Source organism: Rhizobium mesoamericanum STM3625 (assembly GCF_000312665.1).
GTDB lineage: Bacteria > Pseudomonadota > Alphaproteobacteria > Rhizobiales > Rhizobiaceae > Rhizobium > Rhizobium mesoamericanum.
In genome coordinates this window covers 3,881,741-3,988,846 of the sequence record NZ_HF536772.1, presented here as the reverse complement: position 1 = coordinate 3,988,846, position 107,106 = coordinate 3,881,741, and the positions used below count along the sequence as shown (strand labels likewise).

The 107,106-nt window shown below is 58.7% G+C and carries 127 protein-coding genes, 1 tRNA gene, 1 other RNA gene and 3 pseudogenes (1 of these 132 running past the window's edge); 53 read left to right on the top strand and 79 right to left on the bottom strand.

Features of this window, described 5'->3' with window-relative positions; all coding sequences use genetic code 11:
- Positions 1 to 196 precede the first annotated feature (196 nt).
- Genes BN77_RS19510 through BN77_RS19500 form a run of 3 tightly spaced genes read right to left on the bottom strand, consistent with a single transcriptional unit; the run spans position 197 to position 1,453 of the window.
- Positions 197 to 559, bottom strand: coding sequence for a hypothetical protein (locus BN77_RS19510; RefSeq protein WP_007535074.1), 363 nt, complete (start codon positions 557 to 559; stop codon positions 197 to 199).
- Positions 559 to 804: a hypothetical protein gene (locus tag BN77_RS19505; protein ID WP_007535072.1), complete on the bottom strand. Its 246-nt coding sequence runs from the start codon at positions 802 to 804 to the stop codon at positions 559 to 561. Before BN77_RS19505 ends, BN77_RS19510 begins: the two co-directional genes overlap by 1 nt.
- Positions 797 to 1,453, bottom strand: a complete 657-nt coding sequence (locus BN77_RS19500) for a hypothetical protein (protein WP_007535071.1) — start codon at positions 1,451 to 1,453, stop codon at positions 797 to 799. The genes BN77_RS19505 and BN77_RS19500 overlap by 8 nt, the downstream gene beginning before the upstream one ends.
- Between BN77_RS19500 and BN77_RS19495 the strand changes: the two genes are divergently transcribed.
- The gene (locus BN77_RS19495; RefSeq protein WP_040677431.1) at positions 1,439 to 1,753 is read left to right on the top strand and encodes a hypothetical protein; all 315 of its coding nucleotides are present in this window, start codon (positions 1,439 to 1,441) and stop codon (positions 1,751 to 1,753) included. The two genes, BN77_RS19500 and BN77_RS19495, sit on opposite strands and share 15 nt — an antisense overlap.
- A gap of 3 nt (positions 1,754 to 1,756) precedes the next feature.
- Here BN77_RS19495 and BN77_RS19490 read toward each other — a convergent pair whose 3' ends face one another.
- The 4 genes from BN77_RS19490 to BN77_RS31445 are packed head-to-tail and all read right to left on the bottom strand — an operon-like array spanning position 1,757 to position 6,592.
- Complete coding sequence (locus BN77_RS19490) at positions 1,757 to 2,866, bottom strand: acyltransferase family protein (RefSeq protein ID WP_007535069.1); 1,110 nt, start codon at positions 2,864 to 2,866, stop codon at positions 1,757 to 1,759.
- A 57-nt stretch (positions 2,867 to 2,923) separates the two neighbouring features.
- Entirely contained in the window at positions 2,924 to 4,126 is a 1,203-nt protein-coding gene (locus tag BN77_RS19485; RefSeq protein ID WP_007535067.1) for a hypothetical protein, read from the bottom strand.
- Positions 4,119 to 5,318 (bottom strand): autotransporter outer membrane beta-barrel domain-containing protein, encoded by a 1,200-nt coding sequence (locus BN77_RS19480; protein WP_007535065.1) that lies wholly within the window; start codon positions 5,316 to 5,318, stop codon positions 4,119 to 4,121. The genes BN77_RS19485 and BN77_RS19480 overlap by 8 nt, the downstream gene beginning before the upstream one ends.
- Positions 5,318 to 6,592, bottom strand: a complete 1,275-nt coding sequence (locus BN77_RS31445; protein WP_007535063.1) for a glycoside hydrolase family 24 protein — start codon at positions 6,590 to 6,592, stop codon at positions 5,318 to 5,320. Before BN77_RS31445 ends, BN77_RS19480 begins: the two co-directional genes overlap by 1 nt.
- Positions 6,593 to 6,666: 74 nt before the next feature.
- Between BN77_RS31445 and BN77_RS33605 the strand changes: the two genes are divergently transcribed.
- Entirely contained in the window at positions 6,667 to 6,840 is a 174-nt protein-coding gene (locus BN77_RS33605) for a hypothetical protein (protein ID WP_157224471.1), read from the top strand.
- Here the strand turns inward: BN77_RS33605 and BN77_RS31440 are convergent, their stop codons facing one another.
- The 9 genes from BN77_RS31440 to BN77_RS19425 all read right to left on the bottom strand — a co-directional run bounded on the left by BN77_RS31440 (position 6,841) and on the right by BN77_RS19425 (position 15,433).
- The gene (locus BN77_RS31440) at positions 6,841 to 9,117 is read right to left on the bottom strand and encodes a hypothetical protein (RefSeq protein ID WP_007535061.1); all 2,277 of its coding nucleotides are present in this window, start codon (positions 9,115 to 9,117) and stop codon (positions 6,841 to 6,843) included.
- Positions 9,118 to 9,236: 119 nt separating this feature from the next.
- The gene (locus BN77_RS19460) at positions 9,237 to 10,256 is read right to left on the bottom strand and encodes a hypothetical protein (protein ID WP_007535059.1); all 1,020 of its coding nucleotides are present in this window, start codon (positions 10,254 to 10,256) and stop codon (positions 9,237 to 9,239) included.
- On the bottom strand, positions 10,257 to 11,099 hold the full coding sequence (locus BN77_RS19455) for a hypothetical protein (RefSeq protein ID WP_007535057.1): 843 nt from the start codon (positions 11,097 to 11,099) through the stop codon (positions 10,257 to 10,259).
- The gene (locus BN77_RS19450; protein WP_007535056.1) at positions 11,096 to 11,500 is read right to left on the bottom strand and encodes a hypothetical protein; all 405 of its coding nucleotides are present in this window, start codon (positions 11,498 to 11,500) and stop codon (positions 11,096 to 11,098) included. Before BN77_RS19450 ends, BN77_RS19455 begins: the two co-directional genes overlap by 4 nt.
- Entirely contained in the window at positions 11,497 to 11,847 is a 351-nt protein-coding gene (locus BN77_RS19445; protein ID WP_007535055.1) for a hypothetical protein, read from the bottom strand. The genes BN77_RS19450 and BN77_RS19445 overlap by 4 nt, the downstream gene beginning before the upstream one ends.
- Positions 11,848 to 13,305 carry a hypothetical protein gene (locus BN77_RS19440; RefSeq protein ID WP_007535054.1) on the bottom strand — a complete coding sequence of 486 codons (1,458 nt, stop codon included), beginning with the start codon at positions 13,303 to 13,305 and terminating at the stop codon, positions 11,848 to 11,850.
- On the bottom strand, positions 13,302 to 13,946 hold the full coding sequence (locus BN77_RS19435; protein WP_007535053.1) for a phage adaptor protein: 645 nt from the start codon (positions 13,944 to 13,946) through the stop codon (positions 13,302 to 13,304). The genes BN77_RS19440 and BN77_RS19435 overlap by 4 nt, the downstream gene beginning before the upstream one ends.
- 20 nt (positions 13,947 to 13,966) lie before the next feature.
- Positions 13,967 to 14,209, bottom strand: coding sequence for a hypothetical protein (locus BN77_RS19430; protein ID WP_007535052.1), 243 nt, complete (start codon positions 14,207 to 14,209; stop codon positions 13,967 to 13,969).
- Between the two features lie 33 nt (positions 14,210 to 14,242).
- Positions 14,243 to 15,433, bottom strand: coding sequence for a P22 phage major capsid protein family protein (locus tag BN77_RS19425; RefSeq protein WP_007535051.1), 1,191 nt, complete (start codon positions 15,431 to 15,433; stop codon positions 14,243 to 14,245).
- 83 nt (positions 15,434 to 15,516) lie between these two features.
- Between BN77_RS19425 and BN77_RS19420 the strand changes: the two genes are divergently transcribed.
- Positions 15,517 to 16,155 (top strand): HNH endonuclease, encoded by a 639-nt coding sequence (locus BN77_RS19420; protein WP_007535050.1) that lies wholly within the window; start codon positions 15,517 to 15,519, stop codon positions 16,153 to 16,155.
- A gap of 9 nt (positions 16,156 to 16,164) precedes the next feature.
- Here BN77_RS19420 and BN77_RS19415 read toward each other — a convergent pair whose 3' ends face one another.
- The 21 genes from BN77_RS19415 to BN77_RS19315 all read right to left on the bottom strand — a co-directional run bounded on the left by BN77_RS19415 (position 16,165) and on the right by BN77_RS19315 (position 28,112).
- Positions 16,165 to 17,064 carry a hypothetical protein gene (locus BN77_RS19415; protein ID WP_007535049.1) on the bottom strand — a complete coding sequence of 300 codons (900 nt, stop codon included), beginning with the start codon at positions 17,062 to 17,064 and terminating at the stop codon, positions 16,165 to 16,167.
- A 46-nt stretch (positions 17,065 to 17,110) separates the two neighbouring features.
- Positions 17,111 to 19,111 carry a portal protein gene (locus BN77_RS19410; RefSeq protein WP_007535047.1) on the bottom strand — a complete coding sequence of 667 codons (2,001 nt, stop codon included), beginning with the start codon at positions 19,109 to 19,111 and terminating at the stop codon, positions 17,111 to 17,113.
- Positions 19,111 to 20,292 (bottom strand): phage terminase large subunit, encoded by a 1,182-nt coding sequence (locus tag BN77_RS19405; protein ID WP_425280224.1) that lies wholly within the window; start codon positions 20,290 to 20,292, stop codon positions 19,111 to 19,113. The genes BN77_RS19410 and BN77_RS19405 overlap by 1 nt, the downstream gene beginning before the upstream one ends.
- An 88-nt stretch (positions 20,293 to 20,380) precedes the next feature.
- Positions 20,381 to 20,680, bottom strand: a complete 300-nt coding sequence (locus BN77_RS19400; protein ID WP_007535043.1) for a hypothetical protein — start codon at positions 20,678 to 20,680, stop codon at positions 20,381 to 20,383.
- Between the two features lie 590 nt (positions 20,681 to 21,270).
- Positions 21,271 to 21,471, bottom strand: a complete 201-nt coding sequence (locus BN77_RS19390) for a hypothetical protein (protein ID WP_007535039.1) — start codon at positions 21,469 to 21,471, stop codon at positions 21,271 to 21,273.
- 224 nt (positions 21,472 to 21,695) lie between these two features.
- Positions 21,696 to 22,328 carry a hypothetical protein gene (locus tag BN77_RS19385; protein WP_007535037.1) on the bottom strand — a complete coding sequence of 211 codons (633 nt, stop codon included), beginning with the start codon at positions 22,326 to 22,328 and terminating at the stop codon, positions 21,696 to 21,698.
- Positions 22,329 to 22,343: 15 nt separating this feature from the next.
- Entirely contained in the window at positions 22,344 to 22,703 is a 360-nt protein-coding gene (locus tag BN77_RS19380) for a hypothetical protein (RefSeq protein WP_007535035.1), read from the bottom strand.
- Positions 22,700 to 23,470, bottom strand: coding sequence for a GcrA family cell cycle regulator (locus BN77_RS31435; protein ID WP_007535032.1), 771 nt, complete (start codon positions 23,468 to 23,470; stop codon positions 22,700 to 22,702). Before BN77_RS31435 ends, BN77_RS19380 begins: the two co-directional genes overlap by 4 nt.
- A 13-nt stretch (positions 23,471 to 23,483) precedes the next feature.
- Complete coding sequence (locus tag BN77_RS19370; protein WP_007535029.1) at positions 23,484 to 23,840, bottom strand: hypothetical protein; 357 nt, start codon at positions 23,838 to 23,840, stop codon at positions 23,484 to 23,486.
- Positions 23,837 to 24,403 (bottom strand): MT-A70 family methyltransferase, encoded by a 567-nt coding sequence (locus BN77_RS19365; RefSeq protein ID WP_007535027.1) that lies wholly within the window; start codon positions 24,401 to 24,403, stop codon positions 23,837 to 23,839. The genes BN77_RS19370 and BN77_RS19365 overlap by 4 nt, the downstream gene beginning before the upstream one ends.
- Positions 24,400 to 24,756 carry a RusA family crossover junction endodeoxyribonuclease gene (locus BN77_RS19360; RefSeq protein ID WP_007535025.1) on the bottom strand — a complete coding sequence of 119 codons (357 nt, stop codon included), beginning with the start codon at positions 24,754 to 24,756 and terminating at the stop codon, positions 24,400 to 24,402. The genes BN77_RS19365 and BN77_RS19360 overlap by 4 nt, the downstream gene beginning before the upstream one ends.
- The gene (locus BN77_RS19355) at positions 24,753 to 24,962 is read right to left on the bottom strand and encodes a hypothetical protein (protein WP_040677427.1); all 210 of its coding nucleotides are present in this window, start codon (positions 24,960 to 24,962) and stop codon (positions 24,753 to 24,755) included. Before BN77_RS19355 ends, BN77_RS19360 begins: the two co-directional genes overlap by 4 nt.
- On the bottom strand, positions 24,959 to 25,375 hold the full coding sequence (locus BN77_RS33265; RefSeq protein WP_007535023.1) for a helix-turn-helix domain-containing protein: 417 nt from the start codon (positions 25,373 to 25,375) through the stop codon (positions 24,959 to 24,961). The genes BN77_RS19355 and BN77_RS33265 overlap by 4 nt, the downstream gene beginning before the upstream one ends.
- Before the next feature lie 90 nt (positions 25,376 to 25,465).
- Positions 25,466 to 25,744, bottom strand: a complete 279-nt coding sequence (locus BN77_RS19345; protein WP_007535021.1) for a hypothetical protein — start codon at positions 25,742 to 25,744, stop codon at positions 25,466 to 25,468.
- A 78-nt stretch (positions 25,745 to 25,822) separates the two neighbouring features.
- Positions 25,823 to 26,128 carry a hypothetical protein gene (locus tag BN77_RS19340; protein ID WP_007535018.1) on the bottom strand — a complete coding sequence of 102 codons (306 nt, stop codon included), beginning with the start codon at positions 26,126 to 26,128 and terminating at the stop codon, positions 25,823 to 25,825.
- A gap of 390 nt (positions 26,129 to 26,518) precedes the next feature.
- Positions 26,519 to 26,719 (bottom strand): hypothetical protein, encoded by a 201-nt coding sequence (locus tag BN77_RS19330; RefSeq protein ID WP_040677419.1) that lies wholly within the window; start codon positions 26,717 to 26,719, stop codon positions 26,519 to 26,521.
- Positions 26,716 to 26,886, bottom strand: a complete 171-nt coding sequence (locus tag BN77_RS33600; protein ID WP_157224470.1) for a hypothetical protein — start codon at positions 26,884 to 26,886, stop codon at positions 26,716 to 26,718. Before BN77_RS33600 ends, BN77_RS19330 begins: the two co-directional genes overlap by 4 nt.
- Positions 26,883 to 27,221 carry a hypothetical protein gene (locus BN77_RS19325; RefSeq protein WP_040677416.1) on the bottom strand — a complete coding sequence of 113 codons (339 nt, stop codon included), beginning with the start codon at positions 27,219 to 27,221 and terminating at the stop codon, positions 26,883 to 26,885. The genes BN77_RS33600 and BN77_RS19325 overlap by 4 nt, the downstream gene beginning before the upstream one ends.
- Positions 27,218 to 27,346 carry a hypothetical protein gene (locus BN77_RS35560; RefSeq protein ID WP_280109945.1) on the bottom strand — a complete coding sequence of 43 codons (129 nt, stop codon included), beginning with the start codon at positions 27,344 to 27,346 and terminating at the stop codon, positions 27,218 to 27,220. Before BN77_RS35560 ends, BN77_RS19325 begins: the two co-directional genes overlap by 4 nt.
- Positions 27,343 to 27,897: a GIY-YIG nuclease family protein gene (locus BN77_RS19320; protein ID WP_007535011.1), complete on the bottom strand. Its 555-nt coding sequence runs from the start codon at positions 27,895 to 27,897 to the stop codon at positions 27,343 to 27,345. Before BN77_RS19320 ends, BN77_RS35560 begins: the two co-directional genes overlap by 4 nt.
- Positions 27,894 to 28,112, bottom strand: coding sequence for a hypothetical protein (locus BN77_RS19315; protein ID WP_007535008.1), 219 nt, complete (start codon positions 28,110 to 28,112; stop codon positions 27,894 to 27,896). The genes BN77_RS19320 and BN77_RS19315 overlap by 4 nt, the downstream gene beginning before the upstream one ends.
- An 88-nt stretch (positions 28,113 to 28,200) precedes the next feature.
- On the opposite strand from BN77_RS19315, the gene BN77_RS19310 reads away from it, so the two are divergent.
- From BN77_RS19310 to BN77_RS19225, 17 genes are all read left to right on the top strand, one after another.
- Entirely contained in the window at positions 28,201 to 28,506 is a 306-nt protein-coding gene (locus BN77_RS19310; RefSeq protein ID WP_007535006.1) for a helix-turn-helix domain-containing protein, read from the top strand.
- 279 nt (positions 28,507 to 28,785) lie between these two features.
- Positions 28,786 to 29,040, top strand: coding sequence for an Arc family DNA-binding protein (locus BN77_RS35885; protein ID WP_007535004.1), 255 nt, complete (start codon positions 28,786 to 28,788; stop codon positions 29,038 to 29,040).
- 715 nt (positions 29,041 to 29,755) lie between these two features.
- On the top strand, positions 29,756 to 30,064 hold the full coding sequence (locus BN77_RS19300) for a hypothetical protein (protein ID WP_007535001.1): 309 nt from the start codon (positions 29,756 to 29,758) through the stop codon (positions 30,062 to 30,064).
- On the top strand, positions 30,064 to 30,336 hold the full coding sequence (locus BN77_RS19295; RefSeq protein ID WP_007534998.1) for a hypothetical protein: 273 nt from the start codon (positions 30,064 to 30,066) through the stop codon (positions 30,334 to 30,336). The genes BN77_RS19300 and BN77_RS19295 overlap by 1 nt, the downstream gene beginning before the upstream one ends.
- A 5-nt stretch (positions 30,337 to 30,341) precedes the next feature.
- Positions 30,342 to 30,647, top strand: a complete 306-nt coding sequence (locus BN77_RS19290; protein ID WP_007534996.1) for a hypothetical protein — start codon at positions 30,342 to 30,344, stop codon at positions 30,645 to 30,647.
- A 10-nt stretch (positions 30,648 to 30,657) separates the two neighbouring features.
- Entirely contained in the window at positions 30,658 to 30,822 is a 165-nt protein-coding gene (locus BN77_RS33595) for a hypothetical protein (protein WP_007534994.1), read from the top strand.
- Entirely contained in the window at positions 30,822 to 31,046 is a 225-nt protein-coding gene (locus BN77_RS19285) for a hypothetical protein (RefSeq protein ID WP_040677415.1), read from the top strand. The genes BN77_RS33595 and BN77_RS19285 overlap by 1 nt, the downstream gene beginning before the upstream one ends.
- On the top strand, positions 31,034 to 31,555 hold the full coding sequence (locus tag BN77_RS19280; protein ID WP_007534988.1) for a siphovirus Gp157 family protein: 522 nt from the start codon (positions 31,034 to 31,036) through the stop codon (positions 31,553 to 31,555). Before BN77_RS19285 ends, BN77_RS19280 begins: the two co-directional genes overlap by 13 nt.
- A gap of 1 nt (position 31,556) precedes the next feature.
- Complete coding sequence (gene bet, locus BN77_RS19275) at positions 31,557 to 32,510, top strand: phage recombination protein Bet (RefSeq protein WP_007534986.1); 954 nt, start codon at positions 31,557 to 31,559, stop codon at positions 32,508 to 32,510.
- A gap of 1 nt (position 32,511) precedes the next feature.
- A complete protein-coding gene (locus tag BN77_RS19270; RefSeq protein WP_007534984.1) occupies positions 32,512 to 32,907 on the top strand; it encodes a recombination protein NinB in 396 nt (131 codons plus the stop codon).
- Positions 32,904 to 33,200, top strand: a complete 297-nt coding sequence (locus BN77_RS19265; protein WP_007534981.1) for a hypothetical protein — start codon at positions 32,904 to 32,906, stop codon at positions 33,198 to 33,200. Before BN77_RS19270 ends, BN77_RS19265 begins: the two co-directional genes overlap by 4 nt.
- The gene (locus BN77_RS19260; RefSeq protein WP_007534979.1) at positions 33,197 to 33,397 is read left to right on the top strand and encodes a hypothetical protein; all 201 of its coding nucleotides are present in this window, start codon (positions 33,197 to 33,199) and stop codon (positions 33,395 to 33,397) included. Before BN77_RS19265 ends, BN77_RS19260 begins: the two co-directional genes overlap by 4 nt.
- Positions 33,398 to 33,810: 413 nt before the next feature.
- Positions 33,811 to 34,179 (top strand): hypothetical protein, encoded by a 369-nt coding sequence (locus tag BN77_RS19250; protein WP_007534977.1) that lies wholly within the window; start codon positions 33,811 to 33,813, stop codon positions 34,177 to 34,179.
- Positions 34,172 to 35,149 (top strand): hypothetical protein, encoded by a 978-nt coding sequence (locus BN77_RS19245; protein WP_007534975.1) that lies wholly within the window; start codon positions 34,172 to 34,174, stop codon positions 35,147 to 35,149. Before BN77_RS19250 ends, BN77_RS19245 begins: the two co-directional genes overlap by 8 nt.
- Before the next feature lie 280 nt (positions 35,150 to 35,429).
- Entirely contained in the window at positions 35,430 to 35,672 is a 243-nt protein-coding gene (locus tag BN77_RS33590; RefSeq protein ID WP_157224469.1) for a hypothetical protein, read from the top strand.
- Positions 35,659 to 36,039 carry an HNH endonuclease gene (locus BN77_RS19235; RefSeq protein WP_040677950.1) on the top strand — a complete coding sequence of 127 codons (381 nt, stop codon included), beginning with the start codon at positions 35,659 to 35,661 and terminating at the stop codon, positions 36,037 to 36,039. The genes BN77_RS33590 and BN77_RS19235 overlap by 14 nt, the downstream gene beginning before the upstream one ends.
- A 362-nt stretch (positions 36,040 to 36,401) precedes the next feature.
- Positions 36,402 to 37,439, top strand: a complete 1,038-nt coding sequence (locus tag BN77_RS19225) for a tyrosine-type recombinase/integrase (RefSeq protein ID WP_007534969.1) — start codon at positions 36,402 to 36,404, stop codon at positions 37,437 to 37,439.
- Between the two features lie 63 nt (positions 37,440 to 37,502).
- Here the strand turns inward: BN77_RS19225 and BN77_RS19220 are convergent.
- From BN77_RS19220 to BN77_RS19200, 5 genes and pseudogenes are all read right to left on the bottom strand, one after another.
- Positions 37,503 to 37,578, bottom strand: a tRNA-Lys gene (locus BN77_RS19220).
- A gap of 124 nt (positions 37,579 to 37,702) precedes the next feature.
- On the bottom strand, positions 37,703 to 38,614 hold the full coding sequence (locus BN77_RS19215) for a PhzF family phenazine biosynthesis protein (RefSeq protein WP_007534967.1): 912 nt from the start codon (positions 38,612 to 38,614) through the stop codon (positions 37,703 to 37,705).
- Positions 38,615 to 38,679: 65 nt separating this feature from the next.
- Positions 38,680 to 39,426: an NUDIX hydrolase gene (locus BN77_RS19210; RefSeq protein ID WP_007534965.1), complete on the bottom strand. Its 747-nt coding sequence runs from the start codon at positions 39,424 to 39,426 to the stop codon at positions 38,680 to 38,682.
- Positions 39,423 to 40,532, bottom strand: coding sequence for an endonuclease/exonuclease/phosphatase family protein (locus BN77_RS19205; protein WP_007534963.1), 1,110 nt, complete (start codon positions 40,530 to 40,532; stop codon positions 39,423 to 39,425). Before BN77_RS19205 ends, BN77_RS19210 begins: the two co-directional genes overlap by 4 nt.
- A gap of 68 nt (positions 40,533 to 40,600) precedes the next feature.
- Positions 40,601 to 41,258 (bottom strand): annotated as a pseudogene (locus BN77_RS19200) (ATP-binding cassette domain-containing protein); the annotation flags it as partial.
- A 210-nt stretch (positions 41,259 to 41,468) separates the two neighbouring features.
- Here BN77_RS19200 and BN77_RS19195 point away from each other — a divergent pair.
- Positions 41,469 to 42,527, top strand: coding sequence for an aldo/keto reductase (locus BN77_RS19195; protein WP_007534957.1), 1,059 nt, complete (start codon positions 41,469 to 41,471; stop codon positions 42,525 to 42,527).
- 25 nt (positions 42,528 to 42,552) lie between these two features.
- Here the strand turns inward: BN77_RS19195 and BN77_RS19190 are convergent, their stop codons facing one another.
- Positions 42,553 to 43,773 carry an aminotransferase-like domain-containing protein gene (locus BN77_RS19190; protein ID WP_007534954.1) on the bottom strand — a complete coding sequence of 407 codons (1,221 nt, stop codon included), beginning with the start codon at positions 43,771 to 43,773 and terminating at the stop codon, positions 42,553 to 42,555.
- Between the two features lie 222 nt (positions 43,774 to 43,995).
- On the opposite strand from BN77_RS19190, the gene BN77_RS19185 reads away from it, so the two are divergent.
- Positions 43,996 to 45,096, top strand: coding sequence for a branched-chain amino acid aminotransferase (locus BN77_RS19185; RefSeq protein WP_007534952.1), 1,101 nt, complete (start codon positions 43,996 to 43,998; stop codon positions 45,094 to 45,096).
- A gap of 227 nt (positions 45,097 to 45,323) precedes the next feature.
- Here BN77_RS19185 and BN77_RS19180 read toward each other — a convergent pair whose 3' ends face one another.
- Positions 45,324 to 45,785 carry a YidB family protein gene (locus BN77_RS19180; protein WP_007534950.1) on the bottom strand — a complete coding sequence of 154 codons (462 nt, stop codon included), beginning with the start codon at positions 45,783 to 45,785 and terminating at the stop codon, positions 45,324 to 45,326.
- 151 nt (positions 45,786 to 45,936) lie between these two features.
- On the opposite strand from BN77_RS19180, the gene BN77_RS19175 reads away from it, so the two are divergent.
- Together BN77_RS19175 and BN77_RS19170 are read left to right on the top strand one after the other, a co-directional pair.
- Positions 45,937 to 46,194: a GlsB/YeaQ/YmgE family stress response membrane protein gene (locus tag BN77_RS19175; protein WP_007534948.1), complete on the top strand. Its 258-nt coding sequence runs from the start codon at positions 45,937 to 45,939 to the stop codon at positions 46,192 to 46,194.
- A 91-nt stretch (positions 46,195 to 46,285) separates the two neighbouring features.
- Positions 46,286 to 46,873, top strand: coding sequence for a class I SAM-dependent methyltransferase (locus BN77_RS19170; protein WP_007534945.1), 588 nt, complete (start codon positions 46,286 to 46,288; stop codon positions 46,871 to 46,873).
- A gap of 48 nt (positions 46,874 to 46,921) precedes the next feature.
- On the opposite strand, the gene ilvC is transcribed toward BN77_RS19170, so the two are convergent.
- The 3 genes from ilvC to BN77_RS19155 all read right to left on the bottom strand — a co-directional run bounded on the left by ilvC (position 46,922) and on the right by BN77_RS19155 (position 49,707).
- The gene (ilvC, locus tag BN77_RS19165) at positions 46,922 to 47,941 is read right to left on the bottom strand and encodes a ketol-acid reductoisomerase (protein ID WP_007534943.1); all 1,020 of its coding nucleotides are present in this window, start codon (positions 47,939 to 47,941) and stop codon (positions 46,922 to 46,924) included.
- A gap of 47 nt (positions 47,942 to 47,988) precedes the next feature.
- Complete coding sequence (locus BN77_RS19160; protein WP_007534941.1) at positions 47,989 to 48,639, bottom strand: TetR/AcrR family transcriptional regulator; 651 nt, start codon at positions 48,637 to 48,639, stop codon at positions 47,989 to 47,991.
- A gap of 162 nt (positions 48,640 to 48,801) precedes the next feature.
- Positions 48,802 to 49,707, bottom strand: coding sequence for an AraC family transcriptional regulator (locus tag BN77_RS19155; protein WP_007534939.1), 906 nt, complete (start codon positions 49,705 to 49,707; stop codon positions 48,802 to 48,804).
- A 187-nt stretch (positions 49,708 to 49,894) separates the two neighbouring features.
- Here BN77_RS19155 and BN77_RS19150 point away from each other — a divergent pair, with 187 nt between their 5' ends.
- On the top strand, positions 49,895 to 50,941 hold the full coding sequence (locus BN77_RS19150; protein ID WP_007534937.1) for an NAD(P)-dependent alcohol dehydrogenase: 1,047 nt from the start codon (positions 49,895 to 49,897) through the stop codon (positions 50,939 to 50,941).
- Positions 50,942 to 50,976: 35 nt separating this feature from the next.
- Here the strand turns inward: BN77_RS19150 and BN77_RS19145 are convergent, their stop codons facing one another.
- Entirely contained in the window at positions 50,977 to 52,248 is a 1,272-nt protein-coding gene (locus BN77_RS19145; protein ID WP_007534936.1) for an NAD(P)/FAD-dependent oxidoreductase, read from the bottom strand.
- A 129-nt stretch (positions 52,249 to 52,377) separates the two neighbouring features.
- On the bottom strand, positions 52,378 to 52,842 hold the full coding sequence (locus BN77_RS19140; protein ID WP_007534935.1) for an Lrp/AsnC family transcriptional regulator: 465 nt from the start codon (positions 52,840 to 52,842) through the stop codon (positions 52,378 to 52,380).
- A gap of 161 nt (positions 52,843 to 53,003) precedes the next feature.
- Here BN77_RS19140 and BN77_RS19135 point away from each other — a divergent pair, with 161 nt between their 5' ends.
- From BN77_RS19135 to BN77_RS19120, 4 genes are all read left to right on the top strand, one after another.
- Positions 53,004 to 53,723 (top strand): aspartate/glutamate racemase family protein, encoded by a 720-nt coding sequence (locus BN77_RS19135; protein ID WP_007534934.1) that lies wholly within the window; start codon positions 53,004 to 53,006, stop codon positions 53,721 to 53,723.
- A gap of 65 nt (positions 53,724 to 53,788) precedes the next feature.
- On the top strand, positions 53,789 to 54,706 hold the full coding sequence (locus BN77_RS19130; RefSeq protein ID WP_007534933.1) for a bifunctional helix-turn-helix transcriptional regulator/GNAT family N-acetyltransferase: 918 nt from the start codon (positions 53,789 to 53,791) through the stop codon (positions 54,704 to 54,706).
- Positions 54,707 to 54,766: 60 nt separating this feature from the next.
- Positions 54,767 to 55,375 (top strand): TetR/AcrR family transcriptional regulator, encoded by a 609-nt coding sequence (locus BN77_RS19125; RefSeq protein ID WP_007534932.1) that lies wholly within the window; start codon positions 54,767 to 54,769, stop codon positions 55,373 to 55,375.
- Between the two features lie 28 nt (positions 55,376 to 55,403).
- Positions 55,404 to 56,633 carry an MFS transporter gene (locus tag BN77_RS19120; protein ID WP_007534931.1) on the top strand — a complete coding sequence of 410 codons (1,230 nt, stop codon included), beginning with the start codon at positions 55,404 to 55,406 and terminating at the stop codon, positions 56,631 to 56,633.
- Here the strand turns inward: BN77_RS19120 and BN77_RS19115 are convergent.
- Positions 56,619 to 57,032: a winged helix-turn-helix transcriptional regulator gene (locus tag BN77_RS19115; protein WP_007534930.1), complete on the bottom strand. Its 414-nt coding sequence runs from the start codon at positions 57,030 to 57,032 to the stop codon at positions 56,619 to 56,621. The two genes, BN77_RS19120 and BN77_RS19115, sit on opposite strands and share 15 nt — an antisense overlap.
- Before the next feature lie 116 nt (positions 57,033 to 57,148).
- Here BN77_RS19115 and BN77_RS19110 point away from each other — a divergent pair, with 116 nt between their 5' ends.
- On the top strand, positions 57,149 to 58,036 hold the full coding sequence (locus BN77_RS19110) for an SDR family oxidoreductase (RefSeq protein WP_007534929.1): 888 nt from the start codon (positions 57,149 to 57,151) through the stop codon (positions 58,034 to 58,036).
- 59 nt (positions 58,037 to 58,095) lie between these two features.
- On the opposite strand, the gene BN77_RS19105 is transcribed toward BN77_RS19110, so the two are convergent.
- Positions 58,096 to 58,848: a pyridoxine 5'-phosphate synthase gene (locus BN77_RS19105; protein ID WP_007534927.1), complete on the bottom strand. Its 753-nt coding sequence runs from the start codon at positions 58,846 to 58,848 to the stop codon at positions 58,096 to 58,098.
- 423 nt (positions 58,849 to 59,271) lie between these two features.
- Between BN77_RS19105 and BN77_RS19100 the strand changes: the two genes are divergently transcribed.
- Positions 59,272 to 59,955 carry a MerR family transcriptional regulator gene (locus tag BN77_RS19100; RefSeq protein WP_007534926.1) on the top strand — a complete coding sequence of 228 codons (684 nt, stop codon included), beginning with the start codon at positions 59,272 to 59,274 and terminating at the stop codon, positions 59,953 to 59,955.
- A 15-nt stretch (positions 59,956 to 59,970) separates the two neighbouring features.
- Here the strand turns inward: BN77_RS19100 and BN77_RS19095 are convergent, their stop codons facing one another.
- From BN77_RS19095 to nthA, 4 genes and pseudogenes are all read right to left on the bottom strand, one after another.
- Positions 59,971 to 61,098, bottom strand: a complete 1,128-nt coding sequence (locus BN77_RS19095) for an ATP-dependent DNA helicase (RefSeq protein WP_007534923.1) — start codon at positions 61,096 to 61,098, stop codon at positions 59,971 to 59,973.
- Positions 61,099 to 61,304: 206 nt separating this feature from the next.
- Positions 61,305 to 61,676 carry a nitrile hydratase accessory protein gene (locus BN77_RS19090; RefSeq protein WP_040677411.1) on the bottom strand — a complete coding sequence of 124 codons (372 nt, stop codon included), beginning with the start codon at positions 61,674 to 61,676 and terminating at the stop codon, positions 61,305 to 61,307.
- On the bottom strand, positions 61,663 to 62,322 hold the full coding sequence (nthB, locus tag BN77_RS19085; RefSeq protein ID WP_007534919.1) for a nitrile hydratase subunit beta: 660 nt from the start codon (positions 62,320 to 62,322) through the stop codon (positions 61,663 to 61,665). Before nthB ends, BN77_RS19090 begins: the two co-directional genes overlap by 14 nt.
- A pseudogene (nthA, locus tag BN77_RS19080) lies at positions 62,319 to 62,956 on the bottom strand (nitrile hydratase subunit alpha). Before nthA ends, nthB begins: the two are co-directional and overlap by 4 nt.
- Positions 62,957 to 63,023: 67 nt before the next feature.
- On the opposite strand from nthA, the gene BN77_RS19075 reads away from it, so the two are divergent.
- Together BN77_RS19075 and BN77_RS19070 are read left to right on the top strand one after the other, a co-directional pair.
- Positions 63,024 to 64,304, top strand: coding sequence for an SDR family oxidoreductase (locus BN77_RS19075; RefSeq protein ID WP_007534912.1), 1,281 nt, complete (start codon positions 63,024 to 63,026; stop codon positions 64,302 to 64,304).
- Positions 64,304 to 64,780 (top strand): DUF2269 family protein, encoded by a 477-nt coding sequence (locus BN77_RS19070; protein ID WP_040677409.1) that lies wholly within the window; start codon positions 64,304 to 64,306, stop codon positions 64,778 to 64,780. The genes BN77_RS19075 and BN77_RS19070 overlap by 1 nt, the downstream gene beginning before the upstream one ends.
- A gap of 306 nt (positions 64,781 to 65,086) precedes the next feature.
- On the opposite strand, the gene BN77_RS19065 is transcribed toward BN77_RS19070, so the two are convergent.
- Positions 65,087 to 65,680, bottom strand: coding sequence for a LysE family translocator (locus tag BN77_RS19065; RefSeq protein WP_007534908.1), 594 nt, complete (start codon positions 65,678 to 65,680; stop codon positions 65,087 to 65,089).
- Positions 65,681 to 65,841: 161 nt separating this feature from the next.
- Between BN77_RS19065 and BN77_RS19060 the strand changes: the two genes are divergently transcribed.
- A complete protein-coding gene (locus BN77_RS19060; RefSeq protein WP_007534906.1) occupies positions 65,842 to 66,690 on the top strand; it encodes an aldo/keto reductase in 849 nt (282 codons plus the stop codon).
- Positions 66,691 to 66,723: 33 nt separating this feature from the next.
- Here the strand turns inward: BN77_RS19060 and ilvN are convergent, their stop codons facing one another.
- The gene (ilvN, locus tag BN77_RS19055) at positions 66,724 to 67,296 is read right to left on the bottom strand and encodes an acetolactate synthase small subunit (RefSeq protein WP_007534904.1); all 573 of its coding nucleotides are present in this window, start codon (positions 67,294 to 67,296) and stop codon (positions 66,724 to 66,726) included.
- A 26-nt stretch (positions 67,297 to 67,322) separates the two neighbouring features.
- Complete coding sequence (locus BN77_RS19050) at positions 67,323 to 69,116, bottom strand: acetolactate synthase 3 large subunit (protein ID WP_007534902.1); 1,794 nt, start codon at positions 69,114 to 69,116, stop codon at positions 67,323 to 67,325.
- Positions 69,117 to 69,459: 343 nt separating this feature from the next.
- Between BN77_RS19050 and BN77_RS19045 the strand changes: the two genes are divergently transcribed.
- Entirely contained in the window at positions 69,460 to 71,553 is a 2,094-nt protein-coding gene (locus BN77_RS19045) for an ATP-binding protein (RefSeq protein WP_007534900.1), read from the top strand.
- Between the two features lie 14 nt (positions 71,554 to 71,567).
- On the opposite strand, the gene miaA is transcribed toward BN77_RS19045, so the two are convergent.
- Complete coding sequence (miaA, locus tag BN77_RS19040) at positions 71,568 to 72,461, bottom strand: tRNA (adenosine(37)-N6)-dimethylallyltransferase MiaA (protein WP_040677402.1); 894 nt, start codon at positions 72,459 to 72,461, stop codon at positions 71,568 to 71,570.
- Here miaA and serB point away from each other — a divergent pair.
- Together serB and BN77_RS19030 are read left to right on the top strand one after the other, a co-directional pair.
- Positions 72,460 to 73,350, top strand: coding sequence for a phosphoserine phosphatase SerB (serB, locus tag BN77_RS19035; RefSeq protein ID WP_040677399.1), 891 nt, complete (start codon positions 72,460 to 72,462; stop codon positions 73,348 to 73,350). The two genes, miaA and serB, sit on opposite strands and share 2 nt — an antisense overlap.
- Positions 73,347 to 73,913, top strand: a complete 567-nt coding sequence (locus BN77_RS19030; RefSeq protein WP_007534894.1) for a GNAT family N-acetyltransferase — start codon at positions 73,347 to 73,349, stop codon at positions 73,911 to 73,913. The genes serB and BN77_RS19030 overlap by 4 nt, the downstream gene beginning before the upstream one ends.
- 117 nt (positions 73,914 to 74,030) lie before the next feature.
- Here BN77_RS19030 and BN77_RS19025 read toward each other — a convergent pair whose 3' ends face one another.
- The 4 genes and pseudogenes from BN77_RS19025 to BN77_RS34870 form a co-directional block, all read right to left on the bottom strand.
- A complete protein-coding gene (locus BN77_RS19025; protein ID WP_007534892.1) occupies positions 74,031 to 75,626 on the bottom strand; it encodes a DegQ family serine endoprotease in 1,596 nt (531 codons plus the stop codon).
- 177 nt (positions 75,627 to 75,803) lie between these two features.
- Positions 75,804 to 76,733: a protease modulator HflC gene (gene hflC, locus BN77_RS19020; protein WP_007534890.1), complete on the bottom strand. Its 930-nt coding sequence runs from the start codon at positions 76,731 to 76,733 to the stop codon at positions 75,804 to 75,806.
- 3 nt (positions 76,734 to 76,736) lie between these two features.
- Positions 76,737 to 77,822, bottom strand: a complete 1,086-nt coding sequence (hflK, locus tag BN77_RS19015) for an FtsH protease activity modulator HflK (protein WP_007534888.1) — start codon at positions 77,820 to 77,822, stop codon at positions 76,737 to 76,739.
- Positions 77,823 to 77,975: 153 nt separating this feature from the next.
- Positions 77,976 to 78,174 (bottom strand): annotated as a pseudogene (locus BN77_RS34870) (dihydrofolate reductase); the annotation flags it as partial.
- Positions 78,175 to 78,193: 19 nt separating this feature from the next.
- Here BN77_RS34870 and BN77_RS33585 point away from each other — a divergent pair.
- Positions 78,194 to 78,331 carry a hypothetical protein gene (locus tag BN77_RS33585; RefSeq protein WP_157224468.1) on the top strand — a complete coding sequence of 46 codons (138 nt, stop codon included), beginning with the start codon at positions 78,194 to 78,196 and terminating at the stop codon, positions 78,329 to 78,331.
- Between the two features lie 139 nt (positions 78,332 to 78,470).
- On the opposite strand, the gene BN77_RS19010 is transcribed toward BN77_RS33585, so the two are convergent.
- Genes BN77_RS19010 through speB form a run of 4 tightly spaced genes read right to left on the bottom strand, consistent with a single transcriptional unit; the run spans position 78,471 to position 81,725 of the window.
- Entirely contained in the window at positions 78,471 to 79,121 is a 651-nt protein-coding gene (locus BN77_RS19010) for an amino acid ABC transporter permease (RefSeq protein WP_007534886.1), read from the bottom strand.
- Positions 79,118 to 79,786 carry an amino acid ABC transporter permease gene (locus BN77_RS19005; protein ID WP_007534884.1) on the bottom strand — a complete coding sequence of 223 codons (669 nt, stop codon included), beginning with the start codon at positions 79,784 to 79,786 and terminating at the stop codon, positions 79,118 to 79,120. Before BN77_RS19005 ends, BN77_RS19010 begins: the two co-directional genes overlap by 4 nt.
- Positions 79,787 to 79,821: 35 nt before the next feature.
- Positions 79,822 to 80,613 (bottom strand): transporter substrate-binding domain-containing protein, encoded by a 792-nt coding sequence (locus tag BN77_RS19000; protein WP_007534882.1) that lies wholly within the window; start codon positions 80,611 to 80,613, stop codon positions 79,822 to 79,824.
- A gap of 50 nt (positions 80,614 to 80,663) precedes the next feature.
- Positions 80,664 to 81,725, bottom strand: a complete 1,062-nt coding sequence (gene speB / locus BN77_RS18995; protein WP_040677948.1) for an agmatinase — start codon at positions 81,723 to 81,725, stop codon at positions 80,664 to 80,666.
- A 298-nt stretch (positions 81,726 to 82,023) separates the two neighbouring features.
- On the opposite strand from speB, the gene BN77_RS18990 reads away from it, so the two are divergent.
- Both BN77_RS18990 and BN77_RS18985 read left to right on the top strand, forming a co-directional pair.
- Entirely contained in the window at positions 82,024 to 82,884 is an 861-nt protein-coding gene (locus BN77_RS18990) for a LysR substrate-binding domain-containing protein (protein ID WP_007534877.1), read from the top strand.
- Positions 82,885 to 82,990: 106 nt separating this feature from the next.
- The gene (locus tag BN77_RS18985) at positions 82,991 to 83,359 is read left to right on the top strand and encodes a Rid family hydrolase (RefSeq protein WP_007534875.1); all 369 of its coding nucleotides are present in this window, start codon (positions 82,991 to 82,993) and stop codon (positions 83,357 to 83,359) included.
- Between the two features lie 306 nt (positions 83,360 to 83,665).
- Here the strand turns inward: BN77_RS18985 and BN77_RS18980 are convergent, their stop codons facing one another.
- Together BN77_RS18980 and BN77_RS18975 are read right to left on the bottom strand one after the other, a co-directional pair.
- The gene (locus BN77_RS18980) at positions 83,666 to 84,181 is read right to left on the bottom strand and encodes a dihydrofolate reductase (protein WP_007534873.1); all 516 of its coding nucleotides are present in this window, start codon (positions 84,179 to 84,181) and stop codon (positions 83,666 to 83,668) included.
- Positions 84,182 to 84,193: 12 nt separating this feature from the next.
- On the bottom strand, positions 84,194 to 84,988 hold the full coding sequence (locus tag BN77_RS18975) for a thymidylate synthase (RefSeq protein WP_007534871.1): 795 nt from the start codon (positions 84,986 to 84,988) through the stop codon (positions 84,194 to 84,196).
- 259 nt (positions 84,989 to 85,247) lie between these two features.
- Here BN77_RS18975 and cmoA point away from each other — a divergent pair, with 259 nt between their 5' ends.
- From cmoA to BN77_RS18950, 6 genes are all read left to right on the top strand, one after another.
- Positions 85,248 to 85,988 (top strand): carboxy-S-adenosyl-L-methionine synthase CmoA, encoded by a 741-nt coding sequence (cmoA, locus tag BN77_RS18970; protein WP_244426195.1) that lies wholly within the window; start codon positions 85,248 to 85,250, stop codon positions 85,986 to 85,988.
- Positions 85,989 to 86,114: 126 nt separating this feature from the next.
- Positions 86,115 to 86,267, top strand: a complete 153-nt coding sequence (locus BN77_RS33580) for a hypothetical protein (RefSeq protein ID WP_157224467.1) — start codon at positions 86,115 to 86,117, stop codon at positions 86,265 to 86,267.
- Between the two features lie 178 nt (positions 86,268 to 86,445).
- Positions 86,446 to 86,815, top strand: a transfer-messenger RNA (tmRNA) gene (gene ssrA / locus BN77_RS32265).
- Between the two features lie 126 nt (positions 86,816 to 86,941).
- Complete coding sequence (locus BN77_RS18960) at positions 86,942 to 87,451, top strand: SspB family protein (RefSeq protein ID WP_007534863.1); 510 nt, start codon at positions 86,942 to 86,944, stop codon at positions 87,449 to 87,451.
- A gap of 52 nt (positions 87,452 to 87,503) precedes the next feature.
- Positions 87,504 to 87,698, top strand: coding sequence for a DUF4169 family protein (locus tag BN77_RS18955; RefSeq protein ID WP_007534861.1), 195 nt, complete (start codon positions 87,504 to 87,506; stop codon positions 87,696 to 87,698).
- A gap of 97 nt (positions 87,699 to 87,795) precedes the next feature.
- Positions 87,796 to 88,014, top strand: a complete 219-nt coding sequence (locus BN77_RS18950; protein ID WP_007534859.1) for a ribbon-helix-helix domain-containing protein — start codon at positions 87,796 to 87,798, stop codon at positions 88,012 to 88,014.
- A gap of 47 nt (positions 88,015 to 88,061) precedes the next feature.
- Here the strand turns inward: BN77_RS18950 and BN77_RS18945 are convergent, their stop codons facing one another.
- The 3 genes from BN77_RS18945 to BN77_RS18935 all read right to left on the bottom strand — a co-directional run bounded on the left by BN77_RS18945 (position 88,062) and on the right by BN77_RS18935 (position 94,543).
- Positions 88,062 to 91,805, bottom strand: coding sequence for an AsmA family protein (locus tag BN77_RS18945; protein WP_007534858.1), 3,744 nt, complete (start codon positions 91,803 to 91,805; stop codon positions 88,062 to 88,064).
- 182 nt (positions 91,806 to 91,987) lie between these two features.
- On the bottom strand, positions 91,988 to 93,400 hold the full coding sequence (locus BN77_RS18940; protein WP_007534856.1) for an FAD-binding oxidoreductase: 1,413 nt from the start codon (positions 93,398 to 93,400) through the stop codon (positions 91,988 to 91,990).
- Between the two features lie 108 nt (positions 93,401 to 93,508).
- Complete coding sequence (locus tag BN77_RS18935) at positions 93,509 to 94,543, bottom strand: aldo/keto reductase (RefSeq protein ID WP_007534854.1); 1,035 nt, start codon at positions 94,541 to 94,543, stop codon at positions 93,509 to 93,511.
- 96 nt (positions 94,544 to 94,639) lie between these two features.
- Here BN77_RS18935 and BN77_RS18930 point away from each other — a divergent pair, with 96 nt between their 5' ends.
- A complete protein-coding gene (locus BN77_RS18930; protein WP_040677396.1) occupies positions 94,640 to 95,542 on the top strand; it encodes a LysR family transcriptional regulator in 903 nt (300 codons plus the stop codon).
- 159 nt (positions 95,543 to 95,701) lie between these two features.
- Positions 95,702 to 96,796, top strand: a complete 1,095-nt coding sequence (locus tag BN77_RS18925; RefSeq protein ID WP_208856445.1) for an AbrB family transcriptional regulator — start codon at positions 95,702 to 95,704, stop codon at positions 96,794 to 96,796.
- Here the strand turns inward: BN77_RS18925 and BN77_RS18920 are convergent.
- Entirely contained in the window at positions 96,756 to 97,643 is an 888-nt protein-coding gene (locus BN77_RS18920; protein WP_007534849.1) for an AraC family transcriptional regulator, read from the bottom strand. The genes BN77_RS18925 and BN77_RS18920 overlap by 41 nt on opposite strands.
- 33 nt (positions 97,644 to 97,676) lie before the next feature.
- Here BN77_RS18920 and BN77_RS18915 point away from each other — a divergent pair, with 33 nt between their 5' ends.
- Positions 97,677 to 98,084 (top strand): DUF2000 family protein, encoded by a 408-nt coding sequence (locus BN77_RS18915; RefSeq protein WP_007534847.1) that lies wholly within the window; start codon positions 97,677 to 97,679, stop codon positions 98,082 to 98,084.
- Between the two features lie 50 nt (positions 98,085 to 98,134).
- Here the strand turns inward: BN77_RS18915 and BN77_RS18910 are convergent, their stop codons facing one another.
- Together BN77_RS18910 and BN77_RS18905 are read right to left on the bottom strand one after the other, a co-directional pair.
- The gene (locus tag BN77_RS18910; RefSeq protein WP_007534845.1) at positions 98,135 to 98,800 is read right to left on the bottom strand and encodes a YiaD family glycine zipper/OmpA-like lipoprotein; all 666 of its coding nucleotides are present in this window, start codon (positions 98,798 to 98,800) and stop codon (positions 98,135 to 98,137) included.
- Between the two features lie 192 nt (positions 98,801 to 98,992).
- Entirely contained in the window at positions 98,993 to 99,988 is a 996-nt protein-coding gene (locus tag BN77_RS18905) for a flagellin N-terminal helical domain-containing protein (protein ID WP_007534843.1), read from the bottom strand.
- Between the two features lie 433 nt (positions 99,989 to 100,421).
- Between BN77_RS18905 and BN77_RS18895 the strand changes: the two genes are divergently transcribed.
- Positions 100,422 to 102,902, top strand: coding sequence for an ATP-dependent helicase (locus BN77_RS18895; protein WP_007534840.1), 2,481 nt, complete (start codon positions 100,422 to 100,424; stop codon positions 102,900 to 102,902).
- Positions 102,903 to 103,224: 322 nt separating this feature from the next.
- On the opposite strand, the gene BN77_RS18890 is transcribed toward BN77_RS18895, so the two are convergent.
- The 3 genes from BN77_RS18890 to BN77_RS18880 all read right to left on the bottom strand — a co-directional run bounded on the left by BN77_RS18890 (position 103,225) and on the right by BN77_RS18880 (position 104,773).
- Positions 103,225 to 103,572, bottom strand: coding sequence for a hypothetical protein (locus BN77_RS18890; RefSeq protein ID WP_040677943.1), 348 nt, complete (start codon positions 103,570 to 103,572; stop codon positions 103,225 to 103,227).
- Positions 103,573 to 103,604: 32 nt separating this feature from the next.
- Entirely contained in the window at positions 103,605 to 104,006 is a 402-nt protein-coding gene (locus BN77_RS18885; RefSeq protein ID WP_007534835.1) for a DUF488 domain-containing protein, read from the bottom strand.
- A 74-nt stretch (positions 104,007 to 104,080) separates the two neighbouring features.
- The gene (locus tag BN77_RS18880; RefSeq protein WP_007534833.1) at positions 104,081 to 104,773 is read right to left on the bottom strand and encodes a methyltransferase family protein; all 693 of its coding nucleotides are present in this window, start codon (positions 104,771 to 104,773) and stop codon (positions 104,081 to 104,083) included.
- Between the two features lie 541 nt (positions 104,774 to 105,314).
- On the opposite strand from BN77_RS18880, the gene pncA reads away from it, so the two are divergent.
- On the top strand, positions 105,315 to 105,941 hold the full coding sequence (pncA, locus tag BN77_RS18875; RefSeq protein ID WP_007534831.1) for a bifunctional nicotinamidase/pyrazinamidase: 627 nt from the start codon (positions 105,315 to 105,317) through the stop codon (positions 105,939 to 105,941).
- On the opposite strand, the gene BN77_RS18870 is transcribed toward pncA, so the two are convergent.
- Positions 105,942 to 106,190 carry a DUF2164 domain-containing protein gene (locus tag BN77_RS18870; protein WP_007534829.1) on the bottom strand — a complete coding sequence of 83 codons (249 nt, stop codon included), beginning with the start codon at positions 106,188 to 106,190 and terminating at the stop codon, positions 105,942 to 105,944.
- A 131-nt stretch (positions 106,191 to 106,321) separates the two neighbouring features.
- Between BN77_RS18870 and BN77_RS18865 the strand changes: the two genes are divergently transcribed.
- Both BN77_RS18865 and BN77_RS18860 read left to right on the top strand, forming a co-directional pair.
- Positions 106,322 to 107,038, top strand: coding sequence for an AzlC family ABC transporter permease (locus tag BN77_RS18865; protein WP_007534827.1), 717 nt, complete (start codon positions 106,322 to 106,324; stop codon positions 107,036 to 107,038).
- A gap of 2 nt (positions 107,039 to 107,040) precedes the next feature.
- On the top strand, positions 107,041 to 107,106 hold the 5' portion of the coding sequence (locus BN77_RS18860; RefSeq protein WP_007534825.1) for an AzlD domain-containing protein. Its footprint extends 243 nt past the window's final position; only the first 66 of its 309 coding nucleotides appear in the window; the start codon lies at positions 107,041 to 107,043; its stop codon lies beyond the right edge, outside the window.

The window sequence follows — 107,106 nt, the reverse complement described above, 5'->3', positions numbered from 1 at the left end:
ATAGAACGCCGCACAACGCCCCGTGCGTGCGTTCTGTCGATCCAAGGCGCTTCGTTCCCTGACGAGTACTGAACGCAATTCTGAACCAACGTCGACCGAAGCATGAGCTTCTAGCTCGCGGCAATCATCAGGCCAGGCAGGAAGATTAATTCCGGCGGCGATCTTTCCTTGGACTGTGGCTGATTTCTTAAGCCGGTCAGTGGTGCAGGATGAAATCCCGATCGGCAGCATCAGCAAGGCAAGCACGGTTCTTTTCGGATAGCTGAAGCTCATAGGCTTTGATCTCGCTCTCAAGGGTGTCTTTCGCCGCTTGCTGTGAAGCCTCGGCAGCAGCCAGCCGTTTGCGGTGCTCGTCCAGCGCTTGGGAGGCCGCATCGCGTTGACGTTCAATCTCGGCAGCCTTTGCTTCTGCCGCTGTCTTTTCGGACAACAGGACGTAGCCGGAAAGGATCGCCGTATCGTGGGAGGCAAGCCACAGACGGAACCCGAGGAAGGCAGCCAGGACGATCAAGACCACACCCGCAAGCTTACCCAAAGGGCCGAGGAGGAAGGAGGGCATCAACCAGCATCCTCTTCTTTCTTGGCGGTCGCGGGACCGGCGATGGTTGTTTGCTTGCTGATCCAGTCAAGGCCGAACGCACCGGCGAAAATAAGCCCGATGGGATAGATGAAGCTCTCTAGGATCTGCACCTTGATCGGCTCGCTGCTGACTATGATCACATAAGTCGACATGCCGAGGAGCCACAGCATGAGGATCGAGGAAGCCTCGCGCTTGAGGGTGCTGCGCTTGATGTAGTTAAGCATGGAGCGCCGCCTCGAATTTCTTCGCATAACCTGCGATTTCCTCCGCACGATCCAGACCATTGATTATGCGGCGTGCGTTCACGTAGTCCGTGCCGGCATCGTTCAGATAGTCGGAGAGTTTCTTGGAGGTGAACAACCCGTCCCGCATCCCGCGCACCATGATAGTGGCTGCCGTCGGAAGAGTTGCGGCGCGATCGGGGTCACTAACTACACCGAACTTGGCGTAATTGGCACGGCCGGTTATCTGGCAAAGCCCACGGCCTCGGAACGTCCATCCGTCAGTGCTGGCGGTGTTCCCTAGGTGGGTGCGGCCCCAGTCCCCACCATAGATGCGGTTGGCGATCTCCGGCTGATTGGCGGCATGCTGGGATGTACGTCCGTACCGATCGGCGTCTGTTGACGAGATGCGACCCCCGAACTTGGCCTTCAGCGCGTTCGCCGAATAGTTCAGGTTTTCGACGATGGGCACGAACGAGCCGCCGGTTTCAATCATTGGGGTCGCGAGCACATAGGCAACGTGACGCTGATCAGCCACCTGCAATTCGGAACAGGCATCAAGCAACGCCTCCATTCCCTCCACCTGATATTGCTTCAGCGAGCCGTCAAAGATCGTCTCGCGCACAGCATCAAAGAAATGCTTGCGGTCCATGGAACGCTCCAGATTGTAGGATTACTTTTCTTCGTCTATGGTCGCGCCATGTCGAACGAAGCCATCAGTCTATTTCTCGCCTGTGCTTTCGCGCTGATCGGAGCCTTTGTGCTCTACATCAACATCATGCGCGACACCTCGGAGTGGCACCGTGTCACGCGTTACCGCAAGGTGAGGCTTGAGAATGGCCGGTGGTCAGCCGATTCAGAGCTTTGGGGCCGACAGGTCCGAGGTGAGTGGCAGTATCGCGAGATGACAGACGCCGAGCACAATCAGGCCGTCATCGACGACGCTATCTAAGATTTACTCGGCTGCCGCAAAAGCCATCGGCCGGCGTGGCTTCGTTAATTGCCTGCCCAGATTGACACCGCCCTGCTCAAACCACCGCTCAAACAGGATGCTGACCGGGATCGATAATAGCGTGGTAGCCAGACCAACCAGAAGGCCAATCTCCAGCGGCATATCCCTATAAATCGGAGGGTTATGCAAGAACGACAGGATGACCAGCATCACAATGACGTTGATCAGATAAAGGCTGTAGCTGATCTTGCCTAGCAACTGGACGGTAGGGTGACCGAGGAAGGACCGAACCGAGCTATCTGACGACGAATAATAAAGCGCGGCCACCAACCATGTTCCCGCGATTATCTGCGTCACCACGGCGGTATGATCCAGTAGCGGCGAGAACAGCCGGCAGAAGACGAAAGCAACGGTCAACACCACAATGCCAATGCCACTTGTTCCTTTTGTGAGGTTCTTGGCAAGCGGAGACGCGACCAGCATTCCGAACGCAAAGGCAACGAGCCAATCACCCAGGTACGGGAAGTTCAGCACCATGTTCGGGTAATCCATCGCAATGACTGAGTAGACAACCCACGCCAGCACGCCACAAGTTCCGAACACCGCCCGCGTGGCAAACATCGCGAGCATGAACGGGATAACCAGCAATTCGACCTGGATCGTATGCGTGGGCCCGATCATGACGTTTTTCACCAGAATGGCGTTCTGAAGAAACGCGTCGATCGTCACCACTTGGAACTTTGCCCCTACGCTTTGGTAGATGAGCGATACGGCCCACAACAGGAGCAAGGAAGCGATCAGGCACGGATATAGACGGCACACCCGCCTGATGGTGAATTTAACGATGATCGAAAAGGCGTTCCCATTAGTCTTGTCTAGCGATAGCGTCAGAACGAACCCGCTCAAGATGAAGAAGAGGAGGACCGCGCTATGGCCGTTAACGACCGTCAGCGCCACCTTAGTTACGGCATCCCGAATCGTTGACAGAGACTGGATTGGTTGCAACAGGGCAGCCGGTGAACTGCCGATCGGGGCCAGAACGGCGTGGTAAAATACCACCGCAACCGCTGCCAGGCCGCGCAAGCCATCTAGCTCGACGTTTCTATTCTGCATGTGGTGTGATGCCCTCTAACAGAGGACACCTATAGCGGCAAATAAGTTGATATGCAACTAAACCGTTACCGCTCCGGTTAGTTTCCCCGTCCTTGTGCCTCCGTTCGGCATTATATCTCTGATGGTGGATGCCGATCCGATCTGAACGGCTGAGTTCAGGCCGTTGGACAGGGAATCCATGTCTGCGAGCAGGTTGCGGTTTGATGTCCCATCTTCCACATAGCCGTTCTTGGTGTTGCTGTTGGAACATCCGCCACGGATCTTGCAGAACAGGCTGTTCTTTACGACGATGCCATGGCCCGTGTTGAATAGAGATTCTGGCGCCGAGATATCGCCATGAGAGCAACCAATAAGTGAAATGCCGCTGACATCTGCGGGAGCATTTGGTTGCTGCGCTTCCGTTCCGACCATGCCAGAGGCTTTTACCTCCGAGAAGGCGAAATTGAAGACGCCATTCAGTTCGATGCCGGGGCCATAGTTCTGGTAGGATTCCAGCTTCTCGCCCTTCACGTTACCAAAATTCTCGATCTTGATGCCTGGGCCTCTCGTATTATCCACCAGCAGGCGATGGATGTAGCCACTCATCTTGCCACTGCCGTTGATGCCCTTCAGGTAGAACCCAATCGATGCAGGCTGATATGTCGATGTCGGCTGAGTGGGGCCAAGCACGTCAACACGGCAAATATCGATGCCGATCACGTCTTCCAGCCGCACCCCTTCCCAAGGCGTCTGCCAGGTATTGTAGGTGTGGTCTACGCGAAAATCTTCCCACTTGAGGAACCCGCGCGTTCTCCGCAGGTAGACCTGTCGCCCCTTGGTGAAGTAGGCCGTGCTATCCGTCACGGACATGTCAACGACCCAATTCGACGCGCTGGGCTCGTCCCCGATCGCTTCAACGCAGTATTTGAACGCGAGATCATGTAGGCGGGGATTGAACACAACCGCATTAGCCGTTGCCGCCCTGATCGCCGTCGCGCCGCCGAGGGAGCCGTCGAATGTGATCTCGGAGACCTTCGCCTTGCGATCGACGGAGAAGCATTTGAGACTTATGCCGCAAGATGCCCCTGCCTTGATCTTCCATGTCGGCTTGCCGTGGCCCACGATCTTCTGGCCGGCAAAGAGGTCGATATCCCCGGCAACGAAGCCGGTTGGCGTATAAGGGATATCTGCCCGACCGTCCGAGGCAATAGCGGCAAGGATCGCGGCAGAGTCGTCCGTGACGCCGTCTAGAAGGGCGCCGTAGCTGGTAACGTCAGACATTCTGCCCCCTGTCGTCTATCCAGCCGAGAACGGTCATGGTGTTCGTGGTAATGGAGCCGCTGGTAATCACGCGGGCGAAGTAGATATTCCCTGACGTGTCCGTGAAGAAGCCGCCTGGAATGGTCACACGCTCGGCATTCACTTCTGTCGTGCCGAAGTTGCTTACGAGCTGGTGAATAGTGGTGTTTGCCGATCCAACCGCTGCGTCCCCGATCAGGTTGCTTGCAGAGGCGGCAGCCGGGATCTGCATGAAGGAGTTCAAGATAGGCTGAACCACAATGCCGACCGGAACCGCAAGGCTCACGAGGGTGGACGCAACAGCGCTGGTTGAGTTCAGCGAAACGGCGGGGGCGCGTTTGAACACGTTCCCAACCTGCTTGAAGGCAACAATCGCCGCACTCTCTCGAATGATCGCCCCAATTCTGCGCTTTCGGTCATAATTGGTTGGCATCGTCGGAGAGGTGGAGGACGCGGAGAATAGAACGTCAACAACGCCAGTGTCAGATCTCTGGATGAGCCAGACGAAATATGAGGTATTGGCAGGCGATCCGGTATCCAAGCCACCTTGGTTTGTCCCGACCGCCCAAGCAGCATCGAGGCGCTTGGTGATGCCAGCCGCTAGCGTCATTAGGTAATATGGAGACGTATCGGAAGCAGCACTGCCGGCCGCAATGTCGATATCGTTTGTGGCGTCTGAGACGTTGTTGGAGAGAGTCAGGCCGAAAAGCTTGCCTTGTATAGCAATGCCAGACGTAACCGCGCCGACGACCTGCGCGAAGAAGGCTGTTCCGTTGCAGACCACAATTGCAGTCTGCCCATCTTTCACGAGAAGCGTAGTAGCGCCGTTGATCGTCTCCGAGGAGTTCGGGTCAATGGTGACATCACCACCCTGCGCAATGACCGTGATATGCCAGTTCGTGGCCAGGGTAGCGGCAGCCGTGAGGGACAGAGTTGCATTCGCGGTAAAGCGGAGGACGGCGTTATTGTCATTCGCTACCGCCGTGTAGTTGCCGCTCTTCGCTGCGTACACGGCCTTTCCATCAACACCAGAGCGCAACTGCGCCATGAGCGTGCGGAAAGCGTCATCGAAATTCGAAACGGCATTCGTTCCCTGAATGCCAATATTGTTGATCTCTGTGTTTGCGCTCGCCGTGGTGTCCCAGTCGAGGAACTGCGTCTTAGGGGAAACCATCAGTATAGACCCTTTCCGCCCGATGAGAGCGCTCTGGAGAATTGAGAACTGGAATTGGCGACCGAGCGCCCGTAGTCCGTCAGGCTGCCGTCGCCGCGTGATTGGCTCTTAGGCTTGTCAGGGAACTCGCTGCCGAGAATTCCACCGGGGCGCGTGACGACGTTGCCGAGAAGACCGCCGCCGATGGCGCCGACAGGTCCGAGTGTGAGGCCACCCAAGACAGCGCCTAGGATGCTCCCAGCCGCCTCTCTGGCCTTGTTGCCGAACTGCGACGGGGCCTTGTTGAACGGCTGCTGGTCGAGATACGCGCGCTGTGCTGCTACCGCCCGCTGCTCTTGAGGTGACAGCAGGCCACCGGTTAGCCCCGATTGAGCGTCGAAGGCTGGAGGAGCCTGAACGGCTGCTGTCTTGATCGAGGCGGGTTCTGCGTAGGCGCTTGTTACCGTGGGATCCACGTAATCGGGCTGTTGCATCGCCGCATAGGCCGGATTGTCGAGCGACGGGAGAATGCCGGCGTCTAGCTGCTGATCGAGAAGGCCGCGACGGAGGGCGTTCTTTCCTGTTGCTCCGGGTGCGGCTGCAAATCGTGATGCATCAAATGGTGTGGTCGCGAACCGGTCATACATCAGGTCCGGAACGGTTTGCATGGTGGGCTGTCTTTGGACGCGCATGTCTACATCCTTCAGGGGAGAGCGTTGGACCGATGACACAGGCGCGCTGTAGTCGGCGCTTAGGATGCCTTCTAGGTCAGGAGGGCGTGACGTTGGCGTGGGGGCGTTGTCGGGAATGTCAGCCAGCGGCGTGTAGTTGTTCCACGCGCTGTTGATGAAGGCGCGGGTGCGGGTCGGCTGGTTGTACGGTGACCCCGGCAGAGATGCCCACGTTCCATTGGCGTCGTTCACGAAGCCATTGACGTCACCAGCAAGCACGTTATCCAGCGCGCCGGACTGATCGAGGAGACCGATCGCGGCGATATCCTGGCTTTCTGGTCCGAAGTCCCGAAGCCCGAGATTTCCGCTTAGGTTCCCCCATGTCCGGTCGAGGAACTGATAAGCCCCGGCCGCGCTCGTCTTCTTCCGGTTCCCGGAAAGGTCCGAGAATGCCGACATTGTTCCTGGATGCTGGCTGAGATCACCGATCTGTCGCCCGCCAAACCCCACGGAATAAGGGTCCGTATAGCGCGCCGTACCCTCTGCAGCCCTGATGGACGCTAGCGCACGCTGCACATTAGGGTTTGAGCGGAGCGAGGAATAGTATTCACGGCGAGATGCCATGTGGACCTCACTTGGATGTTTGGAAGATTTCGGCTAATTTGTGCGTGGGCGGCGAACCCAACCGAGGATTCTAAGTGAAACAACCGCACCCGCTTCTTGCAGCAGCAGGACTCATTGGTGGAACTCTGGCCGTTGGCTTTCAACGCCAATCGCCGGGAACACATTTTGACTGGCGCGACTACGCCATGTTCGTGGTCTTCGGCCTGCTCCTCTATTGGCTCTTGAAGCCTTCGAAGAGCAGCGAATAACTACTGCTGCGCCTGGACGACCGCGCCGCTTCCGACGATTGCCGCAGTTCTGCCCAGCAACGCCCTTACAGCCTGAGACTTCTCTGCCGCACTGATGCGAGCCTGCTCGATGCGCTGAAGCTCGGAGGTGATCTGCGCCCGCACTTCTGGCGAGGTCGTCATCAGGCGCTTGGAGATGTTGTCGGCAACCTGTGGCGTGAGACCGCCGAGCATCCGCAGGCGTGAGCCGACGAATTGCAGAGCAGCCGGAATAACGCCCTGCGTGACAGCCGTTTTCGCCGTGTTGAAGCCCTCGGACGCGCCGCCAGTCTCAAACATGTCTGCCATCTGGCGTGCCGTGGTCGAGTTGCCACGTACCGCGTCATAGGTCGATCGCTTCTTGGCTTCGGCAAAGATCGCCTGCCGGAAGGTCTTGAACTGCGCATCGTTGTCGAAGAGCGCGCGCAGGTTCTTGACCTGCTGGCGGTTGCTGAAGAACTTCAGGATGGCATTGTTCGTAAAGCCTGCCTGATCGATCGAGTTGCGAATCCACTCGGCAGCCCCGGCGCGGGCGGCTTCCTTCTCAGGGGCGCCCATGGCTGCCAGACTGCGGCGAACCGATTCCGGCGACTGAGACATGGCAGTGCGGCCAAACTCAAGGGCCTTGTCGAGTGACTGTTGACCGCCCCACGCCTTGCGCGCCGCCGCATAGGTCGGGTTTTGGGCATCGAGCTCGGAAAGCATACGGTTCTTCAGGTTATTGATGATCCGGCCATCATTCGTGACCTTCTTCGTGATGCTGTCGGTCTCCGCGTCAACCATGTCGTCAAGGGCCGTCTTGATATACTGCCAAGCCCTCTGATCTGGAACGCGCTTGAATGTCGCCGTGCCATCGTCGGCAATGTTGACGAACATCTGCTTGAACGGCACTTGCTCATTGGCTGCAAGCTCTTCAGCCTTTGCCAGCGCTCTACGGCCGGCAGGCGTATTGATGATGCCCTCAAGCTCCTTGGTGAAGTGGATAGGTGTCTTCTCGGCTTCTCGATAGAGCGGGCCGGCAATCTTCTTTGCCGTCTCCGCGATCTCGTCCTTTGCAGCCAGATAGCCGTCAGGATCGGCCAGCGTCTGACCTACAACGCGCTTCAGGCGATCACCCTGCCCCATCTGGCGCAAGGCAAGCTGAGAGGCAACACGAGACCGAGCAGGTCCGGGAATGTTGGTTGTGGTTCGTAGGAGGTCACGCGTGGATGAGCCCCCGACATCAGCCAGGGAGAGACCGTCACGCGCCGCGCGGGCCGCTGCCTGATCGACCGACATGCCGCCATTGTTGAGCCGTTCAGCGATCTTGCCGGCGGCATAGCCAGAGGGATTTGCGCGAGCGCGCACTGCGTCAGCAACGGGCTTCAGAACAGCGCCACCGACCGTCTTGCCAATGCCGAGCGCCGCAGGAACAGCAGCACCGAAGGCAGCACCGGCTGCGGCGCCCTGACCAATATCAGTGTCATGGCCTGCAGCCTGCGCCGCGCCTACGGCAGCGCCTTGCGCACCGCCCTTGACGACGCCCCCGGCAAACCGGCCGAGTTTCGGAAGAACACCAGCGGATGCGTTGGCAACCTGACCGGCAGGGAGAAGGCGCGGGAGCATGAGAGCCGCCGTCACATCTGCCCCATAGGCAGCGCTACCGGCTCGATCGCGGGCGTTCTGCGTGCCCTGTCGATTGGCTGCAAGCTCCTCGGCATAGGTCTTGTCAGTGAAGGGCGCACGAAGAGCCGCTGCAGCCTTGTCGCCAAAGCCGAAGGTCAGGTCATCCCCGATGATATTGCCGATATCCTGCGCCGCGATGAGTGGCTTCTGCCACGTTGGGCGCTGGTCGTAGAGCGCCTTTGCCGGGTTCTGCGTCATGGCAGACAGTTCGGAGCGCAAAGACTTCTGGCTGTCATCATCGGCTGACGGTTGCTCTACCTGCGCAGCGTCCTGCTTGGGTGCGCCAAGGTGCGAGGCGATCTCGTCAACGGTCTTTTCCTGATCCTCTGGCGATAGTTGCAGGAAAGAGTCGTCAACCGTCACCTTTCGGCCGTTGATATTGAGTGTTACCCCCTGCTTCGGCGCGGAATACATTTGATCCTGCTGATTATGAAGGGTCTGAGCGTAAATCGTCGCGTCCTCTGGGTTATCAAATATCCCAAGGTGCTGCCCCGTCCGATGGTACAGATCGATGGCTTGATTTTCGTCGAGAAGCTTCCCGTCAGGAGAAACCGTGGGGACAAGTATCTCTTTGCCGTCCTCGTTGAACGACATTGAACGCACCGTGCTGATAGACCCGTCTGGGTTTTTGACTACAGGCCGCTTGGCAAGGTCAATATTCCCCGGAGAGAGTAGGCCTCTAGCGTTGCTGGTCGCCATGTTCAGTGTCGGCATTATTCGACGCTCCAAGTGGTGCCTGTGGAGGTTTTGCGTGGGCCGGGGCCGGAACCACTCATGCCACCCTGCGGCTTGTAGAAATCACCGCCGCGAAGCTGGTCAGCCCTCTGTTGGTTGAGCATCAGGCGGTTGTTTGCCAGTTCCTTGGCCCGCTGCAGGATCTTCTTGCGGATTTCCGGTGGCTTGCTGGACGACGCCTGCAGTTCAAGCAGGATGGCCCGTTCGCCTTCAGTCGGGTTGCCGCCGAAGATGGTTTTCAACTGGCTTAGAGCGCCCTGCTGCACCAGATTATCGTATTCGGTCGTTGCTGCCGAGCTTTCCGGTGAAGAAAGCGCGTCAGGAACTGCCCAATCCGGCAGATTGTTGCCGGCCGTGGCTCGTGCGCCAGTGAACCAGCCCGAATTGGCCTTGTCATTGATGGCAAGCGCCTGATCGAGAAGACCGATAGCCGATTTGTTGGTAGAGATAGCGTCATCCGCCTCAAGAATTGCCTTCTTGTCGGTCGTCGTGAGCGGCTGCGCGTCTTCGCGGGGCATCTTGCCGGTGAGGACGAACGCTTGATAGCGGGGATCGCCAGGAGCTAGGCCGAGGCTTGCGGCGGCGTTTGCGCGGTTGGAGTAGTCATCCATCCCACCGGCCTTTGCAGCTTTGCCGATAGGGCTGAAAGTGCCCGTCTGAGAATCGAAGTTGCCATATGTTCCATCAGGGAGCGTCTCAAACGAGAGAGGACGCGGCTTCTGCGCCTCAAGCTTTTGCTGATAGAACAGCTTGTAGGCATCGCCACCGGACAGAGCGCCGCTTTCAACGGCTGCCGCAAGATCCGGATTGTTCTGGCGAAGGAACTCTAGCGTTTTGTTACGCTGACGAGCTTGACCGACGCCTTGCGCAAGACCAGCGGCTTGCTCATTCGGCGTACGTCCGCTGAGAAGGCCAACACCTGCGTTTAGGAGCGTGTCAGAATTGTTGGTGAGCCATGACGGAATCACCTGACTGCCAAGAGTAGGGAAAATCGCCATTTAGAAGCTCCCCAGAAGGCCAGCGCCCGTAAGGCCGTAGCCAAGGGCGGTAAGGAACGGATTCTGTCCAGGCTGACTCTGCGTAGTCGTTCCGCCGAGTTGGCCAGCGCCCGATGCGATCGCATTCAAGCGAGATATTTGCTCCCATGGTTTTGTCTGGGATTCATTGAAGATTCGGAGCTTGTCGTTCAGTTCCTTGGTGTTGTAGTCGTCCACGAACTGGCCCCACTGCGCGAGGTTTTGGATTGGCGCTTGCATGCCGGTATAGGCAGACCCAAGCTGACCGAAACCAGTGCTTCCCATGTTGAAGGCGTTAGCGTTCGCCGCGTCCTTGCGGCTGTTGAAGTTGTTCAGGTCGTTATAGAGCAGGTTGTTCGTGTTCTTGCTGACGGCATCGGCAATCGCCGCGTTACCTGCACCGGACCCGTATCGACCGCCTGCAGAGTTCGCCAAGCTGACGTTGGTGTTTGCATCGGCGTTCGTCTGGTCGATGATCTTCTGAAGCTCAGGAGAGACGGACCATGTGGAATTCGCCAAATCCTGCGTGTTCTTCAGGGCGCCCAACTGAGCGGAATTGAAGCCGCCATTGTTGATGATGCCCTGGTACTGCCCGGAGAGGCCCTTGCCGTTGACGTTGGACGAACCGAGGCTGCCGGATGCTTCCGCCGCCATGACGCTGCCCTGAGAGGCCGGGGCGAACGTGTTTCCGGTGTAGATCTGGGTACCGATACCCCTGTTGACCAGATCCTGTGCGCCGCCCAATGCCTGACCGAGGGCCGGCTGTGCGCCAGACCAAGGCTGATTGTTTGTCGTCGTCGTCGTTTGCTTGCTGGAGCCGGTCATAGGCTAACCTCGTATGTCACGCGGAGTTTCTTCGCGTCGGGGAAGAGCGCCGCCCACCCTTCCCGTCCTTCGGCCACAAAGCTCGTTGCGCCGCCGTCCTTCGCCATCTGCTCGATGAAGCCCCGCGCTAGCGGCAGCCATTCGTTCACGCCATCGCCCACGATGCCGAGGCAGCGCATGACGGTTTTCGCGGTCCATTTCTGGAACTGCATGATCAGGATCGCCTTTGGCCCTGCCTCGTCGAACACGACCACGCAGAACGCCTGCCCAGATCGGCACATCTGCCACATCTCACCGGACGAGATGTCGCCCCCGGTGCGTTCACAGGCCTGTTGCAGGCGCGCGGAGAAGAGAGGCCAGACCTGATCGACCTCGACGGCATTCGCTATGCCTATCTTCATCGAGCGCCAAACGGGAGGTTCAGGAGGTTGATGGCCGTCACGAAGATGCCGGTATTCCCGATGGCCTTGATCTTGTCGCCTTCAGCCAACCGGATCGGGATATCGGAGACGATGAGCGTGCTGTTTGCCGGAACGCTGTTTTCCCATATGAGATAGTCCGTGGAATTGGCGTTCCTGAACCAGTAGAGCTTGCAGACGATCGCGCCAGCCGTGTCATTCGCGATCGAAACCGCCGCCACCGTCAGGGAGTCGTCAGGAGCCGTGACAATGTCGTTCTTCGACGTGCCAGAGATGACCACCGAGACAGGTGTTGCGACGTTGCCGATATATGTTCCTTGAACGCTCATTTATTGTTCACCGCTCCCGACGCCATGGGCATTCACAGCGCTGGCGATGCTCCAGACCGTGCCCTCTGCAATGACAAGCCGGAACCGATGCAGGCGACCGTCAGACCGGAAAGGAACCAACCCTGCCCTGTTTGCCGAATTGGCCGTTGACCATGTGACGCTATCGCCGTGGTAGGCCATAACCCCGTCTGCCAGCGTAAAGCCGGATATCGGGGCGTCCGTGATTACTCGAGCGCTGCTGACGAAGGTACGCGTGTCCTGGCTGATCTCGATCTCTGCCGTGTCGATCGTCGCCTCAAGGTCTGGTCCCGAGAAATAGGCCAGCTTGTTGTCAGTCGTGAACGTCGCGAAGGTCGGGCGACCACCGGAGAACACGCGGCTGTCGAAGGCTTCCGAAACCGAGGCAATGTCGGGATATAGCAAATCGAGGCCATCCCACGTAATGCCGGGAGTAGCCAGCGCCATCATCTCGCCAACTGCAATGTCAGTCGTGCACCAGCGGTCAAGCTGCCAATCGTAGCCGATCCGGTAGAAATTGCCGTTCAGTGCGCGATACTTCCACCAGACGATTTTCTCAAATGGGTCAGCCGAGCCCTGCACGTCGCCCAAATACGTCTGGTCGATCTGCTCAAGGAACCAGCGGTCCACTCGTTCCGCCCCGATCGGTTGGCGATCGACGCCGCCAAAGAAGCCGTCTTCCGAGAGATAGAAGAACCGGCCGGGGCCAATGGAGACGATCGACCGAGGCGCAAGCGTTCCCTGCTTCGGGTTGAGCACCGTGCGCGTGAAGGTGAAGCCCGATGCCGGTGCAAACGGGAAGAACTGCATGGCCGCGCGCTGGACAACGGTAAAGCCGCCCTGCTCAGCGAAGCCGCCCATAACCTCGTCGCCTTCCGGCAGCTCCTGAAAGTCTGCCCCGCGCTCCTTGATCGTCCAGAACGTGATGTCGTTGACGCCACACCAGCGAACCGTCTTCTGCCCGTTCGTGCCTTCGAGATAGCCAAGCACGAGGAAATCACCGGCCACCCAGCTATATTTCGCCTTTGGAGGGCTGCCGCCGAGATCCGAGAAATTTCCTGCCGCCTCGATGTCGTAGACCTGAATCGCATCAGAGATGTTGTGTGCCACCAGCTTGTCGCCAAAGCGGGTGAAGGTCCAAGCATCCTGCAGCGGCACGTTATAGGGTGCGCTCGGGCCTGAGATGTCCGTCCATGTGTAGTCCGTCGTGTTGAGCTTGTAGAGGCGCGTTGCCGTCCCTGCTATCACGACATAGTTGCCGGCAGCCGTGCGAACGTAGACGCCGCCCCGGCATTCTCCAGGCAGAGCAGAGGAAACAATCGTCAGCCCTGCCATCGGTCCCCAACCATTCGCCACAGGCTGCGCGTTGACGACGTTGGCGCTGCTGGAGCCTTCGAACGGGCTCTTGTCTGGCTCAAAATTCGGGAATGGGATCATCATAGCGATGAATCGACCGTGCTGTTGTAGCGATAGCGGCCGATCGATCCCAAGCCGGGATCAACGGTGAGCTGCGAGCGCTTCTTGCGGGCGCTGTCGCTGGCAACCTCTGCCGTGAATTCGTCGAGCATCTGTTTCCAGACGCCGCCTGACTGGTCTTTGACGTAACCACAGCCCCAGACCATCGCCGCCGCTAGATAGAGATCCGGGTGGTTGGTGAGAAATTCGTTGGTAGGCGCCGAATCCGAGAGCGCGAACCGGCCGAGGTAGACGAAGCGGAAGGCGTAGGCCGAGATCATCGGGCGATCGAAGGTGATCGTATCGCCCTCGATAGCCCACATCGTCGGGCGACCTTGGGCCGTCGTCGTGGAGTATGTGCCTAGAGCGCGAGGAACGACGAAGTAGTCAGACACGCCCTCAGATACATAGAGATTTTGCGGCTCCTGAACGGACAAGGACGAGATGTCGAGTGTTTGCGCACCAATGATGCCAGTCAGGTTCGCAGTCGTCCCTACAGGGCCAAGAAGGCGGTTCAGTCTAGCCTCTGCCAAGGTGATGAAGTCGGCAACATTGCCGGAAATGTCGGAGCGCGCCATCCAGTCGGCAACTGCCGCTTTAAGCTCGCTGTAGGTGCTGATTGTCATATGACGCGCTCCGAGTTGGTTTAGGCAATCAGGCCCTTGGCCTTCAGTTCCGCGTCAACTGCGCGAATCCAAGTGACGATTGCGTCAGCCTGCGCCTGGCTGTAGCCATACGGCGTGCTGTTGGTGGCTGCCGTTCCTGCCGGGGCGGTAAAGCCTGAGGCCCGAACGCTCGGGGTGGCATTGAAAAAGCCGATTTTGTCCGTGGAGGACCGGCCCATTACAGTACCGTCGGGAGAACCCGCGCTGAGATATTCTACTGCCATGTCCATGCTCCTTGTGGAGATCCTTTATCCAGATCAGTTGAAGTGGAGACGAGTCGCCAACTGCGGGCGAAGCGTGCGATATCCGTACAAAACATCGATTCTGCACGGCAGGTTGTCGTTGTTGATGTCGTACTGGCGGACGATACGCAGAGAGATGCCGTCCTGAACTTCGCGACGTGCGAAATCGACACCGTTCGGCATGACCAGATCGGCCGTGGCGAAGGTGAAGGCGTCTTCCTGATACAGCAACGAGGTCGTGTCCTGTCCCGACGCAGTGCCTGCGAAGACCATTGACTTGCCGGCACCAGCCGAGTTGATGACAACGTTCTGCGTTGCGCCAGAGGTGATCGGAGTCGGGGAAACAGTGATGTTGCCCGCGCCGCCAGCGTTTGCCGCCGTGACGACGAACTGCTGAAGAACGCCGGAATCGACTTTCGTTTCCGGGTGGACAGAGTTCACGCCGACGATGGTGAAGACATCGCCCTTGACCATCGCGCCTGTGCCGCCAGTAACGGCAATCGTAGCCGAACCGGAGGTGATGCCAGTGGAGGTGTTGACGACGTAGTTGGTATCTTCAGCGCCGCGCGTATTGCCGGGCCAAAGCGTGTTTTCCACGAAGTCGTAACCTGCAGCGCGCCCCATGTAGCCCTCGCGGTACTGCTTGGAGAGCTGCGCCTGGTCGTTGAACAGCGTCTTGGTGTCCTTGACGAGGTCCGCCATGTCCTGGGAGTTCAGGTTTGCAGTGCGGCCCGTCAGCGGAGCAAGAGCGTTGTTCATCAGAACGCGGCCGGACAGGATGTTGTTGTACGCGATGGCAGAACCGGAGGTCCAAACCGCGTTATAGACATCCTTGTACATGCTCATGGCATCGTACTCGATGTTTGCAGCGAGGACGGCCATTGCAGGGTCAAGAATGCGCTTCGAGAAGTCGTCGAGCGAAAGGGTGAGTTCCGCAGACGAAAAGTTGACGTCAACGCCCTTTTGGGTGGCGACCTGAAGCGATACGCTGTTTTCAGACACGTCCTGCGTGGCAATCGTCTTGCCGGTTCGGATGGTGTACTGGTTAGGAAGGCGGATCTTCAGGGTATCGCCGATCTTGGCGCCCGACTTTGCGAAGCTGTCATCGTACTGGCGGTTGATCGAGCCGACGAAGTTGAGCTTCTGGTGGAGGATGCGGAGCGCTTCTCGCGTCACCGCAGTGGGTGTGAGGATCGTATTAGCCATGGGTCAAACCTTGTCCTTGTTGGCTTGACAGATAGCCCTATCGCGGTTACCGTCCTGTTGGGTCAAAACAGGAGGCCGTCTATATGCTCAGCACCACATACGAAGGCATCGAATATCGTTTCTTCGATCACTTGTACGCCGTGTCTCGCGACGGCAAGTTGCTAAAAAAGCTTCAACCAATTGAACCGAGATCGCACTCAGGGGGATACCTTGAGGTCGGGCGGCATAGACTGGTTCACCGAATGGTCGCTACGTGTTGGTGTGATCGCGCAGAGGGCGCTATCCACGTTCACCACGTCAATGGCGACAAGACCGACAATCGCGCTGAGAACCTAGAGTGGCTCTCTCCTAAAACTCACATGGGTGAGCGCCATGAAGGCATTTCTCGTGGCCACAACATGTCCGAAGAGGGCAAGCAGCGGCTTAGAGAACTCCGCATTGGGTCGAAGACTTCGGATGAGACCAAGCAAAAGCAGCGCGAGGCTTCACTTAGACTTGGTGCAAAACCGCCGCCGCGCCCAGTTGGGACGAAGATGAGCGCAGAGGTGCGCGCTTTTATGAGCGCACAGAGCCCTAACGCCATGGCCTGCGAGATTGATGGTGTTCGTTACCACTCGTTCTCCAAGGCATCAGAGGCGCTTGGAATCAAAGCAGGAACGCTACGAAAGCGGTGTCTTTCTAGCAACTTCCCCAATTACCGGTTGGGCGAAAGTTCTATCTGATGTTGGGGATCAGCCCCGCTTGGCGAGCTGCGCTTGACGGCGCTTCAGCCACTCATCAGCGGAAAGACGGTCATCGAGTCCCGATGGAGGCGGGTTTGCTCGCGCTGTCACTTTGTTGAGGGGTTGGGCTGCCGGCGCCGATGGTTTCGGGGCGGCTGTTTGCTTCTGGAGAGCGAGGTGGCCGATGTGGGCAAGATACAGGGTCTTGTAGACCTGAGGCGTGTACTGCTGTCGAAGGCTGTCGCGCTCGAAGCCGAGTTCCTTGGTCGCAAAATCCGTGATCTTGTTATCCAGATCGGGCGTCCAGCCCGTAAGTTCCTTCTCCGCAAACGCTCTTGTTTCCCGGAGGCGATTTTCTGTTGCCAGTTTCGCCTTCTCGGACAAGTCTGCCTGCGTTTTGTCGAGGTATTGAGCGACCTGACCGCGCTGTTGCTGGAGCTGCTGATACTGGATCCAAGAAGCTTGGGCGCTCATCGGATCTTCGTTGACGAACTGCTGCCAGTTGACGTTCTCGTATTGCTTGAGTTGGGAATCGATCGAGTGAATGACCGATCTTGCCTCGATGACCTCCTGAGAGGTCTGGTAGTTCGCCTGGGCCTCGGCCATCTTGGCTTCGACAGACTTGCGCTGTTCCGCGACTTCCTGAGTCTTGCGGGTATAGTCTGCAGTCCGGAGGAGAGCGTCTTTCAGCTCCGGAGGCAGCTTGTAGGCCTTTCCTTCGTATTCAACGTCGGCAAGCTCGGGCTCAAGCTGTTCGCCTTCACCTTCGCCCTCTTCGCCTTCTACGACCTCGGTGTTGTTCTCCAGTTCTGTCTCCGCGACGTCACCGGCATTCGCTGCATTCTGCTGCTGCTCTCCGCCTGCAGGCATAGCCTGTGCATCGGCAACAGCCGTCAAAGCCTCTTGCATCGAGGTCCACTCCGTTCAAGGTTTGGTGGGTTGGAAAGAGCGCCGCTTACCCTTGGCGCGCGGGTTGGGGTGCAGGGCGGTCGAGCGATGCGATATGACCGGCTGCGGAAATGGCTGTCTTCGCCTTGTCGTTCTGGATGCCAGCCACAACGTCCATGCGCTTGGTCTCGGCGTTGTACTGGTCTATCGACTTGTCGGCCTTCAGGGCTTCGACTTCCTGCGTAAGCTGCTGGATAGCCTGCTGGCCCTGCTGGATCATCTGCTGAACTTCAGGCGGCAAGCCCTTGTTCTGTAGTGCGGGGTTGATGTGCTTCAGACGCTCGGCAATCTCGTCGGCTCCAGGCCAGTCGAGGTTCATCGCCAGAAGGTCGCCAATGACAGGCGCAGCAGCCGGGAAGGCTCTGACGAACTCCGTCATCTGCATCGCGGCTTCTTCGCGTCGGGTCGTGAAGCTCGGGCCGGTTGTGACAGTCAGGTCGTACTTGCCGACCGTCAGGTCATGCATCGCCATGATGGCTTGGCCCTGCTCGTCTTCCTGCGGCTTGCCGTCCGAGCCAACGACCGGTTGCGGCTGCCCGCTGTTGATCTGCACCGAACGGGGAGACCCATCCTCTCCCAGGACACGGATAACGCGCTCATCGCTGTAGACCTTCGGGATGAGGTCGATCAGGATGCGGCCGGTATGACGAATGGCGCGGGCAAGGTTGTCGATGAAGTGGAATGTCGCTACGTCCCCTTCCCGCTGCCGTGCCATGATGGCTTTGCCGCTCGTCTCGTTCGATCTGGCGCCCAAGGATGCGTCATAAATGCCGATGATGGCCTTCATGTCGTCCGAGGCGTTAAGCGCTTCCTGCAGGGCTCCTGCGGCTGGGCCAACGTCGAGAGGCTGACGGATTGGCGACTCGGTGTCGAACTCAAGGAACGCGTGGCTTTGCGTGTTCGCGGTTGCCCAACGGTCCACGTCGCTGTCAAACGTTCCCTTGCGGCCAATCCACGGCACACGAGGCGCGAGTGCAACAAGCTCCGTGCTCGTCGTGCGCCAGTAGTTGAACATCCGCGCCGCATCCTTGGCGCTGTGGATCAGGCTACGGAAGTAACGCTTGCCCTCCACCACGATCTCGTCACCGTAAACCGGGATGATCGGGATGTAGCAACCAGGCCAGTCATTCTTCTCAAGGATGTCGGCGCCCGACATGATGATCTGCGTCACCTTGTGGGAGCGCGTCGTGCGCTTGCCGACGACCTGAAGCACGCCAGCATCGATCATAGCCTGCAGGTCTATGTCATTCGCAAGATCCTCGGCTGAATACACGTGGCCGTTGGAAAGCTTGACGATCTCCTTTTCGATCGGCTCACGCTTCCACCACTCGGCAACCATGACAGTTTCGTCTTCGACCCAGATGCCGGCGTTTGCCCATGCATCGCTTTCGAAATCGACGTTAACGTCAGCGCCTTCCGCGTTCTTCTTGTCGCCGTACTTGGCCTTGAACTCGGCCTTTCGCATAGGCTCGACGACAAACGCCACGTTCCAGTCGGCGGAGTCGGCCGACATGCTGTCCGGATCGCCATAGACAGAGAACTGGTTAGCCACGCGCTCAATGGAGAGATCCATCTCGAAGGTGTCTTCGTAGGCGTAGTCCATCCCAACGCGCCAATAGCCAAAGCCGCCTGAAACGCTCTGCTCTATCGCGGTATCATAGGCCACGTCAGCATTGGACGTGTACTCGATGTTGCGGATCAGGCCGTTGATGACTTCAGCCGTCTTTGGGTCCGCGTTGCTATCGACGGGGTGAACCTTGATCGACGGCTTGTTCTGGCGGCTGTCGTTGACCACCTGGCGAATGAACGCAGGCATCTTGTTGATGGTCAGGCAAGGGCGAAACTCATCCCTGCGCTGCTTCTCTATGTCACGCGGCCATTGCTCACCGAGGCGAGAGAAACGGATGTCGTCGAGCGCGGTCTGCCGGTTGTCGGACTCTGCATCCTGGCAGCGCTCGAACGCCGTCCTGCCCTCGGAGAGCAGATCGTCTTTCTTCTCTTCAGCCATCACGCCATCCAGCCTCCAACGCCTGAAGCGCGGGGATCTCGTTTCTTTGCAACTGTCGGTTCTTCGTAGACGACACAGCCAAGGCCGAATGCGTCTGCGCCATGCGAGGCCCAATCATGCTCTGGGCCAAGGCCAATGCCGCGAGCGTCGTCTTTCTTCTCGTGATACCAGCCGAGAGCAGCGCGCCCGCCTTCGGTCGTCGCCTCGTTGAACCACATATTCGGAAACAGGCGTCTTGCTGCTTCGATGCGAGCAGATGCGGCGCCCTTCCCCTGATTAGGGACGACCGTCACCCGATAGCCGGACTCACGGAGCGCGCTTTCGTAGGAAACGTCGTAAACCTTGTCGTTGGTCGAGCCATCGTGCGGCAGCCAGAATTGCGCCCGCTCTGGCGTGTATCCTTTTGACCTGCACCAGTTGAGATGCGATGCCAGTGGTTGCCCAACCGCCTCGTAGTAATCGAGCCACCGGATCTCCTTGCCGATGAATTGGCATGCCCAGATCGTGAATGCGTCAGCTCGTGCGCCAGTGCCGCCGATATCGCAGATGAGCCGGATGGTCATGAGCGGGTCAGCGGCTACCTTGCCGATGCGGCCTTCATTCTTGGCGTCCGCGAGATGTCTGGCGTAGTAGGCGCCCGATGCAACGCTCAAATACCCGCCCTCCCAGATGTGGTCGTATTGGTCGGGCTGCATGCGGAGGCAGTCGAGGCGCTCTTGCTCCAGTTCGGGAGTGAGCCAGGGGTTGTCTCTCCAATTGGCTGTGACGAGAACCGAACCAGTTGGCCGCTCATCGCCGCACATCATCAGGTCAACAGGGTCAACCTTGCGGCGCGGGTTCCAGCTAAACCAGATCTCCGAGCCTGGAGCGCGGATCGTCGGCCGGAGCAGGTTTAGCGATCGAGCCGAGGCCGTCTGTGCTTCTTCCCACCAAGCCCGCTTGAAGCCTTCGAGAGACTTTATCGACTCCGCAGTGTGATCCTGCATGCCTTGGAAGATAATCGCGCCATCTCCTGGCGTTTCGATCGTATCGCGGAAGACCTTGAAGCCGTCCGCTTCGCCTAAGCCGAAATCAGCTAGCTTCCCCTCTAGCAATCGCTTCGAGGAGTCGGCCAGCGTCTTTTGCACCTCACGAATGCAGACCGAAAGCATTCCGCGTTCTGCGAGATGGTCCTCGATCATCAGGCCACCGAAGAAATGCGACTTGCCAGAGCCACGCCCGCCCTTTGCGCCTTTGTATCGAGATGGGGCGAGAAGAGGCTCGAAAACCTCAGCCGTTGGTATCTGAAGGACGGACAATGCGGCGTTCGATGGTGTGAACGTGATTGATCGGGTTGTCAGCGTCACCGGCCAATTGAACCGGGATGAGCTTCGGATAGATCGTGGCCCAGAATGCGCGCTCGTTCTCTGGAGCTTCCTTGGCCCATGCTACGATGCGCTTTGCCCCGCCGAGTTGTTCAGCCGCCTCGGCTATTGCATCCTTCGCTGCCTTGGAAACCTTGTTCTGGCTTCCTTTCGGGCGGCCAGCGCCCTTTCGCGAAAGATTATTGTTGTCCTCTATTTTATTCATGCGTGGTCTCCACTCCCTTTCGGGTCTGGTGGAATATTATTCCTGCTGGCCGGTAGGCCCTTCGCATTTCGCGATACGAATTTTCTACGAAACTACCGTATAAAGCTGCCCGAGATACGCGAGCGAGCCTCTGATTGCCTCAATCCGTGCTTCTGCGTCTTCCTGCGAGTATGCCCAGATGCGGAGAGACCAGACTGAATCGTTCATCCTGTAATCGCAGAGGTATTGGAACATCTGACGGCCGAATTGGTCTGTTCTGATATGCTCGGCGTCTGGGGCGTTTCGCTTGTCTCGCTCTGCGTTGAGATCGATGATCAAAGCGCCACCCAGCAATACCTGCACACCTGGGGAGCAGCGCATGAAGTGATGGAGGCGGCTATTATGGCTAGGAGGGTTATGGTGAGGAGGATGAGAATGGGGCGGGTCACGTCAGATGCCGTAGTTGCCTAGCTTCCACATGCGTCGGATGGACGGCGAGAAGCGTTTGTCGAACATCTTCCGGCCTGCAACATGCCACACGAAAGCCGGAACGATTGGAAGGCGGCAATTCAGGACGGCAAATCTTGGATGACACCCGAGCTTGCGCTTTATCAATTCGGCACCACCACGGTTAGCTCATGCTTTGCGGCATGGAAGAATATGCTGCTGCGGTTGTCGGTGAAGAACTCAACCTCTCCGTCGCAGTCTAGAAGAACGTAGCCCTCTATTCCGTCCATGGTGGCTCTGCGCATGTAGCAGCAGTTGTCTAGGGAGGAGAAGGGATCTGGGAGGATGTCGAGGGGATGATCCACGATATCTCCTGAATGAGAACGGCAGAGGCCAGCCTGCCGACCTTGCGAACAAGGATTTGAGTAAGGGGCCGAGATTCTGACGCCACTTAAGGCATCCTACTGATCGGTTTCGCGTCCCCTACGGCATCTCAGGGTCTTTCACCTACTCTGCCGCCACGCTCCGAGATTCTAAGACCGCGCACTGTCGGAAGCGCGTAACGCGGAATCCTTTGGGAGGCTAAGCCTCAAACAACAGACAGTTCTGAGGATGTAATATCCCAACTCATAACTGATTTGCCCTTCTCACGCAACTCCTTCGCCTTGATCAAAGCGTTCAATCCCCGCTTAAGCCACAACAATTGCTGCGGGGCCATTCCGCGAAGATGCTCGTAATCCATTACGCACAGGTTATGGACCGTTCCCTTGACCTGCGGCCCATCTTCGCAGCGAAGCAGGATGCCGGTCACTTCCATCATGCGGTTGCTGGCGTCTCGTGCTCGCTTGGCGAGGCTGTCGGTCACTTCGCCATCATGACCCTTGACCGAGAACAGCGATTGCGCTCGGGCGCTAGGAGCCGGGATGCCTACCATCCGGTGATATCGGGCGATGATCTCCGCATACTCGTCGCCAGCCTTGCGCTGCTCGTCGCTAATAGAGCCATCGAGGTACATGCGCCCCAGCGTGTAGCCAGCCAGGGCGTTGTTTTCTGATAGGCCGTGAATGCGCTTCCGTGCTTCCAGTGCCACGCTGAGAGCTTCCTTTTCTGTTTCGTGGCGCTTGATGTCGCCGCTCGGGTATCGCTCTACGTTCTCCTTACGGGGACGCCCTGCCTTGCTGGATGCTCTCTTGGATCGAAGTTTTGCCGCCTTTGATGCCATTCCGCCTCTTCCTCGTTAGTCTTCTGATGAGATGGATCGGGCTACATTGCCTTCTAGCGCGTCCAAATCGATGAAATCGTCGTCCGGATCACCGGGAAGATCATAGGCCGACGAGAACTTTAAGGGAGCGTCGTTGCCGTTCTTGCGGTCGTTCCACTTCACATATTCCGGAATGCTCCGGAGGATTTTGGAGACGTACCGGCGAAGGCTGTTGCTCTCCTCGAACATCAGCATCCCGAAGCTGGTGTTCGGTGCGAACTTTTCCTGTATCTGCCGAACAACAAGATCAAGATTATCCGGTGTCTGATATGGCGATTGCCGCACTGCCCACATAGCGACCGTTCCGGCTAGTTGCTTGCCCGTCACGTAGATCATGCTGCGACCCTTCTATTTTCTCGTGCTGGCAATGACCGCTCCAGATGATTGGCGCAGTATGGGCCGCGCTTCTCGGTCACCTCTGCGCAAAAAAGGAATGGGCCACCTGCCGTCAGAGGCCACTTGCATTCACATGGATCCAGATCGACAAGCGTCTTGGCATGTGGAAGGCGCATGAGATCGTATTCGGTTGCGGGGATCTGCGGCTCTTCTGGGCCGAAGTCGGGAACGATGACGGCACGGCGCACAGGCATGATCGAGGCCATTGGCTTCGAATTGCGCACTGCCTTATGACCAGCCTTGTTGCGAAGCGGGAAGAGATCACGGTGGCGAAAGGCGATGGCCAGTACACCGTTCTTGCTGACGCTGAACTCTCGGCCGATGTCCTTGGCCGAAGCGCCAGACGCCCAAAGCTTAGAGGCGCGCTCAAGGTCTTCTGCCGTCCAGTTGCGCTCTCGAAGAACAGACGCCCGCTCTCTCCTCGGGAAAAGATCGCGGTGCTTTCTGGTTGTCGCCCTCATCTTCGTTTCAGAGCAGCCGACACGGGTGGCGATGGTTGCCATGGTCCAACCTTGCGCCCACAGTTTGGCGGCATGTTCCATGTCCACATCAGACCGCTTTGGCTTGAACAGCGGCCGGTTCCTGGCGATAACGCCCATAATGACATCGCGCTTGACGCCGAACTCAGCCGATAGTTCGCTTGATGTGAACCCGTCGTTCCACATCTGGGCTGCCTTCTCGATGTCGATGTCTGGTCTCATGTTCATTGGGCTGGATCCTCTATGCTCTGTTCTGGCGCTGGAAATGGTTCTTCGGTAGAACAACCTGCATGGTGACGACGTTGCTCGTCTGCTGCTGGCGCTGGGCTACACGCTCGTTCCATGCGCGCTCTGCCTCGGCTAATTCCTCATAGGCGCCGCGGTTCAGCCAAGTGGCGCAGAGGGGAACGAACTCCTTGTCGCGGTCCTTCATGGTGCGGAAGAAGTGCTTTGCGCCGTCGATCATGTCTTGAGCGCATGCGCCGTCTTTCAGGTGCTTCTCGAAAGCTTGTCGTGCGAGGCCGCGACCGTCAGTGTGCCGCGCGTGAGGGCGCCAGACGCCCCAGAACTCAGGAAACCCTTCAGGCTCTTGTCTCATGCTGCCACCTCGTTGAATTTCGTGACTTCGTTTCCAAATGAATGCCAGCCGGCGCGCTCCTCGCGGGCGAAAACATCGGCACGGCGCGCGTGCGGCATGACGCGATCGCAAAGCGCGTAGAACTCTTCAGGCTTGCGGCTGTGTTCTCTGGCGATTCCGTCAAATACGGTCTGCGGAATCGCTGTCTGCTTCGGATTGCCTAACGTGGCGACAACAACGGCCTCGCCGGTCGTGCGGACTCGGTAGCCGGTGCCCATGCGGATCTTCCCGGAGGCTGTCGTCTTCCGCCACATCAGCAAGGACTTGTATTCGAAGCCCCATGCCTTAACGCAGTCGATTGCCAACGGAAGCTGCGGCGCTGTTGCCCAGCAGTAGAGAAGGCAATCCATGCTGGCGAGCTTGCCGACTGGAAGCGACAGGATCTTGGCGTCGGTCATCAGTTCGTACTTCGCCAGCGCTGACTTCTTCGCGCCTTCCTTGCTGTAGAGGTCAAAGCCCCATGGCGGATCGATGACGATCATTTCGTAGTGGAGCGGCACTAGAGGGTCGAAGAACCACGTCATGCTGCTAGCCCTTCTTCCGCTGTCTGGAGCAGCACGACGCATTCGGCCGGAAGGTCTTCCGCCCATGTCATCGTTAGCCGTTCGCAGAGATTGTCGTTCTTGATGACTTTGTAGTGCTGGAGGCAGTCGAGGACCGCCTTGGAGCGGTTGTCGAGATCCTGGCGCTTGTTCTGGCGCTTAAGCGCGATGTGGAGCGAGAATGGCGCAGAGATCGGCAGCTTAGGGGCCTTGATGAAATAGCCAGCGTCATTGCGCCATTTCTTGTAGGGACCGGATAGACGGCGGTTGATGCCCCAGCCTTCGTAGAGATCCCAGGCAGATGGCGGATACGGAAGGTGGAAATGCATCGTCATGCTGCCGCCTCGCTCGCCAGTTTCCGATTGAGAGCCTTGACGTAGGCAACCTTGATCTCCTCAAAGCGGGCTATGTCGTATTCCTTGGTTTGGATATCGCCTTCAGGGCGAGGCTTCTTGGATTCCCGTCCGTGGTCGTCGAGCCACGTCATGGCGGAGGCTATGCGACGATCGAGCCAAAGGATCATGTCGGCGGGGTCGGTCATTCAGCCGCCTCCAATGCTCTGACTGGCTGCGCACTGCGCGCGATCGAAATCAGAAGGTTCCGAAATGCCGCCGGCGTTCCGATCCGAGGCGAGCTATCTGTGCCGCCGCCACGCGCACCAACCTCTCCGAGGCGCTTGGCTCGCTTGAGCCCCATCCGGCGCTCTACTTCCGCTTCCGAGATATGCAAAAACTGACCGATGGCGATGTAGTCGTTGCCCATATGGAACAGTTCAAGTGCTGTTGGTATCGCCAGCGGCATCTCTGCCACTGGGACGAGACGAAATGTATTGATCTTTGAGATCGTGGGCTGAGGGACGCCGGTCTGCGCCTGGATAGAGGATTGAGCCGTGCCGGCAGCTAGGAGGCGCCGAACTTCGAAGATTGTCTCGTCTGTGTGCTTTCTCTTCGGCATTCAGTCACCTCGCTTGAAGAAAATCGCTGGCGTCATTCTCGGCCCCAGTTCAGTTGGGCGTGCTCTGGAGGTAGAGACGCCGGGGGAACGTCAGTCTGCGGGGTCGTAGGTCGCCGCGAAAATGTCTGGTTTGCAGGGGTAAAGCTCGCCCTTAACGCCTTGGATGATGTAGTCCCCAGGCTGAGCAATCATCACGCCCTCAAGCGTTCCGGTATGAACCGTTTCACCGATCCGCATGATCGCCCCCGGCCGGTCTGGCGTGCCCTTATTCAGCGCCTCCGTGATCCAAGGTGTGGCGCCCGGTTCAAGCCTCTTGCCGGTCCAGAGAACCGCTTCGACAACGACCGGCTTCTTCCTGAACTGCGGCATCACTCGTCGTCCTTCTTCTCATCGTCGAGCAGCCAATCTGCCCATTCAATCCGCTTGCCGGCCACGTCTCGCCAGTGCTTAGCCAGCCTGCCCCTGAGTGAACGCGGCAATCTTTTCATCCAGTGCAGCCAGACGGGCACGGAGGCGCTTGGTTTCATTGTGGTGTTCCTCGATTAGGGCTGCCTCGAGCGCAGCCGCTTCTTCCATGTCAATTCGACGTGCTTCACCGTTCCAGATCGCCGCCGCGCGTCTGGGGGTGAACTTCTTTTTTACGCGTGGGGAAATGAAGCGATACGCTGCGTACACGGCGGCTTTGTACCCACCATGATAATCGCGCGGGAAGGCTTCCCTCATCATCCACTGAGCTGAAATCGTGTCACTCATGCCCTTTTGCCTCTTGGAGTAATGCTCCAAATTCTCTGTGTGGTTTTCCAACACCTTGGATTCTCCTGCGGTTATCTTCAGCCTTGTTCAGGAGCTGATGATGACCAACAGGATCACTCATATTGGAGACGAAGAGGCCGCTGCCCTTGTTGCAGGGGGCAAGTTAGCCCCTTCGTCTCGCAGGCCCGACGTGGGAACACGGGAACCCGTTATTCTCATTCATCGAAGCGTTTCGCCGCCGCCTGTCGCTTCGATTGATGCTATGGAGCCCGACTTGGGGTTTGAGCAGTTGGGCTCCATAGCCGTTCGATTGATGGCAACGTGGAAGTTGCCGAGAATGTCGCTGGAGCCCGCCCGGGAGAGGAGAGACGGGCCCCAGCTACCGAGCCCCTACCGGGAGGAGGAGGACTGAGGCTCAGGTTTGAAATCGTTGAGCGCGCCTTCGACGGCCCCATAGCAAAGCAGGTCAAGTTCCCTCTCTTCCCTGCGGCTGCATCGACCTGATGTCTTGCAGATGGCTAGGACGAGGATGGCGATAGCGATCGCTGGAATGCCGAAGATCAGGAGGAGCATGTAAACCGTGTCGTTCATTGCTCGTTTGCCCTCGCTTCAATTTCCTCAATGGCCTGCCGCAGCGCAGCCTTCATCCGTTCAAACGGAGTGCGATATTCGGCTTGGGAGGATTGATCGTCTCGGTGTTCGCTTGCTTCGTCGAAGATGGCTAGGGCGTCGAGAAGGTAGGAGGGGAGCTCGGTCATGGGACCAACTCCTCCAGGCTCTTAGTCTTCAGAAGCTTGGTGAAGATGCTTATGTCTATCTTGCGATCGACGACGGGTCGGAAGCGCCAAGGCGCAAACCCGCTTTCGTATTCAACTTTGCCGACGCGGTTGAACGGAAACCTCTTGATTTCGCAGAGGCGAATGACCGCCTCCTTCCAACCTGGGCAAAAGAAAATGTCACGTACTGTGTACACCGCCCCTTTGCGAAGGCCGTCCATCCCTTCCCCGACTATCCTTGCCCCCTCTGGAACATCACTGCGGTCGACTGCATCGTCGACACACACGACCTTCTGGCCTACGCGAAAGTTGCTCATATGCGTCCCTCCTCCTTCGCCTTTCGCTCGTTTGCGAGAGCGGCGATTTCGTCTTGATGCCAGAGTATGGAAACGGTGATCAGGTATGCGAGAGAGGCTGAAAGCCACGAGAGGATGTCGGTCATGCGGCCACCTTTCGATAGTTGCGGCACTCTTCAATGAACGCCTCCAGCGTGGAGATTTCGTCTTGCGTCAGCTCCCGATAATCCTGACGGTATCCACCTGCGGAATTAAGGATCGCACGGACTTCATCAGAAAGGTCCATGTGTTTCCCTCGGAGCGCCCCACCCCTTTGCCGCGCGCGTTCGACGCGAAGCTTGTAGGTTCCAACAATCTTTGCCACTGGGCTCTTGGTGTTCGGCCGCCTGAAGAGCTTGCCCGTCTTGGCTTTGAGGTCGATCAGATCTTCAATCTTCCGGCCGTCCCTCACACCTTCAGCGAGGGCAACAAGCTCCTCGTCGGGAGAGAACCATTCGCCACGAAGATGGCAGTGGGCAAACCGTTCGTGGATAGCTTTCTCAAGCTCACGAGTGCCCTCGACCCTAGAGACAACCTCAAGCTCAACCGGGCTCCACGTTTGGAGGCTAGCGAGGCGATAAGGAGGATACTCCGAGTGCCCGATCTTTATCGGTCCAGCCTGCCCCACCGGCTTGATGAAATATACATATCCACTCATGCTGCGCTCTCCGCTTTCTTGGTGCGCCTGTATTCGCTCATGAAGGCGCGGATCTTCTCCGCAGTCTCCGGCCACACACGGCCCCCGGACTCCAGCCGTTTTACCAGCTCGGAATTTCCAGAAGCGACCTTCCCGAAGTACGAGACCCCCATGCCGGTTTCGGCCAGGAACTTGTTCACATCCGAGAGCAGATTTTCAGTAGGAGTGTTTGCCATGACGTCCACTATATCCTCTAAAGCGGATACGTCAAGTGTCCTCTATGAAAGACGTGCAGAAATATCCCATTTAGAGGATATTGTGCGCATGCACGGTAACGACTGGAGAGCGCGTCTAGAGGACGCCATCGAAAAATCAGGCAAGTCGAAGCGCGAGATTTCCCTCGGCGCGGGTAAGGGACCTGGCTATGTCCATTCGATCTTGAAGGAAGGGAAAGACCCGACGATCGATAATCTGATCGCGATCTGCCGAGTGCTCGACGTGACCCTTACACAGGTCCTTTACGGCGTTCAGATGAGCCCTGAAACTCAGGAGATCCTGTCTCTGATAGAGACGAATCCGAACATGCGGAGCGGCATCCTTCAGATCCTGCGTGAGAAAGATAAAGCCTGATCTTCCTCAGACAGTCGCGCCGCTGCTCCTCAGTTAGGGAGCTAATGATTCCAACAAAAACAGAAACGCGCATTTTTCTTGATCTTTCATAATCGCTGTCGGCGTTCATGCAATGATACCCCACCCCATTCCCCAAGTGAGAACATTATAGGAACATTATCCTATCCCTACGTCAATCATCCTCCCATATTCGCGCCCTGTATGCATGGCACATTTATGGCACACCGACACCACGATTGCACCATTTTCACATCGTAGGATTTCGGCCATAAGGCGATCATGCCTCAGACCGATGACCAACGACACAACTTGCGATTACCGCTCGAACTAAAAAAGAAACTAGCGCACTCGGCTGTGGACAACGGCCGGAGCATGAACGCTGAAATACTTGCCAGGCTAGAAGCATCCTTCGCTCCAGATACAGCGCGCGAGATAGAGAATCTATTGCGTGGTCTTAGCCGCCTCGACGAGAAAGACAGGTACGCAGCTCTCGAATTGCTCACGAAGGCCACAAAAATTCTCAGCAAGGTCTAGGATTGTTTTCTTCTGGGACACTATTGGCGGAATCGAAAGGATGCCTCACGTTTCCTGTGGATCAGTCTGTTACGGTTCCAGCAGCAGCCGGATTTTGGACAAGATCGCCAAAATAGTATTACTGTTTCACTAGTGTAAAGTTGTCACTGCTCTTTGGTGAGACCGTTGAAATCTCCGCATACCAAGAACCCCGCCATAAAATGACGGGTTCCTGGGGCGAAAGGGGAAATCTGCTCATCGGAGCCGACCGCCGCTTATTCCGCAATGTGCCGCACTATAGCCAGCCGCACATCTTGAGGTCGTTTTCAGGGGCTACCTGACGATAGGGCTACCTCACCAGCTCGCGCTGCCAGAGAACCCTTGGCCTAATCGCATCCCGTTCCTTGCCCATACATCAACGCACGACCGAACCGGTTCCCGTCATTTCGTGCGCTCTGTCGGATTGGCAAATCGTTTCGGATGCGTTATAAAAAGCATCACTGGCAACGGTTCGCAAATATCCGCCAGTCAACGCCCCGACGCTCTGCAAAAGCGTGCGGGGCATTTCTTTTTCTCATATCCCCTTTCTCAGCACAAGCGATTTCGTCCTCTATAGCGGATATTGTGCTTGACATATCCTCAATAGCGGATAATCTGAGACCTATCAGCCGAGACGAATGAGCCCCGCAAGGAAGCACGCGAAACGTCGATCGGCATCGAGAGAGGACAGGCACAGATGGCATACACGATTGAACAAGCTCGCAAGATCTACGCCATGGGCCTCGTCCCGGCGCACAACGCTGGCTTCGATCCTTGGCTGGCGCTGGAGACCATCCAAAACGCAGCTCAGGCCGAGCGCGATGCAAAAGCGGAAGAGCGCAAGACTCGCCTGACCGTAGGTATGGTCGTAAGCGACGGACGCCTCGGTAAGGTCATTTCGATCGATGGAAATCGGGTGATGCTTCAAAGCTATCTTGCCAAGCGTTCCGCCCACATCGGCGACCTGACCGACTGGTCGTTCCGAGCCGAAAAGGCAGGTGCGTGATGGCCCTCGTCCAACGCTTCAACGTGGAAGGCCTCTTCGGCACCACCCCCCTCTACCTCTCCCATATCCCCGGCATTGGCATGCGCTGGTCTACGGATGCTGAAGAGGCATTCGAGTACGACGACCGAGACGAGGCCGAGGCGGATGCTGAAGCAAACGGAGGCGAGGTCTTCATATTCACCCGCCTCATGCGCCGTACCGATGTCGAGAGCTTCACCGGGCATAATGCCGAGAGCCGTCTTCAACACCATTACCAGATCGCAGCGGAGTAACGGACATGCTTCATATCGACCGACAGACAAAGACCATCGACGGCGTGACGTTCACCAATACTCATTCAGGCCAGAAGCGGGCCTACGGCGATAGTTACTACGAATACCATGTCGTCAGTGAGCGCCCATCCTCCGACGTTGAGGCAGTCTGCTCCGAGCACGTCTACAAGGCCATCCCGCATGCTGAATGGCAGGCAGACTACCGCCAGCCCGGATGCAGCATGGAGAAGGCTTTCCGCCCACACTACGAGTTCAGGCCGCTTGGCGATGGCAAGTATCGCTATGTCGTGACCCTGCTCTACGCGGATTGAGGGGCGAGCCATGATCAACAACGACCGTCGCCCCGGCGAGACATCCAAGCAGTTCACCCTCCGCGTCTACGAGGAAAAGCTGGAGGCCGTCAGGTTCCAGCGCCAGAAGCTCGAACGCGAGGAAGCTTATTGGGAACGCGCTGTCGCATACCAGAAGCTTGAGGAGGTCGCGTGATGCGCTGTGACCTCCGAACCTACCGAGAGTGCGCCTGCCCAGTCGGCACATGCCAGCAGCAGCGCAAGGCAATCCCGGCTCCGGTCATCCACCCGACAAACCGCGACATGCTCGCCCTCTTCGGCTGCGCTGTCGTCGTCTTCCTCTCTTTCGCCCTCGTCGGCGCTCCGGAAATGGAGCGGGCCGCGAAGGTAAATCAGGAGCAAATCACATGGCGGAAGTAGAATACAACGTAGCTCGCCAAGCCGAAGCCGCGAAACGCCTCGTCGCCAACCTGAAGGAACAGGACGCGGCAGACGACGCCGAGTTGGTAGCCGATACCATAGAAGGCGAAACAAATCTCAACGAGGCTATCGAAGCCGCCTTGGCCGAGATCGACGAGGAAGAAATCCACATCGTCGGTCTGAAGGCGAAGGAAGAGATCTTTGCCGAGCGGCGCCGGAAGAAGGAAGCCAAGGTAGACCGCATCAAGGCCCTGATCGAACAGGCCATGCTGATCACCGAGCAGACTTCCATGCGGCTGCCAACAGCCACGCTGACGCTGGCAAAGCGTGCTCCATCCCTGATCGTCACCAACGAGGCCGACATTCCGGTCAAGTTCTGGATTGAGCAGGAACGCCCTGCCCCGAAGCTCGACAAGAAGGCGCTGACAGTAGCCCTCAAGGACAACGAACCAATTCCAGGCGCAACGCTAGACAACGGCTCCCTGAGCCTGTCCGTACGGAGGAAGTAGCATGCAGGCTCTAACCAAATTCGACATGACGCCGAAGCAGGTAGCGTTGGTGAAGAACACCGTCGCCAAGGACTGCAACAACGACGAGTTCGATCTGTTCATGGAAGTGGCGAAGGCTAAGGGCCTTGATCCTTTCATCGGCCAGATCATCCCCATGGTGTTCTCCAAGGGCAATGCCGAGAAGCGCAAGCTGACGATCATCATCAGCCGCGACGGCCAGCGCGTCATTGCGCAGCGCTGCGGCGATTATCGACCCGCTTCGAAGCCTGCCACGTATGAGGTCGATAAGGCTCTTATCAGCCACCTCAACCCGCAGGGCATTGTCTCGGCCACGGTCTATCTCTGGAAGCAGGATCAAAAGTCGGGCGAATGGTACGAAGTCGCCGGCCAGTCATTCTGGGAAGAGTTTGCCCCTGTCAAGGAAGAGTGGGCGCGCAACGACGACACCGGCAAGAACTACAAGACCGGCAAGCAGACGCTTGACGATTCCGGCAACTGGTGCCGCATGCCGCGCCTAATGATCGCCAAGTGCGCTGAAATGCAGGCTTTACGCGCCGGATGGCCCGAGCAGTTCCAAGGCCTTTACGACGAAGCAGAAATGGATCGCGCCAAGGTTCTAGACCTTACCGCAACCGAGATCGTCGAACAGGAGCGCCAGGATCATCGTATGCGCGCCATCGGAGGCAAGGACTCGATCACCGTTTGGTGGGATGACGGCTTTGCGCTTGAGAATATCCCAGATGGCCAGTTTGCCGACCGCGTTGCCGAGCACATCAAGACGACGCACCCCGGCAAGATCGCCAAGTGGCAGGACGCAAACCGCGCTGGCTTGCAGATGTTTTGGGCTCGTCATCCCGGCGATGCGATTGTGCTGCGCAAGATGATTGATGCGGCGATCAACAAGGCTGCTGACGACAAGAAGGTTCTCGAAACCGTAACGATAGCTGGAGGCTGACATGGGTCGGGCTCTCATCACCATCAACTCCGACTTTGACCGCCTCAAAGCAACGCAGTGGATCCAAAAGGCTCCTTGGGGGACGCGTATCGAGTTCAAGGCCTCGAAGCGCTCCTTGCCTCAGAACGACAAGATGTGGGCTATGCTGACGGAGGTTGCCGAGCAAACGACCTATCACGGAATCCGGCTCTATCCAGAAGATTGGAAGCTTCTTTTCCTAGATGCGCTCAAGCGCGAAGTCCGCATGGTGCCGAACCTTGACGGGAACGGCTTCACGAGCCTTGGCCGGTCCTCGTCCGATTTGGACAAGGGCGAGATGATCGAGCTGATTGAGATCATCTACGAGTGGGGGACCCGTAACGGCGTCATCTTCAAAGATTTGGAGAAAGCAGCATGAGCGAGTTTCGCATCGCACCGCCATTCGCCGACCAGACATTCGACAGCCATGCCCAATGGGTGAATCGCGCCAGCAGTTGGCTCACCTGCCACGTTGATTACAACAACACCGAGCACGGCGACACCAAAGGTTGGCGCGGTAAACACTTCACAGCCATGTGCTTCGACAGCTTCGGACGGCCTTGCCACAACGGTGGCGACTTCCGCCGAGCTGAGGAAGAAGGCGCTTTCCCTGTCTGGTGGATCTGGCCGGACCAAATCGTCGATCTCATCGGAAAGGCAGCCTCAGCATGAACAGGTTGATAAAGCGCGCCCTCGCACAATGGCAATCCTGGCAGACTCGACGCCGGCTCTACCGCGCCATTCCAGCCCTCCGTTCCCTCGATCAGGCAGAGAGGGAGGCAATACAGAAGCACGGTCGCGTCAACGACATCAGACGACAGAAGGCGGCTTTCATGCTGCAGGCTTTGAAGGGGAACGCCAATGGGTGAGATAACTTTCCAGTACGACGTTACCCGAGACGGTCGAGTATTCAGTGTTGATAGCAACTGGCGTGGTTATGGCCGCCGAGAAATGAAGCAAACACCTAACTCTGACGGATATCCTTCAGTTCGGATTACAGTCGGCGGGAAGAGAAAGCGCATAGCGGTCCATCTGCTGGTGGCTGAAAGATTCCTTCCTCCGAAACCATCACTCCTCCATCAGATAAGGCATCTGGACGACGACAAGTCGCGTCCATGCGCTGAAAACCTTGCTTGGGGGACAGCCAAGGAAAACGCCGACGATCGCGAACGCCACGGCCGTACATCGCGCGGCGCGCGGCACTCCTCGGCAATAAAATCAAGTGACCACCGGCTGAAAGTCCGGCGCGGAACTGGCCACCCTTCTTTTAGGGGAAGTTCAAATGTCTAGTTTTACTCCTGGTCCCTGGTCCGTAAACCAGAATGCCTATGGCGCCGTCTTTGTGCATGGCGGCGAAACCCTCACGACCTCGGTAGGCACTGAATACAAGGAACTTATCGCTGGCGGGAATAGCCATAACACCCTGACGCTAGACAATGCTCGCCTGATCGCCGCCGCCCCAGATCTGCTTGAAGCCCTCAAGCGCCAAGCCGACAACATGGCGTTCGTATTGAACCACATGACGATGCCGGATTCTCACTACGAACGGTTCATGGAAGAGCTTGAACTCGTCCGGGCCGCCATCTCCAAAGCCGAACCCGCCCGTCAATCCGCCACCACTGTTCCGCAGGGAGGGAAGAGCGATGAGTGACCTGAACGAAAAGGCGCTTGATGCGGCAAAGCGGTCGTATGACGCCAAGTATGCCGATATGTCATCACCATGCCCAACCGAAGAGCCGGAAGCTGGCGGCGGGCCTCTCGGCTATGCCATCCGCGCCTACCTCGCCGCCCTCACAAACACGTCAGAGGCGGGTATACTGCGAGAAGCCTTGAGGCGCATGGAGGACTGCTTTGAGCAGCTTGCGGCCACCCGAACCCATGAAGTCTACTTGGCTATGATCGACGATGATTACGTTATCCCTGACAGCCAGATCATTGGTGAGCTTCGTACGGTCGAGAAAACGTTCCGATCAAAGGGTGAGCTAATCGCTGCCGCTGTGTGCCGCGATGCCGCTTCTCGCCTCTCCGCCCTCACAAACACGTCAGGAGACGATGAGGCGCCGGTGGCGTGTGAGGTTGCACAAGACCTCTATGAGGCTCTGAAAGAGCTGCTGGATATGCTTCGAAACGAAGCACCGGGAACGCGTCTGAATAACCACCGGTTTGATGCTCTCGGCATCAAAGCCCACACCGCACTTAGAAAGGCAGAGCGAAGCGCCCGACCACAGTCAGCAGCCGTGAGGGATGAGGCCGTGCCTTGCCCATGCACGCTGATCGAGCAGGACGAAGATTGCCCCGTTGGCTACCCGTCGTTGCTTTGCGGCATATGCGAAGGCAAAGGCCACGCGACACAGGACCAAGTTACCGCACTCGCCTGCGAGATGATCAAGATCGCCAGCGACATGGGCGAGCCAGAAGATCCGTTCGCGGCTTGGGAAAGCATCAGCCTTGTCCAGAGCCAGAACGAGCAGATGCGGAAGGCCTTGGAGAAGGCAGACCAGTTCATCACGAATGGCATCGATCTCGGCTACATCCGCATGCCGGATCCAAACAGCGGCGACACCGCACTATTGACGCCGGATATAGTCCGCGCAGCCCTCCGCGAAACGAAGGAGGGGTGAAGCCATGATCATTTGCACCCTTCCAGAATGCCAAACACCAGCAGGTTGCCAGCGCAGGTGTACGCCACTTAGAGCTGACGGCATTTATTTGCCAACTCCGAGCCGTGAATACGTCGACTTGCTCAAGGCCGAGATCAAATCCCTCCGATCCAGAGCCGAGAAGGCGGAAGCGGAAAGAGATTCGCTGCAACAGCAAGTCTATGGACTCATGGAGAAGGTCGAAGCTCTATCGCCTCACGAAACCTGCGGGTGCTCGTGGGACGGCCCGAATGACCTCTGCATGCATCATTCTCCCAAGCTCGCCCGCGCAGAAGCCACATGCGAAAAGCTTGCGGCGGCGCTGGATCCACTCCGCCAAGGCATCTCCGCCTCTGAATGGCACAACATCAACGGCGAGCGGATGAAGCGAATTCTCGTTGCCGAGACCGCTATAGAGCGCATCGACGAAGCCCTCTCCCTAGCCAAGCTGGCGGAAAAGCAGAAGCGCGAGAACGAGCGGGAGGATGGCGATGCGGAGCGTTGAGGAGTGGATCGGCCGCACAGACGACCAGAAGGTGCCGGATCGGGTCCGTATCCGCGTGCTCGATCGCTACGACCACAAGTGCTACCTGACCGGCCAACCCATCCGCCCCGGCGATGCTTGGGAGATCGAGCATATCCAGGCGCTCATCCTCGGGGGCGAGCACCGCGAGAACAATCTGGCCCCGGCCCTCGCAGCCGCCCACAAGGTCAAGACAGCCGCCGAGATGAAGGTGAAGGCCAAGATCGCCCGAGTGGCGAAGAAGTCCTTCATCGGCAAGAAGAAATCCAGCCTGTCGAATCCTCGCTTCAAGAAACTGATGAATGGGGATGTCGTCGACCGGCGAACTGGGGAGATCGTGAGCCGATGACAGCCCTTCCCTACATTTTTAGGTGGGACCGCCAAGGCCGCAAAGGCCAGCCGTGCGAAGTCCTCGTCCGCGCCAAGGTGATGAATAGCTGTCTCGTCCGATTTGCGGATGGCTATACCATGGTGACGAGCCGGAATGCGCTGATGAAGAACAAACCCGCCTGTGGAAACAATGTGGATGACGCGCCATGAGCCGAGCCCGCACTTACACCAAGTCCGAAATTGCCGATGCTGCTTCAGCGGCAGCTACGCATAACGTCCGAGTGGTCATGCACCCATCAGGGGAGATAGAGTTCTCGCCTCGGCATTTCGCTGTCCAGCAAGAAGAAGACACGGCGGAAAAGGCTTTGGAGGGATGGCTCAATGGAGGGAAAGTTGGTCGGCGTGCATAAGGTCAATGTCAAATTGGCCAACGGGAACACTGAGACCTATTACTACGCCTGGCGTGGGAAAGGTGCCCCGAGGATGGTGTCTAAGCCGGGGACAAAGGCTTTCACGCAGGAATACGTCCGCCTAACCCGCGACAGGGAAAAGGCGTCGATCGAGGGAACGATCGGATCTCTGATCGATGAATTCCGGAAGACGGCCGGCTATCTGAAACTGGCCGCTTCGACGCGTCGAGACTATGAGCGACAGCTCGCAACAATCCGCGTCAAGTTCGAGAACTTTCCTATCAAGGCCATCGAGGCCCGCGGCAGCCGTCGCATTTTCATCAACTGGCGCGACACCATGAAGGAAGCCCCGCGATCAGCGGACATGCATATCGCGCTGTTGTCACGGCTTTTTTCATGGGCCAAGGGGAATGAGGTGATCCTGCGCAATCCTCTGGAAGAGGTCGAACGCCTTCACTCTGGCACACGCCGAGACATCATTTGGTCCGACGATCAGCTTACGAAGCTGCTCACTGAAGCAGTCCCTCACCTGCGCCAGGTCGCCCTCATCGCCCTTTGGACGATGCAACGACAGGCAGACATCCTAACGATGCCCACGCTGGCTTTCGACGGCCAAAGGGTTTCAATCAAACAGGGGAAGACGGGCGCGAGGGTTCGCGTGGTCGCGGCGCCGGATATCATGCCGGTTCTGAGGAAGGCCAAGGAAGATGAGCGTCAGAGGGTGCTTGTGAACTCGTTCGGCCAGAACTGGACGTCCAGCGGCTTCCGAGCGTCATGGCGTAAGGAAATGAAGCGGCTCGATATCAAGGGCGTGACCTTCCACGACCTGCGCGGAACGGCGATCACATACGCCTATGCGAACCTCGATCGGTCGCACGATGAGAAGATCAAGCTGATTTCGGAGATCTCGGGACACTCGCAAGACGATGCCGAATCAATCATCCGGAAGCACTATCTCGCCGGCCAAGAGGTTATCGACGCCATCGGCCGCGGAACAAACAAAGCATAAACTGTAAAATGCTCTGGATGCTGTAAAATGGGGAGAGCGGAATTGCCGCTAAGTGCTTGAAAATGGTGGGTGATGTAGGGCTCGAACCTACGACCCGCTGATTAAGAGTCAGCTGCTCTACCAACTGAGCTAATCACCCGTAACCGCCGTGTTGCGCGGTGTGAGGGGGCGTATAAACAGGATCGTTCGGCTTGTCTAGCGCCTGTTCGAAAATTCTTTGGTTAAAGACGAAGATTTTTGCGCATGGCTGAAATGCAATGAAATCAAAGGTCCAGCGTTCCGCTTGCGATACGCACCGCCTGCCCGCCAATCCGGGCGTTCGAGATCGCTCCGCCTTCAATATCCATGTGCAGGTGGATCAATGATGGTCGACCCATTTCCACGCCCTGCTCGATCATCACCCCATGGTGTCCGTCGGTCAGGCGATCAAAGTGATGAATGGCGCCAGATAGCGCAGCCGCTGCCGCCCCTGTAGCCGGGTCCTCCACGATCCCCATGCCGCTCGCAAACATTCGGGCGTGGAACTTCGCCACATGGTTCATACCGCCCCGACAGTAGATGTAGGCCGAGGCAAGGGCGCCGTCGACGAAGGGGACCATCGCTTCCCAAAGTTGCGGGTCGAAATCCATTCGCTGCGTCGCGCCGACGTCGTGGACGGGAACCATGAGGAAGGGCACTCCTGCACTCCAGAGCGAGGGCACGTGGTTCTCAAAACCAATTTCCGTCGCCTTCAGCGACAACGCATTGGCAATCCCAAGTTTGTCGAGCGGCATGGTGATTTGCTGTGATTTCCGAGGCAGATCGAATTCGGCGAAACTCGCCTCTCCTTCCCGCAGTCGGACCGCGCAACGCACTGGCCCGACATTTTCCTCAAGGACCGAGACGAGATCGATGGTCGATTTACCGTGCGCCTGCTCGGCGAGAGCTATCGCGGTGCCGACCGTCGGGTGTCCCGCAAAAGGTAATTCGCGACCGGGTGTGAAGATCCGAATCCGCGCGGTATAGGCCGGATTGTCCGCGGGCTGGACGAAGACTGTTTCGGAAAGGTTCGTTTCCTTTGCGATTGCCTGCATCGCGTCATCGTCAAGGTCGTCACCATCGAAGATGACGGCAAGCGGATTTCCGGCGAGCTTACGCTCGGTGAACACGTCGTAGACGCTGTAGCTTCGCGCCACATCGGCCTCCTGGTCTCGGTCCTCGTTTCGCCAACCTGCCCGACCGGGCGAGCGAGTGCAAGGCGTTAAGCACCGCGCCTTTCTCCAAAATACCAATCGATAACGGGGAGCATCGCGATATTGTAGGGCTGCGCTTCCGGATCCGCCGACCGGATCGCAACTGCCCCGGCAATCTCCTTGTCGTCGGCAACCAGCATGTGTGCATGGATCTTCTCAATCATTCGTTCCGCGGTCAGATCGAACCGGAAGAGCCGCAGCACTGTCACCGTGCGTCGGGCATGGCTCGCATAGTAGCAATGACCGATCTTGGCCTCGTTGAGGTCCAGGCCTGTTTCTTCCATCACTTCACGACGCATATTGCCTTCAACGTCGCAACGCCCATTGGAGATGTCCTGAGGTTCAAGCGAGCCGGCGGCGAAATATACCTGGCCGGGATTGGCTGTGTGTCTTCCCATGCGGATAGCGACAAGCGCACCGTCGGAGCTTTCAAGGACGGGATAGGCAAACAGATGGATGCCCCCGTGCCTATTCACCTGCCGTCGCCACCACATGAATGTCGAAAATGGTATGAGGTGGCCCTCGCCAACCAAACCGCTATCCGTCAGAGCCAGTCGCTTCTGAAAAACAATCCTGCCATCAAACAACGCCGGGTTTGCCGTCGTTTCCTTCTCCCAGTTCTTGCGGATCGCTTCACGCTCGGCGACATAGAAGGGATGGTCTCCGGCGAGGACGCGAAGATCCAGCCCAGCAATCGGAAACACCGTCTGCTCCGGCGGCCAACCGGCAAAATCCTCTGAAAAATAAAGAGTCATATCAAATCCAAGGTTATGACAACGGGGCAATGATCGGAAGCCTTCGGTCGATCCCAGCCCGTGCGGGGGTAACGCTCGACCTCCTGGCCGGGTGGGAAGACTGTGCGGTAAGGCTGTCCATTTCGAACGATCTCGGGCAGGCGAGCGCTATTCGTTCTGGCGAGAGCAGCCGAAAGCCAGATATAGTCGAGCTGACACAGCCATTGCTCTTCGGGGCCACGAGCATGGTAGAGCGTCCAGCGATCGAGTGGATCGCGGCGGCGGACGACGTTCTCGGCAAAGCCATCGTGGCTGAAGACGTCAAGTGCACTGATATTCTCGTCCTGGTGTTCGAAACGGTACCCAGTGCGGCGGCGGCCAATGACGTCGACGCGCTCCTGATAGTCGTTCATGTCTCCGCATATAACGAACCGCTTGTCATCTGTGTGACCGCTGAAGCGGTCTTCGATGATGCGGCGTACCGCCAGCGCCTCGGCCCGCCGCACGGGCATTGTGCCCAGCCTGCTGTCGCCGCCATTCGTGCGCGGCCCGTCCATGGATTTGAAATGGACGACGTAGAGCGACAGCGGGACGCCACTGATCTCGAGCTCGAGTTCCAGGCAGTCCCGCTTGAAGATCTTGTCGTCGATGCGGTTGGTCAACGCCAGTTGGTCGTTGAAGAGCCCGAGATCGCGATAGGTGAGCATCGCATGGCTCCTGATCTGCTTGAGCTCGATCTTCTGCCCATCTCGTGTCTCTTCCCGCATCAGGACGGCAACGTCGATCCCCCGGCTGTCGTTGCCCTCGACAAGATACTTTTGCCGGTAGCCATTACCGACCATCCTGAAGAGATAACCGTATTCGAAGGCTTGCAGCGCTTCCATGTTATCGACTTCCTGCAGGCAAAGAATGTCGGCATCGGCGTCGGCAATCGCCAGAGCCGTCATCTGTCGGGTATCATCGGTGGAAGCGATCACCCGCGCCTGCTCGAGTTGCTGGTAGACGCCTTCGCTGCGCACTTCGAAAAGTTTGATCACCCGGTCTTGGCGCAGTTGGTTGCGGAAGCCGGTAAAGTCGAAACGCGTCATGAGATTTTCGACGTTGAAGGTAGCAATGCGCAGCGACATCGAGCATTTCCAATTGGCGTTATGCCATTAGTAGTGGCTAAGTCCCACTTCGGAAAGACGTTTCGCGATCAGGGACGCCAAGCGGCGCGCGCAATGACCCGCACGTTTTCGCCAGCCCGCAAGGTGCTCCCGATTGGAAGCCCGCAGGCACCTGGCCGTAGCCCGGCAGTAATCTCACGGCGTAGCGTTCGCCTTCGTAGAGGATGGACCCGACGCGTGCCCGAACGCCCGCACAAGCGATCATGACGTCTTCCTGGCGCACCAGCACGTCCACTTTTCGGCTGGTGGCACGCCGTGTGAGAGAAGAGGGGCTCCAGGACACTCCAGTCGAGAAGCCTGATATCACCAACTGGAGATGGCAGCATGAGAACAGTGCGGCGACCGATCAGCTCGCCAACCTGCCGCCCCTGTGGCCGGGCCGTGGATCTCCGCCGGCGGCGCAGCCTGCAGAAAGCGACTTTCGGAGGCAACGTCGGTCGCAAGGGCCATCGCCTTGTTCTGACAGTGTGTGACAACCATCGTCGCTAAGGAGCGCTGGTGGAATTCGAGAAACGTTTCCTCCATCTCCTGTTTCAAGTACCGGTCGAGTTGGCGACCGGCTCATCGAGCAGCACGACGTCAGGCGATGAGACGGGGCAGCGCGCCAATACCCAGCGCTGGCGCTGGCCACCGGAGAGATAGGCAGGACGCCGCGGCGAGATCGGCGAGCCTCACGCTCGCCAGGGCCTAAGCTCGCTGCGAGCAACGCCGCGGCGGAAACGATCGTCTTCATGGTGGATCCTCGACGAGGGAGAGCCGTTCCTTAGCCATTGCGGATAACATGATTGCGACAGCCGACTTCGCGACGCTGGCGTGCAACCCTGCCCCTTGACCCACCTTCCCCGCCCCTATCTTCTAGCGCACGTTTTGATTCAAGCATTTTGGAGGAGGACGCAAATGGAATACCGACTTCTCGGCCGTTCCGGCCTCAAGATTTCGACCGTAACGATGGGAACGATGACGTTCGGCGGCCAAGGCTGGGCGAAGATGGTTGGCGATCTCGGCGTCACCGAAGCGCGCAGGCTTGTCGACCTGTGTCTCGACGCCGGTGTCAATCTGATCGACACCGCTGACGTCTACTCGCAGGGCGTTTGCGAGGAGATCCTCGGCGAGATCATCGGCGGACCGCGCAATAACGGCGTACTGATCGCGACCAAGGCGCGCTTTCGCATGGGAGACGGCCCGAACGATACCGGCTTGTCGCGCTATCATCTCATCAGCGCCTGCGAGGCGAGCCTCCGGCGCATGAAGACTGACGTCATTGACCTTTACCAGCTTCACGAATGGGATGGACAGACGCCTCTCGAAGAAACCATGGAAGCACTCGACACGCTCGTCCGCCAGGGCAAGGTCCGCTATGTCGGCTGCTCGAATTTCTCGGGCTGGCATATCATGAAGGCGCTCGGCGTCAGCGAGAGGGAAGGGCGCGAGCGGTTTGTCAGCCAGCAGATCCACTACACGCTCGAAGCGCGCGACGCGGAATATGAGCTGCTCCCGATCAGCATCGACCAAGGGCTCGGCGTGCTCGTCTGGAGCCCGCTTGCGGCTGGCCTGCTTTCCGGCAAGCATCGCCGCAACCAGGCGGCACCGGAAGGCTCGCGGCAATTCGCCGGCTGGACCGAGCCGCCGATCCGCGACGAAAACCGCCTCTGGAATATCGTGGAAACGCTGGTGGCGATCGCCGACGGGCGTGGGGTGTCAGCAGCCCAGGTGGCGCTCGCCTGGTTGATTGGCCGAAAGGCGGTCACGTCAGTGATCATCGGCGGTCGCACAGAAGCCCAGTTCAAGGACAACCTGGCAGCCGCCGACCTGAAGCTGACCGACGACGAGCGCAAGCGCCTGGACGCAGTCAGTCTGCCGCCAGTGCTTTATCCCTATTGGCACCAGTTGAACACGGCAAGCGATCGGCTGAGTGAGGCCGACCTTGAATTGCTTGGCCCACACCTTAATCGATAGTCGGGCCTGAAAGGTCGGCGGCCGATCAGCCGCCGATTTCACTGGCGATCAGCGCACCGAGGCGCCCGATCCCCTCCTCGATCATCCGATCGTTGGCGCAGGAGAAGCTGACGCGGAACGTATTTTCGCCGGAACCGTCGGCGAAGAATGCCTTGCCGGGAACGAAAGCCACCCTTGCCGTTTCCAATGACTTGGCTAAAAGCGCGGCACCATCCATGCCCTTCGGCAGTGTCACCCAGATGAACATGCCGCCCTCCGGCTTTGTCCAGCTCGTGCCGGCAGGCATGTACGTCTCAAGCGCTGCCAGCATGAGATTGCGGCGGTGGCTATAAACCGACTTGATCTTGGCGACCTGCGCATCGAAACCGCGTTCGGCGACATGGGCGATCGCCATCTGATTGATCGTCGAGGAGTGCAGGTCTGCCGCCTGCTTCATCAGCACCAGTTTGCGGATGACCGGAGCATTGGCAACGATGAAGCCGACGCGAAGACCTGGAGCCAGCGTCTTCGAGAAGCTGCCGCAATATATTGTGCGGGTATCGTTGATGTGGCCCTTCTTCGCAATTTCGGTCGCAAGGATCGGCGCGATCGGGGTTCCGTCATACCGCAGTGACTGATACGCCGCGTCTTCAATGACCGCGATATCGAGCTCTTCTGCCAGGGCAAGGACCTTTTCTCGGCCCGCCTGATCAACTGTCTCTCCTGTTGGGTTGGCAAAGTCGGCCGAGAGATAGGCGAACTTCACCTTGCCGCCCGCAGCCGAGGCCTGCGCCTTATAGGACCCCGGCGTACGGTTGCCGTTCGGCGTCACCTGGTCGTAGTTCGGCTCGTAGGCGTTGAAGGCCTGGAGCGCACCGAGATAGGTCGGCCAGGTGACAAGTGCCGTATCATTAGGCGAGAGAAAAAGCTTGCCGAGATAATCCAAGCCCTGCTGCGAACCGGACACGATGAAGACGTTCTCGAGCTCACACGCAATGTTGAGCGCGGCCATTTGCTTGACCAGCCATTCACGAAGCGGCCTGTAGCCTTCGCTGACCGAATACTGCAGCGCCGAGTTCACGGCAGAACTGTTGAAGATATCCGCATAAGCCGCCTTGAATTCCTGGTCCGGGAAAAGTGCCGGATCCGGAATTCCCCCCGCAAAAGAAATGATGTCGGGGCGGTCAAGAAGCTTCAGAAGCTCGCGAATCTCGGATGCGCGCATGCGGGAAGAACGCGTCGCGAACATGCTTTCCCAATTCAACATGGGTATTTCCTCGATAATTTTTTTGTATTGAGATGAGAGAACCACGCAACAAATAATAAGTCAACATTGCTGACCTATTTGTTTGCTACCGTGACAATTTGGGGAAGCGAAGGTCACTTCTGTGGTCAGAAGCCAGAACCGGCCAGAATCGATCTTTTCAAGACCTACTCCGTGGCAGTAGTGTCGCCCCCGTTATCCAATAGCCTATGAAGGTGCCAGCAAATGCCCGCGTCGTCGAACACTCCTGAAATCAAGATCGAATTCCACACGTCGCCGGTCTCGGACGCCAACCGAATTCGGGCCCTGGAGTCACCCGGCTTTGGAAAGGTCTTCACCGATCATATGGTTCTGGCTCGATGGACCCCCGACAAGGGCTGGCACGATGCGAAGGTAACGCCGAGGCGGCCCTTGGAACTCGATCCTGCTAGCGCGGTGCTGCACTATGCTCAGGAAATCTTCGAAGGCATGAAGGCCTACAAGGCAGACGATGGTCGCATTTTGCTCTTCCGGCCTGAAGAGAACGCTCGCCGTTTTGCGCAGTCAGCGGCCAGGATGGCAATGCCTCCCGTTCCGACAGAGCTTTTCCTCAAGGCGGTCGAAGAGCTCGTCCGTGTCGACAAGGCATGGATTCCATCAGGTGACGGCAGCCTCTATCTGCGCCCATTCATGTTCGCCAACGAGGCCTTCCTAGGCGTCCGCCCTGCCCAGGAGTACATCTTCTGTGTCATTGCCTCCCCGGTGGGCGCATATTTCAAAGGCGGAGCCAAGGCGGTCTCCCTGTGGGTTGAGACTGAATACACCAGAGCAGCAGCCGGGGGCACCGGTGCTGCCAAATGCGGCGGAAACTACGCGGCTAGCCTCGTGGCTCAAGCCGAGGCGGCGAAGAAGGACTGCGACCAGGTCGTGTTCCTTGATGCAGCGGAACATCGCTGGGTCGAGGAACTCGGCGGCATGAACGTATTCTTCGTGATGAACGACGGATCTGTAGTAACCCCGCCTCTCGGCGGCACGATCCTGCCGGGCATCACCCGCGCCTCCGTGATCGTTCTCGCCGAGGAAAAGGGCTTGCGCGTCGAGCAGCGTCCCTACTCATTTGAGGAATGGCAGAACGATGCCGCCAGTGGCAAGCTCGTGGAAGCCTTCGCTTGCGGCACCGCAGCAGTTCTTGCGGGCATCGGCCTGGTGCGACACGCCGGCGGCGAATTCCTGATCGGAGACGGGCAAACCGGCAAGTTGACCAGCGAGTTGCGTCAAGAACTCGTCGGCTTGCAGAAGGGCGTAACCAACGATGAGCGCGGCTGGACGCGCCGCATCCTTGCCTGAGGCACCGGCACGCGAGTTATTTGGCCAGTAGGTCAGAGATTTCGAAACCCGTCGACGCCCGGTTTTTTCGGTCGGGCCGAAGGAAAAGTCATGGCTTGCGCCGAGTGACGCCATCCTTCAGCCGTTCGCCAACTCAATGAGGGCGGCACGAGAAAACCGTCGTTTCCCGCTTACGGCCTAAAGCGGGGAACGTCTTTTTTTGAGCTGGAGCCTCAATCGTCCCACTCTCAGGAATGGAACAGGGCCGCGATCTGTTCCTGTGTTGGCAGGTGACCTCGCGGCGTCAGCTTGTCGACCACTCCTGGCAGAACGGTCGACAATTGGTTCAGCAGCTCCTGCTCACTTATTCCGGCCTGACGTGCGAGATCGCTAATCGTCTTGGACCCGAGCGCGTCATTGAGGCTGCCGGGCGCAATTGGCTTGTTCTGCCCGGGCTGGACCCAGGAATCAACCACATCGCCCTGCCCGGCTTCCGTAAGCTTGCCAAGAAGGCCTCCGAGACCGCCAAGACCGCCGAGAAACCCGCCGTCAGCGCTCTGTGGACTGGCCTGGGGATTGGCTTGCTGGGTAGTTGGATCGGTCTGGCTGCCTCCGCCACCGAGAAGCTTACCCACCAATAGCGCGCCAAGTGCAATCATGATCGGCTTCGATATATTTCCGCCCGGAACGGCGTCATCAAAGATACCCATGCCATCCTCCTTTTCGGTTTCTTCATTTTACAGAACAACAACTGTAGAATGAAAGCATAAGGCTCTCGCGAACCTTGAATTCCCCGGCGAGCTATTTAGCTTAACGGGAAGATGGTCTGAATATTCAACCAATCAAGGAGGGGAATGGCAGATGTCAGTAATCGGTTGGATTATCCTTGGACTGATCGCAGGCTTCATCGGCAGCAAGATCGTCAACAAGTCGGGCGCGGGCATGCTGATGGACATCGTCCTCGGCATCGTCGGAGCGATCGTCGGTGGCGTCATCTTCAGCTTCTTCGGCGCATCAGGCATAACGGGCTTCAATATCTACAGCCTCGTCGTTGCCGTCATCGGTGCCGTCGTCGTCCTCTGGCTCTACCACGCCATCAGCGGGCGCCGCTCCATCTAGTTCGCGATTTTAGTCGATGGAATGAGCGCCGCCTCAATGGCGGCGACTTTGTCGCGTGTAACTCCGGCCTTGGGTCATCGGGCGAACGATCATGGCAGACGAGCATACATCTTCATTCTACGACGACAACGCGGCCACCTATGCCTCGCGCCAACGCACGCTGCCGGTCCGACGGCTGGACGCTTTCCTGTTGATGCTGCCGCCAGGTGCAGCCATTCTGGATCTTGGCTGTGGCGGCGGACAAGACAGCGCCTACATGCTGTCAAAGGGCTTCGATGTTACGCCGATCGACGGATCGCCGGCGATCGCAAAGCAGGCCGAAGCCTTTCTTGGACGTCCCGTCACAGTGCTTCGCTTCGAGGATTTGGACGAGGACGAAGTTTTCGACGGCGTCTGGGCCGAGGCCAGCCTGTTGCATGTTCCCCGGGCAAACCTTCCTGAGGTGTTGGAACGGATCCGCATGGCACTGCGACCCGGCGGTACCTTTCACGCCACCTTCAAGGCGGGCGAGGCCGAGGGGCACGACGGTTTCGGTCGTTACTACAACTATCCATCGGCCGAACTGCTCTCGGAAATGCTGAGCAACGGCGGCTGGCACAACATTGTCATCAGCGAAGGCGATGGGACCGGCTACGATGGCAAGCCTGCGCGGTGGCTGGCGGTGCGAACACAAAAATAAAGGCCGGAGCGTCGCTCCGGCCCTCGTGAACAAGCAGTTTGAAACCGCTTAGTTGACAGACTTGTCGACCAGCTTGTTCTTGCCGATCCAAGGCATCATGCCGCGAAGCTTCGCGCCGACTTCTTCGATCTGGTGGCTGTCGTTCATGCGGCGGATCCCCTTGAAGCGCGAACCGCCTGCCTTGTACTCCTGCATCCAGTCGGACGTGAACTTGCCGGTCTGGATGTCGTGCAGGACGCGCTTCATTTCAGCCTTAGTTTCAGCGGTGATGATGCGCGGGCCGGTGACGTATTCGCCCCACTCGGCCGTATTGGAGATCGAGTAGTTCATGTTTGCGATGCCGCCTTCATAGATCAGGTCGACAATCAGCTTCACTTCGTGCAGGCACTCGAAGTAGGCCATTTCAGGCGCATAGCCTGCTTCGACCAGCGTTTCGAAACCGGCGCGGATGAGCTCGACCAGACCGCCGCAGAGAACGACCTGTTCGCCGAAGAGGTCGGTTTCGCACTCTTCGCGGAAGTTGGTCTCGATGATGCCCGAACGACCACCGCCCACGCCGCAGGCGTAGGACAAAGCGAGTTCAAGGGCATTGCCCGAAGCGTTCTGGTGAACGGCGACCAGGCAGGGGACGCCGCCGCCCTTTTGGTATTCGCCGCGAACCGTGTGGCCCGGACCCTTCGGCGCGATCATGACGACATCGAGCGACGCCTTCGGCTCGATGAGGCCGAAGTGAACGTTGAGGCCGTGTGCAAAGGCGATTGCAGCGCCATCACGGATGTTGCCGGCGATGTCAGCCTTGTAGATGTCGGCCTGCAGTTCGTCCGGGGTCGCCATCATGATCAGGTCGCCCCACTTGGCGGCGTCAGCAACGGTCATGACCTTGAAGCCGTCAGCTTCTGCCTTCTTGATGGTCGCCGAACCAGCCTTGAGCGCGATGACGACGTTGGCGGCACCGCTATCCTTCAGGTTCAGCGCGTGCGCACGGCCCTGGGAGCCGTAGCCGACGATGACGACGTTCTTCGACTTGATGAGGTTGATATCGGCATCACGATCGTAATAGACGCGCATTGTACTTTCCTTCCCTTTGCTTGTCCTGTGACTGTGTAAGTGTGGGATCAGCCGACCAGCGGCATCTCCGCCAAAACTTTTTCCGTGCCATAGAGGCGCAGGAAGGCGCAAACTGCCCTCTCCGCCTGGCGCGCGGTATCCTTGAGGCCCGGCTCGCCAAGCAGCATGCGAACATGCAGATCGGAAACGATCAGGCCGTAGAGCGTATGGTACGCCTCGTCGGCGTTATGGAAGCGCAGCAGCCCGGCACGCTTGCCCGAATCGATAAGCCCCATGGCGCGGCGGTCGATCTGGCGGCGCCCCCGCTCCAGAAGCAGCTTGCCGAGCTTGGAGCCATCGCGGTGTGACTGCCCAATGGCAAGTCGGTTGAGCGCCAGTGAGACGTCGCCGGCGAGAACCTCCAAAAGATCCTTCGAGAAGACGACGAGATGGTCGTGGAGGCTCGCCGACGTCAGCCGCTCGCCATTTCGCTCGAATGTTCGTACCTTGCTCGCCTGGTAGGCGATCATCGCCGACAGCAGCCCATCGCGGTCACCGAACCACTTGTAGAGGCTTTCCTTGGAGCAATTCGCGGCGCGGGCAACGCCCGATGTCGTCAATGCTTTTTCGCCACCATCGACGAGCAGCTGCAACGCTTGCTCCAGAACGGCGTTCTGGCGCGGCGAAAACTCGCTGGGCTCCAAATTATCGACGGACACGGCCTCACTCCCGACAAGTACCGTACGGTACGGTTCGCGGCTTTATGCTGCAAACCATTGTGCGCGTCAAGCGGCACGATGCGAAAATTTCATGCTGCAACGCAGTGCCGAATCTCAACGCAGCTTCTGCGCTGATCTAACTTACCAACGCCGATCGGTGCCTCACCCACCATCAAGGGGTTCGCGCGCCGCCTCGACGTCTCGCACGGGCGACAGACCGTAGACCCGACTGTATTCGCGACTGAACTGCGAAGGACTTTGATAGCCGACCCGATGCCCGGCCGTGCCCGCATCAAGACGCTCGACGAGCATCAGACGACGTGCCTCGTGCAGGCGCAACTGCTTTTGATACTGCACCGGCGTCATCGCTGTGATCGACTTGAAATGATGATGGAAGGAAGACACGCTCATATTGACCTGCTCGGCGAGATCCTCGATGCGCAACGGGCGCGCGAAATTCTGCCGCAGCCAGGCAATGGCCCGAGCGATGCGATTGCCGTGACTGTCAGCGACCGCGATGCTGATCAGCCGGCCGCCATCGGGGCCGGTGAGGACACGGTAGAGGATCTCCTGTTCAATTAGCGGCGCCATTGCTGCGATATCCTTCGGACTATCGAGCAAGCGCAAGAGCCGCACGGTCGCGTCCAGAAGCTCCGGTGTCGCGACATTGACTGCAATCCCGCGGCCCCTCCCCGACACAGCTTGCCGCGGCATATCGGTCCGGCTCAGCAATTCAAGGACCTTTTCGCTGTTGATCGCAAGCGTCAGACAGAAATGCGGGACCTCCGCGCTTGCCTCGACCACCCGCCAGATGACCGGTAGATCGAGCGACGTCAGAAGGTAGTCGCCGGCACCGTAATTGATGACGTCTGTCCCGAGCCGGAGGCTCTTGGCACCTTGGATAACAAGGGCAATGCAAGGCCGATAGCTGCCGTGGCAAGGCGCGCTCGGCGTCTGTCGGCGGCTGATCCCCAAACTCTCGATAGCAGTGCGGAATTCGCCCTCTTCGCCGGCATGTCGGGCCGCAATCGAAGCGATTTCCTGATAGGGGTTGAACGGCAAGGTCATGCGAGGAAGCCCTTTATCGGCAGCAGCGGGGATGCGCACTATCTAGGATAGGTTCGCGCGCCCGAGAATAGCCATTCCCCTCAATTTTGCAGGATCATGCAAAAAGCTCGGAGGATCGCTCTACCGCACCAAAGACGTTTCGATGCATCTTCGGCCATCCTCCCAGCAACCCGAAAGGAAGTCTCGGATGCCTATTGCTAAAGGCTATGCTGCTACTGATGCGTCGAAACCTCTTACGCCCTTCACCTTCGAGCGACGCGACCCAAATCCAGATGACGTTGTGATCGACATCAAATTCGCCGGTATTTGCCATTCGGACATCCATACCGTCCGCAACGAATGGAAGAATGCCGTCTATCCGATCGTGCCGGGTCACGAGATCGCCGGTATCGTCTCGGCTGTCGGCTCTGCCGTCACCAAGTTCAAGGTGGGCGACCGTGTCGGTGTCGGCTGCTTCGTCGACAGCTGCGTCGGCTGCGCGACCCGGGACGTCGACCGCGAACAATACATGCCCGGTCTCGTCGGCACCTACAACAGTGTGGAAGCCGACGGCAAGACGGCCACCCAGGGTGGCTATTCCGACTCGATCGTCGTCAAGGAAGGCTACGTGATGTCCATTCCGGACAATCTTCCGCTCGACGCTTCCGCCCCGCTGCTGTGTGCCGGCATCACGCTCTACTCGCCGCTTCGCCACTGGAATGCCGGCCCTGGCAAGAAGGTCGCGATCGTCGGCATGGGTGGCCTCGGCCACATGGGCGTCAAGCTCGGCGCGGCCATGGGTGCTGACATCACCGTCCTCTCACAGAGCCTTTCCAAGAAGGAAGACGGCCTGAAACTCGGCGCCAAGGAGTATTATGCAACCAGCGACGAGGAAACCTTCAAGAAACTCGCCGGCACTTTCGATCTGGTGATTTGCACGGTCAGCGCTGAAATCGACTGGAATGCCTATCTTGGCCTGGTTAGGGTCGACGGCGCCTTCGTCGTTGTCGGCGCGCCGGAAAACCCGATTCCTGTCCATGCATTCTCGCTGATCCCCGGTCGCAAGAGCATCTCCGGCTCAATGATCGGATCGATCAAGGAAACCCAGGAAATGCTGGATTTCTGCGGCGAACACAACATCGTGTCCGAGATCGAGAAGATCAGCATCCACGAGGTCAACGAGGCCTACGAACGCGTTCTGAAGAGCGACGTGCGCTACCGCTTCGTCATAGATATCGCCTCTCTGGCGGCGTAACCAAAGCAAAGGGCGGCTTCGAGCCGCCCTTTTTACTATCTGTGATTTTCGTCGCGCATCGTTTCCTTCTGAGTGATCAGCCGTGCACTGTGCTGGCCGCTGAGATAGATCCAAAGCCAGCTCCAAGCCACCGCAAAACGCGACCTTGTTCCGATCAGGAAGTAGATGTGGGCAATGCCCCATATCCACCAGGCGATCCAGCCTTTCAGCTTGATGCGGCCAAAATCGATGATGGCAGCACTTTGGCCGATCGTCGCAAGGCTGCCCTGATGGCGATAGCAAAACGGTGGCGGCGCAGGATCGCCCGCAAGACGTGCCCGGATCACCTTCGCAGCATAGGCGCCCTGTTGTTTGGCAGCCGGCGCAATCCCCGGTACCGGAGCTCCTCCTGTCTGCATGACCGCAGCCGTATCCCCGACGACAAAAACATCCGGATACCCCGGCGCCGTCAAATCTTTCTCGACGACAACGCGCCCGGCCCTATCAGCCGCAACGTCGAGCCACTTGGCTGCGGGCGACGCCTGAACACCGGCAGCCCAGACAATCGTATGGCTCGGGATAAACCCTTGGCTCGTCTCGACGCCTTCTGTCGTGCACTCCACGACGCGCTCGCCGATATGCAGCTCGACGCCGAGCTCCTGAAGCGCCTGGCTGGCATAGGCGGAAAGCTCCTCGGCAAAGGTCGGCAGCACGCGCGGTCCCGCCTCGACGAGCACGACCCGTGTCTTGCGCGTATCGATGTTGCGGAATTCGCGCGGCAGGGTCTTGCGCGCCAGTTCGGCAATAATTCCGGCGAGCTCGACACCGGTCGGACCGGCTCCCACGATCGTGAAGGTCAGGAGAGCGTCGCGGATAGCGGCATCGGTTTCCGTCTCGGCCCTCTCGAAAGCCAGCAACAGACGCCTGCGGATTGTCGTTGCATCCTCCAGTGTCTTCAACCCGGGTGCGACCGGTTCCCACTCGTCACGACCGAAATAGGCATGCGTTGCCCCCGTGGCGAGAACGAGCGTGTCATAACGCAACGTCATGCCGCTCCGTAAAGAAACCGCTTTCGCGGCGGTATCAATACCAACCACCTCGCCAAGCAGCGTTGTCACATCAGGGCGGTCGCTATAGAGGTGTCGGATGGGCCAGGCGATTTCCGAGGTGGAAAGAATTGTCGTCGCCACCTGATAGAGCAGCGGTTGGAAGAGATGATGATTGCGCCGATCGATCAGGGTGATGCGGGCGCCCGCTCCCTTCAGAGCGTTGACTAACTGCAATCCGCCGAAACCGCCGCCAACAACGACAACATGGTGTTCGCTCATGACCTGCCTCTCCGTGGCATTTCGCTGTGGCCAATGTCGTTGATTGCAGGCAGCTTTCAACCGCCATTGCAGCATAGCTCGCCTGCTTCAGGCGGTTGTCATGCGTGTCCGGATCGACGTTGAGGTCGCTCAATGTGCATAGGCAACAGGTATCGAGGTCCCGCTTTTCAACAATTCCATCGATATCGAGGCGGACACGTCGAAGAGTTCGATCTTGCGGACGATCTGCTTGTAGATCACATCATAGTGCTCGACGCGCGGGAGCACGATTTTCAGAATGTAGTCATGATTCCCGGTAAGCCGGTGCGCTTCCACGATCTCCGGAATGCTGGCGATCACCCGTCGAAACGCGTCAATCCATTCGTCCGTGTGGTGCGCAGTCTTGATCAGCGCAAATACCGTCGTCGGCACTCCCATCTTCTCTCGATCAAGCACCACGATACGCCGTACGATATGGCCAGTTTCCTCGAGCCGCTGAATGCGGCGAGAACAGGCAGAGACCGATAGCGCGACCTTTTCGGAAAGCTCCGTCACCGAAATGCCCGCATCGGCCTGCAACAATTCCAGGAGTCGTCGATCGCGATCGTCGAGCATTGGTTCCTCACTGATCACTGGATGGATTTTTGCATATTATCGACTGTTTGCGCAAAAATACAGCGCCATAAAAGCGTTTCGTACAAAGAATGCAAGCCATTTGCGCGATGATCAATGCATGATCTCGGCAATAGGAAATTCCAGACGGGAGCATGAAAATAATGCAGACAATCGGATTGATTGGCGGGATGAGCTTCGAAAGCTCGGCGGTCTATTATCGCATGGTCAACGAGATGGTGCGCGAGCGCCTCGGCGGCCTGGCGTCGGCGGACTTGCTGATGCACTCGGTCAATTTCGACGAGATTGTCGCTATGCAGAAGGCGGGGGACTGGGGTGCTGCCGCAAACCGGCTCGGCGACGTAGCTCTGCGCCTGCAGATCGCTGGCGCGCGTTGCGTGCTCATCTGCACCAACACGATGCATCTCATTGCCGACCAGGTGGCCGCGCGCATCTCCGTGCCGCTGGTCCACATTATCGACGAGACCGCGAAATCGCTGAAGGCCTCCGGCCGCAAACGACCCCTGTTGCTTGCCACGCGATACACGATGGAGCACGGCTTCTATGCTAGCCGAATGAAAAGCTTCGGAATCGACATTATTGTTCCTGAGGCCGACGACCGAACTGTCGTACACGACATCATCTTCAACGAGCTGTGCGCCGGCAAAGTGCTCAATAGCTCGCGTGACAAGCTCATGCAGATTATCGAGCGCGAGCGCGTCAAGGGCGCCGACAGCATCATTCTCGGCTGCACGGAAATCTGCCTGATTCTCGACCCCAAGAATTTGCCCCTACCCGGCTTCGACACGACTGAGATCCACGCGAGAGCGGCGGTCGAGTTCGCACTGAGTGATGAGGAAGTCGAAGAGATCGTCGCCGCCTGAGCAATAAATTAGTTGACTCAGTCAAATAAAAGCAGGACAAAATCTTCTATCAGGAGATTTTGTCCATGTCCGACCCTGGCTTGATTGACACTGCCCGCGAGTTCAATCGTTTCTACACGAACTTTCTTGGGGTCCTTAACCGGGCCTATCTCGATACCGAGTTCACGCTGACCGACGCGCGCGTCCTCTTCGAAATCTGCTCCCGCAAGGGCGTCAGCGCTGGCGCACTTGCGCGCGACCTGCAGCTCGACCCTGCCTATCTCAGCAGAATCCTGAAACGTTTTCGCGCAGACGACCTGATCGAGACGAAGGCCGATCCCGGCGATCTGCGCAGTCAAATCATCACGGTCACCACCAAGGGACAAAGCCAATTCGAGGAACTTGGCCGGCGCGCCAATGCCCAGATAGCGGAACGTTTCGACACCCTCGTCGACGGCGAGCCCGAAAGCGTGGTGTCGGCAATGGCCGCCATTCGGGCGCTGCTGGACCCCGAGGCCGCGCCTCCTCCGCTGGTTATACGCGCCCATCGCCCCGGCGATATCGGGTGGATCGTCCAGAGCCAGGGCAAGGCCTATACCGAGGAATACGGCTGGGACATGCGCTTCGAGGGCCTTGTTGCTGAGGTAGCGGGCAAGTTCCTGGCCAACTTCGATCCATCGATGGAGTATTGCTGGATCGCCGAGCGTGGCGGCATCAACATTGGCTCGATCCTTCTCACCAATGGTGGCGACGGTGTTGCGAAGCTCCGCCTGCTCTATGTCGACAAAGCGGCGCGCGGTCTTGGCCTCGGCAAAATGCTGGTCAACGAATGCATCCGTTTTGCCAAGGCAAGGCAGTATCGACAGATAACGCTTTGGACGAATGACGTCCTGCACGCGGCGCGCGGCATTTATGTAAAGGCTGGTTTCCGCGTTGTCTCCGAAGAGCGACACCAGATGTTCGGGCCGGAGGAAAACGGGCAAACCTGGGTTCTTGATCTCTGAATCTGCTGCATCGAAAAAGTTTCGCTTGATTTGGAAACGATCATTTCCTAATTAGTCGCCATGACAACGGCGACCATTTCGACCCGGCAACGCGGCAGACCGCGCGCGTTCGATCGCGACGTAGCACTCGACAAGGCACTCCAGGTCTTTTCCGAGCGTGGCTATCACGCCGCGTCGATCAGCGAACTGACCGAGGCCATGGGCCTTGCCTCGGGCAGCGTCTACAAGGCTTTCAAGGACAAGCGCGGCATATTCCTCGCAGCCTTCGACCGATATCGCGCCGTGCGTCGTGACCTCCTGCACGCCCGCATGGCGAGGGTTGCAACCGGCCGCGAGAAAATTCGTGAGGTCCTGGCCCACTATGCGCTCTCGTCACATGGTGCCTCCGGCCGTTGCGGCTGCCTCGTCGTCAGCAGCGCGAACGACCTTGCACTCTTCGACCAGGAGGCAGCCGAACGTGTCGCGGCGGCCTTTATGGCCAACGAGAACCTGATTGCCGAGCTCCTGCGCCTCGGCCAAAGCGACGGCTCAATTGCAGCCGAGATCGATGTCGCGGCCACCGCCCGTACGCTCCTTTGCGTCACCAAGGGAATGCGCGTGGTGGGCAAAACGGGACGAAGCGAGGAAGACATGGTCGCTGTGGCCGAGACTGCAATGAAAGTTCTTTAATCATCCGATAGTACCACCGGAGCCTACTATGAGCCTTTCGACCACGACGCGGGAAACCGTCGCGCCACAAACGATCTCGCCGTTGATGACATTTCTTTTCGCTGCCACCTGTGGCCTGGTCGCGGCCAATCTCTATTACGGCCAGCCGCTTGCAGGCCCGATCAGCGCATCCCTAGGCTTCACGCCGGCGGCAACCGGCATGATCGTCACCCTGACGCAGATCGGCTACGGTCTTGGCCTGTTGTTGATCGTTCCGCTCGGCGACCTTCTTGAAAATCGCCGACTTGTGCTGACACTCATCGCCATCTCAGCTGTCGCTTTGGTCAGCGCCGGCCTTTCGTCGACGCCAACGATGTTTCTTCTGGCCTCGCTGTGCATCGGCCTTTCCTCGGTTGCCGTCCAGGTCCTCGTTCCCTTTGCTGCCCACATGGCGCCGGACGCTACGCGTGGCCGTGTCGTCGGCAATGTCATGAGCGGGCTGCTCTGTGGCATCATGCTGGCGCGGCCATTCGCCAGCTTCGTTGCCGAGGCGACGTCCTGGCACATGGTCTACGTCCTGACTGCTGCTCTGATGATCGCGCTCGTCGTCATCTTGAGAGCCAACCTGCCGGTCCGGGTTCCCCATACGAGGCTTAGTTATAGCAAGCTGCTTGCCTCGATGGCAGAGCTTGCTCTCCATTCGCGTGTTCTCCAGCGCAGAGCACTCTACCAGGCCGGTATGTTTGCCGCGTTCAGCCTGTTCTGGACCACAACGCCCCTATTGCTCGCAGGCCCTGAATTTGGGTTGACACAGAACGGCATCGCCCTGTTCGCACTGGCCGGCGCAGCGGGCGCCATCGCGTCGCCGATCGCCGGACGCCTCGCCGACCGCGGGTTGACGAAAGCTGCCTCCACCTTCGCGATGCTGCTTGGAATGTCGGCCTTCCTGATCAGCCAATTGGCTACGGACGGCTCGCTTACAGCCCTCTCATTGCTGACGGTAGCAGCGATCCTGCTTGACTTCGGCGTGACCACCAATCTGGTCTGCGGTCAGCGCGCCATATACGCGATCAGCGCCGAGCATCGTGGCCGCCTGAACGGCCTCTACATGGCGACGTTCTTTACCGGCGGGGCGATCGGATCGGCGGTGGGCGGCTGGGCATATGCGACCGGCGGTTGGGCGATGACCGCTTGGATCGGTTTCTGTTTCCCGGCCCTCGCGTTCCTTCTTTTCTTGACGGAAGCCCGCGGCCAGCAGCCAATCTCAGACGCCGGCTGAATCGAACCTGAGTCGGGCGGCGCGAACCAAATCATGGTTCTCTTCCGCCCAGTTCAGCAGCAAGGCCAGAGTGCCGTAGAGGGAGTGGCCGAGATCCGTCATGCGGTACTCGACGCTCGGCGGCTTGGTCGGAAAAACCTCCCGCTCGATATAGCCGTCGCGCTGCAGATCCCGCAGCGTCTGCGTCAGCATGCGCTGCGAGATGTCGGGGATCATCCGGCGCAATTCACCGAACCGGTACGGTCGCTTGGACAGTGCCTCGAGCATCAGCGTCGACCATTTGCCGCCAATCTGCTGCATCATGTCCCGCACCGGGCAATTGTTGAAATCAAGGCTGCTGAGATCGACGTCACGACGAACGCTCGAGGCCTTCTTAAGGTTGACGACGGCGCCACTCATCCCTTGGTTCCCTTTTGGTAACGTAGAGCGCAAAAACTGCCTTCTTTACAGCTCGCAGTCAATTCCTAATCTATAGTTAGTCTCTTTTTGAGACCGTCACGAACCAGAGGAAAGACATGAGCGAGACCATTCTCATCACCGGCGCGGCCGGCCAGCTCGGCCAGCGGGTCATTCATCACCTGCTCGGGACCGAAAAGGTTCCAGCTGCAAAGATCATCGCCGCGACGCGCGATCCCGCCAAACTTGCAGACCTCGCCGCTAGCGGTGTCGCCACCCGCAAGGCCGATTTCGATGACGCTGCCTCGCTCGAAGCGGCCTTCAAAGGTGTCGATCGGTTGCTGATCATCAGCACCGACGCGCTCGCCGTGCCCGGTCAGAGGCTCAAGCAGCATACGGCGGCAGTGAATGCTGCCGTCAAGGCGGGCGTCAAGCACATCGCCTATACATCGATGCCATCGCCGGACAAGTCGCTCGTGACCTTCGCACCGGATCACCTCGGCACCGAGAATGCCATCAAGACGACGGGCATTGCCTACACCATCATTCGCAATGCCTGGTACATGGACAACTATCTCCACGGCATGCCGCATAATCTCCAATCCGGGAGCTGGTACACGGGCAGCGGCGAAGGCAAGGTTGCGAATATCTCCCGGGAAGACTGCGCGCGAGCGATCGCGGCGGCGATTGCTTCCGATACCAAAGAAAGCGCAACCTACACGCTGACCGGAGCCGAATCCCTGAGTGCCAGCCAGATCGCCGCGGTCCTGACGGCTGCGGTCGGTAAACCATTGCAGGTCGTCAATGTTACCGATGAACAGCTTGGCCAAGGCATGCGCGGCGCCGGCCTCCCTGGCTTCGTCGCAGATATGCTGGTTTCTGCCGACGCTAACATCCGCGCCGGCAACTTTAATCTGGTGACAGCCGATTATGAGAAGCTGACCGGCAGGAAGCCTGAAACGCTGAAGGATTTCTTCCTCGCGCACAAGAGCGCGCTCGTCGCTTGAACCGGTAGAGGGGAGTCCGCTTCGCACCACCGGAGCGGGCCTCCAGCTATTTGGCGGCCTTAGATATCTTGGCCGCACGCCCGGCAGAACCGTCGTACCGTTTCCGCCATCCCGAATTCCAGCGCATCCGCTGTCAATCCGTGTCCAATGGACACCTCGGCGAGCTTCGGAATGCGATTTATGAGCGGCGGCAAATTAGCCACCGTCAGATCGTGCCCCGCATTGACGCCCAGGCCGATCGCCAGCGCCGCATCCGCCGTTTTGCCAAGTGCCTCCAGGATTGGCTCTGCCCTTTCGGGCGCGTCATGGCACCCACCATAGGGTCCTGTATAAAGCTCGATCCGGTCTGCGCCGATCGCCTTGGCGATCGCGACAGCCTCGGCATCGCCGTCGCCGTCGGCAAAAAGCGATACACGCGTTCCCTGCTTCTTCAGCCGCGCAATGACGTCTGCCAGGAAGTCACTGTGCTTGCGGAAGTCCCAGCCATGATCCGAAGTCGATTGCGAGGGATCGTCCGGAACCAGCGTGACCTGTTCGGGTGCCACGCCAGCGCACAGGTCCAGAAACTCATCGGTCGGGTAGCCCTCGATATTGAATTCGGCGTGCGGGAATTCGTCGTCAATCAGGTTTCGGATGACGGGCAAGTCCGAGAAACGGATGTGTCTTTGGTCGGGCCGTGGATGAACAGTCAATCCGCTCGCGCCGGATTGCAGGGCGATCCACCCGAGCCCCGCAACACTCGGCCACGGAAGGTCACGGCGGTTGCGCAGCATCGCGATGGCATTGAGATTGACGGAAAGCGTGGTCGGCATGACAGGATTCCACTGAAGCAAAAGATGATCGTTTCTAAGCCAATGAGTCGGCACGGGCCAACGAGATTCGTACATCAATGCATGTGAATCTGTGATAACGCGAGTGCCTCACCCGCCGCGGCGGCGCCCGAAGTACATCGGGTTCATTCTTCACGCTTTAAACGATCAAGCGTTTCTCCAGTGCTGATTTCTCATCATAATCGCCGTCACCTGAGGCAGCTTTCCCGCCGAGTTGCCCTGCAAATTAAAAGTCACTAATTTTGATACTAACAAATTACGCCGATCACGAGTAACGTAAGCCTACGATATCGAAGAGAACACCGTCAGTTGCTTCGATGCCTGAACACGGACAATGAGGGGGAACCCGCTCGACCGCACCCTTTTGCAATTTGCAGACGCATAATGAGCACAATGGGAGGGACCATGGCAGAAGGTTATAAGCACGGGTTCGCGACAGACATAGCGGCACCAACACGGCCGCGTCATCGTTTCCTCCCCTCAGCAGTCCTCCCCGCCGATTTGCCCCGCGGAAAAGTGCCGATCGCCGATATGGCCAATGCCTTCGGTGTCACCCATCGAACCCTGCATTTCTATGAGGAGAAAGGGCTGATCTCAGCCAGCCGAATCGGCCTGATGCGCGTCTATGAGCCCGGCGACGTCATGCGCATGGCCGTCATCAATGCTTGCCGCGAGGCCGGTATGGCGGTTGCTGTGATCCAGGACCTGATGACCGACCTTACAGAGGCCGACTCGCAGGAGGCCGCTGAGGCTTTGTTTCGTGACGCACTGATGACCCGCAAACGCGAGCTCAGCGCGGAAATGTCGACATTGCACCGGCAGGTGCAGCAGGTAAACGACCTGCTCGATCGCGAGGCGGCCGAAGATCCACTGAACGACAATCAAAGCGACTCGGCTCTGACGGATCAGGAACTGCGGTGCTTGGCGTTGATGGCGGCCGGCCTTTCGACGCAGCGGATTGCGCGCACTCTCGATCTTCGAGATGACGCTGCACAATCACTGGAAGCGGGCATCATCCAGAAATTAAACGCCAACCATCGCTTCCAAGCGATAGCCAAAGCGGTCATGCTGGGGGTCGTCCAAGTCTGATGCCGCGCAAATCGCCTAGCGTACGATCGTCAAGGTTTCTGCTGCGCGCGTGATCGCGGTGTAGAGCCAGCGCTCGCGCGTATCGCGGAACGCCCAGCTTTCATCGAACAGCACGACCTTGTTCCACTGCGAACCCTGCGCTTTGTGGACCGTCAGCGCATAGCCGTAGTCGAATTCGTCGTAACGCTTGCGCGTGTTCCAGGGGATCTCGCCTTCGGCGTCCTCGAAGGCCTGCTTCAGCAGTTTGATCTTCGCTGCGCCACGATCCATGTCGTCGTCTTCTGGCCGGATCAACAGGTTGATGCCGGGCTTCGTCGTCTCCCTGGAGGACGTCATCACCTGCCAGAGCGAGCCATTGAGCAGGCCCTTTGCGGGATCGTTGCGCAAGCAGACCAGCTTGTCGCCCGTCTGCGGGTACTCGGCCGTAAAACCCTTCAACTCGCGAAGGCGCTGATTGTATCGACGCCGCGTTCGGTTCGTTCCGACGAGCACCTGATCGGCATTAAGGACCAGCGACTGGTTCACTTCGTTCTTCGAAATCACCTGCGCGGCGCCGTAGTCGCCGTACATGATCTCGTTGCCTTCGCGAACCTGCATGGCGAGCTTGATAATCGGATTGTCTCGTGCCTGTCGGTGGATGTCCGTTAAGAGATAATCCGGCTCCTGATTGGTAAAATAACCGCCGCCCGAGACAGGCGGCAACTGGCCGGGATCCCCCAGGACAAGGATCGGCGTGCCAAAGCTCATCAGGTCCTTGCCAAGCGCTTCGTCCACCATCGAGCATTCGTCGACGATGATCAGCGCCGCCTTCGCAACGGGGCTTTGACGGTTGATCGTGAACATCGGAGCGATGGACGTCTTGCCCGTCTCCTCGTCCTCGACAGCCTCCTCGCCGCGCGGACGATAGATCAGCGAGTGGATCGTCTTGGCGTTGCCGGCGCCGCGCGAGCGCAGCACTTGAGCAGCCTTTCCAGTAAAGGCGGCAAACAGCACCTCCCCATCGACATGTTCGGCGAAGTGGCGCGCAAGCGTCGTCTTGCCCGTACCGGCATAGCCGAACAGACGGAAAAGCGGCGACCGCCCTTCCTTCAGCCATTTGGAAACAGCCTTGAGGGCTTCATCTTGTTGCGGAGCAAATTGCATCGTGGATCGACTTGGCAGGATTCGCCGGACATAGGCAACCCGGAAAATCCGACCAAACTGGGATCGCAAGGGAATTGAGCCGACGCCTCTCGCGTCTAGAGACCCCTCGTCGGATCGACGGCGAGCTCGGCTATGGCGCAATCGGCGAGTGGCGCCGCTGTGCCGAGAAAGGTCGAAAAATGGTACAGGCAGTCCTTTCTTGACTGTCAGCGCAGCGGATCGTTCGCAAGCTCGATCGGCTTGCCATGCGGCGTCGCCTCCGCCGCCCGCTGCCAGCTTTTCTGTAAATCAAGGATCACGGCGGCGTCAGCGACACCGAGCTTGGCAAGCAGCGCCGAAAGCGCAGCGACCCAGCAGTCGAAATAGTCGCTGCCGTCGGCCGCCCGGCCCGGCTTGTGCAGTTCCGCCGATAGCGTTTTTGCCCACTCGCCCCACCCAAACCGGCCCCGCTCATGCAAGTGAACTGTCATGGCGAACGCTTCAGCAGCCCAAGGCTCCGGAAACACCGGCTCTCCATCAGGCGACTTCGGCAACTGCGGCGACTGCACGAGCGGCGAACTGATCTCACATTGGCTCAAGATAGCTCTCCCAAGCATCGATCGAGACGCTGAGCGTCGGGTCGGCACACTCACCCCAGATCTCTCTGCCGTCGAACACGACCGTATACACCCATTGGGGATTTTCGCCTTTTCCATGTGCATTGTCGTCAGGAAAGACGAACGAGCCCTGCACGGCCTCGACAATGCCGGTTTTTGCACGAGCATAACGCGGCAGCCGCGTATGCGTGGTCGGATTGAAATTCCTGGTTCGGATCCTGTCACCGGCACCGTAGCGGGGCAGCGTTGTCACCGACCGATCACATGGGCCACCCTTTGCCAGCGCGCCCGCCACCATCTCGGCCTTCAGGACACGCTTTGGTGTCGCTCCATCCGTCTTTTTGTGACCAGCAGTGATCTCGTCGGCGGTGACGAAACCGTGCCGCTCAAGCAGCACCTCGAGAGCCCGCGTCCAAATCTCATAGTAACTTGCGGCGAGATAACTCGCCGGCGGAATGCTTTCGCGCGCATGCCTGCTCTCGTCAATATTCCAGGCGCCAAGCGCGCCGCTGGAAAGCGTCAGTCCGAGCGCCCGCTTTTCCCATTCCGCATGGAAATACGGCTCGTTCTTCTCTGGTGCGATGGAGCCGAAACCCATCTGACCGCCAAGATCGTGCGGGCCGTTCATGGGGCAACTCCTGGAAGAGTGGCAAGACCTGTTCCGATCATCGCATCACGGGTGACGAGATTGGCAAGCTGTTCCTCGCTCCACCCTTCGGTGCCGTCCGGTCTCTCGGGAACGACGAGATAGCGCAATTCTGCCGTCGAATCCCAGACGCGGATTTTCTTCTCGTCAGGCAAGGTCATGCCAAACTCGGCGAGCACGCCGCGCGGATCGATGACCGCCCGCGAGCGATAGGCGGGGGCCTTGTACCAGACCGGTGGCAGGCCGAGCACCGACCAGGGATAGCAGGAACAAAGCGTGCATACGACGAGATTGTGCGTCTCGTCGGTATTGAACACGGCACGCATGTGCTCACCCTGGCGGCCTATATAGCCGAGGCTCGCGATCGCCGCCGTGGCATCGCGCCGCAGCCACTCGGCGAATTCCAGATTATTCCAGGCCTTGGCAACAACCCGCGCTCCATTGCGCGGCCCGACTTTACGTAGGTCTCCACGATCACGTCGATGGCAGCGGGATCGATCAATCCCTTCTCCGTTAGAACTGTCTCAAGCGCCCTCACCCGAGCCTGCATGTCGGTATAGCGGTTATCATGGTCATGGTCGTGGTGGTGCACGAGAAATCCTCCGCCAATCTGCATTTACCTTAGGCTCACGTGTTACGCCAAGTCCTCTCGCCAATGCAACTTTTCGGTTAAGTTCGGTGCCATGAACATTCTGATTCTCGGCGCGACAGGCTTTATCGGTTCGGCGGTGGCATCCCGCCTGCTGGCCGACGGGCATAGTGTAACAGGCCTCGGCCGCAACCCGTCGCGCGCTCGTCTGAAATTTCCCGATATCAAATGGATGGAAGCCGATCTTTCAAAGATGCTGCGCGCCCAAGACTGGAGCGCCATCATTGGAGGCTATGACGCTGTCGTCAATTGCGCCGGCGCCCTGCAGGATGGTCTCGCCGACGACCTGGCGGCGACGCAACGAAAGGCGATGCTGGCGTTATACGCAGCAGCACAACAAACTCGCCCCTTAATCGTGCAGATATCCGCACAAACGAGTGGCGCCGCAGCCGATTTGCCATTCCTGGCAACAAAACGGCAGGCTGACGAAGTGCTCGCAGCAAGTGGCTTGCCCCACGTGATCCTGCGCCCAGCCCTCGTTCTTAGCCGGCATTCAAACGGTGGTTCGGCACTGTTACGTGCCCTTGCGGCCCTGCCCTTCGGAATCCCATTGGTCCATGCAACAAGTCCGGTTGCAACCGTTGCCCTTGACGACGTCGCGGCGGCGGTAAGCAGAGCTGTCGCGGGACAGCTCGGATCATGCACTGATGCGGATCTCGCGTCCACCGAGCAATTGACCCTCGCTGAACTCGTTACTCTCCACCGGCAATGGCTGGGCTTGCCCTCCACAGTTGTCGTTGCTTTGCCCACCATCGCCGCCCGGCCAATCACCTGGCTTGCCGATGCCGCCGGTCACCTTGGATGGCGCTCGCCCTTGCGTTCCACTGCCATGGCCGTCATGGCGGAAGGCGTTTTTGCCAATACCGGCAATAACCCTGGGATTGCGGCAGCCTCGGCGCGCGACACCCTGCGCATGAACCCGGCCGGGGTGCAGGATCTTTGGTTTGCCAGGCTCTATCTCTTAAAGCCGCTAATGATTGCCAGCTTGTCTTTCTTTTGGCTGCTGTCGGGCTTTCTGCCGCTCCTCGACGTGGAACGTGTCGCCACGCATTTCCATCCCCTCTTACGGGAAGGCACTGCTGCGTGGCTTTCGGTCTTCACCTGCCTCATCGATATGCTGCTTGGAGTGGCCGTTCTTGTCCGGCCGTTTGCCCGCAGAGCTATGAAGGGCATGATACTGGTCTCGCTGGCCTATCTTGCCGGTGCCACGATCATCGAACCCTCTCTGTGGCCCGATCCGCTTGGCCCCTTGGTCAAAGTCCTGCCGTCGCTAGTGCTGACGTCGACCGCCCTCGCGATTCTGGATGAGAGATGATGCTCGAACAATTGCTGCTACTGGCACATGTGATCGGCGCGACAGTCCTGTTCGGCACCGGCGCGGGGATCGCTTTCTTCATGGTGCTCGCCCACAGGACCCGGGATCCGAAGCTCATCGCTCACGTCGCAGGAACTGTCGTCGTCGCTGATGCGCTGTTTACGGCGACGGCAGCGATTCTCCAGCCGATGACAGGCTATCTGCTGGCGAAACTGATCGGCTGGGACCTGGCAGAGGGCTGGATCGCCCTTTCGCTGGCGCTCTATGTTTTTACGGGCCTGTTCTGGTTGCCAGTCGTTGCGATCCAGATCCGTATGCGTAACCTTGCCCGCGCTGCCGCCGCGGCGCGCACGGAGTTGCCGGTGGCCTATTTTCGGCTTTATCGTGTCTGGTTTGCCTTTGGATTTCCGGCATTCTTCGCGGTTGGAGGCATCCTGTGGCTGATGGTCAACAAACCGACGATCGCGTGGCTTTAACATCGGCCAGAGACTTCGGACCAAGCCGTCAGGTCGACACGCTCGGCACGTTGACCAGCGCGAAAGCGAGCCGACGGTCAGAACACGCGGCTGGACGTCAGGGAGCGAGGTAGGCTGCCATCGTGGTTGCGGCCATGCCCCATGCCTTCGGATTGCGCCACGGAAAGACTGCGCCGACAGGAACGACATCGGCTCACGCCATGCTTGCCTCCGTTAAGGTAGACGATGTCTCTTCGACGCCGCCGACGACCTAACCCTTGCGGGGACAGGCGCAGAATGCATTTGAAAGCAAGCTATTGATGTTGGCTATTTCAGAATCGGCCAGAGGCTCAATACCAAAAGCACGGCCATGGCGATGTTGAACCATTTGAGACGTACCGGATCGGACAACCAGTCGCGCAATGCCGCTCCGAATCCTGCCCACGTCGAAACGCTCGGCACGTTGACGAGCGCGAAAGCAAAGCCGACGATCATCACACTCGCCAGGTAGATGTCAGGGACAGTGTAGGTCGCCATAGCGGTTACCGCCATGACCCATGCCTTCGGATTGACCCACTGAAAGGCTGCTGCCGACAGGAACGACATCGGCTTCACGCCGCTTTTGCCTTCACCAAGGGTACGCGATGTCGCTATCTTCCAGGCGATCCAGGCAAGATAAGCGCCGCCGGCAAACTTCAGCATCGTATAGAACGACGGTACGGTATGCAGCAGCACCCCTAGTCCCAATCCGACGCCGATCAGTAGTGAGAAGAACCCCGCACCGATACCCAGCATATGCGGAACAGTACGACGAAAGCCGAAATTCACGCCGGATGCAAAAAGCATCATGTTGTTGGGGCCTGGTGTTATGGAAGTGGTAAAGGCAAAAACGATGAGTGCCAGAAATGTATCCAGCGGCATGTGACCTCCCAGAGGCGCGCGATGGCCTGAACGGGCCCGATTAATTTAGGTCAATATAACTGACCTAAGTCAGCGGCTCCATCCAATCATTGTCATGGTGACAGAAATGGTTGAAAGACAAAGACGCTGCGCAATCTTTATTCGAAACCGGAATGAACATCATGCGCGACGACGCCATTCCAACCATCAGCTTTCCCGGCGGAGCAGAGGTTCCGGCCATCGGCCAGGGCACTTGGAACATGGGAGAGAGGTCTTCTGAGGCAAAGCGAGAGATCGAAAGCCTTCGCACCGGCCTCGATCTCGGCATGACGTTGATCGATACCGCGGAAATGTACGCAGAAGGCGGAGCGGAAAAGATCGTCGGTCAAGCCATTCGAGGGCGACGGGATGAGGTCTTTCTGGTCAGTAAGGTTTACCCTTGGAACGCCAGCCGGAAGGGAACGATCGAAGCCTGCGGACGCAGCCTATCCCGCCTCGGCACAGATCGGATTGACCTCTATCTGTTGCACTGGCGCGGTGATCATCCTCTCGCCGAGACCGTAGAAGCGTTCGAAGCGCTGAAGGTATCAGGCAAAATTGGCGCCTGGGGCGTCTCCAATTTCGATACCAATGACATGGAGGAACTGCTGACGGTTCCCGCTGGAGGCAATGTCGCCACCAACCAGGTTCTCTACAACCTGTCGCGGCGTGGGGTTGAATATGATCTGCTGCCTTGGTGCCAGAAGCGCCAAATCCCGCTTATGGCCTACTCGCCGATCGAACAGGGACGAATCCTGCATCATCCGGAGCTGATCCGCATCGCCAAGGCCTACCAGGCGACGCCAGCGCAGGTGGCGCTTGCTTTCCTGCTGGAACGCGACGGCGTGATCGTCGTCCCGAAGACGTCGAGCACTGCTCGCGCTGCCGAAAACCGGGACGCTGTATCGCTCGACATTACCGATGGCGATTGGGCCGTCCTGGACGCAGCCTTCCCACCGCCGGTAAGAAAAAGGCCACTGGAGATGGTGTGATCCCCAGCGGCCTAGCATATCCCTGCCTAGTGACTACATGCCCTGCTGGCCACGGTTCATCGCGGCAATGCCGGTACGGCAGACCTCGATCAGACCGAGCGGCTTCATGATCGACACGAACTGGTCGATCTTCGACGACTTTCCGGTGATCTCCAGAATAAAGTGATCGATGGTTGCATCGACAACCTTCGCATGGAAGGCATCCGCGAGCCGAAGCGTCTCGGCGCGGGTCTCGCCAGTGCCGACGACCTTGACAAGTGCCACTTCGCGCTCGATCGGACGTTCCTGACCGAGTTCGCGGGCCCGTACCGTCAGATCAACGACCCGATGAACCGGAACGATGCGCTCAAGCTGCGCCTTGATCTGCTCGAGAACGTGCGGCGTGCCGCGCGTCACGATGGTAATTCGCGACAGATGCGCCTGATGCTCGGTTTCGGAGACAGTCAGGCTCTCGATGTTGTAGCCGCGGCCCGAAAACAGGCCGATGACGCGGGCAAGGACGCCCGGCTCGTTGTCGACGAGGACCGAAAGCGTATGGCTCTCGGCCGCCGCCGTCTCGGGCGAGATGAAGTAGGCAGAGCCCGTCGGCTGAAGGTGTGCGTTCATGATCGTGGGTTTCCTCTACCTAGATATCAAACGAGCTGCCGGCCCTTGGCGTCGATCGCGTTGGCAACCGCCTCATCCGTGGCCTCATCCGGCAGCAGCATCTCGTTGTGAGCCTTGCCCGAGGGGATCATCGGGAAGCAATTGGCGAGATTGGCGACACGGCAATCGAAAATAACCGGCTTCTTCACGTCGATCATTTCCTGGATTGCTCCGTCCAGATCTTCCGGCTTGTCGCAACGCAGGCCAACGGCGCCGTAAGCTTCCGCGAGCTTGACGAAGTCGGGCATCGCTTCCGTATAGGAATTCGACAGGCGGTTGCCGTGCAGCAGCTGCTGCCACTGGCGAACCATGCCCATGTACTGGTTGTTCATGATGAAGATCTTGATCGGCGCCTCATATTGGATCGCCGTCGACATTTCCTGAATGCACATCTGGATCGAGGCGTCGCCCGCAATATCGATGACGAGGCTTTCCGGATGCGCGATCTGAACGCCGAGCGCTCCCGGCAGGCCGTAGCCCATGGTGCCGAGGCCGCCCGAGGTCATCCAGCGGTTCGGCTTTTCGAAGCCGTAAAACTGCGCCGCCCACATCTGGTGCTGGCCGACTTCAGTCGTGATATAGGTGTCGCGATCCTTCGTCAGCGCATAGAGGCGCTCCAGCGCATATTGCGGCATGATCACGTCGTTGCTCTTGGTATAGGCGAAGGAGTTGCGCGCGCGCCAGCGGGCGATATCGGCCCACCAATCGGCGATCTGGCTCTTTTCCGGCTTTTTCGGCAGAGCCCGCCACAGGCGGACCATATCTTCCAGAACGCTTCCGACGTCGCCGCGAATGCCGAGATCGACGCGAACGTTCTTGTTGATCGAGGACGGGTCGATGTCGATGTGGATCTTTTTCGAATTCGGCGAGAAGGCATTGATGCGGCCAGTGATGCGATCGTCGAAGCGAGCGCCGATGCAGACCATGACATCGCAGTCATGCATCGCCATGTTCGCCTCGTAGGAGCCGTGCATGCCGAGCATCTTCAGCCAGTTCTTGCCTGATGCCGGATAGGCGCCGAGGCCCATCAGCGTCGAGGTGATCGGGAAGTCCGTCAGTTCGACCAGCTCGCGCAGCAGCTTGGTGGCCTCGGGGCCGGAATTGATAACGCCGCCGCCGCTATAGATGACCGGGCGCTTGGCACTCGCCATCAGCTCAACGGCCGACTGGATCTGGTGAAGATCGCCCTGCATCTTCGGCTGGTAGCTCTTCTGGATCGCGTGGGCTGCCGGTGGCGTGTAGGTGCCGGTCGCAAACTGCACGTCCTTTGGAATATCGACGACAACCGGTCCCGGGCGGCCGGACTGCGCGATGCGGAAGGCCTCGTGGATGATCGCGGCCAGATCATTGACATCCTTGACTAGCCAGTTGTGCTTGGTGCAGGGGCGTGTGATCCCTACGGTATCGCACTCCTGGAAGGCATCCGAGCCGATCAGCGAGGTCGGAACCTGCCCCGTCAGGCAGACGAGCGGGATCGAATCCATCAAGGCGTCCTGCAGCGGCGTGACGGCATTCGTCGCGCCCGGTCCCGAGGTAACGAGCATGACGCCGACCTTGCCGGTGGAACGGGCGTAGCCTTCGGCCGCATGGCCGGCACCCTGCTCGTGGCGGACGAGAATGTGCTTGATATCGTCCTGCTGGAAGATCTCGTCGTAGATCGGCAGCACTGCGCCACCCGGATAGCCAAAGATATGCTCGACGCCGTTGTCCTTCAGGGCCTGGAGGACGATCTCCGCTCCCGTCATCCGATTGCCTACTGCCTGATTGTCCGTGCCCGTCATGTTTCTTTTCCGTTTGACTGCTGGGATTTGAGTTTTGTGGTCCGGAAGCCCGAATTTCGGGCATAAAAAAAGGCCCCTGGGGAGCCTTTCATCTAGCGCATGGGTGGCTATCGCCGGATGGTTACACCATCCTGCCCATGCGCCTTCCCACCACGATAAGAGCTGCTGCGATTTTCATGGGGCGAAGTGATAGACAGAAAATTTCGCATCGTCAACGCATTCCGCAACAAAAAATCGAGCTCGATCGCACCAGCCGAGCATGTCCGCAACGGCCCGTTTGTTACAAAAAGACTTTCTTAAACGTTCGTGCATATCCTCCTTCGCTACCGCAGGGAGTTGCCCTTTGCTGAATAAGGACTTGCACACGTCAGGCAAGGCAGGCGAGCATGACCGCCGCGATGACCAGACCCCGGGCAACCGGTTTCTCGGTCGCGTTGTTGCGTGCAGCGGCTCTCGCGCCACCATCGCCGCCGTCGCCGAAGCCGGCGGCACGGAATTGGCGGAACTCTGGTCGGTCGGAAGGCTGATTTCGATCAGCGTCGGTCGCAACCGCGTGGTTGCACTCGTCTACGCCATGAACACTGGCGGCCACAGCTGGGGCGAAGGAGAGGACAACTACTTCCAGATCGAAACCGAACTGCTTGGTGAAGTTCGTGTCGACGAGGATGGTCGCGAACAGTTCTCGACTGGCATTTCGCGCTACCCCTATCTCGGCGCCATCGCTCACCGCATTCGCTCGAGTGACTTGATGCGCATCTACGACGCCGGCAGCGGAACGACGGCTGTCATCGGCAAGCTCACGCAGGACGAGAGCATCGATGCCGCCATCCACATCCCCTCCATGCTGTCGAAGCACTTCGCCATCGTCGGTTCGACCGGCGTCGGCAAGTCGACCGCTGTCTCTCTTCTTTTGCACAAGGCGATCGAAGCCGACCCCAAGCTACGCGTCCTGATCCTCGACCCACATAACGAATTTGCCGCCGCCTTCCCGACGCACTCCGTTGTCATCGACACGGATACGCTCGATTTGCCCTTCTGGTTGATGAAGCTCGAGGAATTTGCTGAAGTCGTCTTCAGAGGACGAACGCCTATTCCCGAAGAAGTGGATATTCTGCGCGACCTGTTGCCGGACGCAAAGCGCGCCTTCCGCGGGAGCGACAGCTCTCTCGTCCGGCGCACGACGGAAAAGAGTTCGATCACCGCCGATACGCCGGTGCCCTACCGTATGGCCGATCTTTTGGCATTAATTGACGAACGGATCGGCAGGCTCGAAGGCCGCAGCGAAAAGCCGCTGCTCCGATCGTTGAAGATGCGCATTCTGGCCGCGATCAATGACCCACGTTACCACTTCATGTTCTCCAGCAATACGATCAGCGACACGATCATGGAGACGGTGGCGGAAATCTTCCGTATCCCCGGCGACAGCAAGCCGATCTGCACCTTCCAGCTATCCGGCATCCCGTCCGAAGTTGTGAACTCAGTCGCCTCGGTTCTCTGCCGCATGGCCTTTGAAATCGCATTGTGGAGCGACGGCGCCATCCACATGCTCGTCGTTTGCGAAGAAGCACACCGCTATATTCCGTCGGATCCGAATCTCGGCTTCTTCCCGACGAGGCAGGCGATCGCCCGCATCGCCAAGGAAGGCCGCAAATACGGCGTATCACTGGGCATCATCACCCAGCGTCCCGGCGAACTGGATCAGACGATCCTGTCGCAGTGCTCGACGCTTTTTGCCATGCGCCTTGCCAATGATCGCGACCAGGAAATCATCCGTTCGGCGATCCCCAACTCATCGATCTCGACGACCAGCTTCATTTCCTCGATCGGCAACGGAGAGGCGATTGCCTTCGGTGAAGCGATCAGCGTTCCGATGCGAATGCGCTTCTCACGCGTCGAGGAACGCTACCTACCGAAGGCCAACGGCGCCAGCGTGAAGGTGAGCGAGGAAGATCCCGACAACATCGACCTGCGCAAGATCGTGACGCGCATGCGCGCCGTCAGCGGCCCCGACATATCAGCGTTTCAGCAAAGCTATTCCGCCGCGATGCCGCCGAGCGGTCCCTACGAGGACGAAGACGATTATGACGACGACTTCGACGGGCCGGTAGCGCGCTACTCATATCCATCGGCGCCAATGGGCGCCCATATACCAACACCACCACCGCTTGCCCCGATCGAGCCCTATCGCCGGGATATGCTGCCTGGATCAGGCTCGCCGCGAGATCCTCTAGCGGCCGAGTCACGCTCAACTGCAGCGACACCGGAAACATCCATCGACAGTCGCCTCGAGGCTCTAAGACGCGAAATTCGCGGCGAGCCGTCACCGTCCCAAGGGGAGAACCCTGCGGTCGCGGGCAGCATTCGCCGAGAATCCGGCATGTCACTGCGTGACAGCATACTGAAAAAGCCGCTCAGCAGCTTAAAAAACAAAGACTAGCGTCGCGCCACTTCCTATCCCAGACGCTCCCAGCTTTCATCCATCTGGTTGCGAAACCAGGTCATCTGCCGCTTTGCGTATTGTCGCGTCGCTGCAGCGCCCCGCTCCAGAACTTCGGCGCGGGTGAGCTCGCCCCTCAGCATCGCTGCGATTTGCGAGACGCCGATCGCCTTCATAACCGGCATATCAGACGACAACGAAAGCGAGAGCAGGGCCTTTACCTCGTCCTCGGCCCCCTGCTCCAGCATCTTTTCAAACCGCCCGTTGATCCGCCGATGGAGGACTGATCGCTCCGGTTCGACGACGATCTTGCGAGCCGTCGAAGGGTCGACGATCAAGGGTCCCGTTTGGGCCTGAAAATCGAAGATCGATCGGCCGGTCGCTTCAATGACCTCCAGCGCCCTTACGATCCGCTGCCCGTCCTGCGGACGGAGACTGCGGGCAACTGCAGGATCGCGCTCTTCAAGCCGTCGATAGAGTTCCTCAGGCCCCTCGTCCTGCAGGCGTGAGCGCAGGCTGTTGCGCACCTCCTGCGGTATCGCAGGCATGTCCGAAAGCCCACCAGTCAGCGCCTTGAAATAGAGGCCTGTCCCGCCAACAAAAATCGGCTTCCGTCGCTCGGCACGCAGGCGCTCCAGCAAGTCCGTGACCTCACGCAGCCATGCGCCTGTCGAATAGGAGCGACCGGCAGGAACATGACCGTACAGGTGATGGGGTACACCCTGCATATCTTCGTCCGAGGGCCGCGCGGTCAACAGGCGCAGCGTGTCGTAGACCTGCATACTATCGGCGTTGATGACGACGCCATCGTGTTCTTTCGCCAATTCGACGGCGAGCGCGGACTTGCCGCTAGCGGTCGGCCCGGTTATCAGGATCGGGTTCAATGCACTCAGAAGGTTTTCCATCATGGCCCTCGTTGCCACGCTTGTTGCCAATCCGTCAAATCCTGTTCTCACGCCTATGATTGCCGAACAGGCAGCCGGTGCGGTGACAGCTTCCGGTCTCTACTGGCTGGCTGACGGAATAGCCTGCGATATCGCATTGCGGGACGGCACGGACGTGGAAGCTGCTCGCGCCAACATTCTCGCCGTCATCGGCAGTGCTGCGATCGACCTTGTCGTCCAGGATGCCGAGATGCGCCGCAAGAGACTTCTGATCGCCGATATGGACTCCACCATGATCGGCCAGGAATGCATCGACGAACTTGCCGCTGAAGTCGGCCTGAAGGAAAAGGTCGCCGCAATCACCGCTCGGGCCATGAATGGAGAGGTCGCCTTCGAGCCGGCACTTCGTGAACGCGTCTCGCTCTTGAAGGGGCTGCCGATCTCCGTCGTCGACGAGGTCATTTCGAGGCGCATCACGCTGACGCCAGGCGGCCCGGAATTGATTGCCACCATGAAATCCAAGGGACACTATACGGCACTGGTCTCAGGCGGCTTCACCGTCTTCACCAGCCCAATCGCAAAGACGCTCGGCTTCGACGAAAACCGGGCGAATGTTCTTCTGGAAGACAACGGCGTTCTCACCGGATTTGTCGCTGAACCTATCCTCGGCAAACAAGCCAAGGTCGATGCGTTGAACGACATCTCAGCAAAGCTGGGTATCTCACCTGAGGACGCCATGGCCGTCGGCGACGGCGCGAATGATCTCGGTATGCTTCAGCTGGCGGGATCTGGTGTCGCACTGCACGCAAAACCGACAGTCGCAGCGCAGGCGAAGATACAGGTCAATTACGGCGACCTTAGCGCCTTGCTCTATATCCAAGGCTACCGCAAAAGCGACTTCGTAACGCCATGACCGTGATCTTAACAACCGATCGCCTGGTTTTGCGCAATTGGACCGAAGAGGATCGGTCGCTCTTCCACGAGATCAATTCCGATCCTGACGTGATGGAATTCTTCGCCTTTCGTCGCAGCCGCGTTGAAGCGGATTCGATGCTGGACACTATTCGCGATGCTATTGCTACTACAGGGCTTGGCTTCTACGCCGTAGCCCTGAAGGAAACCGATGAGCCGATCGGCTTTTGCGGCCTCTGGAAACCGGATCTCGAACCGTTCCTCCCTACAGGCACAATCGAGGTCGGCTGGCGTTTGGCGAAGCGGCACTGGGGCAAGGGATATGCAACGGAAGCGGGAGCGGCAGCACTTCGCCATGGCTTCACACAGTTCAATTCTCCCGAGATCGTCTCTTTCGCAGTGGCCGACAATCATCGTTCCACCGCCGTCATGCGCCGACTGGGCCTGGATCCTCAACCGGATCGGGACTTCGACCACCCCCGGGTACCCGACACCCATCCGCATCTGAAGCGACACGTTCTCTATGCGATCAGCCGTCAGCAGTGGATGCGAACAGGCGGCTGACGTCGATATTCATGCGCGACAGCGGCATCAGGAATGTCATCCGTCTGCCATCGTCGTTGACACGGAGATTGGAAAACCTTCAAAAGTTCATACATGGATGAACGAGGCCTCGCCTCGCTATTCCATTGGCACCGCCACGAAGCGCAGGTCACCATTCGCCGATGCGATCATCATCTGGGCATTGCGCCGGCCCTCCTGCTTCAGTGACTGCACCTTAGCAGCAACCGCCTCTGGCGAGCGCATGAATTCCTGCGCCACCTCGACGATTACGTCACCGGGCTTCAACCCCTTCTCCGCTGCCAGAGACCCGGGCGCAACCTCGGCAACGAGCACACCGTCGACGCTCTCGGCAATACCGAAGGTCTTGCGCGTCTCGGCGCTCAGCACCGAAAGCGATAGGCCGAGCACGTTCTTCGGATTGGCCGCATCGGGTGTCGCCTGATCAGACTTACCCTTGCCATCCGGCATTGGCTGGCTCTGCTGGTCATCCGGCTCGTCCATATCCTGGTTCTCGTCAGGATCCGGATTGATGACGCCGCCCTTGTTGTTGGTTTCGGCATCGTTCGAAGCAGCCTGATCGCTGTCTTCGAGGCGGCCGAGCTTTACCTTCACGGTCTGCTCCTTGCCATCGCGAAGAACGACGACGTCGACTTCCTTTCCCACCGGGCTCTCAGCCACCACCCGCGGTAAATCACGCATCTCGTTGACCGGCTTGCCGTCGAATTTCAGGATGACATCGCCGGCCTTGATCGAGCCGTCATCGACCGGCCCACCCTTGATGACGCCTGCCACAAGTGCACCCTTGGCGCTGGAAAGGCCGAGGCTATCTGCAATATCGTCAGTCACTGGCTGGATGCGTACGCCAAGCCAGCCGCGGCGTGTCTCGCCAAACTCGCGCAGCTGCTCGACGACGCCCGCAGCCAACTCGGACGGCACCGAGAAACCGATACCGATCGACCCGCCACTCGGCGAAATGATCGCCGTGTTGATACCGATGACCTCGCCCTTCATGTTGAAGAGCGGACCACCGGAATTGCCCTTGTTGATGGCTGCATCCGTCTGGATGAAGTTGTCGTAAGGTCCGGCGTTGATGTTGCGCCCGCGTCCGGAAATGATGCCGACGGTCACCGACCCGCCGAAGCCGAACGGATTGCCGATCGCCATGACCCAGTCGCCGATGCGCATCACGCTGGAATCGCCGAATTTCACAGCCGTCAGCGGCGCCTTCGGCTCGACCTTGAGCACCGAAAGGTCGGTCTTCGTATCGGTCCCGATCAGCTTCGCCTTCAGCTTTGTGCCGTCGGCGAAGTTGACTTCGATATCGTCGGCGCCTTCGATCACGTGATTGTTGGTGACGATATAGCCTTGCGGATCGATGACGAAGCCGGAACCCAACGAGTTGACGTTGTGGTTGCCCCCCTTGTTGCCCTTCTGCTTATTGAAAAAGTCGTTGAAGAACTCCTGGAAGGGCGAACCGTCGGGCGCGCGCGGCGCCGGGCCAACGCCTTCGTCGTCCTTGACATTCTGTGACGTGGAAATGTTCACGACCGCATTGAGAAGCCCTTGGGCGAGATCGGCAACGGATGCCGGCCCGTTCATCGGTGGCGTACCCTGCGCGTGGACTAGGCCGGTGAAACCAGTGTTAGCCAGAAGTGCGGCGCCGGCCAGGAGAGCGAGCGATCGTCTGAAGGTCGGGCGGGTCGTCGGGGCCATCAAGCATCCTCATTTCAAATAAAACGCACTCTGTGCACCAGCATAAGGCGGAATGATGGAGGGTGAAATCACCTTTTCGCGAAATCCCGCTCAATCTATCCGCTGTCTCACCGCAGCGCATAAAGGGTCGGCAAAGCTGCCGACCCTTCGGTGTTTCTGCAGGTCCCGATGCGTCGATCAGTTTGTCGGCGCAGTGGGCATCGCCGGTGTCGATGCGTTTCGGGGCGCGCCGCTCGCGTCGTTGAAGAAACGGAAGAATTGCGAGTTTGGCGAAATTACCAGCGTCGTGTCCTGCGATGTCAGAGCCGTCGAATAGGCGGCCATCGAGCGATAAAACTCGAAGAATGCGGGATCCTTGCTGAAGGCATCCGCAAACAACCGGTTCCGCTCGGCGTCGCCCTGCCCGCGCAAGACTTCGGAATCGCGTTGCGCCTCGGCGGTGATCTCGACCACCTGCCTGTCTGCGATCGCCCGGCGGCGCTGGCCTTCTTCAGTACCCTGCGCGCGCAGGAGTTCAGCTTCGGCAAGACGCTCGGCACGCATGCGGTCATAGGTCTTCGGCGCAACTTCGCGCGTCAGATCCGTACGACGAATACGGACGTCCTGAATGTTGAGACCAAGCTCTTCGGCATCGCGATGCAGGTCGTCACGAACCTCGAGCATCATTGCCACGCGCTCTTCCGACAGCGCGGCATCGAAGTCGCGCAGACCGTAGACACGGCGAAGCGAAGAATCGAGCTGCGTGCGCAGGCGCGCTTCCGCTGCCTCGCGATCGCCAGATACGGTTTCGCGGAACCTGCGCACGTCCCTGATGTCATAGACCACGAAAGCGTCGACATCGAAAGTCGCGCCACCGCGGACCTGGACGCGAATGTTGTCGAGATCGAAGCGAAGGGCACGCCTTTCGACGATCTGGACGCGGTCGGCATCAATGAAGGCAAATGGCAGCTTGAAATAGATGCCAGGCTCGGTCTTTACCGACTGGATCTGACCGAAGCGTACGACGATTGCCTGCTCGCGCGCGTTCACAACGAAGACCGAAGAGTAGAGCGCAATCAGGACGATGGCGAGGAGGCCGAGGATGAGCGGAAGCCTATTCGATGTCATGGCTCAACCTCCCTGCTGTGCCTGTTTGCCGATCTCGTTGAGCGGCAGGTAAGGAACAACCCCCTGCTTCTCATCGATCACGACTTTCTTGGAATTCTTGAGCACCTGTTCCATCGTTTCGAGGAAAAGACGCGTGCGGGTGACGTCGGGCGCCTTGGCGTATTGTTCGTGGATGGACGCAAACCGCTGGGCCTCGCCCTCGGCTTCCTTGACGACGCGGTTCTTATACGCCGCGGCGGCTTCGCGAATCTGGGCGGCGTCACCACGCGCCTGACCGAGCTTCTGGTTGGCGTATTGGTTGGCTTCCTCGACGAGGCGCTGCTTGTCCTGGTCGGCCCGCTGCACTTCTTCAAAGGCATCGGCAACTTCACGCGGCGGCGCCACGTCCTGGATTGTTACCGCGCCAATGGAGATGCCGGCCCTATAGCGATCCATGGTTCCCTGCACGATGTTGGCAACCTCGGTCTCGATCGGCTGACGATTGTCACGGAACGCGTCCTGGGCCGGGCGGCGGCCGACAACCTCGCGCATAGCGCTTTCGGCGACCTGTTGCAGTGTCTCGGCCGGATTCTCGACGTTGAACAGATACGCCTTTGGATCGCTAACAGTGAAAAAGACGGAGAACTGGACGTTCAGGATATTCTGGTCGCCAGACAGCATTAACCCGCTCGAGGACGAACTGGACGTCGATGCCGCCCCGATGTTCTGCTGCTGCATCGTCACCTTGACGATTTCGACGGTTTCCATCGGCCATAGGTGGAAATGCAGCCCGGGCGCTGAAATCTCTTCCTTCGGATTTCCAAAGCGCAGTTCCACGCCGCGCTCGTCCGGCTGGACGATATAGATGCACTGGAAGAGCCAGAACACCACCAGGATCATACCGACAAGAGCGACAACCCCGCCGTTGAACCCACCGGGTACAATGTTGCGAAGTTGATCCTGGCCACGCCGGATAATGTCTTCCAGATCGGGTGGGCCGCCCTTACCACCGCCGCCGCGCGGGCGATTGGGCCCTTGCCCCCATGGTCCCTGATTGTTACCGCCGCCGCCCCATGGGCCGCCGCCGCCATTCTGATTGCTCCAGGGCATCAAAACCTCGTTATTCGTTGAACTCCCGATCGCCGAACCCACGGGGGCGGCAGATGTCGGCGATCGTGACCGTTATAGGTATCGCCGCATCTGCTTTCAACGCAGCATTAGGAACTTGGCGATATTTATTGGAAAATAGTTGGTTTTCAGCGCTCAGCGCCGATCATAGACTACGAATTTGTGGGGTAGCTATCCTTGTTGCCGGCCGACACATCGCTCGTCTCCATCACCTTCCAGATCGCTGTGTCAATCGCAGGAAACGACGTATCCCTTCGAGGAATATTTCGACATGCGTCACGCACAGCCGGTCGGCTACCTTGACGGCCTGCGCATAGATCTGCCCGCCAGGTAGGAAAAACTAGGCGCCGCCCATGACGGTTGCAAAGGCGGGCAGGCCGGGGAGCATCGCCGGATCCGCCTCCAGCGATGAAGAGAACCTCTGCGCCAGGCAGGGCCTCAAACGAATTACGGTAGATGGCGACCACCCGTTCCCGCTCGTCACGAGGTAGAAATTGTGGCCACGAAGCCGCGCAGGAAATGCACCAAACATCTCGACCGAATCTAGTGGTCCTAGCAAAGGAAACGCCCATTTCGGCAGCGGTTCCAGACTTCCAACTGAGCCGATCAATCGTCGTTTCCGACAAGCAGTCATCGAGAAATCGGGGCGTCTCTCTCAAGCTTGCGGGCATACTCGGTCAGCGGATAGCACAGCAAAAAGAAGATTGCAGCGACCAGGCCGTAAACCTTGAAAGGTTCGAACGTCGCATTGTTTATCGCGTTTGCCGTCCTCATCAGTTCCTCGAAGCCAAGAATTGACGTCAATGCGGTGCTCTTGATCAGCTGCACCAGAAACCCGACGGTCGGCGCACGGGTTATCCGGAACGCCTGCGGTAGGATGATAAGCCGCAGTTCCTGCAGACGGTGAAGACCGAGACTTGCGCCAGCGTCCCATTGTCCGCGCGGAAGTGCCTCAACGCCGCTCCGCCAAATCTCGGCCAGGTAGGCACTTGCATAGAGCGTGAGGCCGCAAACGGCTGCGGTCCATGGCTCAATCCGGAACCCCAACATCGGCAACCCGAAAAACATCAGGAAGAGCTGCATGAGGAGCGGTGTTCCCTGAAACAGCGCGATGTAACCTGACGCGAGACGCCTCGGCCAAAAGGCCTTCGATATCCGAGCGAAGAGGATTGCGATGCCCACCGTCGCTCCACCAACAAAGGCGGCGATCGACAAAAGGATCGTCCAACGCGTCGCGAAGGCAAGGTTGCGCACGATATCCCAGAACGTGAACTCGATCATGATATTCCCGCTCCGAGATAACGGCGACCGCCAGCGATCAGCAAACGCCTGAGGCTTGCGGACATGGCAAGATAGATCATGGTCACGACAAGATAGGTCTCAAATGAACGAAACGTACGGGCTTGCAGCAGGTCGGCCTCTTGCGCCAGTTCTCGAACGGAAATCTGTGAGACCACGGCCGATTCCAGCATCATGATAACAATCTGACTTGTCAGCGCCGGAAAGATAATCTTGAGCGCCTGGGGCAAAACGACTTTGAAAAATACGTGCCTGGGTTTCAGCCCGAGCGCCAGCGCCGCTTCTCTTTGCCCTTTAGGGATAGCATCAAGCCCCGCGCCGACCACCTCAGTCGTGTAAGCTGCCATGTTCAGTGTCATGGCGAGTATGGCTGCGGTCACGGGGTTGAGATGGATTCCGAGACTCGGGAGGCCAAAGAAGATGAAGAACAACTGGACCAGGAACGGTGTGTTGCGGACCACTTCAACGTAGATGCCAACGGCCCGGCGCAACCAGACGAACCGACTTCTTCGCGCAGCAGCGCCAAAAACACTAAGTACCGTCCCGAAGACGGTGGTGCAGGCAATCAGCAAAAGCGTCATTCCTGCGCCATATGCAAGCGCTCCCGCGCCGCCCCAAAGCCAATCGAAGCCAAGGCTATAGGTCATCGCTACTCCTTTCGCGGCGGGGAGCAGTCATGCGATCAATCCTTCAGATTTTCAGGGTTGAGTGGCGTTTTCAGCCAGGCCTGGGAGCTTGCGTCGAGTTTCCCCTCGGTGATCATCTTGGCAACCACGTCGTTGACGGCGTTCTTCAGGCCATCCTCGCTCTTGCGCAGAGCGATGTGCGACGGCGACGTCAACAGCTGGAACTTTTGCTCCGGCTTCAACGCGTCCTGTCGAGCCAGCACCTGCGCTCCAACGTCGTTTCCGACCACCATCAACTGAGTTTGACCGGAGATGAAGGCCTGGATGACGGAATTGTAGTTTTCGAAGCGCTGGATCGTTGCCGATGCCGGGGCCGCGGCCGTCAGGGAAGTGTCTTCGAGCGTACCACGGTTAACGGCAATCGTCTTATCGGCGAGGTCATCCTTGCCTTTGATGGCAACAGCGGCTGGCCCTATGACCGCGATATAGTACGGCGCGTATGCAGCGGCAAAATCGATGACCTCGGCACGCTCCTTGGAATAGCCGACACTCATGAGAATATCGACGCGCTTGTCGTTCAGATAGGCAATTCGGTTCTGGCCGGTAACGCTTACCAGGTTGAGCTTCACGCCCAGACTATCGGCAATGCTCTGGGCGACGTCTACATCATATCCCTTGAGGCTCATATCGGCGCTGGCCGACGAGAATGGCGGAAAGTCGGAGAAAATGCCGACGCTGATTTGGCCAGCCGCCTTGATGTCGGAAAGGTCGTCGGCGTGCGCCGACACTCCGACCAGAGCAAATGCCGCGGCAGCGGTGAAGGTTCTTGCTAGTTTGCTGATTTTCATTTGCGTTCCCTTTTTTCTTGGTTCTGAATTTAAAGCGTAATTCCCACCTGTTACGTGCTCCGTCCGCGCGTTGATGGACTGAACATTGCCAGGCAAAGCAGTTCGAACAGGACCTGCGCGGCTATCTGGGCAGTATTGGTGGTCGCGTCATACTGGGGCGCAACCTCAACCACGTCCCCACCGACGAGATTCACTCCTCGGAAACCGCGCAACATGGCGAGAACCTCTCTCGGAAGAAGTCCCCCAACCTCGGGCGTCCCGGTTCCCGGCGCGAAAGCGGGATCAAGGCTGTCGACATCAAAACTGAGATAAGTTGGACCGGAGCCGACGACCTCGAGCGCGCGGGTTATCACCGCGTTGATGCCCATCTCCGCGACTTCCTCGGCGTGTATAACCGTCATGCCCGAAGCAAATGAGAATTCCCAGAGGTACTCTGCTCCTCCTCGGATGCCGATCTGAATCGTTCTTTTGGGATCTAGGACGCCGGCAAGGACGGCCTCACGGAAAGGCGCCCCGTGATGGAATTTGGACCCCTCGTAAGTTCCGGCCGTGTCGCAATGGGCATCGATGTGAATCATTCCCACAGGAGTCCGGCTCGCTAAGCCCTTGAGGATGGCACCGGAGATGGAATGATCCCCACCGACCGACAGGGGGATCACCCCGGTATCGGCGATCATGCGGTAGATGGACTCGATGTCCGCATGGCAACTAGCAAGATCAAAGCGGCTTCTCATCGGAACGTCGCCGACGTCAGCTACCTTGAGCTTTCCCATCGGTGCAACCCGCATGACATGCTCGTAGGGCCCAACACGTTCGATCGCCCGAACGGCCCTCGGACCCAACCGTGAACCAGCTCGATTGGTGACGCCAAGGTCCATGGGTACACCGATTAGGGCCACATCGAGTGCCTTAAGCACATCCGGTCGAATGCCGCCTTCAATGAACGAGGCACCAAGGAATGTCGCAGGGTCGGCAAACGGCCATTTCCGGCTGTCGCCATCCTTGAAGACACTTGCCGCAACTTCGCGAAAATGTGGATCGTGCATTTCACCGCCGGCCGAATTGCCGAAGCGAAGTCGAAGGCCCTCAAGAAAATCCTGGTCAATCGTCACGGTAGGCTCCCGGTTGTGATCCGATGCGAGATCATTGGCAAGGCGACCGACCTTTACAACCGTGATATTGCGTGAGGGGATATAACGGTTGCTGATACCCTCGCTTCCGAAACGTTGCCGTTCAACGACTGGATCGTTCAATAACGCTTGATCGGCCAAAGGCTGCTCGCTGCCCTCGTTCTGGATGGGCTTAGCCTCGGCGCGCCCGTTGCACCCGAACGGGAGATCGTCCAATGTCGGTTCTTGCTGCCGTGTCGCAAGTTTCGCCGGCGGTTCAACGTAACGAAGACACTGCGAAATGCTTAATCTCGACCCATATCTGTTACGGGCATTCCTGACGGTCGCCGAAATTGGAACGGTCAATGGCGCGGCAGTCAAATTGCACAGAACGCAAGCGGCAGTGAGCATGCAAATCCGCAAGCTCGAGGACCTGGTTGGGGTAACGCTCTTTTCCCGATCCTCCAAGGGACTTGAGCTCACGGCTCACGGCCAGATGCTGGTGGCCTACGCGCGAGAGATCGTATTGCTAAGCGACGAGGTCGGCCGTCGGCTCACCGGAAAGATACTCCAAGGGCGCATCCGTCTCGGGGTCGTCGAGGACTTCGCCGCCAGTAGACTGATAAATATCCTTCGTGATTTCAGGGCCCAGAATCCCAAGGTCGATATCGATATAATTGTCGAGCCCAACCGGCGTCTGGCAGAGATGTTCGAAGAGGGAAAACTCGATATTGTCGTTTGCGATATCACCGTCCTCAGCCGAAAACCCATCCTGATCTGGACCGAGTATCTGACATGGGTTGTCCGATCGGATTTCGTGGTCGACGCAAGCAGACCGCTTCCGGTGATTATGTTTGATGAGAGCTGCCCCTGGAATGTCCGCACCGTAGCAACGCTGTCGCAGCGAAACATAAAATGGAAGACGGCCTGCGTCGCGTCCACATTGGTTGCCATGGCAACGGCGGTAAGGGTCGGCATAGGTGTTGGCCCCATGCTTGAAGCCACGATTCCGGAGGGGTGTCGCGCCCTTGACAAGTCCGCCGATCTACCTGGCGCTGTGCGGGTCGAGATTGGATTTTATGCCCAGTCGGAGGCATCCGAAGGCGTCAGATATCTCGTTGAATTCGTGTCACGGCACACCGCGATGGCGGACCGCCCATAACGTCTCGTTATAGCCGTGAAAAATAAAAAGGCCTGTTCAACTGGTGTGCTGGCTGCAATTTGGCCTCGGTGGCAGCAACACACCGATTGAGCAAGGAAACTGGCCGATGGCAATCAAGCACTCGCCCTTCGACGAGGCGTCACCACTCCAGACAGTCCGTATCATCGGTCAGATTGCCAGCTCCACTCTCGGAAGCAGCATCGGTACACAGGCCGCCGAGATTCTTGATCGCATTGATGCCCTCCTCAAGGAGGCGGGCACGGACAAGTCAGAACTAATCCAAGCCAACTTTTGGCTACGCGACCTCACGTCTTTTGACGAAATGAACGTCGTTTGGGAACGGTGGATAACAGCAGGAACGACACCTCGGCGAACCACTTTCGAAGATCACAATCTACCGCCCCTATGCGACCTTCGGGTCGACGCGATCGCTTGGAGCATGACCAAAAATTCCGGTCCGTCGCAGGGGGTGTAGCATTCGCTCAAGCTTCGTAGGCGTCAGATCAAAGTCGACCCTGCGCCTTGATGCTACTGGTAAGCTGGCGCTTTGCAGCGCCTGTAATACGCCTCCAGCAGGCAAAGCTTACTTTACATCGGCGGTATCGCACCAGCTTCAATAAGCAGACGGCAGTCAGCAGCTTTGAGAATTCTTGAATGAATTGGAGGGGCGTGCGAGCGAAGTCATAAGTTTGCAGCGCTGGCAACTGGTATTTTTTGGTCTGATGTTGCCGGACATCGATTATCTGGCGATATTTATCGGAAAATAGTTGGTTTTCAGCGCTCAGCGCCGATCATAGACTACGAATTTTGTGGGATAGCTATCCTTGTCGCCGGCCGGCACATCGATCGTCTCCATCACCTTCCAGAGCGCTGTGTCAATCGCAGGAAACGACGTATCCCCTTCGAGGGATGTTTCGACATGCGTCACGCACAGCCGGTCGGCGAGATTGACGGCCTGCGCATAGATCTGCCCGCCCCCAATGATGCAGATTTCGTTTACACCACTTTTCCTGGCAATTTCCTCGGCAAGGTTGACGGCCTCAGTGAGCGAATTGGCCGTATGGACATCCGGATGCGCTGTCGCGGCCAGCTGTCGGGAGATCACGATATTTGCCCGCTCGGGCAACGGCTTGCCGATCGAGTCATAGGTCTTTCGGCCCATGATAACAGGTTTGCCAAGCGTCACAGCCTTGAAGCGCTTGAGATCGGTGGAAAGCCGCCATGGCATGTCACCATCGCGCCCGATGATGCCGTTCTTAGAGACGGCGACCACGATGGTCTTGCGAATTTCAGACATCAACCTCTCCGATCAGACCGCGATCGGTGCCTTGATGCTGGGGTCGGCTTCGTAGCCGACCAACTCGAAATCCTCGAACCTGAAGCCGGAGATATCCTTCACATCGGGGTTGATCCGCATGAATGGTAACGGTTTCGGAGTGCGCGTCAGTTGCAGCTTCGCCTGCTCGAAGTGGTTGTGATAGAGATGCGCATCGCCGAGAGTATGAACGAAATCGCCGAGCTGCAGGCCGGTCACCTGCGCCACCATCATCGTCAGCAGTGCATAGGAGGCGATGTTGAATGGCACGCCGAGGAAGGTGTCCGCGGAACGTTGATAGAGCTGGCAGGAAAGCTTGCCGTCGGCGACGTAGAACTGAAACAGGCAATGGCACGGCGGCAGGGCCATGTCATCAACCTCGGCAGGATTCCACGCGGAAACGATATGCCGGCGTGAATTCGGATTCTTGATGATGCCGGCGATCAGGTTCGCGATCTGGTCTATGTGGCCACCATCAGGCGCGGGCCAGGATCGCCACTGCGCGCCATAGACCGGCCCCAGATCGCCATTCTCGTCGGCCCATTCATCCCAGATCGAGACGCCGTTGTCCTTGAGGTAGCCGATATTGGTGTCACCGCGCAGGAACCAGAGCAGCTCGTGGATGATAGAACGCAGATGCAGCTTCTTGGTCGTCAGGACCGGAAAGCCTTCCTGTAGGTCGAACCGCATCTGATAGCCGAACACGGAACGGGTGCCCGTGCCCGTGCGGTCCCCGCGATCGGTTCCGTGTTCCATCACGTGCTTCAAGAGATCGAGATACTGCTTCATTGTTCGCCGCCGATTCCGTTATCTACCCATTTAGACGTTTTGGCCGGCAAAACCAATCGCAGCGCAATCTTTATCCCGGCAAAACGCGCTGAAGCCTGTGACCGGAGGCGCTTTCAGGTTATCGTAACCTTGGCACGCCTCCCTGTGTTTGGCGCGGGGGCACTCCATGGGGATCCAGCACGATCAGCATACCAGCGGCAACGCCCGTCTTCGACGAACCGCAAGTTTGGGGGAAATGATGGCAGAGAGTCGGGTACGATTGCAGCTGCGAACGGAGCTGCGGGACCAAGTATTCGCCGAACGTGATCAGCCCATTGGCGACTTCGCCTTCAATGCGAAGGTCGCTGATGTCTTCGACGATATGGTCAGCCGATCCGTACCGTATTACCAAGAGATGCAGCGGATGGTTTGCGAGCTGGCGCAAGACTTCGCCAGACCAGGGACCAATCTCTATGACATAGGCTGTTCGACCGCGACGACATTGCTCGCGCTCGATCGAATGATCTGTCCGACCGTCAATTTCATCGGGGTCGACAATGCTCCTGACATGCTGGAAAAGGCGGCACAGAAAATCGCGCACACAGACACGCAGCGACCCATCGAGCTGAAAGTCGTCGACCTTCACCAGGGTCTCCACATGGAGAACGCTAGCGTCGTCACCATGCTGCTCACTCTGCAATTCATTCGCCCTCTGTTTCGAGAGCGCGTGATGAAGATGATCTTCTCCGGCCTGAACGATCAGGGCTGCCTGCTGCTAGTCGAGAAGCTGACCAGCGAGGACACGGTCTTCAATCGCCTGTTCATCCAGCACTATTACGATTTCAAGCGCCGCAACGGCTACTCGGAAATCGAGATATCACAGAAACGCGAAGCGCTTGAAAATGTGCTCATCCCCTATCGGCTGGAAGAAAACATGCAGCTGCTGAAGGAAGTCGGATTCCGCAGCGCCGAGGTGTTTTTCCGCTGGTACAACTTCTGCGGCATCGTGGCCGTGAAATAGGGCTGAGCACCAAGAGGAAGGCAACCGCAATCCTTGTCGGGAACTTCGTCTGCAAATACTGCAATCAGATGTTAAGAGAAGTTTGGCGATGCCTATCGAGCCCACTGTCGGGATGTTTCTCGCTGGATGCTTCATTTCAGTAACTTCGCGCGGGCGACTGAAGGCATGGTCTTCAATGTGAACCGCGTGATCGCGAAGGACTATTCGACTGTCTCAGCCGCGCTGCTGGCTGCCCTCCTGATCGAAATCTACCGGGCTGTTGTTGGCGGCAGCCAATGACCTGCCCTTCCCTTCATTCCTCTGCTTGGCTTACTTGTTGCGACAGTAGGAGCGGCCACCGGAATTGTCAGTCTCATCAAGAAGCGTGGCGTCTTCAACGATCCAAAGGCCGTCTCGTAGGCGCAGTGGCTGGCGACCTCCTTGCCTTCCTGCCTTATGGCACGGTTTTGTGACAACACCTCTTCCCATCCGAGACGGAAAACACTATATCAGCCCTGCCGGTCCTCGGGCCGGCTATGGCAATAAATGAGCGGTGTAATAAACCTATTGGACCCGGGGGCGGTACCCGGCGCCTCCACCAAAAACCGGCGGGCTTACAGTGAGATGGCCGGCTTTTGATGGGGGCGAAACAGGATCGACAAGGGTGTAAAGATCGTCTTTTTGCTCGGCATTGTACCGCCGTTATCGGGCTAAAATTGTAGTTGCAAACGACAACTATGCGGAAGCTCGTCTCGCTGCTTAATCGCGGTGTGACACTTCAAATAAAGCCCTAGTGGTTCGCACCTCTAGGCGGGGTCCGAAGGCACCTGGCAACAGAAGCCTTCACCTTCTCCCTTGCGCGCAAATCATGTATGGTTTGGTCAAGCATGACTCGGCTCAGGCCTTTTCCAGGGCGTCTTGGCATGCCATACAGCCTTGGGAAACGAGTCCGAACCAAAGAAAGACAGGAAAGCATGGGGCAGGATCACATCCGTTACGACATTCTGGCACAGGACGCACTGCGCGGCGTCATCCGCAAGGTTTTGTCTGAAGTTGCCGCGACGGGCCGCCTGCCGGGCGAGCATCACTTCTTCATCACCTTTCTCACCGGCGCGCCGGGTGTTCGCATTTCGCAGCACCTGAAGGCAAAGTATCCCGAGCAGATGACCATCGTCATTCAGCACCAGTTCTGGGAATTGAAGGTTACTGAGACGTCCTTTGAGATCGGCCTATCCTTTTCTGATGTTCCAGAAAAGCTCTTCATTCCGTTCAACGCCATCCGCGGGTTCTACGATCCCTCCGTGAACTTCGAACTGGAATTCGACGTGCCTCTCACTGACAGCGATGAGCTTCCGGCCGCCGAAATAACCGCTTATCCGGTGGCGTCCGAGAAGTCTGAGGAAACGCCCGCTACCAAAGCGGAGGGTGAGGAAAAAAAGCCCGGTTCGGTCGTCTCGCTCGACGCCTTCCGAAAGAAGCAGTAGAACCAAAGGGAAGCAACTGCTTCCCTTTTTTCAATTCCGATCGAGGCCATCCGTGACCGCCGAAGTCGTCAATCTCCGTCAGTTTAAAAAGAAGCAGGCCCGCGCTGAAAAGGAGAAGCAGGCGGATCAAAACCGCATCTCTTTCGGCCGCACCAAGGCTGAAAAGCAGCTCACGAAGGCCCTGAACGAGAAAGCCGAGCGCTCTCATCAACAAGGCAGGATCGAGAAACCCGAAGACGACAAATGACGGTCCGGAAAAACGGAAAGGATTCCGGGATCAATCAGTTGGGCGGTTTTCTGCACTCACCTCCTCAGCAACTTGAATCGAATTCTCAATCCCTGTGATGATCCGCAAGCACTCCGCGACCCTGCACGGACACCGCACCAGCTTCTCCCTGGAGGACGAATTCTGGATTGAGCTGAACAATATCGCCAGGGCGCGCGCTATTCCGCTAGCAGCGCTGATTTCCGAGATAGATGATCAGCGGCAGCCGGAGGGCAACCTCTCGTCGGCACTGCGCGTCTATGTGTTTCATTGGCTGAAATCCGACAGCAGTGGATAGTTCAATTCCCTGGTTTGGGAAGGCTGAGCATCTGCTTCGCGCAATGCCTATTGCGGCATCTGCACGCCCGGAAGCCCAGGTATTGTTTTGAAATTGAGCGAGTTTTCAGGCGGTATGGCAAGCTGCTCCTGCGCCCGCCGAGCGGCATCTGCTGCAGCCTTCTCTTGCGCTGCCCTGGCGCGTGCTTCTGCGTCGGCCTTGGCCTTGGCTTCCGCCTCAGCCTTTGCCTTCGCTTCGGCTGCTTGTCTTTCTCGCTCGGCCTGTGCAGCCAAAGCTCTCAGACGCTGCTCTTCAGCCCGCCTCTGTGCCTCGAAGGCGGCAGCCTTCTGGCGCTCTGTGTCATTGAACTTGTAGAGAGCGACTTCGCGGCGCAGTCGCTGCTTCTCCAGAATGTTCGATTGTAGACGCTCGACGCGCCGACGCTCACGCTCGAAGGCGCGCAGCGACAGGAAGCCGGTGATATCCGTGACATCGATGGTCCTGCCCGGCGATGCAAGCAGCCCGGAGAAATCGAGGCGTATCGCCGGCTCGGCGCCGGGAAGCATCTCGCTGCCCGGATTCAGCGCAATGTTAAGCGAGGCGTTGATCCGCTGCTGGGGCAGATCGATCTGACCGTTGCCGACCACCTTTGCCTGATCGGTCGCCGCGCTGACGTTCTGAAAGCGCAGGATCCCATCCGTCACATTGAAGGGAATGGCAGTTGGCGGCAGCTTAGCTTCGCCATTGTTGAGCAAGGTTTCAACAATGGGATGGACCTTACCGGCATTCAGCTGATCCTGCATCGGATCGGTGGCGGCCAGCAATGGCGCCAGCATGCCAAGATTAAGCCCACGTACACTGAGATCCCCGAGCCTCACTTCACCGGAGCCGTTCAGTGAACCAGCGATGTCCTTCATCGACTTCCCGGAGGCTTCCAGAGAAAGTGCCAGTCCGAACTTGCCGTTCGCAGCCGGAGCTCCGTCGCGCGGCCAGACGACCCCGGCGAGGTCCGCGTCCGCCAGAGCCAGCTTTGTCTGGAAGAAGCCCGTACCATCAGCATTAGTGAACAGCACACTGCCATTCAAGCTGCCGCCATCCCAGGCGCCCTTGATGTCGTTGAGCTGCAGTTCGTCGCCCTTATAGGCCACATTGGACGTGAAATCCGAAATGGGACCCGGCCAGCCAGGAAAGAATTGCTTTGCGGAAAGCTTGAGGTTGACGTCGATATCCTTGAAAACTGGCAGGCCAAGCGCCGCTTTCGACAGATCCCCTGTCGCCGCATCCGTCATTGGACCGTAGACAGCCTCTCCGAGCCACGCGGCATCGGCCTTGGACAGCGCCAATTCGCCCTTCGCCGTTGTCTTCTCCGCTTTGCGGTCGACGGTCAGCGCGCCTTTGAACTCGTTGTCGGCGGCATGTCCTGCGATGTCCGCAAAAGCGATCTTGTCACCATCGATGGTCGCGTTCGTCGTCAGCTTGAACGGCAAGCCTGTACCCATCTGCGGCATGGCGATACCGTTCATGACAAGATACGGATCAAGGTCGGCGCTCTCCAGCGATACCGCAAGCTGACCGTTCATAAAGGCTTGCGGGCGGACATCCACTTTGCCACCTGCGGTAAATGAAGTGCGGTCGGTGGCAAATGTCAGCTGCGCGTCGGCAGGATCCGTCCCCTCGGCCTGCACCTTCAGGGTCAGACGGCCGTTGGCATCTGCATCGACTGGCAAGGGATCGAGACCGGCCTGTCCAAACAGGATCGAGGTGACGCTATTCTCAAGCGTTGCCTCAAGGTTCGTCGTGCCCTTGTCTGTCAGCGCAAGGAGATCCGACATGCGGTAGTCAAGATTGACGCGGCTTCCATTGCTCACCCCTGCCAATGTCAGGGTCAGGCCGTCACCCTTGTCGCCTCCGAGCGTCAACGCTCCGCGCAGCGCGGTATTGGTGTACCACGCGGCATTGCGCACAAGCCTATCCATGACCGGATGCGGTGGCAGATGTTGCTTGAGCATGGTGAAGAACGAGCCCGGATCGGCGGACTTAAAGGTGATTTCTCCAGAGCCCTTGTAATCCAGCAGCGATCCCTCGGCGCGACCTGTTGCTGTCACCTCGGCACCCGCCAGGTTCTTGACGGAAAGCTGTTCCACCGCAAGAACGCCGTCAGCAATTGCAAAGCTTGTCTCGACATCGGCGGCCTCGACGCCAAAGGCCGTGAACTTGTCGGCCTTCAGACGCGCGTGAATCTTGTGATCGAGCACGTTGTCGCCGGCATCCTGACCGGTGAACAATCCGACAAGCGCACGCAGCGCATCCAGATCAAGCGCGTCGCCGGCAAGCGCCACGTCAAGTGTCGGGGCCTGATTGGCCACCACCTGACGATCGAGCCTGCCCTTGAGCGTCGCCTGTCCGACGGCAATTTCCAGGTTGCTGAACGTCTGGCGGTCATGAGTGAGGCCGACATCCGCCGAAAAGCCCGCTTGGCGCAATTGCCGGATCGCGGGATCGACAGAGCCCGCAAGCCATGCCGCAAGACCGCTGGGCTGATTGGAGGCCACCGTGATCCGCCCGTCGAAGGATGCCTGCCCCTGCAGATTGAGCTTGCCCTGGCCCTCGACCTGCGTTCGTCCGGGAAGCGTGCCGACAACATTGTCGACCACCCAACCCTGGCCTGCCGGTGCGACATCGAGCTGAACGTCGCGGATCGTTGTGTCTCCAGCGACGATCGCGGGCAACCGGACGCTTGCCTTCCCCGGCACCTGCGGCACTGGGATTTGTGAAACGATCTGGATCAGCGCGTTAAGCCGCTGTCGGGCGGAAAGACTGGGATCACGGTTGGTCTTGCCGTTCACCCCCTGATTGCCGATACGATTGACGTCGATCTGCTGGCCATTTGCAATCAGCAGGAATTGCGGTTTGCTTCCCGTGTCGAGCGTCGCCTCACCGGTGACGACATAAGGATCATCCGTCGGTCCGACCTCCAGCCGATACTCCGGTATTCGAACGCTTTCATTGGTGAGTTCGAACTTGCCTTTCAGCCGCGGAGGCACATCGGTCTTGTCACTCTTCCTGCCACTTCGGTTCTCGATGGATGCAGAAATCATTCCCTGATAGTTCGGCCTGCTGTCCACGAGCTTCAGCTCGCCGTCGAGATCGACGGTCACCGGCTGCTTGTCGGGCTGCAGCCGCGTGCCCATCCGCAGGACTCCGTTTTCGTCCGGCTGACCGCTGGCGATGCTGAAGCTGCCATGCGCGCCGTCCAAGGCAGCATCACCTTCGATCCGCCACGGCCCGGCAAGCGACTTTGCCGACATCTCGGCGTTCAAGCCGGTAACGTGCCGCGAGCGCCCCGACTGATCGTCGATGAACTGGAGATCACCGCCAGTGACATGAACGTTTTCGAGAACAACCGTTCTCGCCGGAATTTCAGGCCGGCTGCCACGCGTCCAGTCGAGCGTGCCGTCCTGCAGAAGTCTCAGCTTCACCTTCGGGTTGACGACGCGCATGTCGAAGATCAATGCCTCGCCCGACAGGAAAGGCGCAAGTTCCGCGTCCATGGAGAATTGCTCGATCTGTACGATCGGCGATCCATCCAGTTCCTGGCCAACCCGTACATCATGCAGTGTCACGGAGGGAAACGGCAGCAGGCGCGCATCCACCGCGCCGTGAACAACGACCTTCTTGCCGATGATCCGGCTTGCCTGATCCTCGAAATTTTTTCGGAAGTCGGTCCAGTCGATAAAGAGCGGCGCCAGCAGCGCCACGAACAGCGCCACGACAATCACTCCGCCCAAGAAGACGAGGAACCGGCCTACCAACTAACAATTCTCCATTTGGGAATCCATCGCGGACACTAGAGCATGATACCGAAAGCTGTGAAGCAGCTTTCGGGCAACATCATGCTCTATTTACTTGATTTGGAGATGAATTCGCTCATCGCCAATCAATCTCCCGTAGCGTCAATCTTGGCCGGCCTACAACTCCGGTGGAATTCTCGATTTCAGGCGCGGTGGAATATCTTTCCAGGGTTGAAGATGTCGTCCGGATCGAGCGCTTTCTTGACCTGGCGCATCAGCTCGACGGTCCCCCCGAGTTCCTCTTCAAGGAATGCCATCTTGCCCTGGCCGATGCCATGCTCACCAGTGCAGGTACCATCCATTGCCAAAGCGCGAGCGTTGAGCCTGCTGACAAAGGATTCGGCGATCGCAATGCCCTCCTCCGTTTTGTCGTCGAACAACAGAAGCACATGGAAGTTCCCATCACCGGCATGCCCGACGATCATGGCCAGCAAACCATGTTCCTCGATATCGGCCTGGGTTTCGCCGATGCAGTCGGCAAGACGCGAAATCGGCACACAGACGTCCGTCGAGAGCGCCGCCATCTCGGGCGCCAGCGCGCGCGACGCCCAGTAGGCATCGTGGCGTGCCTTCCAAAGCTTGCTGCGGTCCTCGGCGTTGACGGTCCACGAGAACTCACCGCCTCCGCATTCAGAGGCGATCTCGGCAAACTGCTCCGATTGCAGGGCAACGGTTTCATCCGAGCCGTGGAACTCGACAAAGAGCGTCGGTTTTTCCTCGTAGCTGAGTTTTGAATAGGCATTGCAGGCGCGAATTTGCAGCGCATCGAGAAGCTCGATGCGGGCAACCGGAATGCCCAACTGGATGGTCATGATGACAGCATCACAGGCAGCGCGAACGGTTGGGAAAGCGCAGACACCGCCGCCGATCTTCTGCGGAATACCCTGCAGCCGCAACGTTACAGAGGTCAAAATGCCCAGCGTTCCTTCCGCGCCGACAAAGAGCCGGGTCAGATCGTAGCCGGCGGACGACTTGCGTGCGCGTCGCGCGGTGCGGATTTCCTCTCCGTTGGCTGTGACCGCGGTTACTGCAAGCACATTGTCCTTCATCGTGCCGTAGCGCACGGCATTCGTTCCCGAGGCGCGTGTCGAGGTCATGCCGCCGATCGAGGCGTTGGCGCCGGGATCGATCGGGAAGAACAGGCCGGTATCCCGGAGATAGGTGTTCAGCTCCTCGCGCGTCACGCCGGGCTCGACGGTACAGTCGAGATCCTCGGCGTTGACTTCAAGAACCCGGTTCATTCGGCTGAAATCGATCGATATACCGCCGTTGGGCGCATTGACCTGCCCTTCGAGTGAAGAGCCCGTGCCGAAAGCAACGATCGGCACCTTGTGGTCGGCGCAGACCTTGACTGCAGCCTTTACGTCATCGGCACTCTCGGCAAAAAGCACGCCGTCGGGGAGCTGCGCGGGAATGTAAGTGGTGGTATGTGCATGCTGGGCACGAAAGGCTTGACCGGTCTGGAAGCGCTCGCCGAACCTCTGTTTCAGAACGCCGATCGCGGCAGCGATGCCAGCCTCGTTCCGTGTTCCGGTTTTTGCATCTTTGAGCGCCATCTCTTTGATCTCCTTCGCCTTCGCTGCCGGGAGGCAAGTTGGTATGAGACAAGAGACAGCGCCTGTCTAGTACAAGATTGGGCAGAACTGTTCCCTGCCGAGTGCCGTCTAGACCAACGGCGGATTGAGCCGCGCGAAGCCCTCCTGTCTGCGGTAGGGGAAGTAGGGATAGGCTGCGGTCACGGCACTTGCCTTGTCGAGCTTTTCCACTTGTTGCTTCGACAGTGACCAGCCGACGGCACCGAGATTCTGCCGCAGTTGCTCCTCGTTGCGCGCGCCGATGATGACGCTCGAAACAGTTGGGCGACCGATCAGCCAATTGAGCGCGATTTGCGGAACGGTCTTGCCCGTCTCTTCGGAAATCTCAAACAGCGCCTCGACGATATCGTAGAGCTTCTCCTCATCGACCGGCGGGCCGTATTCCGCCGTCTGATGCAGCCGACTGCTCTCCGGCAACGGTTGGCCACGCCGGATCCTGCCGGTGAGGCGGCCCCAGGCAAGCGGGCTCCAGACCAATGCGCCGACGCCCTGATCGGCAGCAAGCGGCATCAGTTCCCATTCGTAGTCGCGTCCGGCAAGAGAATAATAGACCTGATGCGCAACATAACGCGGATAGCCATGCCGCTCGGCAATGCCGAGCGACTTCATCAGCTCCCATCCCGCGAAATTGGAGACGCCGACGTAGCGGATTTTCCCTGCAGCAATCAGCCCATCCAGCGTTGCGAGTACCTCTTCGATGGGTGTCGAGGCATCGAATGCATGAAGCTGCAACAGGTCGATATAGTCCGTCCCAAGCCGCTTCAATGCCTCGTCTGTCGAGCGGATGAGGCGCGAGCGCGATGTTCCCCACTCGCCAGGACCATCGCCCATCGGCAATGCGATCTTGGTTGAGACCAGCACAGCGTCGCGCCGCCCAGCGATCGCCTGACCAAGAACTTCCTCGGAGGCGCCGCCCGAATAGACATCTGCGGTGTCGAAGAGATTAACACCCGCTTCCAGGGAAATGTCGATGAGGCGCCGGGCTTCGGCCGCGTCCGTATTACCCCATGCGCCGAAGAGCGGGCCAGAGCCTGCGAACGTTCCCGCCCCAAAGCTCAAGACCGGCACCCTAAGGCCCGATCCCCCGAGATTTCTATATTCCATGATCTGTCTCCTGTTGTGGACTTCAGAAGAGATAGACACGAAATCTACCGTGATATAGATTGCCGAAAGGAAACCCATCCGTGAATTGAAGTCATCGTGAGCAGGCAAGACATCAATCGCTCCGGGGAAATGGAAGTCTTCGTGCGTGCCGTCGAACTCGGCGGCTTTACCGCCGCTGCTCGCGCCTGTCGCATGACACCATCCGCGGTGAGCAAGCTTGTGGCAAGGCTTGAGGCACGCCTTGGCGCTCGCCTCGTCAACCGTTCGACCCGCAAGCTGCATCTGACACCCGAAGGCTGCGCCTTTTACGAGCGCAGCGTTTCCATTCTTGCAGATATAGCGGAAGCCGAACGCTATGCGTCCGCCGGCGAACAGGCCACGGGGCCCATCCGCATCAATACCAGCGCCTCCTTCGGCCACCATATTCTTGCGCCGCTGGTTTGCGAATTTCTGGCGCTCAATCCCGCCGTCACGCTCGACATCTCGCATACCGACGCCGTCGTCGATCTGGTCGAGGATCGAGCCGATGTCGCGATCCGCGCCGGACCGCTGAAGAGCTCCAGTCTCATTGCGCGCAAGCTTGGCTTTACCCGCAAGCTGATCGTAGCATCGCCGGATTATTTGAAACGCGCGGGCGAACCAACGACCATCGCCGACCTGAAGCGTCATCGCCGCGTCGGCTTTTCCTATGCGCGCAGCGTTCAGGGCTGGCCCTTGCTCGATGGTGGCGAGATCATTGCGCTGCCGATTACGCCAGGCGTCCAGGTGGGTGACGGCGAAGCGATGCGCTATATGGCGCTATCAGGTGCAGGCCTTGCCCGCCTTGCGAGCTTCACCGTTCGCGCCGATATCGAGGCCGGGCGGCTGGTGCCGGTTCTCGAGGACATCAACCCCGGCGACATCGAGGAATTCTACGCCGTCTACATCGGCCAGGGCGGCCCGCTGCCGGCCCGCGTGCGGGCGCTGCTCGACTTTCTGGCTGAGCGCGTCAGCCTCTGACACTGCAAACCCTGCAGGATTTCGCAATTGACCCATTCCTCGACTGGCGCCTATATCGGCGCATTTCCTCCGGTCTCTCCGGCCGGTTTCTTTTGAGCCAGTGCTACCCCGTGTTTCGACTGATCGCGGTTCCGCATTGGCTAGACATGCATGGGAATCATGCCATTGCACGACGCCAGCCGCTTCTTTCAAAACGCCAGCCTGCCACGATGGATGCTCTTGCTCAGCGTCTCAACCCTGCTGGTAGTTGGCCTAGAAATGCTTGGTCTTCCGGCCTCGCTCCTGATTGGCCCGATGGTGGCGGCAATTATCCTTGCCCTATCCATCGGCAAGGGATCGCTTCAAGTGCCGCGCTGGCCACTCATCTTCGGCCAGGCGCTCGTCGGTTTTCTGATGGCGCGCGCCATCACCGTCGATATCCTGAAGACCATGGCGAGCGACGCACCACTCTTTCTCGCGATGATCTTCTCCGTCATCGTCGCGGCGGCCGGCCTTGGCTGGTTGCTGAGCCGTTGGCAGGTCTTGCCCGGAACGACCGCGGTTTGGGGTTCCTCGCCAGGGGCAGCCTCCGCAATGGTTATCATGTCCGAAGCCTATGGCGCCGACGCCCGGCTCGTTGCCTTCATGCAATACCTGCGTGTGGTCTTCGTCGCGGTGGCAGCCTCGGTCGTCTCCCGCCTGTGGGTAGCCGCCGATGGGGGTGAACCGCCACCGTTCATCCTCTTTCCTCCGGTCGACTGGCAGGCGCTCGCCGCCACTGTCGCGCTCACGTGCCTGTGCGCCTACATTGCTGTGCGCTTTCGCGTGCAAGGTGGCACGATCACTGTGCCGCTGGTGGTCGGCTCGCTGCTTCAGGGCTTCGGTCTGTTCACCATCGAGCTTCCGCCATGGCTCCTGGCGATCAGCTATGCCCTGATCGGCTGGAACATCGGACTGCGTTTCACCCGTGGCATCGTCATGCACGCGGCTCGTGCCCTGCCCCGCGTGGCTGCGGCAATCCTGCTGCTGATGTCAATTTGTGGCTGCATGGCCTTTGCCTTGCACAAATTCGCTGGCGTCGACCCGCTCACGGCCTATCTTGCCACCAGCCCCGGCGGCGCGGATTCCGTGGCCATTATCGCAGCGTCGAGCGACGTCGACGTGCCCTTCGTAATGGCGATGCAAACCGGCCGCTTCCTCGTCATCCTGTTTACCGGCCCAATGCTGGCACGCTTTATCGCGCGCCTATCCGGCCTTGCGGAGAAGCCCGTCTAAGGCTCGCCCATTGGCCGGGCGTCATGCCATAGGCTTTCTTGAAGTGGCGGGTCAGGTGGCTCTGGTCTGCAAAGCCGGTGGCCGCCGCCACATCCGAAAGCCCGTCGCCCGCACCGATCATGGCGCGCGCCTGCTGCAGGCGCCGCATGAGCAGGTAGCGATGGGGGCTTGTCGCAAAAGCGGCTCTAAAGTGGCGCGAAAGGGAAAAGCGGTCGAGGCCAGTGACAGTCTCCAACTCGCCGGATCGCACAGCTTCCGTGGCATGCGCTTCGAGATAATCACGCGCCAATCTTGCCCGCTGCCACGCCACATTTCCGAGTGGACGCTCCGGGGTCTTTGCATGCTTTGCGAGGGCGCCGGCAACGCGCGAAACGAAATCGTCGACGAATAACTCATCGAGTTCGCGATCCAGCTCGCCAAGCGCTTCGAGCAACGTACCTGCCAGCAGGGGGTCGCCGATCACAGGCTCGGCAACGAAAGGCAGCCCGATCTTTTCCTTTTCCAGGCATTCGCGCAGCAGCGCCGGCTCTAGATAGAGCATGCGATATTGCAGCCCGTCATCGCTACCAGCTCCACCATCATGCTCTTCATCCGGATGCAGCACCAGCACCTGCCCCGGCATGCTGAAGCGACGCGCGCCGCGATAGGAGAACGTCTGCACACCCTTCATCGTGACGCCGAGAGCATACGTATCGTGTCGATGCGGCTCGAACGCCTTTCCAGAAAACCGCGCTTCCATCCGCTCGATGCCGGGAAAGCCCGACGCAATTACGATCCCGTCTGCGCCGGGTTGCGTGCACAAACGTTCAAGACCCTCGAAGGCATGGCTGTTTACATCCTGATCCAACGCGACTTTCGAACCCGCATGAAAGAGACTGGAATGTTTGATACCAAAATTGCGATCGTCCTGCGAAACAATCTTGCATCCTGGCAGAAGCTGAATGTCACTGCTTTCCTGATGAGCGGGATTGCCGGACAGAACCCCGAGATCATCGGTGAAGCGTACAAGGATCGCTCAGGCAATTTCTACAATGCGCTGTCCATCCAGCCGATTATCGTGTTGTCGGCTGAAGGCGAGACGCTATCGGCAATTCACCGCCGCTCCCTGGATCGCGGCATAACCTCGTCGCTGTTTATTGAGGAGATGTTTGCGACTGGCCACGACGCCGCCAACAGAGCCATCTTTGCCGAATTCGCACCTGACGATGCCAAGGTCGTCGGCATAGCCATCCGCGCCGAAAAGAAGATCGTCGACAAGGTCACCAAGGGTGCGACGATGCATCAATAACGAAAACGGCCGGGCATTGGCCCGGCCGTTCTTCTTGACTGAAATGTGGATCAGCTCTGGGTGACAGGCGCGATCTGGACTTCAACGCGGCGGTTTTGCGCGCGACCAGCTTCCGTGGCGTTGGAAGCAATCGGCTGCGACGGACCGAAACCGACAGCAGAAACACGGCGTGGATCGATGCCCTGCGTCCCGAGATAGTCGGCGACCGACATGGCGCGGCGCTGCGACAGGTCCTGGTTGTGCTGCAGGCTGCCGGTGGAGTCGGTGTGACCGTTCACGTCGATCAGCGTGCGGTTGAACTTGCGCAAGACGATCGCGACCGAATTCAGCGTCGGGTAGAAGCCGGCCTTCACGGCATCCTGGTCGACATCGAACGTGATGTTGGACGGCATGTTGAGGATGATATTGTCGCCACGGCGGGTAACAGAAATTCCTGTTCCCTGGAGCTGGGCGCGCAATTCGGATTCCTGCTGGTCCATGTAGTTGCCGATCGCACCCCCTGCGAGCGCGCCAACGCCGGCGCCGATCAGCGCAGCGTTGCGGCGTCCAACCGGCGAGCCGCCGACAGCCAGGCCGGCAAGCGCGCCCACGCCGGCACCCAGCAGCGCCCCACCTGACGTGTTCGACATTTTCTGCTCGCCGGTATAGGGGTCGGTGGTGGTGCAGGCACTGAGGTAAGTTGCAGCAACAGACAAAAGTATGAATTTCTTGATCATGGACAGGCTTGTCTCCAATTCGGTGTTGATGCGACCAGTATTAAGGATTGCGGCAACAAGATGAAGCAGGCGCTCCAGATACGGGAAACCGGGAAAAATACACAGCGACTGCGGATCGCAAGCCACAGTGGCAGACCGAGCCGCCGATCGCCCGCCTGTATGCGGACGACAGACCTGTTGCAGGGACGACGGCTAGAAGTTCTCAAAGAGCTGCCGAACCTTGTCGTAGCTCGCGTTGGCGATGTTGAGCGACTGCAGGCCGAGTTGCTCCTGCGTTTGCAGGGCGCGTAGCCGGCTCGACTGCTCCTCCATGTCGGCATCGATCAGGCGACTGATGCCGCGGGAGTAGGAATCGTCCAACGACTGCGCGAAATCGCTCTGGATTCCAATGCGCTTTTCGAGCGCGCCGAAGGCCGAACCAACCGTCGTCATCTGGTTCAGCATCATGTCGACGACGGTGATCATTTCCTTCACCTGCGCCTGTGTCGTCGTGCTGGAAACGCCGATCTCCACCTGCCCCGTAGTGTTGCCGGCGCTCTTCAGCATTACGTAGTTCTGCGACGCGCCAGCCTCGGTGGCAAAATACTGCGAGGTGAGAGCGCCGTATTCGCCCGATCCCGTCGTGCGGTCATCGATCAGATAGCGCGCATCCTTCGAACTTGTCGCCCCAACCGGCGCCAGGTCGACCTCATAGCTCAGTGTATCGATTTTGACGCTTCCGTCGGAATAGCGGATGAAGGAGGAAGGGATCTGCCTGGGCTTCGAGGGATCCGAGGAATCGTCGATTGCAACCCAATTGTCGCCATTGAAGGTCGCCGATTCGGCAACCGAGCGCAATTGATCCTTCAGGTGAGTAATATCTGTATTGATCTTGTCCTTGTCGACGCCGGACTCGGTCGCCGCGACGAGCTTTGCCTTGATCTCGCTGACAAGATCGATTGCATTATCGACTGCATCGTAAGCTGTCCCCATGGTCGCGGCCGCAAGGCCAAGGGCGTCACGAATGGCCGACTGGGCTTTCTGGTCGGTCTTCAGCGTCGAACTGATCGCCCAGTAGGCACCATTGTCGGACGATTTTTCCACTCTGAGGCCGGTCGACACCTGCCTTTGGGTCTTGGTCATATCGCGACCGATGTCACGCAAAACGTAAAGCGCGGCATCCACCGAAGTGCGCCGATAAATGCTCAAGGTACTGTACTCCAAACACAACAATACACTGATACACGCAAACCGCACCACGAACGCTCATGTCCGGGGGCGCCCGCACCGGCGCCGGAGCGGTCCCCCGAAACGCTGGAGGACCTATCGGTTTCTGCTCGAATGATTGCCGCTCATGCTTAAAAAACATCTAAGCTTCAGAGGAAATTCACCCAATCCTACAACTTTTCATAAGCTATAAGTCACTGCGTTCATCTGCGAGAGCGGCTGCCTTGCTGATTTTGTCGCCTGAAGCCGGCCCGCTTTGACACCGAGAGCCCCAGGGCCTGTGCCCCATCCGACAATTTGCTGGCGTTGCTGCCCCTGCAAGCGGATACCAAAACTGAGGACAGCCGGCCCGGAGCGGAATGAAAGCAGAACATCTTTTCTGGTCTTTCCAACCCGAATCACTACATTACGCGCCATGAGCAATAGTTTCGACGATATCCCTTTCTTCGATGAAGAGCCGGGCGAGCCGCCGCGCAAGCAGCCAGCCCCTGCCGCTCCTGCCGCCGGAGGGCTCGCCGCCCGTGCCATGGCCGCCCGCGACGGCGGCAGGCGCCCCGATTATCTTTCGGGTCTGAATCCGGAGCAGACCGAAGCCGTCGAAACGCTGGAAGGCCCGGTTCTCGTGCTCGCGGGCGCGGGCACCGGCAAGACACGCGTTCTAACAACCCGCATTGCCCACATCCTGAACACGGGCCGTGCGTTCCCCTCGCAGATCCTCGCCGTCACGTTCACGAACAAGGCTGCGCGCGAGATGAAGGAACGCATCGCCATACTCGTTGGCGGCGCTGTCGAGGGCATGCCCTGGCTCGGCACCTTCCATTCGATCGGCGTCAGGCTTCTGCGCCGCCATGCCGAACTCGTCGGCCTGCGGTCCGACTTCACGATCCTCGACACCGACGATGTCGTTCGCCTGATCAAACAGCTCATTCAGGCGGAAGGTCTCGATGACAAGCGCTGGCCCGCCAAGCAGTTCGCCGGCATGATCGACACCTGGAAGAACAAGGGCCTCGGCCCCGGAGATATTCCGGAAGGCGACGCCCGCGCTTTCGCCAACGGCAAGGGCCGCGAACTCTATTTCGCCTACCAGCAAAGGCTTTCCACACTGAACGCCTGCGACTTCGGCGATCTCCTGATGCATCCGATCGCGATCTTCCGGAAAAATCCGGACCTTCTGAAGGAATACCACGGCCGCTTCCGTTACATCCTCGTCGACGAGTACCAGGATACGAATACCGCCCAGTACATGTGGCTACGGCTGCTTGCGCAGCGTTCCAAGGGCGAACCGCAAAACGTCTGCTGTGTGGGCGACGACGACCAATCGATCTATGGATGGCGCGGCGCCGAAGTGGACAACATCCTGCGCTTCGAGAAGGATTTCCCGGGCGCCAAGGTCATCAAGCTGGAGCGCAACTACCGCTCGACGGCGCATATTCTCGGTGCCGCTGGCCATCTGATCGCCCACAACGAAGGCCGGCTCGGCAAGACCCTCTTCACCGACCGAAAAGATCCTGAAGACATCAAGGTCCAGGTGCACGCCTCATGGGATTCCGAGGAGGAGGCCCGCGCCATCGGCGAGGAAATCGAGCAGCTTCAACGCGGCGATGCCAGTGGCAAGCGGCATCTGTTGAACGATATGGCGATTCTGGTGCGCGCCTCCTTCCAGATGCGTGAGTTCGAAGACCGCTTCGTCACGCTCGGCCTCAACTATCGCGTCATCGGCGGCCCGCGCTTCTACGAACGCCTCGAAATCCGCGACGCCCTCGCCTATTTCCGCCTCGTCGCCCAGCCCGCAGACGATCTTGCCTTCGAGCGAATTATCAACACCCCGAAACGCGGTCTCGGCGACACGACGGTGCGCGCGCTGCACGATTACGCCCGTGCCCGCGACATTCCGATGCTGGCGGCTGCCGCCGACATGATCGAGACCGATGAGCTGAAGCCGAAGGCCCGCAAGGCCCTCTTCGACGTTATCCAATCCTTCCGCCGCTGGCAGGAAATGCTGGAGAACACGGCCCATACCGAACTCGCCGAGCAGATCCTCGAGGAGTCGGGCTACACCGACATGTGGAAGAACGACAAGTCGGCGGATGCGCCGACCCGCCTTGAAAACCTGAAGGAACTCATCCGCTCGATGGAGAGCTTCGAGTCCATGCGCGGGTTCCTCGAGCACGTCGCACTGGTCATGGACGCCGAGCAGAACGAAAATCTCGACGCCGTCTCGATCATGACGCTCCACTCCGCCAAGGGCCTGGAGTTCGATACTGTCTTCCTGCCCGGCTGGGAGGAAGGCCTGTTCCCGCACCAGCGCTCGCTCGACGAAAGCGGCCGCGCTGGCCTCGAGGAAGAGCGCCGCCTTGCCTATGTCGGCATCACCCGCGCCAAACGGCGCTGCCACATCTGGTTCGTCTCCAACCGCCGCATCCACGGCCTCTGGCAATCGACGATCCCGTCGCGGTTCCTTGACGAACTGCCGGAAATGCATGTCGAGGTTTCGGAGACGGAGCAGAGCTATGGTGGTTATGGCCGGGGCGGCTATGGCCAGTCACGCTTCGACAAGGCCGATCCCTTCGCCAACTCCTATACGACGCCCGGCTGGAAGCGCGCCCAGCAGAACAAGACTGACGCCACCCGTGACAATTGGGGCACCCGCTCCGGCCACGCCGTCGAACGCATCGGCTATGGCGAAAGCGGCCCGCGCGGCCGCACCATCGACGGCGAACTGGTGGCAAAATCCACCGCCACCGAGCCTTCCAGATTCAAAACCGGCGACCGCGTCTTCCACCTGAAGTTCGGAAACGGCAACATTGTCGAGATCGAAGGTAACAAGCTTACGATTGACTTCGATAAAGCTGGGCAGAAGCGCGTGCTCGATGGTTTTGTGGAGCGGGTTTCGTAGGCGAAGGCCCGCGACCCAATCACGCAGAAACAAATGCCACCAACGTCAGCACGGCTCTCCTCACCCTTTCGTGACTTCGCTTGCTGCCGTGCCTCCCTCATACTAAAGACGCGCGTACCGATCGCGGCAGAGAAGGAGGACGCTGATGAAACGCTATTCACTCGCTATGATCGCAGCCTCGCTGATGATTGCCATCGTGAGCAGTCCGACCATCGCATTTGCTTGCAGCAAGATCATTCTCGGATCCTGATAGCGACAGCCGCGCCGCTTGCCGCTGCTAGGACAGACTAAGGCCAACGCGACGAGCGGGCGTGGCGCCCGCTCACCCCAGCATCGGCATCGACCCCAGCCCCATTATATCGTTGAGCAATGCGAGCCCGATCCCGGCGGCGACGATCGCGATCCCGATTAGAAACAGCCGCCTGGCCCGATCATATTTGGCGGCGATCAGCGAATCGCGGGCGAGCAGATCTGCGAAGACCTTGACTTGCACGGCAATCCCGACCGTCAATAGCAGCATTGGCAGGATATCGATCCGGCTCCAATCATTCGGATTAGAAGCCCAGTGGCTCATAAAACTCAGGGAGAAACCGAGGATGATGCCGGCAGCTGTCAGCGAGCCATTACGAAAGGTCGCGTCGATCTTCTCCTCTGGAGAGGGCTCGGTCACTGGCTTTGGCTCTTCCTGATTCTCTGCAGCCATCAGGCGCAGCCTTCCGCGATAAAAGCCGCGCCGCGTTCTTCAAGCAGGCGCCGCAATACACTTCGATGGCAGTGATTTTCGTTCTCGCAATAGCAGCCGATTGAAAAATGGCTGGCATGCGAAAACGTGGCGAGCAGGTCGAGCACATGGCTCGCCTCCGGCACTTTCATTTCCTTCGTGAAGCTGCGCAAAAAGGCTCCCCATTCAGCGTCGGTGGTCGCTGCCTTCGCCGCGGTCACGAGCGCCTGGCTCGGCGAAAGGATTGGCAGCCAGACGTCATAAAAGTTGCGGCTTGCAAACTCTTCCTTCAGCACACCTCGGGGGGGTCGCCGAACGGTGCCGATGCGCACGCCCTCGCCCTCTGCCCGAGGCGAACCCAATTGCACGACACTGATAGCCACTGCTCCCTCCCTCAACCTGACGCGATATTTACCGCAAGGGCCGCCTCCTCACCAGTCCGCCTGGGGTTGATGTGTCACCAGATCCCCGGCAACAAGCGCCACCGGATCTGGTTACGATACTCCGCATAACCAGCCAGGTTCCTGACAAGATACTTCTCCTCATCGAGCAACCGCGCAACGAGGCCGCCAATGACGGGAAACACGACCAGCACTCCCCAATAAGAACCGAGCGCCAGCGGTACGCCGAAAAACATCGCAAGCGCCGAGCCATACATCGGATGGCGCACCACTCCGTAAAGCCCGGTGGAAATCACCCGCTGCTCTTCCGTTACGCCGACTGTCGCCGCGGCAAACGAATTCTGCCTGAGCACGAAGAAGCAACCAATAAAGCCAATTGCGATCAATGCATTGCCGAGAAGCACGACCAGGGCTGGCACGACCGACCAGCCGAACCTGTGGTCCAGCGCCGAAATTATGAAAAGTGCAAGGATTGCGATGCTGTTAAAGGCCTGTATGCGCTTCTGCGACGGCTCGCGTTCCGCTGCCGGTCCGACGCTCATGCGCTTGCGGACCAAATCCGGGTCACGCCTGACGAAATAGGCCGTAAGCGCTGCGCACCACCCGCAGAAATGTAAGAGAAACAGCCAGCCCTGCCAGTAAGATAGAGATCCCGCAGCCAGGAAGATCATTGCCAGCATGACGAAGCAAAACTTGGCTGTCGCAACCGTTGCTTGCCGGCCGATACCCTGAACGCCACTCACCATCATCGTCACCACTCGCGTCTTGGTAGCGCGAGATAATAGATTGGCAGCATTGCGGGCGCGTCAATGGCGCATCAAACGCTTTCCTCCAGCATACCTCCAGCCCTTCCGGTTTTGACGATCCAATACTCGCCGACGGCACGTCAGCCGCAGCCGACACCGGTATCAGCGACGAAGCTCAGACAGCCTGACAGATCGTTAATGGCTCCGGCGAGGAGCAGAAAATGATTCCAAAGTCCCGCCCCCCTGGTTGCCTCGAGCCGAGACCAAGGACGCCAACGCGCAAATTTCATCGAGATCAATCAGGGACCCGATAGCGAGCCGTGATCTCCATCGACGGCGAGGCGCAATAGAAATGGTTGACCGAAACCGTTGCCACGTCTCGCAGTCCCGGTGCCGGTTCTGTGCTATGCTTGCATCGCCTTTTTACGGGCTGAAGAACTTGACCTTTTCAGGGCTCGCTTCGCCCCTGCGGCGAAGCGTCTCGGCGCTTGCGCCTCGGTTTGGCCCTTGGCATGGTGCAATGCAAATTATGGGAGTCGCACCGATGAAGGCCTTGCTTCTAGTCGATATTCAAAATGGCTTTTGCCCGGGCGGCAATCTTCCGGTTCCCCACGGCGACGAGGTTGTGCCAATCGCAAATCGGCTGATCGAGAGCGGCAAGTACGACCTGATCGTCGCCTCCCAGGACTGGCATCCGCCCGGCCACGGCAGCTTCGCCTCCTCACATCCCGGCAGGGAGCCATTCGAACTCGGCACACTATCCGGCAAGCCACAGATGCTGTGGCCGGACCATTGCATTCAGGGCACGGCGGACGCGGAACTGCATCCCGACCTCAAGACGAGCAAGATCGATCTCATCCTGCAGAAAGGTGAGAATCGTGGCGTCGACAGCTACTCGGCCTTCCGCGACAATGACCAGGACGCGCTCACAGGGCTCGCCGACTTTCTCGAGGGCCAGGACGTCACCGAACTCGATGTTTGCGGCCTCGCAACCGACTATTGCGTGAAGTTCTCTGCATTGGATGCGTCCGAAATGATGCCGGGCGTACGGGTTCGCCTCATCGAGGATGCCAGCCGGGGCATTACCGCCGAAGGCATTGCAACGGCAATCGAGGAAATGCGCGCACGCGGTATTGACATCGTCAGCAGCCGGCAAATCCTGGAAGGCTGATCACTCCGTCGCACGCCGCTGCAACTGATAGACGTCCTCGGAAAAGTCATCCATGCGTCTGGCGAGGGCGATTTGCGCGTCTTCGAGACCCTTCTTGTAGTGGACCGCGCCAACTTCCTTGGCAAAAAATTCGAGAACCAACTCCGCTTTCAGGAGGCCGATCGGCTGGTCCAGTTGGCTGTCGAAATAATGCTGGATCCGTGCAATGAGTTCAGCCTTTTCCTCTTTCGAAAATTCGATCTGGTTCATCGTTATTCCTTAAACGTCAATCGGTCGCGCGCATGGTTCAGCGAAATCGATCGTTCGATCAAGGAAATTTGCTTGCGGCAAGTACTGCCCGTCCCTAGACGGGAACCGAAATTCCAGAAGGATTATCGCTGATGACTCGCGCTGATTTTTTCGACGGTTTGCGCGGCGGCTCGGCCGTAGCACTGGCCTCGGCCCCGTTCGGGGCGTTGTTTGGAGCGCTCGCGGTCGATAACGGCATGTCGCTCTCCGAGCTGACCTTTATGAGTGCCACGGTCTATGCCGGGGCGAGCCAGATGGTCGGCATCGAGCTCTTTGGTCATAACGTCCAGGCGTGGTTGATCGTCGCCTCCATCCTGGCCGTCAATTTTCGCCACGTTCTCTATTCGGCAGCACTCGCGCCATACATCAAGCACTTCTCGCCGCTTCAGAAATTCTTCACTTTCTTCCTGCTGGTTGATCCGCAGTTCGCCGAGACCGTCAAGCGAGGCGAAGCTGGCAAGCCGGTCACCTTCGTCTGGTATCTCGGCTTCGGCATCATCATCTACATACCCTGGGTCCTGGTAAGCCTGCTCGGCGGGCTGCTTGGCAGCTTCATCGGCGACCCCAAGTCGATCGGCCTCGACATCCTGCTGCCGGCCTATTTCCTTGGCATCGTCCTCGATTTCCGTCATCGCGACAATTTCCTGCCGGTCGCCGCCGTCAGCGCAGTCGCCTCTGTCATCGCCTACCATTATGTCGGCTCGCCCTGGCATGTCAGCCTTGGTGCGGCGGCAGGCATCCTCCTTGCCGCCCTGTTCCCGCCTCCGCCGCACGAGCAGGAACTCGAATCCGATCTGCACGAGGTATAACAATGGCGTTCGATCTCCACATGGCTCTCGTGATCGTCGCTGCCGCGGTTGCCACCTACGCAACCCGC

What these genes read in the sequence shown, in the direction of transcription:
- BN77_RS19510 (WP_007535074.1), bottom strand. Translation starts at nt 559, where the DNA reads ATGCCCTCCTTCCTCCTCGGCCCTTTGGGTAAGCTTGCGGGTGTGGTC.
- BN77_RS19505 (WP_007535072.1), bottom strand. Translation starts at nt 804, where the DNA reads ATGCTTAACTACATCAAGCGCAGCACCCTCAAGCGCGAGGCTTCCTCG.
- BN77_RS19495 (WP_040677431.1), top strand. Translation starts at nt 1,439, where the DNA reads ATGCTTGCGGTCCATGGAACGCTCCAGATTGTAGGATTACTTTTCTTC.
- BN77_RS19500 (WP_007535071.1), bottom strand. Translation starts at nt 1,453, where the DNA reads ATGGACCGCAAGCATTTCTTTGATGCTGTGCGCGAGACGATCTTTGAC.
- BN77_RS19490 (WP_007535069.1), bottom strand. Translation starts at nt 2,866, where the DNA reads ATGCAGAATAGAAACGTCGAGCTAGATGGCTTGCGCGGCCTGGCAGCG.
- BN77_RS19485 (WP_007535067.1), bottom strand. Translation starts at nt 4,126, where the DNA reads ATGTCTGACGTTACCAGCTACGGCGCCCTTCTAGACGGCGTCACGGAC.
- BN77_RS19480 (WP_007535065.1), bottom strand. Translation starts at nt 5,318, where the DNA reads ATGGTTTCCCCTAAGACGCAGTTCCTCGACTGGGACACCACGGCGAGC.
- BN77_RS31445 (WP_007535063.1), bottom strand. Translation starts at nt 6,592, where the DNA reads ATGGCATCTCGCCGTGAATACTATTCCTCGCTCCGCTCAAACCCTAAT.
- BN77_RS31440 (WP_007535061.1), bottom strand. Translation starts at nt 9,117, where the DNA reads ATGTCGTTCAACGAGGACGGCAAAGAGATACTTGTCCCCACGGTTTCT.
- BN77_RS19460 (WP_007535059.1), bottom strand. Translation starts at nt 10,256, where the DNA reads ATGGCGATTTTCCCTACTCTTGGCAGTCAGGTGATTCCGTCATGGCTC.
- BN77_RS19455 (WP_007535057.1), bottom strand. Translation starts at nt 11,099, where the DNA reads ATGACCGGCTCCAGCAAGCAAACGACGACGACGACAAACAATCAGCCT.
- BN77_RS19450 (WP_007535056.1), bottom strand. Translation starts at nt 11,500, where the DNA reads ATGAAGATAGGCATAGCGAATGCCGTCGAGGTCGATCAGGTCTGGCCT.
- BN77_RS19445 (WP_007535055.1), bottom strand. Translation starts at nt 11,847, where the DNA reads ATGAGCGTTCAAGGAACATATATCGGCAACGTCGCAACACCTGTCTCG.
- BN77_RS19440 (WP_007535054.1), bottom strand. Translation starts at nt 13,305, where the DNA reads ATGATGATCCCATTCCCGAATTTTGAGCCAGACAAGAGCCCGTTCGAA.
- BN77_RS19435 (WP_007535053.1), bottom strand. Translation starts at nt 13,946, where the DNA reads ATGACAATCAGCACCTACAGCGAGCTTAAAGCGGCAGTTGCCGACTGG.
- BN77_RS19430 (WP_007535052.1), bottom strand. Translation starts at nt 14,209, where the DNA reads ATGGCAGTAGAATATCTCAGCGCGGGTTCTCCCGACGGTACTGTAATG.
- BN77_RS19425 (WP_007535051.1), bottom strand. Translation starts at nt 15,433, where the DNA reads ATGGCTAATACGATCCTCACACCCACTGCGGTGACGCGAGAAGCGCTC.
- BN77_RS19420 (WP_007535050.1), top strand. Translation starts at nt 15,517, where the DNA reads ATGCTCAGCACCACATACGAAGGCATCGAATATCGTTTCTTCGATCAC.
- BN77_RS19415 (WP_007535049.1), bottom strand. Translation starts at nt 17,064, where the DNA reads ATGCAAGAGGCTTTGACGGCTGTTGCCGATGCACAGGCTATGCCTGCA.
- BN77_RS19410 (WP_007535047.1), bottom strand. Translation starts at nt 19,111, where the DNA reads ATGGCTGAAGAGAAGAAAGACGATCTGCTCTCCGAGGGCAGGACGGCG.
- BN77_RS19405 (WP_425280224.1), bottom strand. Translation starts at nt 20,292, where the DNA reads ATGATCGAGGACCATCTCGCAGAACGCGGAATGCTTTCGGTCTGCATT.
- BN77_RS19400 (WP_007535043.1), bottom strand. Translation starts at nt 20,680, where the DNA reads ATGAATAAAATAGAGGACAACAATAATCTTTCGCGAAAGGGCGCTGGC.
- BN77_RS19385 (WP_007535037.1), bottom strand. Translation starts at nt 22,328, where the DNA reads ATGGCATCAAAGGCGGCAAAACTTCGATCCAAGAGAGCATCCAGCAAG.
- BN77_RS19380 (WP_007535035.1), bottom strand. Translation starts at nt 22,703, where the DNA reads ATGATCTACGTGACGGGCAAGCAACTAGCCGGAACGGTCGCTATGTGG.
- BN77_RS31435 (WP_007535032.1), bottom strand. Translation starts at nt 23,470, where the DNA reads ATGAACATGAGACCAGACATCGACATCGAGAAGGCAGCCCAGATGTGG.
- BN77_RS19370 (WP_007535029.1), bottom strand. Translation starts at nt 23,840, where the DNA reads ATGAGACAAGAGCCTGAAGGGTTTCCTGAGTTCTGGGGCGTCTGGCGC.
- BN77_RS19365 (WP_007535027.1), bottom strand. Translation starts at nt 24,403, where the DNA reads ATGACGTGGTTCTTCGACCCTCTAGTGCCGCTCCACTACGAAATGATC.
- BN77_RS19360 (WP_007535025.1), bottom strand. Translation starts at nt 24,756, where the DNA reads ATGACGATGCATTTCCACCTTCCGTATCCGCCATCTGCCTGGGATCTC.
- BN77_RS19355 (WP_040677427.1), bottom strand. Translation starts at nt 24,962, where the DNA reads ATGACCGACCCCGCCGACATGATCCTTTGGCTCGATCGTCGCATAGCC.
- BN77_RS33265 (WP_007535023.1), bottom strand. Translation starts at nt 25,375, where the DNA reads ATGCCGAAGAGAAAGCACACAGACGAGACAATCTTCGAAGTTCGGCGC.
- BN77_RS19345 (WP_007535021.1), bottom strand. Translation starts at nt 25,744, where the DNA reads ATGCCGCAGTTCAGGAAGAAGCCGGTCGTTGTCGAAGCGGTTCTCTGG.
- BN77_RS19340 (WP_007535018.1), bottom strand. Translation starts at nt 26,128, where the DNA reads ATGAGTGACACGATTTCAGCTCAGTGGATGATGAGGGAAGCCTTCCCG.
- BN77_RS19330 (WP_040677419.1), bottom strand. Translation starts at nt 26,719, where the DNA reads ATGAACGACACGGTTTACATGCTCCTCCTGATCTTCGGCATTCCAGCG.
- BN77_RS33600 (WP_157224470.1), bottom strand. Translation starts at nt 26,886, where the DNA reads ATGACCGAGCTCCCCTCCTACCTTCTCGACGCCCTAGCCATCTTCGAC.
- BN77_RS19325 (WP_040677416.1), bottom strand. Translation starts at nt 27,221, where the DNA reads ATGAGCAACTTTCGCGTAGGCCAGAAGGTCGTGTGTGTCGACGATGCA.
- BN77_RS35560 (WP_280109945.1), bottom strand. Translation starts at nt 27,346, where the DNA reads ATGACCGACATCCTCTCGTGGCTTTCAGCCTCTCTCGCATACCTGATC.
- BN77_RS19320 (WP_007535011.1), bottom strand. Translation starts at nt 27,897, where the DNA reads ATGAGTGGATATGTATATTTCATCAAGCCGGTGGGGCAGGCTGGACCG.
- BN77_RS19315 (WP_007535008.1), bottom strand. Translation starts at nt 28,112, where the DNA reads ATGGCAAACACTCCTACTGAAAATCTGCTCTCGGATGTGAACAAGTTC.
- BN77_RS19310 (WP_007535006.1), top strand. Translation starts at nt 28,201, where the DNA reads ATGCACGGTAACGACTGGAGAGCGCGTCTAGAGGACGCCATCGAAAAA.
- BN77_RS35885 (WP_007535004.1), top strand. Translation starts at nt 28,786, where the DNA reads ATGCCTCAGACCGATGACCAACGACACAACTTGCGATTACCGCTCGAA.
- BN77_RS19300 (WP_007535001.1), top strand. Translation starts at nt 29,756, where the DNA reads ATGGCATACACGATTGAACAAGCTCGCAAGATCTACGCCATGGGCCTC.
- BN77_RS19295 (WP_007534998.1), top strand. Translation starts at nt 30,064, where the DNA reads ATGGCCCTCGTCCAACGCTTCAACGTGGAAGGCCTCTTCGGCACCACC.
- BN77_RS19290 (WP_007534996.1), top strand. Translation starts at nt 30,342, where the DNA reads ATGCTTCATATCGACCGACAGACAAAGACCATCGACGGCGTGACGTTC.
- BN77_RS33595 (WP_007534994.1), top strand. Translation starts at nt 30,658, where the DNA reads ATGATCAACAACGACCGTCGCCCCGGCGAGACATCCAAGCAGTTCACC.
- BN77_RS19285 (WP_040677415.1), top strand. Translation starts at nt 30,822, where the DNA reads ATGCGCTGTGACCTCCGAACCTACCGAGAGTGCGCCTGCCCAGTCGGC.
- BN77_RS19280 (WP_007534988.1), top strand. Translation starts at nt 31,034, where the DNA reads ATGGCGGAAGTAGAATACAACGTAGCTCGCCAAGCCGAAGCCGCGAAA.
- bet (WP_007534986.1), top strand. Translation starts at nt 31,557, where the DNA reads ATGCAGGCTCTAACCAAATTCGACATGACGCCGAAGCAGGTAGCGTTG.
- BN77_RS19270 (WP_007534984.1), top strand. Translation starts at nt 32,512, where the DNA reads ATGGGTCGGGCTCTCATCACCATCAACTCCGACTTTGACCGCCTCAAA.
- BN77_RS19265 (WP_007534981.1), top strand. Translation starts at nt 32,904, where the DNA reads ATGAGCGAGTTTCGCATCGCACCGCCATTCGCCGACCAGACATTCGAC.
- BN77_RS19260 (WP_007534979.1), top strand. Translation starts at nt 33,197, where the DNA reads ATGAACAGGTTGATAAAGCGCGCCCTCGCACAATGGCAATCCTGGCAG.
- BN77_RS19250 (WP_007534977.1), top strand. Translation starts at nt 33,811, where the DNA reads ATGTCTAGTTTTACTCCTGGTCCCTGGTCCGTAAACCAGAATGCCTAT.
- BN77_RS19245 (WP_007534975.1), top strand. Translation starts at nt 34,172, where the DNA reads ATGAGTGACCTGAACGAAAAGGCGCTTGATGCGGCAAAGCGGTCGTAT.
- BN77_RS33590 (WP_157224469.1), top strand. Translation starts at nt 35,430, where the DNA reads ATGCATCATTCTCCCAAGCTCGCCCGCGCAGAAGCCACATGCGAAAAG.
- BN77_RS19235 (WP_040677950.1), top strand. Translation starts at nt 35,659, where the DNA reads ATGCGGAGCGTTGAGGAGTGGATCGGCCGCACAGACGACCAGAAGGTG.
- BN77_RS19225 (WP_007534969.1), top strand. Translation starts at nt 36,402, where the DNA reads ATGGAGGGAAAGTTGGTCGGCGTGCATAAGGTCAATGTCAAATTGGCC.
- BN77_RS19210 (WP_007534965.1), bottom strand. Translation starts at nt 39,426, where the DNA reads ATGACTCTTTATTTTTCAGAGGATTTTGCCGGTTGGCCGCCGGAGCAG.
- BN77_RS19205 (WP_007534963.1), bottom strand. Translation starts at nt 40,532, where the DNA reads ATGTCGCTGCGCATTGCTACCTTCAACGTCGAAAATCTCATGACGCGT.
- BN77_RS19195 (WP_007534957.1), top strand. Translation starts at nt 41,469, where the DNA reads ATGGAATACCGACTTCTCGGCCGTTCCGGCCTCAAGATTTCGACCGTA.
- BN77_RS19190 (WP_007534954.1), bottom strand. Translation starts at nt 43,773, where the DNA reads ATGTTGAATTGGGAAAGCATGTTCGCGACGCGTTCTTCCCGCATGCGC.
- BN77_RS19185 (WP_007534952.1), top strand. Translation starts at nt 43,996, where the DNA reads ATGCCCGCGTCGTCGAACACTCCTGAAATCAAGATCGAATTCCACACG.
- BN77_RS19180 (WP_007534950.1), bottom strand. Translation starts at nt 45,785, where the DNA reads ATGGGTATCTTTGATGACGCCGTTCCGGGCGGAAATATATCGAAGCCG.
- BN77_RS19175 (WP_007534948.1), top strand. Translation starts at nt 45,937, where the DNA reads ATGTCAGTAATCGGTTGGATTATCCTTGGACTGATCGCAGGCTTCATC.
- BN77_RS19170 (WP_007534945.1), top strand. Translation starts at nt 46,286, where the DNA reads ATGGCAGACGAGCATACATCTTCATTCTACGACGACAACGCGGCCACC.
- ilvC (WP_007534943.1), bottom strand. Translation starts at nt 47,941, where the DNA reads ATGCGCGTCTATTACGATCGTGATGCCGATATCAACCTCATCAAGTCG.
- BN77_RS19155 (WP_007534939.1), bottom strand. Translation starts at nt 49,707, where the DNA reads ATGACCTTGCCGTTCAACCCCTATCAGGAAATCGCTTCGATTGCGGCC.
- BN77_RS19150 (WP_007534937.1), top strand. Translation starts at nt 49,895, where the DNA reads ATGCCTATTGCTAAAGGCTATGCTGCTACTGATGCGTCGAAACCTCTT.
- BN77_RS19145 (WP_007534936.1), bottom strand. Translation starts at nt 52,248, where the DNA reads ATGAGCGAACACCATGTTGTCGTTGTTGGCGGCGGTTTCGGCGGATTG.
- BN77_RS19140 (WP_007534935.1), bottom strand. Translation starts at nt 52,842, where the DNA reads ATGCTCGACGATCGCGATCGACGACTCCTGGAATTGTTGCAGGCCGAT.
- BN77_RS19135 (WP_007534934.1), top strand. Translation starts at nt 53,004, where the DNA reads ATGCAGACAATCGGATTGATTGGCGGGATGAGCTTCGAAAGCTCGGCG.
- BN77_RS19130 (WP_007534933.1), top strand. Translation starts at nt 53,789, where the DNA reads ATGTCCGACCCTGGCTTGATTGACACTGCCCGCGAGTTCAATCGTTTC.
- BN77_RS19125 (WP_007534932.1), top strand. Translation starts at nt 54,767, where the DNA reads ATGACAACGGCGACCATTTCGACCCGGCAACGCGGCAGACCGCGCGCG.
- BN77_RS19120 (WP_007534931.1), top strand. Translation starts at nt 55,404, where the DNA reads ATGAGCCTTTCGACCACGACGCGGGAAACCGTCGCGCCACAAACGATC.
- BN77_RS19115 (WP_007534930.1), bottom strand. Translation starts at nt 57,032, where the DNA reads ATGAGTGGCGCCGTCGTCAACCTTAAGAAGGCCTCGAGCGTTCGTCGT.
- BN77_RS19110 (WP_007534929.1), top strand. Translation starts at nt 57,149, where the DNA reads ATGAGCGAGACCATTCTCATCACCGGCGCGGCCGGCCAGCTCGGCCAG.
- BN77_RS19105 (WP_007534927.1), bottom strand. Translation starts at nt 58,848, where the DNA reads ATGCCGACCACGCTTTCCGTCAATCTCAATGCCATCGCGATGCTGCGC.
- BN77_RS19100 (WP_007534926.1), top strand. Translation starts at nt 59,272, where the DNA reads ATGGCAGAAGGTTATAAGCACGGGTTCGCGACAGACATAGCGGCACCA.
- BN77_RS19095 (WP_007534923.1), bottom strand. Translation starts at nt 61,098, where the DNA reads ATGCAATTTGCTCCGCAACAAGATGAAGCCCTCAAGGCTGTTTCCAAA.
- nthB (WP_007534919.1), bottom strand. Translation starts at nt 62,322, where the DNA reads ATGAACGGCCCGCACGATCTTGGCGGTCAGATGGGTTTCGGCTCCATC.
- BN77_RS19075 (WP_007534912.1), top strand. Translation starts at nt 63,024, where the DNA reads ATGAACATTCTGATTCTCGGCGCGACAGGCTTTATCGGTTCGGCGGTG.
- BN77_RS19070 (WP_040677409.1), top strand. Translation starts at nt 64,304, where the DNA reads ATGCTCGAACAATTGCTGCTACTGGCACATGTGATCGGCGCGACAGTC.
- BN77_RS19065 (WP_007534908.1), bottom strand. Translation starts at nt 65,680, where the DNA reads ATGCCGCTGGATACATTTCTGGCACTCATCGTTTTTGCCTTTACCACT.
- BN77_RS19060 (WP_007534906.1), top strand. Translation starts at nt 65,842, where the DNA reads ATGCGCGACGACGCCATTCCAACCATCAGCTTTCCCGGCGGAGCAGAG.
- ilvN (WP_007534904.1), bottom strand. Translation starts at nt 67,296, where the DNA reads ATGAACGCACACCTTCAGCCGACGGGCTCTGCCTACTTCATCTCGCCC.
- BN77_RS19050 (WP_007534902.1), bottom strand. Translation starts at nt 69,116, where the DNA reads ATGACGGGCACGGACAATCAGGCAGTAGGCAATCGGATGACGGGAGCG.
- serB (WP_040677399.1), top strand. Translation starts at nt 72,460, where the DNA reads ATGGCCCTCGTTGCCACGCTTGTTGCCAATCCGTCAAATCCTGTTCTC.
- miaA (WP_040677402.1), bottom strand. Translation starts at nt 72,461, where the DNA reads ATGATGGAAAACCTTCTGAGTGCATTGAACCCGATCCTGATAACCGGG.
- BN77_RS19030 (WP_007534894.1), top strand. Translation starts at nt 73,347, where the DNA reads ATGACCGTGATCTTAACAACCGATCGCCTGGTTTTGCGCAATTGGACC.
- BN77_RS19025 (WP_007534892.1), bottom strand. Translation starts at nt 75,626, where the DNA reads ATGGCCCCGACGACCCGCCCGACCTTCAGACGATCGCTCGCTCTCCTG.
- hflC (WP_007534890.1), bottom strand. Translation starts at nt 76,733, where the DNA reads ATGACATCGAATAGGCTTCCGCTCATCCTCGGCCTCCTCGCCATCGTC.
- hflK (WP_007534888.1), bottom strand. Translation starts at nt 77,822, where the DNA reads ATGCCCTGGAGCAATCAGAATGGCGGCGGCGGCCCATGGGGCGGCGGC.
- BN77_RS33585 (WP_157224468.1), top strand. Translation starts at nt 78,194, where the DNA reads ATGACGGTTGCAAAGGCGGGCAGGCCGGGGAGCATCGCCGGATCCGCC.
- BN77_RS19010 (WP_007534886.1), bottom strand. Translation starts at nt 79,121, where the DNA reads ATGATCGAGTTCACGTTCTGGGATATCGTGCGCAACCTTGCCTTCGCG.
- BN77_RS19005 (WP_007534884.1), bottom strand. Translation starts at nt 79,786, where the DNA reads ATGACCTATAGCCTTGGCTTCGATTGGCTTTGGGGCGGCGCGGGAGCG.
- BN77_RS19000 (WP_007534882.1), bottom strand. Translation starts at nt 80,613, where the DNA reads ATGAAAATCAGCAAACTAGCAAGAACCTTCACCGCTGCCGCGGCATTT.
- BN77_RS18990 (WP_007534877.1), top strand. Translation starts at nt 82,024, where the DNA reads ATGCTTAATCTCGACCCATATCTGTTACGGGCATTCCTGACGGTCGCC.
- BN77_RS18985 (WP_007534875.1), top strand. Translation starts at nt 82,991, where the DNA reads ATGGCAATCAAGCACTCGCCCTTCGACGAGGCGTCACCACTCCAGACA.
- BN77_RS18980 (WP_007534873.1), bottom strand. Translation starts at nt 84,181, where the DNA reads ATGTCTGAAATTCGCAAGACCATCGTGGTCGCCGTCTCTAAGAACGGC.
- BN77_RS18975 (WP_007534871.1), bottom strand. Translation starts at nt 84,988, where the DNA reads ATGAAGCAGTATCTCGATCTCTTGAAGCACGTGATGGAACACGGAACC.
- BN77_RS33580 (WP_157224467.1), top strand. Translation starts at nt 86,115, where the DNA reads ATGCTTCATTTCAGTAACTTCGCGCGGGCGACTGAAGGCATGGTCTTC.
- BN77_RS18960 (WP_007534863.1), top strand. Translation starts at nt 86,942, where the DNA reads ATGGGGCAGGATCACATCCGTTACGACATTCTGGCACAGGACGCACTG.
- BN77_RS18950 (WP_007534859.1), top strand. Translation starts at nt 87,796, where the DNA reads ATGATCCGCAAGCACTCCGCGACCCTGCACGGACACCGCACCAGCTTC.
- BN77_RS18940 (WP_007534856.1), bottom strand. Translation starts at nt 93,400, where the DNA reads ATGGCGCTCAAAGATGCAAAAACCGGAACACGGAACGAGGCTGGCATC.
- BN77_RS18935 (WP_007534854.1), bottom strand. Translation starts at nt 94,543, where the DNA reads ATGGAATATAGAAATCTCGGGGGATCGGGCCTTAGGGTGCCGGTCTTG.
- BN77_RS18925 (WP_208856445.1), top strand. Translation starts at nt 95,702, where the DNA reads ATGCCATTGCACGACGCCAGCCGCTTCTTTCAAAACGCCAGCCTGCCA.
- BN77_RS18915 (WP_007534847.1), top strand. Translation starts at nt 97,677, where the DNA reads ATGTTTGATACCAAAATTGCGATCGTCCTGCGAAACAATCTTGCATCC.
- BN77_RS18910 (WP_007534845.1), bottom strand. Translation starts at nt 98,800, where the DNA reads ATGATCAAGAAATTCATACTTTTGTCTGTTGCTGCAACTTACCTCAGT.
- BN77_RS18895 (WP_007534840.1), top strand. Translation starts at nt 100,422, where the DNA reads ATGAGCAATAGTTTCGACGATATCCCTTTCTTCGATGAAGAGCCGGGC.
- BN77_RS18880 (WP_007534833.1), bottom strand. Translation starts at nt 104,773, where the DNA reads ATGATGGTGAGTGGCGTTCAGGGTATCGGCCGGCAAGCAACGGTTGCG.
- pncA (WP_007534831.1), top strand. Translation starts at nt 105,315, where the DNA reads ATGAAGGCCTTGCTTCTAGTCGATATTCAAAATGGCTTTTGCCCGGGC.
- BN77_RS18870 (WP_007534829.1), bottom strand. Translation starts at nt 106,190, where the DNA reads ATGAACCAGATCGAATTTTCGAAAGAGGAAAAGGCTGAACTCATTGCA.
- BN77_RS18865 (WP_007534827.1), top strand. Translation starts at nt 106,322, where the DNA reads ATGACTCGCGCTGATTTTTTCGACGGTTTGCGCGGCGGCTCGGCCGTA.